We start from the raw sequence: 98,686 nt of genomic DNA on the forward strand, positions 1-98,686 counted from the left end.
GCTAAATCACACCCCAACTGCAAGAGCGCAGTACCATGCTCAATCGTTTCAACACCTTCAGCAATCACATCTCGTTTGAATGATTTAGCTAACGCAATTACTCCCTCAACAATCGCTAAATCATCTGTATCAACTAACATATCGCGTACAAAAGTCTGATCTATCTTAATGATTTTAGCTGGTAATCGTCTTAAATAAGTTAACGATGAATAACCCGTGCCAAAATCATCTAACGCAAATTTTACCCCTAGCGCCATACAAGCACACATAATAGCTGACACATGATGGACATCATCTAAAGCACTTGTTTCTAATACTTCTAACTCTAAACACCGAGGATCGACATTTGAGTGATTCGAAAGAAGCTTTGTTAATCGCTCTGTAAAGTCTGATTGTTGTAATTGAACCGCTGCAATATTAACACTGGTATTAAATGGCTGTTGCAGTCCCATGGCTTGCCACTCACCAATTTGTGTTAAGGCAGTGTCAATTACCCATTCCCCTAGCTCAACCATCATGGGGTTGTTTTCTATAACGGGTAGAAACTCTATTGGACCTAGTAAACCCCGCTCAGGATGTTGCCAACGAATAAGTGCTTCAACCCCAACTACAGTGCCTGTTTTCATATTCACTTTAGGCTGATAGTAGAGTACAAACTGGTTATTTTCTAAAGCACTGCGAACTGCCTCTAAGCTTTCTCGTTGCACTTTAACAGCAACATCTTGTGCTGTATCAAATAAGTGATAACGATTCTTTCCTGACTCTTTAGCCACATACATAGCTTGATCCGCATGACGCATCAGTTGGTCGGCATTGACATTATCTTGTGGGTACAAGGTTACCCCAATGCTGGCAGATACATTTAAGACAATGTCACGGATAGTTATAGGCTCAGAAGCGGCCAGTAATAATCGTGATAATACCGGCTCACAATCGTTAGCTGCAGTTGATGGTGTTAAGTCTGTTAACACTGCGACAAATTCATCACCGCCAAGACGCGCTAAACTATCACCTTCTCGTAACGCTTCTTGCATGCGAATAGACAGAGTAACTAATAACTCATCTCCGATATCATGGCCATAAGTATCATTTACTGCTTTAAAACCATCTAAATCTAGAAAGACAACCGCAAGAGATTCTTCATGACGGCTACAATGTAACATCGCTTGAGATAATCGGTCCGCCAGTAATACTCTGTTAGGTAAACGTGTAAGTATATCGTAATGTGCTATGTGTTCTAACTGATCTTGATGTTCCTTTATTGCCGTAATGTCATTGCCTAGAGCGACATAATGGGTAGTAATTCCTTGTTCATCTTGAACGGCACTTATTGTTTTCATTTCAACAAATAAGTCGCCATTTTTACGATAATTCCAAAGTTCACCTTGCCAATGTCCTTCTTCGTTTAAGGTTGACCACATATTGTTATAAAATTCAGAAGACTGGCGACTTGATTTTAGAATACGTGGGTTCTGCCCAATGGCTTCTTCACGGCTATAGCCTGTCATTGCTGTGAATGTATCATTAACATCAATAATTATGCCTGCTGTGTCAGTGATAATGATGCTTTCCCGAGCATGTGTGAATACGCTTGCAGCGAGTTTGAGCTTTTCTTCTGCTAATTTACGATTGGTAATATCATTATGAATACCACTCATACGTAAAGGTTTACCATCCATATCACGCTGCATCACATTTGCTTGATCATGTATCCATCTAACATCACCTTCTTTTGTTAACATACGATATTCAAGGCTATGGGATTTTGAACGGCTCTCTAATACGTCATTAATTGATTGCCAGGCCTTTTCTCTATCGTCAGGATGGATAAAGTCAGACCATTGATTTGTGGTTTGTTTGATTTCTTCATGAGTGTAGCCTAACATTGTTGCCCAGCGTTCATTCCTTTCAACAGTGCTTTTTACTATATTCCAATCCCAAAACCCTAACTCAGCTCCTGCCAATACCAAGCGCATTTGTTCATCTCTTGATTTTAGTGCTAAGTTAGCTTGATTTTTTTCAATAGCGATACTCGCTAAGTTAGCCGATTGTTCAATTAAAGCTATGTTATCTTCTGTTGGTGTATTGACTGTACGATGATAAATGGCAAAAGTACCTAGTACCTTTCCTTGGGTAGTACGTATTGGCTCTGACCAACATGAGCTTAATTTTGCTTTGCTTGCAAGATCTTTGTACGACGTCCAATAAGGGTGGTGGTGAATGTCTTCTACGACAACTCGCTTATTTGTAAATACTGCAGTACCACAAGAGCCCACCCCAAAGCCAATCTCAGTTCCATGAATAGCTTGGTTGTAAAAGTCGGGGAGACTAGGGGCGGCTCCAACTAATAGATGTTTACAGGCCTCATCGAGTAATAAAACGCTACAAAGCATACCTGTGTTTTCTTCCTCAACACCATGCACAATAGCTTCTAAGACTACTGAAAGCTTCTCATTTTTTGTAATAAGTTCTAAGACATAAGAGCGTGAACGTTCGCGTAATTCAGCTTGTTTACGCGCTGTTATTTCATGATGTGTACCACAAATCTGCAGAGGTTCATTAGTGTCTTCATCATATTTAATGACAGAGCCAGAGCCTTTAAGCCATATCCATCTACCATCGGCATGCTTCATTCTGAATTCAATCATGTAGTTGCTTCCTGATGCAATACGAGATTGGATAATGTTTTCTATGTACTCTTTATCATTTGGGTGAATAAGTTTTTCCCAATCACTAATATGGTTAGTAATATCTTGTCTAGTGAGACCAAGCATGGATAACCATTCATCATTAACAATATTTTCACCTGTTTGATAGTTCCAATCCCAATATCCTAATTTTGCACCATTAATGATATTTTGTAGTTGGTGTTGAGATTTTTGAGCACTATCTTTATTTTGTTTTAATGCATTAATACTTTTTAGTTGCTTGTTATTATAACGAAGGAATAAGCCACCTATGACAGTACATAATATAACAATAAAAATTGTGATGAATAGTTGTCGTTCTTTGAATTTTTTAATATCTGCGGCGATCGACTTTTTTAATGATATCTCAATATTATCTGCAGATGTGGTCAGTTTAGAAAAGGCGAGATCTAGCGCCTGATCTAAATCAGACCCTATGCCAGATGTTGACTTCGACGACCATCGTTTTTGTGCTATTTGGCGAAAATAATGAATATCCTCTATCGTTTTTTCAATTTGTGTACGTAAATTGGCATCGTTTAAGGGGATGAATACGGTTTCTTCGTAAGTGGCGCCATCAAGCATTGCTTTGGCGTACCATTCTGATTGATCAAGGTGGAGCCAGACAGTTTCAATATTTACATTTTTATCACCACTAATAACTTCTTCAAACCACAAGTGTGCAGTACTTACTTCAAGCTTAATTTTTATAGCAGCGTTAATTAGGGGGGAGTGTCTTTCAGCTATGTCACGTCCTGTATTAAATGGATAGTAAACAATCGTGATAGTTATCAATGTTAAGATTAAAATAAATGAAATTATTTTATGAGAGCCAGTTTTCATCAGTAATATCCGCACTTAATATAGGAGGTGAATTCTTCTTGTTAACAAAAAATTCTTTGTATTTAACCTTAAGCACAGATATTTCTTATAAAAAACAGCGCTTGATATTGACATAGATGTCATATCAGCAATTATAGCAAAGATTTGGCTCAACCATTATATTCCGGTAAATATTTTTGTCGGGTATTGGTTAATTCCTTACATAATTCCCCTAATCTAACTAGTGCTTGTAAACGAGAGCCTGTTGTTGGATGTGCAAAACTTAATCTAAGATTATTTGAAAATTTATTAGTGGTAGAAAAGAGTTTTCCTGGCGTTATAATAATGCCTTCGGATATTGCTTGATGATAAAGTACAAATGTATCAACTTCGGGCGGTAACTCTATCCAGATTGTTAGGCCGCCATCAGGTACCATAAATTTAGTCGGTATTTTCCAGTTATCTTTTATGCCATTAATTAATTGATCACGCTGTTTTAGTAAAGTTTTGCGGTATTGATAAATATGCCGATCAAAACTTCCTTCAGCCATAAAACTTGTTAAGCCGTTTTGAATTGCTTGGCTAGTAGAGAGTTGATTAACTAATTTTAAATGAACGATTTTTTTGTAATGCTTATTCGTTATTATCCAACCAATGCGTAGATCTCGTGATAGTGCTTTAGAGAATGAGCTACAAAGTATAACATTTCCTTGTGTATCATAACTTTTAAGTGGCTCGACAGTGGTATGAAATCCTAAATCACCATAGATATCATCTTCAATTAACGTGATATTGTTCTTTGCGGCGAGCGCAACGAGTTTACGTTTTTCCTTATTTTGCATCAAAGCGCCTGTTGGTGTAGCAAAATTAGGAGTTAAAATACAGGCTTTAATCTCCCACTCTTCAGCTGCTTTTTGTAACGATTGAACGGTTAAGCCAGTGGTAAGAGAGCTAGGTAATTCTATGACTTTTAATTTTAATTGCTGGAATAATTGTAAGGCGCCATAAAATGCTGGACTCTCAATAGCAACAATATCCCCAGCTTCACAAGTTGCCATAAGCGCTAAAAACAAACTATTTTGGCAACCAGAAGTAATGCAGACTTGTTCTACTGTTATATTGAGATTCCGTTTTCGGTAATGCTTACTAATTTGATGTCTTAAGTTGCGATCACCTGGGGGCTCTGAATAATACAAAGCATTACTTTGTGGTTTTTGTCTTAAAGCGCGACTGATATGTCTGTTTAATAACAATAAGTTAGTCGATACTTGTTCGTTATTTATGTGTTGAGGCGTAATGTCAAAAGCCGCACTTCGTTCCATTATTTCATAAAACACTTCAGGTACATCAACAAGTTTAGGTTGGCTAATTTTTTTTAGTTCAATATGTATATTATGATTTTGGTTAACGGGGGATACATAATAACCAGATTTAAACTGTGTCATAAGTTAATTATCATTAATTAAACTGTACCTATTATAGTTTATTTATTTGTATCTATTAATAACAGATTGAATATTTAAACTAAGCTTCGTGTAACTTACTATCGGAGTAGCAAGGTGAATTCGTCATATTTATCGAAAGAAAATCTTATTTGTAAAACATCAGTAGTTGATGAAAATATATATATTAGAGAACAAAAAGGGCGTTTTCAGCGAATTCGTCGTTATTTAAGTTTTACCTTAATGGCTATTTTTATTTTGATTCCTTTTATTGAATATCATGGTTCTCAAGCCGTATATTTTAATCTTGAACAGCAAAGGGTTTCTTTGTTTTCATTAACACTTTTCCCACAAGATTTGCTGCTTCTTTGCCTAGTATTTATTTTTTCCGCGTTTTTACTATTTTACATAACTAAAATTTATGGACGAATATGGTGTGGTTTTAGCTGTCCTCAAACTATTTGGATGCTACTCTTTAATTGGGTTGAACGCAGAATTGAAGGCTCTCATAATCATAGTAAATATCTTAATGCACAAAAATTAAACTTTAATAAATTAGTTAAAAAACTCGTTAAGCATTGTTGTTGGTTGATTATTTCACTGTTTACTGCCTTAGTATTTATTTCTTATTTTGTGCCCGTTAAAGAACTCTATATTAATTTTTTTACATTAGAATCATCTTCATTGGTTGTTTCGTGGGTCTTATTTTTCATGGCTTGTACTTATATAAACGCTGGTTGGATAAGGGAGAAAATGTGTTTACATATGTGTCCCTATTCACGAATACAGTCTGCAATGTTTGATAAATCAACTAAGCTTGTCAGCTATGACTTTAAGCGAGGCGAAAGCCGAGGTAAAAGAAAACGCACACAGGAAAAAGCAGCAGCGTTAGGTGACTGTGTTGATTGTAATTTATGTGTTCAAGTTTGTCCGGTAGGCATCGATATTCGAGACGGTTTACAATACGAATGTATTAATTGTGGTTTATGTGTTGATGCGTGTGATATGACAATGGATAAATTTAATTACGAAAAAGGGTTAATCTCTTTTACTCATGAACAAGCGCCGAAAAACAGGTGGAAAAGGCATATAGTTTATGGCGCTATAGTATCTTTAAGCATTTTATCTATGCTGGTGTGGGTTTTAACTTGGCAATCTTTTGAAGTGAATATTATTAGAGATCGACAAGCATTGTATCGTGTTAACCATGAAGGCCATATCGAAAATACGTATGTTTTTAAAATCAGAAATAAATCGAGTGAAACTAAAACCTTTAAAATTGCTGTCGCAGATTTAACTCATGCTCGTATTATGGGACAAGCAAAGGTACAAGTTTTACCTGGGGATATGAAAACATCATCAGTAACAGTAGCTGTTGAGCAGCCTTTAGTCGATGGGAGAAATGATATTCGCTTTAATATTGTCGATATAGTTGATAATAAGCAGGTAATAAAAAATACATCTTTTTATAGTGGTGATGGTGGTTGGTAATATTCACTTACTAGGGCAATAGCAATAATAACTCTCTCGAATATTTCTACGTTGACAGAGTTATTATTTTATTTAGAGCATACTGAGTTTTTACACCTAATATTGTTGATATTATTAAGCCAAGCTCTGATTACTTAATACTCTTTAGTGAACTTAAGGGGAATAAAGTCTCTAAATGCTTTTGGTAATTATTGCACCTACCTGAAGAGCTATTATATAGTGGTCTTCTTACCTGCCAAACACTTGCTGTTTTAACTTGATTTTTATATTGATGAAAATTAAGGCAGTTATCCTCCCAAGGTAACCCTATAAATGAAAGCAGTCGTTGGGTTTGCTCTTTAGGTGATTGGATTAGATTGTCATAATTAAATGTTAAAATATCTTCTGGAAATAATGACTGCCAATGTGCCATTAACCTTTCTTGTTGCTGGTAAAAATGAATAATATTTTTTAGTTCTGTCGCATAAGCCATAGAAGATCCTAAACGCAGAAAATAAATTGATAAGCAATTATCTAGTATTGAACGAGTAGTCCATATAACTTTAGCATTAGGCATAAGTAATTTAATTATCCCTAAGTATAAAAAATTATCTGGTCGTTTGTCAGTTAATTGATCACCTTGGTTTTTAAAGCGGTTAATTTCCGTTAAGTATTCTGAAAGTAATCTATCTTTTTTTCGATCTACCTGTATATCTTCAAGAACATTTTGTGGAAAATCAGGGTAATTATTAAACATTAAACGATGAAAAAACTCTTGCTCACCTCCAATACTGATACCTGAATGTGCAGCTAATATTTGTTCGCAAAGTGTTGAACCTGAACGAAACATACCACAGATGAAAACAGGTGAAGTGCTGCTAGACTCTGTGCTATCTACAGTAGAAAACCACTGCTTATTAAAAGTAGCTATAATACTGTCTACTGTATGTTCAAACTTTATAGCATCGTATGACGGTAGCGTTTTTTTATCTAATTCATTAGCTTGTTGATAATAATGAAACGCAAGATCATAAGCTTTACAATCATCAAAAGCCTTTCCTAGAGCATAACCAACATTGATTTTATCTGACTGAGCAATATCAGAGCTTAAGAAAGCATCTTTTAATTGATTAATTAGTGGGTGCTCTTGATTTTCAATTTTATAAAGATCAGCTTGTCTAGCTAGCGCAGTATAATTTTTAGGATTGATTGTACAAGCTAACTGAAAGTAATATAGCGCTTTATTTCTATTACCTAATTGTTCATATAAATTGGCTAAGTTGTAGCATAAAGAATCTTGTTCAGGATGCTTAACAATAGCTTTAGTGAGAATATCGATGGCTTTATCTGGTTCAGATAAGTGTTCACTGAGAATGGTTGCTACATTTAAAGATACTTCATAATCTTTATCAATACCAATGGCTAATGCTTTATTATAAAAAATAATGGCTTGCTCAAAATTACCCGAAAGCTTTTGATAATAGGCGCAATTGAAAAAAGTTGTGGCATTAGTAATGTTACTTTTTGATTGTTTTTCATATAAGTTTGCTAGATCTTGCCAACGAGACTGAGCACTATAGAGCTCACTTAAGGTATTAAAATAGTTTTTGGATAAGGGTTGAAAGGTTAGCAGTTTAATTAAATGTTTTTCAGCTAATTTATAATTTTTATTAGTGAAACCAAGTTTTACTAATAACTGGTGTATTTGGATATTGGTAGGATCTTGTATTAATAAATCTTCAAGTGCCATTTGGCCTTGGTCTAATTTATTTGAATTTAGTAGCCGTAAAGCATATTCGATTGTAACTTCAGCTTTCATAAGTCCATAATTAAAATTTAATGAGTAAGTAACTTTACTTTATTTCGTTTATTTTAAAGCACTTATTAAAATAAACGAAATAAAGTATATATGATTATATAAAAAAAGAGCCAATGTAATATTGGCTCTTTTATCTAAATTACAAACAAACGACAATTAGAAGCTAATTGTTACACCTGCATGAATTAAACGACCTAGTGCATCATACGCGCCAGGGAATGTATTACCATTACCGCTACCTGATGGTGCATTTGGTACCATTGGTGGCGCCTTATCAAGAAGGTTATTTACACCTAAACGTATTGTTACATGTTCAAACGTGTTAAATGATGCTGCAAGATCTAAGTAGTTTTGAGCACCTAACGTAGTTGGACCTGCTTCAATAGTATTTGATTCAGCATTACGAGTGAATTCTTCAGCTTCACCAAAGTAACGCCATGTTGCTGTAACTGTTGCATCCCACGGAGTTATCCAAGCAGCACGTAAGTTACTACGCCATTTAGGAGAAGGAGAACCACACACTGAACGATCCCAGTAACCTTCACAAGAGTCAATAGCAATACCCGGAGTATTTTGCGTATCAAGTTGCATCAAGTATGTACCAACAAAATTGAAGCGAACCTCACCCATATCATCTAAAGAAAGTTCATAAGAAGCATCAACATCAATACCTGAAGTTTCAATAAAACCGATATTACTATTAGTATCAATGATGCTATCTTGTCCAACCCATAATGCACCTGTATTTGCATTACGGTTGATTAAGTCACATGAAGATTGAAGATTATCAACCGCACATTCGTTATGAACAACAGCAGCACCTTTCGATTGAATCGCATCTTCAATTTGAATATTAAAGTAATCGAATGTGATATCTAATCCATCAAGGAAGCTAGGAGATAAAATTAAACCTAATGAAACCGTATCTGATTTTTCAGGTCTAAGATCTAGGTTACCACCAGAAACAGAGTTATATTGACCAGCAGGACTCTCTAAGCTAGAAGAACCATATTGTGCAGCTGTAACACCAGTACGTGCACATTGCTCTTCCGTTAACGTAGGGTTAGGTCCACAAGGATCTGACCAGTTGAATAAACCAATTGATGTTGGTGCAAATAATTCACGTACATTACCTGTACGTACTGCGCGTTGGTAACTAGCACGGAAGCGAACTTCGTCGTTAACAGTCCAGTTAAGTGCTGCTTTATAAGTATCTGTAGACTTGTCAGTAGTACCTTCTACTGAATAATCTGAATAACGATATGCTAGCTCTACACCTAACTCTTGTGCAAACTTAGCATCTTCAATTAGTGGTAAATTAAATTCAGTAAATAAATCTGTTACTGAGTACTCACCTTTAACACCGGCAGTTGGGCCACCTTGACCAGCACCATCACCTGAAGTAAAACCATTATCTGGTTCAAGAGTTAATGATTCTTTACGGTACTCATAACCAAATACAACACCAGCACCAGTAGTGGTACCTGGTACCATAAAGCCAGATTCAGTTAAATCACCCGATACGAAACCAACCATTTGTGTACTTTTTGTATCACCACGAGAGTATAAGTTTTTAATTAGGTAGTCTAGGGAATCCTGAGTAACACCACCTTCTTCAAATACATTCCATGGTACACAATCAGGATCTGAACCATCAATAACAGATTGACACGTCGCTACGCCATCAACATCTTTAACATTTAGCGCACGCTTAATGTTCGTTATTGACATTTCATTACGGTAAGTTTCTAAATAAGCAACTGAACCAAAGTTTACTGATGCATCATAAGACCAGTCATCATTGATATAACCACGTAGACCAAGAACAAAGCGTGAAGACGTATGTCTTAAATCATCTTGACGAGGACCACCTTCAACATTACGACGACCAATATAAACGGTTTGACTGTCGCTTGCGGTTAAGCCTTGGCTACCACAAATTGCATCAAATTGTTGATCTGATAAAAGTGGGTTATCACAATTTAAGCTATCAGTTACAAAAAACGCACCTGATGGCGCTATCTGTGCAACACTTCGGTCATCCATATAACTCGCTTCAGCATAAACTTCAAAATGCTCATTAATTTCATAATGACCGAAACCACCAAAGGTTTTACGTTTATCTGGACGTTGATAATAATTTAAAGGACCGTAGTTATATAAGAGACCGTTGCGATCTACAAAATCAGTACCTTGAACTATGTAATCAAAAGTAGCAAAATCGGTAAAACGACCTTCAGGTATAGTACTTGAACCACCACAAACACGCTGACCATTACCATCAATATCCATTGCACAAGCACTGTAATCACGGTTATCTTGTGTTACTGCTTTAATATCACGGTATGTAGCATATAACGTAACATTACCATTGCCGTCAGCAGTATTTCCACCGATAATCAATGAAAAATCGTTAGTATCACCGTCAGTTACATTACTTGAAGGTAAAGGGAAACCAGCCTCAGATACAGCACGCTGCATATCGCTATGGTCATTATTGTGTTGATAGAAGCTGTTTTGGTATTCAAATTGAACACCTTCAAAATCATCTTTCATGATAAAGTTAACAACACCAGCAATAGCATCTGAACCGTATGTAGCAGAAGCACCACCAGTTAAAACTTCTACACGTTCTACTAGCGCTGCTGGAATTTGGTTAATATCAGCACCAGTACCACCGGCTGCAGGTGAACCTGATGGTAATCGACGACCATTCATTAATGTTAGGGTACGTACAGAGCCTAAATTACGTAAATCAACCGTTGCTGTACCTGTTGCGCCATTAGCTACACCAGATGTTTGGTCAGCAAAAATAGCCGGCATTTCATTCAATACATCTTCGATACGAGTAATACCAGAAACTTTAATATCTTCAGCGGATATTGTAGTAATAGGGCTTGTACTTTGGATATTTGCACGTTTAATGCGAGAACCAGTTACTTCGATTTTTTCAATTTGTTCTGCACTTTCTTCAGAAGCAGCAAATGAGGTTGAACTCATTGCAGCCGTTGCGCCTGCACCGAACATTACGGCCAAACGAACAGCTTTCGCTATTTTAGTATTGTTATACATATTTTCTCCCTGAACCACTAACGTGGTTACTTGCAGTGTTTAAGTAAAGTGTTAATCCTAATATTATTTTGCTCTAACGGCAGGAACTAACCTTTAAAATACTAGTACTTAGCGCTTAATAAGGCAACACTAATTGTAACATTTAAATTCAACAAAAGGATAAACGGAGAAGGGCGGGTAATTTTATTTTAAATCAACTGGTTACAAGTTGACTTTACTTTAATATAGTATCATTTACTTAAATAAAAAAACTTAGAAAAAGTAAACTTAGCATGTTAAATTATGATAAATATATAAAAATCAATATGTTACTTTGTTTTGGAGGTAGTAAAGTTTTCGTTACTAGTTGTTTAAATATTAAACTTAGTGAAAAATAAATAAAAATCAATTAGTTATATTTTTTTTGCGTGTTTTTATCTATTTGAATTTAATTTACTAGTACAAAAAAAGAACAATTGAATTTTTTTAACTTATTAGATGTAACAAGTTATTACGTCCTAAGAGCGGTAATTATTAATTTTAAAAACTTTAAATAACGTGCCTATCGAGTTAGAAGCAAGAGCTGTTTGTATTGCCATTATCGATAAAGGTGCTGATAAGTAGGTGATAAAATGATAATTCTCTGAGACTAATCATTTCAGAGAATTATCATGAGTTTAATAGTGTAAATTAACGAGTACTTTATATTCTTGATAACGTTAATTTGTTTCGTTAACCTTTATTAAATTTAGCAAGTTGCTCTTCGGTAGCTGGCAGCTGATATTTTTCTTTCCATTCACTGTAAGGCATACCGTATACTTGTTCTCGTGCGCTATCGATATCGACTGAAACACCAAGTTTTTCTGCTTCAGCTACTGTCCATTTACTAAAACAATTACGACAAAAACCCGCTAAATTCATCAGTTCAATGTTTTGTACATCTTTTCTACTATCTAAATGAGCTAATAAACGACGAAAGACTGCAGCTTGAATTTCAGTTTCTTTGTTCATGATATTCCTATTAAAGCTAATTGTTATATGATTTTTATGAAGAAGTTGCTTGCTAAGACTATTTTATCGCTTGGCTTACTTGTTCACCTTCTGGTTTTGTTGGATCGAAACGTCTTATTTGTACTATCATGCCAATGTAAGGGTGATCAAAGTAGTGTATTTCACCTGTTATTACTCGACGGTTTTGGCTAAAGTTAATAAGTTTTGCTGTACTATCATTACTACTAGTTGGCACATTTTTAATTATTTTTTCAAGATCACTTTCATTAAATACATTGAAATCAGCAGTTATATAAAGATAATGATCTAGGTGTATTTTAAGAAAACCATCTAAGAACCAAGGTTGAATTGGTGCCTTGAGTGGGGTACCTAGTTCTGAGTGTTGTTTGTTGACAATAGTCTCTACAGAATTGGTGGCTATAATAGTTTCCAAATCCATTTCGTTAACTTGGTTAACTGTCTTATTAATTGTATCTATATCAATAGGCTCTCGACTAAACGCATTAAAACGTGTAAATATTTGGTTTAAGACTTGCTGATTATTACGAGATCTTTCAATGTTAGTCGACTCTGTTGTCAGTGTTGAGTTTTGTGTTTTAGTTAGTTGATTAATTAAGTTTTCTTCTAATAGTTTTTCTTTCTCAACCTCAAGTTGATATTCTTCTAATGCTTTTTGGTATTCATGCGCTAAATTTTGACCCGCAAATAACTTAAGTGGAATAGCATCTTTTTGCGTTACGCCAACTTGTCTCCAGCCAAAATGTAGTAGCGGTTTAAATGTTTTGCTCCAGCGTAGTCGCTGACTAATATCAGTTAATAGTAAAGATTCATCAGCAATTAAGTAAGGGTTGTATTCATTGTGTATACCTAAAGCATTCAACTTATTTGGCAGCGCATTTATCTCGACTGAATTTATATTCATATTAGCGAGCTGCTCTTTATCAAATAATCTTTCCATTTCTTGCTGAGAAATAGCACATATAGTGTCAGTAGATAAAAGTTTATGGGTTAAGTTGTCGAATAGTAAATTTTGAGAAGAGATATCCGCTCTTTCTCTTAACTCAAATGTATTAATCGCGGTGATTTGTGTAACTTGATTAACTTTTTTATCAAAAGTAGCATTAGTACGTTTAAGAGGGTGTAACAATACTGGCTGAATATTATTTTCACTTTCTTTAGAGCAAAGTGGCAAGAACTGTTTTATGTTTGTTAAATCGGGCTGGATGTGAGGCCCTAATAAATCAAAAGATTTTTGGTAATTAGGCAAACTGGATACGTCAATATCCTCAGGAAATTGTTCTTTTAATTCGTTTTTGTTGCCTAATTGTTGGAAAAGTATCACTTCAACTTCAAACCAACGTTCATCTGCTGCTTTATTTTTAGCGTACACGTCTGAACTCATGGTTACTGTTGAGATGCCAAGAGCAAATAGTGAATAGAAAAAAGCTGGATTTACTTTCATTAATAGTCCAATTATTTTAAGTTATCTTTATTTAGCTGTGGTTAGATCATTTAATAAAGTGGTGATTAAGCTAAACCTGGCTTGTTCACCTTCACTTGCTCGACTAAACTTAAGCTTATTAGGAGGCACCATTTTATACGTTGTTGGTTGCTTTTGCACTAAGGCAATGATCAACATATGATCCACGCTGGTATCGTCATTGAATTCAACTGATCCACCTTTTTCGTTGACTTCAATACGTGAAATACCAATAGTTTGAGCTTTCAAGCGTATTTTAGCTATTTGAATTAAGTTCTTCGTTGCTTGTGGTAACAATCCAAAGCGATCGATTAACTCAACTTGAATATCATCCAGTTGATTTTTATTTTTACAACTAGCGATACGTTTATATAAGCTTAATCGTATACTTACATCAAAAATATAACTTTCAGGAATAAGGGCAGGTAAACGTAGCTCTATTTCAGTTTGTTTTGCGGTGACTTGTGTTAATGATAATTGCTTACCATCTTTTAGGGCTTCTACCGCATGGTCAAGCATTTCCATATATAAACTGAAGCCAACTTGGCTCATGGATCCTGATTGATCTTCACCAAGTAATTCCCCTGCGCCACGTATTTCTAAATCATGTGTTGCCAATGTAAATCCAGCACCTAAATCTTCTAATGACGCGATAGCTTCAAGACGTTTTTTCGCATCTTTAGTCATGCGTTTTTCGTGAGGTGTTAACAGGTAAGCATAGGCTTGATGGTGCGAACGACCAACACGGCCACGTAGTTGATGTAATTGAGCTAACCCTAAATTATCAGCTCGATCCATTATAATGGTATTTGCACTAGGGACATCAATACCTGTTTCTATAATGGTCGTACAAACGATAACATTGAACCGTTGGTGATAAAAATCACTCATGATACGTTCAAGTTCTCGTTCTTGCATTTGTCCATGAGCAGTAATAACCCTAGCTTCTGGTACTAGTGCTTGAATATCTGCGGCGGTTTTTTCTATGCTATCGACATGATTATGTAAATAGTAAACCTGACCACCACGTAATGTTTCTCGTAAAATCGCTTCTCTAATTAAGGCATCATCATGCTGGCGAACAAAAGTTTTAACAGCTAGTCGTTTTGCTGGTGGTGTCGCAATAATTGATAAATCACGCATGCCACCCATTGCCATATTAAGTGTTCTAGGAATAGGGGTTGCAGTTAAGGTAAGAATATCAACATTGCTACGTAGTTGTTTAATTTTTTCTTTTTGTTTTACGCCAAATCTATGCTCTTCGTCTACTACCAACAATCCTAAGTCTTTATATTTAATACTGTTTTGTAGTAGTTTATGAGTGCCTATTAAGATATCTATCTGCCCAGATTCAACTTGTTTTATAATTTCAGTTTGTTGTTTTGCTGTTTTAAAGCGAGATAATACTTCGATTGAAACTGGCCAGTTCGCAAAACGATCGCGAAAACTTTCATAATGTTGCTGGGCAAGCAGCGTAGTGGGTACTAGTATGGCAACTTGTTTACCATCATTTACCGCCACAAAAGCGGCGCGCATTGCGACCTCGGTTTTACCAAAGCCGACATCACCACATACTAACCTGTCCATTGTTTTTGCAGACAGCATATCGCTAATAACGGCATTTATCGCTTGTTGCTGATCAAATGTTTCTTCAAAACCAAAACTATCACTAAAGGCTAAATAATCATCTTTATCTCGCTTAAAAGCATAGCCGGTATTGTTTGCGCGGTTGGCATAAATATCAAGTAATTCAGCTGCTACATCACGTACTTTTTCAGCTGCTTTTTGTTTCGCTTTGCTCCAAGTATCTGTACCCAATTTATGTAAAGGAGCATGCTCAGCGTCGGTACCTGAATAGCGGCTAATTAAATGTAAAGAGGCAACAGGTACATAGAGTTTTGCGTCGTTAGCATAACTAAGCATTAAAAATTCAGTGGTTATGCCACCGGTTTCTAGTGTTTGTAAACCTAAATATCGACCGATACCATGTTCTATATGTACAACAGCTTGACCGATAGAAAGTTCCGCTAAATTTTTGAAAATAGCGTCAGTTTCAATTTCTTGTGATTTGTTACGTCGTCTTGATTGGCGAACATGATCGCCTAATAACTCAGCTTCAGTAATTAAAGCAATCGCATTTTTCTTTGCACTGCTTTTTGATTGAAAACTAAAACCTTGGTTAAGTGCATTAACACTGATACCTAATAATTCATCTGACTCAATAAAGTCTTCAATAGTATTAAAAATGCTGGGTTTGACATTATCACGTGCGAGTAACTCTAAAACACTTTCACGTCGACCTTGACTCTCAGCGATAAATAAAATTTTATTGGGTGTCTCTTTTGACTGAATGAAGTTATTTATTAATTCAAAAGGTTGTTTTAACTTATGATCAATAGTCAGATCGGGCAGGGCATTAACATCGAAATAAATAGCACTCGATTTTTGTTTTTTGTTATCAATACTACCACTGATATTGTCATTTTCATCAGTGCTTAGTTGAGCTTCTTCTTCACAGCTTTTTATAGTAATACGTGCAAATGGCTTTAATGCGCTATATAACTCATCTTTGCTTAAGAATAGTTGCTCTGGTGGTAATAAAGGTCGAGTAGGATTGTAGCGTCTATTTTCATAGCGATATTCAATGTCTTGCCAGTGTTTTTTTAATGATTTTTCTAAATCACCTGAAATAGCAATTAGCGTATCAGGCATTAAATAATCACACAGTGTATTGGTATTTTTAAGCGTATCGGTGCAATCTTCAGTACTTTCATTTTTGAAAAAAAGCGGTAAATAATATTCTATCCCAGGAGGAAGAATTCCATTACTTACTTGATGATAGATAGACTCCTTATCAATCGAGCTTTTAAACAGTTCACGATATTGGCTACGAAATAAGTTAATGGCCTCTTTGTCTGTTGGAAATTCATGAGCGGGCAATAAATCAATATTGTCTACTTTTTCATTTGACCGTTGATTTTCAGGATCAAACAAACGGATTTCATCAATTTCGTCATCAAAAAAGTCTAAACGAAATGGGGTATTACTGCCCATAGGAAATAGATCTAAAATAGCACCACGAGCAGAAAACTCACCATGCTCCATAACTTGATCAACACAGCGGTAACCACTTGCTTCTAGATCTTGTCGAAGTTGATGTAAGTCTTTCTTATCACCTTTTTTAATGACTAAACTATTTGCTTCTATATATTTCTTAGGTGCTAGCCTTTGCGCCAATGTTGTTACAGGCACAATAACAATGCCTTTTTTCATGCGGGACAATTGGTAAAGAGTCGCTAGCCTTTGAGAAATAATATCTTGATGAGGAGAAAAAGTATCGTAGGGTAGTGTTTCCCAATCAGGAAATAAGCAAATCGATAATGCATTTTCGTCTTGCGATAAACTTTGTAGCTCCTGCTCTAGTTTGAGTGCAGAAGGCGTGTCATGAGTGAGTAATAATATTGGAACATCACTTGTTAACGCTCCTCGATACAAAGCAATACTCGCACTTGAGCCTTGCAAATTGTGCCAAGTTTTTCTGTCAACTGTGGTACTTGTATTAGTTGTTTTATTTTTAGCTAGAGTTGGCGCCAGTAAATAGCTTTTTTTGCTCATGGAATGCTTTAAATGATAGTTCAAAAATTATAACTGTATAGTTTAACTATTTCTGTACAATTTTAAATGCATTTGACAAAAATATATTTCACATCTAAACATAATAATGAACATCTAACCAGTTGCATCGATGTTTGAACTTTTAATGGGACTATTTATAAGGAATTAATATGAAAGTTTTAATTATGAGAGCACTGCTCTGTGCGTTATTCACTACTACGTTATTGTTCAATTCAAATTTAGCTATTGCTGCACCAACGGTCACGAAGGAAGTTAAAGCAATACAACAAGTTGTTCATTTGAACAAATCTACCCTCGAAGAGTTAATGACTTTAAAAGGAATTGGTCAGAAAAAAGCACAAGCGATTTTAGCATATCGCAAAAAAATGGGAGATTTTAAGTCTATTAACGATTTAATGAATGTTAAAGGTATAGGCGAAAAAGTATTAAAGGATAATATGGGTCGCCTGAAAATATAGCACGGATATCATTAATGTGTGTTTCTAAAAGTCAGCATTTCGCTGACTTTTTTATAAGTTGAGCTACTAAATTAACACTACTGTCTAACTATCGTTATGAAAGTTAGACAGATCATCTTGTTATTCCTTTTGGTTATAATAAAGCTGTTTCTTATTATAGAAAAATCAAGGTAGGTGTGGCATTCTTACCTTATTAATTTTATCAACAGTTGTGTATTGGCAATGAATTTAACTCATTTAAAAAAATTAGAATCGGAATCTATTCATATTTTTCGTGAAGTGGCTGCAGAGTTTGATAACCCTGTAATGCTTTATTCTGTCGGTAAAGACTCTGCAGTTTTGTTACATCTTGCTCGCAAAGCTTTTGCTCCAGGTAAAATCCCTTTTCCATTATTGCACGTTGATACGAATTGGAAATTTAAAGAAATGATCGCTTTTCGTGATCAAATGGCAAAAGACTATGGTTTTGAGCTACTTGTTCATCAAAACCCGGAAGGTATTGCCATGGGAATGGGACCATTTACTCATGGTAGTGCAACCCATACGGACGTGATGAAAACACAAGGCTTAAAGCAAGCGCTAAATAAATACGGATTTGATGCTGCTTTTGGCGGCGCACGCCGTGATGAAGAAAAGTCTCGTGCCAAAGAGCGTGTTTACTCATTCCGTGATGATAAACATCGTTGGGATCCTAAAAGCCAACGTCCTGAATTATGGAATATCTATAACGGTAAAGTTCATAAAGGCGAAAGTATTCGTGTTTTCCCTTTATCTAATTGGACTGAGCTTGATATTTGGCAGTATATCTATCTAGAAAGCATTCCAATTGTGCCACTTTATTTAGCTGAAAAACGTCCAGTTGTTGAACGTGATGGTACATTAATCATGGTTGATGACGATCGTATGCCAATTGAAGAAGATGAAGAAATACAAATGAAAAGTGTTCGTTTTAGAACGCTTGGTTGTTACCCATTAACAGGTGCAGTTGAGTCAACAGCGACTACGTTACCTGAAATTATTCAAGAAATGTTATTAACAAAAACCTCTGAACGCCAAGGTCGTGTAATAGATCATGATAGTGCTGGCTCGATGGAAAAGAAAAAGATGGAAGGTTACTTCTAAGCCTTAAATATAAACCTTATATGTATAACTAAGGTAAGGCTTCTATTTTCAACATAACATTTTATTTGATTAAAAATTTTCGAAGGAAAACATTATGAGTAACCAGCAAGACTTAATTGCAGATGATATTCAAGCTTATTTAAAGCAGCATGAAAACAAAGAATTAGTACGTTTTTTAACGTGTGGTAGCGTAGATGATGGTAAAAGTACCTTAATTGGTCGCTTGTTACATGACTCTAAAATGATTTTTGAAGATCAATTAGCCGCTATTGAAAAAGATTCAAAAAAATCAGGGACCACTGGTGAAGCTATCGATTTAGCATTATTAGTTGATGGTTTACAATCTGAACGTGAGCAAGGCATCACCATTGATGTGGCATACCGTTATTTTGCTACCGATAAACGTAAATTTATTATTGCAGATACTCCTGGCCACGAACAATATACGCGTAATATGGCAACAGGTGCGTCTACTTGTGATATCGCAATTATCTTAATTGATGCACGCTACGGCGTGCAAACACAAACACGTCGTCATTCATTTATTTGTTCGTTATTAGGTATTAAGCATATTGTTGTTGCCGTGAACAAAATGGACTTGGTTGATTACTCGCAAGAAAAATATCAAGCAATCAAAAAAGATTACCGTGAATTTGCTGAATCACTTAACTTTGAAGATGTACGTTTTGTACCTATGTCGGCGCTTAATGGTGACAACGTAGTAGAAGAAAGTGCAAACATGGATTGGTACCCAGGCGCAACATTAATGAAGTTGCTAAATACCATTGATGTAAAAGAACAAAATGCATTCACAGAATTACGTTTTCAAGTGCAGTATGTCAACCGCCCTAACTTAGATTTTCGTGGTTTTGCCGGCACTATTTCTTCAGGTCATGTACTTGTCGGCGATACCATTGTTGCCTTACCTTCAGGTAAAGAAAGTGTTGTGAAAGAAATTGTTACCTTTGACGGTAACATAGACCGTGCCGATAAAGGTATGGCAGTAACACTAACATTAGAAGACGAAATTGATATTAGCCGTGGTGAAATCATTGTTAAAAAAGGTTGTTTACCAACATCGGCTAAAGAATTAAATGCAACAGTAGTATGGATGCATGAAAATGAATTAGAAGCGGGACGTGAATACTTTATTAAGCATGGCAGTAAAATGACTACTGGTCACGCAAGTAAAATTGTGAATAAGTTTGACGTTAATACCATGGAAAAATCGGCTTCAGCGCAACTGGCTGTTAACGAAATTGGTAATGTTGATTTCGTCATGGGTGAAACATTGCATTTTGACGATTACCAAGTTAACCGTGGTAGTGGTGCTTTTATTATTATTGATAGACTAAGTAACCTAACGGTTGGTGCAGGTATGATTAATCATGCTATCGCTGAAGAAGTAAAAGAATACTCAGCATTTGAGTTAGAGTTAAATGCATTAGTTCGTAAGCAGTTCCCTCACTGGGGTGCTAGAGATATAACTAAATAGATTAGCTATAGCTCAGTTTGTTGTGACGCCTTTTTGAATTAGTTAGGCGTACATATTTTCTTTGTCATCAACAACGCTAAGTATGAATATCTAACACCTAGGATAAAAATGACAATACAACAGTGGTTGATTATAGCTGTTTTTATCGCCACTTTTGTCGGCCTTCTTAAATATCAACAAGCACCCGAACGGGTTTTCTCTATTACAGTACTTGTTTGTTTAGCACTTTCTTTTGTAAGTGTTGACGATATTCTTAGTAATGCAGTAAACCCAGGTTTAGTCACCTTAATTTTATTAGTGCTTTGTTCCTTTTCATTTGAGCGAACCAGTATATTACGCCGTTTAAGTAATAGCGTTTTTAGTGGTTCAAAAATAAAGTCGATGTTACGACTTGTGATAGGTACTGCTTTTGCTTCTGCACTTATGAGTAATACTGCAGTAGTTGCGACGCTGATTAACAGTGTTAAAAGTAATAAGCTAATTAATGCGGGTAAATTACTACTTCCCTTATCTTATGCCGCTATATTAGGTGGTACTCTCACCTTAGTGGGCACCTCTACTAACCTTATTGTCAATAGTTTGTTAATTGAACAAGGTGGCCAAGGCTTAGCTTTTTTTGATTTTACCGGTATTGGTATTGTTGCACTTGCTTTCTGTTTATTAATTGTTGTTTTACGTGCTAAAACCTTGCCTAATATGGCGCAGGGTGAATTGTCGACTCAAGATTATTTGCTTGAAGCTGAAGTCTCTATAGATTCTAAGCTCATTGGTAAAAGCATTGAAGAAAATGGTTTAAGAAATTTAGATGCTTTATTTTTAGTTGAAATCGTCCGTTATGGTCGATTGATCTCGCCTGTTACGCCTGAAGAAACATTACAAGTAGGCGATAAGCTTATTTTCAGTGGTGATATTTCTAAAGTATTAACCTTACAGCAATTTGATGGACTAACATTATTTGCAGAGCGTAATGATCTGTTACGCGATAATTTAACAGAAGTACTTATTAAAAGTGAGTCAGCTATTGCCGGTAAAACCTTGAAAAAAGCAGGGTTTAGAGCTCGGTTTGACGCTGCAGTTGTTGCTGTTCGCCGTGAAGGTTGTGCTTTATCAGGAAAATTAGGCGATATTGTTTTACAGTCAGGTGATTTTTTAGTGCTAGCAGTAGGGCAAGACTTTGCAAGTAGAACTAATTTATCGAAGAATTTTTTTATTCTTTCAGGTCATCAGGCTGTCAACATGCTGAGTGGCTGGCGTGATCATGGTACTATTTGGGGTTTTGTACTTGCTATTTTAGTCTCAGTTTTAACGCCGGTTTCTTTATTGAGTTGTTTATTTATTTATGTGGCAGCGCTTATTTTTAGCGGAGCATTAACGGTAAATGAAATTAAACGTCGATTTCCATTAGAAATTTGGATGATAGTACTTGGCGCATTAACGTTAGCTAGTGCTGTTGAAAATACTGGTGTTGCAGCAGTTATTGCGAGTAGTATCGAACAGCTACTCAATGGTAGTAGCCCTTATATTGCTTTTGTGGCTATTTTTGTTTTAACGTTATTATTAACCGAGCTAATCACTAATAGTGCCGCCGCAGCATTAATTTTTCCTATTGCTTATAATATCGCACTAGGTTTAGGTGTTGATCCCATTCCTTTTGTGATGGCGGTTGCTTTTGCTGCCAGTGGAAGCTTTATTAGTCCTTATGGCTATCAAACCAATATTATGGTTTATAACGCAGGTAACTATCAATTGGGTGATTTTGTTAAGTTTGGTTTACCTGTGTCAATCACATACAGCGCTACGGTATTATTGATGATCCCTTTAGTGTTTCCTTTTTGATGTTAATTTTTTAAAGAGTACATAATGAAAACAGAAAATACTGTTTGGCATGAACAACATATTTCTAAAGAGCAACGTGCTAGCCTTAAAAGCCAAAAGCCTTGTTTGCTTTGGTATACTGGCTTAAGTGGCTCGGGTAAGTCGACAGTAGCGAATGCTGTTGATGCTTTATTATTTAAGTTGGGTTGTCACAGCTATCTACTTGATGGTGATAATGTTCGCCATGGTTTGAATGGTGACTTAGGTTTTACCGATGAAGATAGAGTAGAAAATATCCGCCGTATTAGTGAAGTGTCAAAATTATTTTTAGATGCAGGTCTAATTGTCTCAACAGCTTTTATTTCACCGTTTACAGAAGATAGAGCGAGAGCAAGAGCGAAATTAGAAGACGGTGAGTTTATCGAAGTTTATATCGATACGCCAATCAGTGTTTGTGAGCAGCGAGACCCTAAAGGGCTTTATAAAAAAGCACGCGCAGGTGAAATTAAAGATTTCACTGGCATAGATTCTACTTATGATGTTCCTCAGAGTCCGGAGATTCATGTTAAAACCGCTGAGTTATCAATACAAGAGTGTGCTGAGCAAATTGTTCATTATTTAATTGAGCAAGGTTTTATTACTATGAATAAAAATGATAGTGACAATATTGGTCGTTTAGGACAAGGATAAGTTATGCATTATGATGTTTTTAATGGTGATGCCGATGGCATTATCGCGTTGTTGCAACTTCGACTGTCTAAAAATAAACTGCATCCAAAAGAATCGGTTTTAGTGACAGGCGTAAAACGTGACATTAGTTTGCTTAAAAATGTTAATGCAGAATCCGCAACATCAGTGACTGTTTTAGATATATCATTAGAAAAAAACATTGAAGCTTTATCTAATTTGCTGGAAAAGGAAGTTGACGTGTTTTACGTCGATCACCATAGAACAGGCGAAGTTCCACAATCAAAATATCTAACAAATTTAATCGACACCGATGCCAACACTTGTACTAGCCTAATAGTAAATAAGTATCTACAGAATGAATTTGTTCACTGGGCTATCGCAGCTGCGTTCGGTGATAATATGCAATTATCAGCGCAAACGCTCGCCAAAGAGCATAATATATCAAGTGAGCAGCAGGCATTGTTAAAAGAGCTTGGTATTTATATTAACTATAATGGCTACGGTCGTAGTGTTGATGATTTACATTTTCATCCCGCACAACTATTAGAAAAGCTATCTGATTACGCTGATCCATTTGATTTAATTAATGAAACTAATTCAATATTTTATCAACTTAAAACAGCCTATTTAGTTGACATGGAAAAAGCGCATAAGTCTCCTGTTTTAGTGAATAATGAGCAAATCTGTGCTGTACAATTAGCTGATCAACCTTGGGCAAGAAGAGTTAGCGGTGTTTTTGGTAATGCACTTGCTAATGGAGCACCTAACAAAGCTCATGTTGTTGTCACCTTAAATGAAAGTCTTGCTGATGAAGAGCCTACTTATACTATTAGCCTTAGAGCTCCATTAAACAATAAACAAGGAGCAGGGGAACTCTGTGCAAACTTTCCTACTGGGGGAGGGCGAGCTGCTGCTGCGGGAATTAATGCCTTGCCAGCAGAAATGCTTGGCGATTTTTTTGCTAGCGTGGCAAAATATTACCAATAAAGTTAAATACTAGAAGCAAGGGAATATAATGAGCTTATTAATAACAGGTGGTACAGGTTATATAGGTAGCCATACAGTTGTTGAATTGCAAACGTTAGCATTAGAAGAAGCATCGAACCAAGATATCATTATTGTTGATGATTTATCTAATTCTTCCACGCTAGTTCTTGATAGAATTAAACAGATCACCAATAAAACAGTCACTTTTATTAAAGCGGATGTTTGTGATTATAACGCGATAAATGCTATTTTTGACCAGTATGATATTGATGCGGTAATTCATTTTGCAGGTCATAAAGCTGTGGGAGAATCGAATGAAAAGCCCCTTAGTTATTATCATAATAATGTTTCAGGTACCGTTACTTTATTACAAGTGATGGCTGAGCATAATGTTAAGAAATTAGTATTTAGCTCTTCGGCTACTGTTTATGGTGATAATGTTTCGCCATTAAATGAAAGCATGCCAACGTCGGCGACTAACCCTTATGGTCAAACTAAGCTGATGGTCGAGCATATTTTGTTTGATCTCGCAAAAAGTGATAGTGAGTGGTCGATTGCTTGCTTGCGTTACTTCAATCCTATTGGTGCGCATAGTTCTGGTTTAATAGGTGAAAACCCTAATGGTATCCCAAATAACTTATTACCCTATGTAGCACAAGTTGCAATTGGCCGATTAGCACAATTACAGGTGTTTGGTGATGACTATGATACTGTTGATGGTACAGGTGTTCGTGATTATATTCATGTGGTTGACTTAGCTCAAGGCCATGTGAAAGCGTTACAAAACTTAGATAAAATATCTGGTTGTAAGGCTATTAATTTAGGTACAGGTAATGGTACCTCAGTGCTTGAAATTGTTAACACGTTCAAAGAAATTAGTGGTCAAGATATTCCATACAAAATAGCCCCTAGAAGAGCTGGTGATTTAGCAACGGTATACGCTAATGCAGATTTGGCTAATGAATTACTTGGTTGGCAAGCAACTCGCAATTTATATACTATGATTGAAGATACTTGGCGTTGGCAGTCTGAAAACCCAGAAGGTTTTTAATTAATAATTAAGGCCAATAACTTGTTAAATATTATTTGTCTATAATTGAGATTGCTAAACAGGAAATGAGTGTATTATTGAAAATAATACCCGTTTCCTGTCATGGTTTATTCAGACATCTGACTTTGTTCATCAGCCCATGCTAATGCTTCATTATAATGTTTTAGGGTTTGAGTCTTCTCTATTATAAGTTTTTCCATAATAATATTTGTTTTATCCCATTCGGCATGCTCAATTAGTTCAGCTAATCTTATTATGGCTGCCATCAAGCCTTTTCGCGTTAATAGAGGATCTTTAATTTCACTCGTTAGTGGAAGTTTATCTAAGATAACCTCTATTTTTTCATCTAAAATTGCATCTATCATGGATAATAACCCCGTAAGAAAAGCAATTGAAACATCAGATCTATAGCTCATATCACGCGCAATAAGCTCACAAAATTTAGCACGAGCAAGTGCGGCTTTTATTAATTCATTGGGCTTTTCAGGGTTTACTGTTACAGCAAACATTAAGGCAAGAAAACGTTTAAGTTCGCTCGAACCGAGTAATATTAATGCTTGTTTTATCGTTGAAACTTCACTACGTCGTTTAAATGCGGCAGAATTTGCATAACGAAGTAATTTATAAGATAGAGAAACGTCCCGCTCAAAAACGTGGGTAATACCTGCAAGATCTAACTCTGGTTTAGACGTTTCATATAGTAGGTCTGCCATTGTAAGTTGAGAAGGTGATAAGTTTTTAGTTTTCACCATTTCCGGTCTAGCAAAAAAGAAGCCTTGAAAATAGGTAAAGCCTAACTGCTTAGCTTGTTCATATTCTTCATAAGTTTCTACTTTTTCTGCGAGTAATTCTATGTGAGGGTAATCTCTAGTTGCTTCAATTATTTGATTTACTTCACTTAAAGCTGTTTTTTGAATATCTACCTTAATAATTTTTATATAAGGATAAAAATGTATCCATACATTTTGGTGTACATAGTCATCTAAAGCAATGATGTAATTTTTACTATGCAAATTTTTACATAGGCCGAGTAATTTTTTGCCAGGTTTTACTGTTTCTAAAACTTCAACTACTACTTCTTCATTTGTCAGCATCTCGGGATAACCTTGAACTAAGGTTTCTAATGTGAAGTTTATGAAGGCGAGTTTATTATTTGTAAATTCACTTATACCCATATTGAATTTACTTGCTTCAATCATTTTACTTGTTGCTTCATCACCATCTATATCAGGAAAAACATTGTCTATACTATCGCGAAAAAGTAACTCATAACCAAAGAGTTTTTTGTTTACATCTAAAATAGGCTGTCTAGCGGCATAAAAGTACATAGTTTGAGCAATATCTTTTTTAATAAAAGCAGTTACTAATCAATATACCTGTTCTGTTTGAAGATGCAAGATAGCTGAGCTTTATTGTTTGTCGTAAAATCTATTTAATAAGTACTTTTTATAGGAAGATTATGCCACTAAGGTTTATTTTTAGTGGCTTTCTTGATAGCGTAGGTAGGTATTTCACAAAATAAAAACAATTTAAGGGGTAACACTTGGAATTTGGAACAATGGTTTCGTTAGCGCTATATTTTATCATTATGTTAGGTATCGGAATTTACGCCTTCAAAACATCAACAGATGATGTGTCAGGATTTATGTTAGGAGGGCGAAACTTAAGCCCTGGAGTTGCAGCTTTATCTGCAGGTGCATCTGATATGAGTGGCTGGATGTTAATGGGGTTACCAGGAGCAATGTATGTTTCAGGTATGAGTAGCTTGTGGATTGCATTTGGTTTGGTTATTGGTGCTTTTTTAAATTATATAATTGTCGCGCCACGCCTGAGAACTTATACCGAAGTAGCGAATGACTCTATAACTTTACCTGACTTCTTTGAAAACCGTTTTAATGATAAATCTCGTTTATTAAGAGTGGTGTCTTCTGTTGTTATTGTCGTCTTTTTCACTCTGTATACCTCAAGTGGTATTGTTGCTGGCGGTAAACTGTTCGAAAGCTCTTTTGGTTTGAATTATGAAGTTGGCCTGTATGTAACAGCGGGTGTTGTCGTCGCTTATACTTTTTTTGGTGGTTTTTTAGCTGTTAGCTTAACTGATTTTGTTCAGGGCTGCATTATGTTCATAGCACTTGTTTTAGTGCCTGTGGTAGCGATTAACGAAGTAGGTGGTATCAATGAGGTACGACATACTGTAAGTAATATTAACCCTGAACTATTAGATATTTTTAATGGTGTTGGCGCAATCAGTATTATTTCGGCAATGGCATGGGGCTTGGGGTACTTTGGGCAACCTCATATTATTGTAAGGTTTATGGCGATACGAAGTGTAAAGGATATGCCCGCAGCACGACGCATTGGTATGAGTTGGATGATAGTGGCTATCATTGGTGCAATGGGGACAGGCTTTGCGGGGATAGCTTATGTTGCTAAAACAGGTATGTCTCTTAAAGATCCGGAAACGATTTTCATTTTATTATCGCAAATTCTATTTAGTCCACTGATTGCAGGCTTCTTATTAGCTGCAATTTTAGCTGCTATTATGAGCACAATCTCATCTCAATTATTAGTGACATCAAGCTCTTTAACAGAAGATTTTTATAAAACATTTTTACATAAAGAAGCGTCTGATAAGCAACAAGTCATGGTGGGGCGAATTTCTGTTATTTTAGTTGCATTAGTCTCAATTTCTTTAGCTTATGATCGCAATAGCACTATTTTAACTTTAGTGAGTAATGCTTGGGCTGGTTTTGGTGCCGCGTTTGGCCCAGTTATTATCGGTAGCTTGTATTGGAAAAAAATGACCAGAAATGGAGCCCTAGCAGGGATGATTACCGGCGCAGTCACAGTATTGCTGTGGATTTATTTACCGATCACTATTAATGGGCAATCATTAAGCTCAATAATGTATGAAATAGTGCCAGGCTTTATTTTATGTTCTTTGGTTATTTATATTGTTAGTAATATGGCGCCTCAAAATGATAGCGCTATTTTAGCCAAGCATGACGAAATGTTGACCCACCATCCTTAATACATAAAAGAAGGATAATATAAATGAACAGGCATTAGTTTAATGTCTGTTCAGTGTAAATTAATCACTGTTAACAGATGTTGTTTATACAGTTATAACTTGGACAGCCCATTGAAATTTTACAATAGTTATTTTGAACTAGGTGCACAATTTTATCAGCACGTATCACCAGATACAGTGCCAGATCCAAAGCTTTTGTTGTGGAACAAGGCATTAGCCGATGATTTATCGATTACTGAAACATTGCAAGCAGATCACAAACTATTAGCTAAGTACGGCTCAGGTAATGAATTACCTAAAGGGGTCAACTCAATTGCCTTGGCTTATTCAGGACATCAATTTGGTCATTTCAATCCTAATTTAGGGGATGGTCGAGCGCATTTACTTGGTGAGATGTTTGATAAGCAAGGTATTCGTCGTGATATCCAGTTAAAAGGCTCAGGGCAAACTGTTTTTTCAAGACGCGGCGATGGGAAGTGTGCATTAGCGCCAGCTTTACGTGAGTACATGATGAGTGAAGCTCTCTATGCGCTTGGTGTGCCCACCTCTAGGTGTTTAGCTGTAGTAGGTACTGGTGAGTTGATTAACCGAGGTTTGGCTAAACCTGGCGCTGTGGTAACCCGTGTTGCCGCTAGTCACATTCGTGTTGGTAGCTTTCAATACTTTGCCGCTCGCGGCGATATAGATTCATTAACTGCCTTGCTTGATTATACTATTGAGCGTCATTTCCCTGAAATTGATGATCCTAGTCTTAACAATGCAGATGCTGATAGTACAAAGGTTAGTAATCAAAAGCCTTCGCAAGAACAACGTATTTTACAGTTTTTAGAAAAAGCAATTGATAAGCAAATAACCTTAATTACACAATGGTTACGTATCGGTTTTATTCATGGTGTGATGAACACAGATAATACTGCTATAAGTGGCGAAACCATTGATTTTGGTCCTTGTGCAATGATGGGAACCTATGACAATAAAGCTTCTTTTAGCTCTATTGATGAATATGGTCGTTATGCTTTTGGTAATCAAGGAAAAATTGGTCAGTGGAATATGGCTAGATTAGCCGATTGTCTATTAGTGTTATTGAATGACACAGCTGAAAAAGATGCGGATAATAATATTGAAGACGAAGTTAACCAAGAAAAAACGTTAGAAAGCATTGAAGCGATCATTCAGCAATATACAAGTAAATTTGATCAAGCTTATTATGCAATGTATGCGAAAAAGCTGGGTATTAGTGACATAGGTGAAAATCATATGACTTTAATTAATGATCTTTTAGCCATGATGCAAGCTCAAAAACTGGATTACACACAAACTTTTTATGCACTAACACAATCATTATCAAATAGTGCCCAAGAAAAAGCGTTAATCTCTGAATTTGGTCAATGGTATCAAACATGGATGGAAACCCTAACTCAGCTTAACATCTCAAAAGTAGAAGCAGAAAGCTTGATGTCTAAAAACAATCCATTAGTAATTCCTCGAAATCATCATATCGAGGAGTTACTTGATCGTTGTGAGTTAGTAGTAACAGATAACATGAATTCTAATACATCAGATAACCCAAAAGTTAGCGATATTGTAAATGACTTTCTTCAAGTTATCTGTTCACCATATAAAGAACTTACGAATACTAAATATTACCAAGACGCACCGCAAGATAAAGACCAATATTATCAAACCTTTTGTGGTACTTAGTTTTTCTAATTAGTGTCCTAATTAAATAGACCAGTTAATATTGTTGCTAATAGCACGTTGCCATTGGCTTAATGATTCGTTTTTATTAGCAACAACAATAATATCATTTTCTTGATAACTAAGAGATTCACCTTGTAAATTATCATCATGAAACTTATCAACAAATTCAAGATGTTCTTTCTTAGGCACAACAAATACCGCCACAGTATCGGTTACCCCTTTAAATACTAAGTGTAGGCTTTTCATACCATCAAATCGGCAGTAATCTGCAGCAATCAATTCACCCATTGAATCACTAAAGCTGCCATTAAAAGTAACCATTTTTTGATTTAATGAGTCTAAGCTGACTTTAGCATTTGTACTATTAGAAAATGAACCTTGTTCATAGTAGACGTGGGCAAGAGCATAATCACCTAAATTGTCATAATTATAGCTATTAGAAAATTGTAAGTAATTGACTACTATTCCCGCAATTATTGCGACAGATGCGGCTAAAGCTAAATGGATACGTGATTTACGTTTATTTTGTTGATGGCTTTTGAGTGTTTGACGTAAAAGTAATTTATCACATAAATCGTCAGGCACAGGAATACTCATTGCTTGTTTGATTCTTTCATCAAGCATGCAAAGCTCTTGGGCTAATTGCTTTTTCGCAGGATCATCCTTTTGAGCTGCGATTATATCTTCATCTAAGCTGCTAGGGTCAGCATAGATGCTGCGCCTAAATTGTAAGTCATCCATTTTCGTTTCAGATGTCATATCTTTACTCGTTGTACTATTTTTCATGGAGAAATCTCGCCTTTTCAGGCTCTTTTTCTAAAGCTTCTTTTAACTGGTTTCGAGCTCTAAATAATCGAGTCATTACCGTATTTTTGTTTAAGTCTAATAATTTAGCTATATCTTCACCACTGTAGCCACCTAGTATTTGTAGTACTAATGGCTCGGAGTATTCCGGCGGTAATTGAGCTATTTTATCTCTTAACCATTCGTTTTCTATCTCTTGTTCAGTACTAGTGGATTGCGTATCCATTATACTGTCCTCTTCATATTCACTCATATCAAAGCGTTTTCGTTCAAATCGCCTTGCATTTTCGCGCCTTAAAATGGTTATTAACCATGATTTAGCGGCTTTTTCATCTTTTAATGAGTCAAGTGCACGCCATGCTCTTAAAAAGGTTTCTTGTACTAAATCTTCAGAAACCTGTTTGTCGTGAGTTAACCAATATGCGTATCGGTATAAATCACTATGAAGCCCTTTTACCAGAGCTTCATACCTAACTTGTTTTGTCGCCATGCAAATGCCTTAATGGACTCAATATATCAGACCTGATATTTATTATATTAATTTCAACTTTTATTTAAATTCTTTATTAAATGTGTTTATTTTAGTATTAAGACGGATTTAATGTGAATTTAGGTTGTTGTTTATTTTTATTACCTGAAGCATTAATTTGTTGAATTGCCTTTAATAGTTTATCTCCAACCCATGTTTGTTCAGTTACGTCTTTACCATATAGGTATAGCTGAATTTCATCAATAGCTGAAGTAAATTCTTCATTATCTATTTTTATTAAAGCCTCAGATAAGGTCGATATTGCACTTCCTTCCTGATTTAAAGGTAAGGTATTTAACCAAGGTAGAACTAAATTAAGAGTTTGTTCGGCATCATTTTTTTTACAAGCAGCCATCAAGGCAAGATAATGATTATTTACTGCCTTTATCTTGTTAGGCTCTACTTGTTTAGTGGTAGTGCGTTTTAAATACCAAACATGGCACGCCCAAGCAAAAGTGGTTAAAATCCATAAGCCTAAAAATAACCACTGTAACGAGCTCGTTTTTTCAACAATGTTAGGTGGCGATAGGGTTACAGGTGAAACTGCTGTTTGTCCTTGCGATACTATAGGTGTATTTACCATATTGCTTGTTACAGAAGTCGGGGCATCAGGATTCGGCTTAATGCTAATTGTCTGCTCTGGTAAGATTGCTTGTTGATATTTATTCGTTATGGTATTCCACCAAGCAATGGTTATTTTAGGTAGAGTATAGTCACCAGGTTGGCTGGCAACTAAAGCAAAGTTTTGTCTTTTTTGACTAATTAAGCGTTCTTTTGTTAAGTTTGAATGTAATTCAGGTTGATCTGGATATATTTTCAAACCGCTTGGTGCTTCCATCATTATTTGAGGAAGCTGTGCTTTAGCTAAACCGGCTGCGGTTAATGTAATTGTACGTGTAATCGGCTCACCTACTTTAAATTCTTGAGGCTCTGGTTGCCATTCTTGATGCAAGGTAAGTAATTCACTAGGTAACCAGCTAGTATTCTTATCTAAAGGAAAACTGTCAGGAATTGGGCGTACATTAAGCGCTATTTTTTCACCTATAATATTAATAGGTTTAGTGTCACCAAAGCTTAAAAACCCAGAGCGACGTTGTGATTGAACCATAATATCACCAGAGAACATTGGTGTTTCTAGTATTAAATTACCACTTTGCTCGGGCGTAATAGCATAGGTACGTTCAATTATTCTATAACGCTTACCGTTAACAATATTATCACTTTCTTGATCTTTACCTACTTGCTCTATGGTTGCTCCTTGTAAGCTTGGTTCAGTTAAGCTACCACGTTGAAGTTGAACACCAACATGTAATTTAACGGTAAGTGTAAGTAGCTGCTGAACATAGATATCTTTTGAGGACAGCTCTGTTGATATAAACACATCTTTTTGTTGAGTCGACGTTGCGTTACTTTGCTCGACTACTTGTACATTAATTGGTTGAGAGCTATGCCCATCTATAGTTAGAGGTGGTATTGTTAAACTGCCAATTGTTTTTGGAATTAATATAATTTTCCAGCGCGTGGTTCTGCTTGTTTCGAAATTGATCATACTCGTTTGTGAGCTGACTTCTGTGCGCGCAACAACAAAATCTTTTAATAGCATTGAGGTATCAAGTGCATCTCGCTCAACATTGTCATCCGCGATAACGGTTAAAATGATTGAGTCATTTTTCATTACAGGATTAGCATCTATGCTTGCCGTAACGCTACTAAGAGCAAAAGCTGTTTGGCTTATTGCTATGGCGGTAATGACGGTTAGTAAGGCTAATACGTTCAAAATAATTTTTACCACTGTTTTTTGACTCCTGGACTAGTGCTATCTTGTTTGCGTTTTTGATATTCTAATTGCATTTTGTTGCGCAGTAATAAATAGGGATCATCTGTTACTTTATTCAATAACTGTTGATGTTTTTGGTCTGTTTCTTTAGCTTGTTGTTCGGCAGCAATTTGTGCGGCTGTTTTTGCTTCATTTTCATTACCTTGTTCTTCAGTTGGCTCTGTACTTTCTGACTGCTGTTCTTTTTCTTCAGACTCTTGCTCTTGTTGTTCTTGGTTAGATTCTTCAGGCTTACTATCTTGTTCTTTGTCATTATTTTCATCTCCTTCAGAGCCTTGTTGACCTTCTTTATTGTCTTGCTCTTGAGACTGATCTCCTGGAGATTGATCATTTTCTGATTGCGAGTCTTGTTGTTCTTGATTTTTATTCTCGTCAGAATCTTGTTCTTGTGAATCCTCGTTTTCTGATTGGTCACCCTGTTGCTCTTGCTGCTCTTGCTCTTTTTGTAGCTGCTTTATTTTTTCTATATTATCTTTAGCATCTTGGAGCTCAGGGTTTTTACTTAATGCTTCCTCATAACTTTCAATAGCTTGCTCGTATTGTTGCATTTTAGCTAACGCATTACCTTGATTGTACAAAGAGTCAGCACTATTAGCTTCATCGCCTTTTCTAAAAGCATCTAAAGCTGCTTGGTAGTTACCGGCTTTATAATGAGAGCTACCTTGCCACTGTGAATTTTTAAATTGTTCAGCAGCTCCTTGAAAATTTTCTTGGTTATATTTTTTTTGTGCTTGTTGATCGCTTGTTTCCCATAAGTTTTGCCATAATTTTTTGGAGGTACTTGCGAAAGATGATGTAGCAATTTGCAAATTTTCTACAGTGTTATTTTTTTCAATTTCAGCCGGTTCAGTTGCTGCAAAACTAGAAGAACTAGCGAGTGAAAAAGAAAGTAAAAATAACATAGGCATACAAGTTAAAGGTAATAGTAGAAGTGTACTGCCACGACGAAAATAGCTCAGCATCAAGGGCAGTACTAGTAATAATAACCATGCCCCTTGTTCTTGCCATTGATCACCAGTTTGTTGGCTTTGTTGTTTTTCGCTTTTATTTCTTTCAGACATCGTGTCTTTTACAATTAAATTATTAATATCACTATCATCATTTTTTATGGTTTGATAGTTTCCTTGTCCACGCGATGCTAGCGATTGTAATTTATGGCTTGGCAGCTGTGGCACAACGATAGCACCAGAAGAATCTTTTAATAATTCACCGCTAGGTAAGGTTATAGGAGCGCCACTTTCAGTACCTACACCTAAAATATTTAATTGATGACCAAATTCATTTGACCAGTCATAAATATCGTTTATTTCTTCATTATCGATATCGTCAGTGAACCAATAAATATCGCCATTAAGGTGTCCAGCATTGATCAGCATTTCATGGGCAAGTGTTAATGCGGCCAAAGGATTAGAGCCAGATACTGGCATAATGCCTGGTGTTAATGAAGGTAGTAATAGGGCTATGTTTTTTACATCTTGGGTTAATGGGCTAATGATAAAGGCATCACCAGCATAAGCAATTAACCCAGTATCACCTTCATTGATTTTATTAAGTAAATCAATAGCCTTAAAGCGTGATCTTGTCAGTCTATTAGGCTTTACATCAGTGGCATACATGGAATAAGACATATCCATAATAAGAACGGAGCCGCGTTCCGTTTGGTAAACCGGTTGTGGTAGTTTTTTCCACACAGGCCCAGCTAAGGCAATGATACCCAATAAACCGATAATAAAGGGTTTTAACAAAAAAGTTTTACTGCTAAATGAGTTTTTGTTGGTGCTTGAATTAGCACTTCCTTCTACGAGCACTTGGCTTAAATGGCTAGGGAGAAATTTTTGCCAAGGTGATTGATGAAAACGGTGTTTTTTTAATAACCAAAGTACCAGAAATAAAGCAAAGAGTGCCAATAGCCAATAAGGTCTGACAAAATGAAAGTTGCTTAGAAATAAATTAAAAGAGGTCATTGTGATATTTAAACCTAGGTTATTTACGATTGAAGCGAGTAAAATTGATGGCTAAAAAATAGAACATACTAATCAGCAAAGCTAAGGCCAACGGAAAATAAAATAACGCAGTAAGTGGCCTCATTTGTTGTTGCTCTTGTTCTAATGGCTCAAGTTGATCGAGCAATTGATAAATTTCGCTCATATCTTGTCCATCTCGGGCACGAAAATATTTACCGCCCGTTTCTTCAGCTAATTTTGTTAAGGTTTGTTCATCTAATTCGCTCGAAGGGTTAACTCGGCGTGTGCCAAATAATGATTTTTGTAACATTACGTCAGCACCAATACCAATAGAATAAATAGTGATATCTTTGGCAATGGCAAGCTCAAGCGCTTGTTCAGGTGATATTTTTCCTGCGGTATTTTGTCCATCAGTTAATAATAATAAAACTTTGTTAGACTTTTGCTTGGCATCAAAACGTTTTACAGCAAGCCCGATAGCATCACCGATTGCGGTTTTTTGTCCAACTAAACCTAATACACTTTCATCAAGCATTTGTTTAACGGTTTTTCTATCAAAGGTCATTGGTGTTTGCATATAAGCATCATCAGCAAAGAGTATTAAACCAAGCCTGTCTCCTACACGACGTTGTATAAAATCACCTAACACTACTTTTAGCATGTTAAGGCGGTTTACGGTGTTACCATTTAGCTGCATATCTTCTATTTGCATACTGCCAGATAGATCAACGGCAATCATCATTTCTCTGCCTTCGGTAGGAATATCAATAGCATCACCAAGCCATTGTGGTTGACTTAATGCTAATACTGTTAATAGCCAGCATAAGGTCAAAACAATTAATGGCGCTTTCTTATTTTGTTGATGAGTAACATCGACAGAATGACTATCAATTAATTGCGGCATAATTAATGCTGCACTTACTTGAGTACTGTCCTTCTTAGGTAACCAATAAACTAATAGCGGGAGTGGTAAAAGAAGTAATAACCAAGGCCAAGCAAACGTTATCATGCGCTAACTCCTTGACTTTTCTTTAAAGGTGAACTCATATTTTCGTCGGTATTAGTCTCAATCTTTTTTGATGGTTTAGGTGGCAGTGCGTGCGTTAGCCAAAGAATAGCGGCGTGATAAAAGTCGCTATCTGATGACGGAACATTATGTTCATCTTTTTGAGACTGATATTGGTTGATAAAGGCTTCTTTACTTAAACTAGTGAACGTTTCTTGATATTTTATTGGTAATTGAGCTGTTAAAAATGACTGTAATGAATCACCAAAAAGCTTAGCCAATTCTGTCCGAGAAAAATAATGCATAGCCGCCCATTTTAATAGGGCTACCGTGTCATTTATTGAAAGGTTAGGCGTATTTTTTAATTGTATTAATGCTTGTTTCTTTACTTGGTTACGTTGCGCATTTTTTCTCATTTTAATGATAGTAATAATCGCGATAAAAACAATCATTGCGGCTAATAACCACCAACCATAGGCAATAGGGAAGTTAGATATTTGCTCTGGTACATGAATATCTTTTAATTCTATTGTGTTCGCTTGCATTGGGGCTTGAGTTGGTAGAGCGTTTATCGACTGCAAAATTTTGCTCCCTCTTTCAGTTGTTGCTCTAGTGTTCGACCAGCGCTCAAATTAAATACTCTAGCACCAGCTTTAGTAAGTAGTTCAGAACATTGTTCATTGATAGTTTGTGCTTGTTTGTGATAATTCTCTTCAGCTTTTCTATCACCTAAGGTTAATTGTTGGCGATTTTCACCATCCGTTAATACAACGTTAAGTTTTAAAGAACTGCTTGGTAGCGCTTGCTCTAATGGATCGTCAATTAAACAAACGACTAACTCACAATGTTTACTTATTTGTGTTAAATGTCGTAAAGCATCTTGTTGTGCACGATTAGGGGCTTGTTTTAACTGTTGGCCATCGGTAATTAAATATACTAAAGAACCTGGTTTAGCTACTTGTCTAATACGAGCACAGTTATCACTAAAGTAATTTTTATTAGCAGTGCTACTATCTGGTTTTTTATTGATCTCAGCTTGGTTTTCTTGAGGAGAATTGTCATATTGCGCTTTATGTTGAGCAAGATGAATAGCAGTTAGTGAGTGTAAATAATGTAACACGCCTTCCTTGCGACTTCTCGGTTTTAGCTCTAGATGATCATGTTGGTTAAAAACAATGCCACCTAAACGATCACCACGGTTTTTAGCATGCCAAGCAACTAAAGCGGCTAAATGAGCAGCTTGAACAGATTTAAAAAGTAATTGGCTACCAAAATGCATACTGGCACTTAAATCTGTGGCGATAAGAACAGGGCGTTCTAATTCTTCACGAAATAATTTTGTGTGAGTTTTACCTGTTCTTGCCGTAACACGCCAGTCAATTGCTCTAATATCGTCACCCGTTTGGTAATGACGAACTTCGTCAAACTCCATACCTCGACCTTTAATGCGTGATAAGTAATTCCCAGACATTTGTCCTTGAATATTCTTACGTGCAGCTAAGTCAATAAGTGCCGTTTTATTTTGATAATTTAATAGCTCTGTCATGGCAAGTTCAACACCATTGCTATCAATGCTTGCTAGCTGACTTTGACAGTCATTTATCGCTAAATTCTGTTTATTGCGGGTTGTTTTTTGTTTAAACCACATAGTTATTGCCGACCGTATTACTCAATGCTAAGCCACTGCAACTAAGCTTAAAAGATGATCAAGTAATTGATTAGACGAGATACCTTCAGCTTCTGCTTGATAACTAAGTATTATTCTATGTCTTAACACATTATGTAAAACTGCTTGAATATCTTCAGGGCTAACAAAATCACGGTTGTGTAACCAAGCACGAGCACGAGCACATCTGTCTAAGGCAATTGTTGCACGTGGGCTAGCACCAAAAGCTAACCATGATTTAAGTTTCTCATCATATTTTTCGGGTTGACGCGTCGCCATGATCAAATCAACCATATAGGTCTCTAGGGAAGGTGCCATATGGATATTAAGCACTTCATCACGAGCATTAAATATTTCAGCTTGACTTAACACTCTTAATTTTGGCTTTTCTTCATTAGTATTCGTACGCGCTTCGCCACGATTGAGTTTTAAAATCTCTAACTCACTAGCCGCATCAGGATAATCAATTTCTAAATGCATTAAAAAGCGATCAAGTTGCGCTTCAGGTAGAGGATAAGTACCTTCCTGTTCAATCGGGTTTTGTGTTGCCATAACTAAAAATAGATCAGGCAATTGATATGTTTTTCTACCTACAGTTACTTGCCCTTCAGCCATTGCTTCTAATAAGGCTGATTGGACTTTTGCTGGTGCACGGTTAATTTCATCTGCCAATACTAAGTTTTGAAACAAAGGGCCAGCCTGAAAAACAAAAGTGCCATCTTCTGGTCTATAGATGTCAGTACCTGTTAAATCGGCAGGTAATAAATCAGGCGTAAATTGAATACGATGAAAATCAGCTTCAAGCCCATCAGCTAAGGCATTTATAGCACGTGTTTTCGCTAACCCAGGAGGACCTTCAACAATTAAATGACCATTTGCTAATAAAGCGATAAGTAAATTTTCTACAAAAGCAGGTTGACCAATGATTTGTTGTGATAAATGCTGTTTTAATGCTGAAAAATGTTCAATTGCCATAATTATTTTATCTTTATTAATTGTTTAAGAATGCATTGAAATACATTCTGGTATTTAAATAGTTCGACGTACTAAGCCCGAATATTGAAGTGACATGAGTATATATAAGGGTATTGTTAAAGAAAACAAGCATTCTTTGACTTAGTTGTAACAATTTTTTTCTTTTGGTGGTGGTTTAATAAACTATGCTTTTATACTAAGAAAAAAATCAGGCATTGATATTTTCGTATAGTGAGTTAAAATCAGGGTAACAATTGAGAGGTCAGACCTCTTCGTGCTTCGCCTTTTTATTAAAAGAAGCGCTACTAATTAGGAGAAAAAATACATGACAATAAAAATGACCACATCAGCAGGTGAGCGAATTGCTGTTGTAGCAGGGCTTAGAACCCCCTTTGCTAAACAAGCAACTGCTTTTCATGGTGTACCAGCCGTTGATTTAGGTAAGTTAGTAGTCAACGAGTTATTACAAAAGCATGATATTGACCCAAAAATTATTGATCAGTGTGTATTTGGTCAAGTAGTACAGATGCCTGAAGCCCCAAACATTGCACGTGAAATTGTTTTAGGCACAGGTATGAATGTGCATACCGATGCTTATAGCGTATCAAGAGCCTGTGCGACAAGTTTTCAGTCAACAGTAAATGTTGCTGAGTCTATAATGGCTGGTTTTGTTGATGTTGGTATTGCTGGTGGTGCAGATTCCTCGTCAGTAGCACCTATTGGTGTATCGAAAAAATTTGCCCGTACCTTATTAGATTTAAGTAAAACAAAAACACTTGGACAAAAAATAGCCTTGATTCGTAAGTTAGGCTTTAAAGATATTTTACCGGTAGCCCCCGCTGTTGCTGAATATTCAACGGGAATTTCTATGGGACAAACGGCTGAGCAAATGGCCAAAACATATAATATTTCGCGTGAAGACCAAGATGCACTTGCTCATAGATCACATACGTTAGCGACTCAAAGCTGGGCGGAAGGTAAATTAGCCGGTGAAGTGATGAGTACACACAGTGAACCTTATAATCGCTTTATTGATAAAGATAACTGTATTCGAGAAAATTCAGTATTAGAAGGTTATGCAAAATTACGTCCTTGTTTTGATAGAAAACACGGCACTGTAACAGCTGCGACTAGTACTGCGTTAACTGATGGTGGTGCGGCTATTTTATTAATGCGCGAAGGACGAGCCAAAGAGCTAGGTTATACGCCATTGGGGTATATTCGTAGTTATGGTTTTGCTGCAATCGATGTTTGGCAAGATATGTTGATGGGGCCAAGCTACGCAACGCCTATTGCTTTAAAACGTGCTGGATTAGAATTGGCAGATTTAGATTTAATAGAAATGCATGAAGCCTTTGCAGCTCAAGCACTTGCGAATATGAAAATGTTTGCTAGTGACAAATTTGCACAAGAGCATTTAGGACGTGATAAAGCTATTGGCGAAATAGATATGAGTAAATTTAATGTTATGGGTGGTTCATTAGCTTACGGTCATCCGTTTGCGGCAACGGGCGCTCGTTTAATTACACAAACGCTAAATGAATTAAATCGACGTGGCGGTGGTATTGGATTAACAACTGCTTGTGCGGCGGGTGGTTTGGGTGCAGCTATGGTAGTGGAGACAGCCTAATGAGTGATAACAAAGAAGTAGTAACGAGTGAAACTTCATCAGTTTCAACTGATGATAATGTAATCAATAGCAATAGCGCTTTCACCTTAGTCCGTCAGGAAAATGGTATTGCTCATTTGGTTATGGATGTTGTTGGCGATACGATGAACACGCTAAAAGCTGAATTTACAGAGCAGGTTGCTGATGTCTTAGCTGAAATCAAAGCGGATGCAGCTATTACGGGTATTGTGCTATGTAGCGGTAAGCAAGACTCTTTTGTTGCTGGCGCTGATATTAATATGATCAATAATTGCCAAACAAAAGAAGAAGTAGTGTCGCTTTCTCGTCAAGGGCAAATGATTTTTTCACAGCTTGAACAATTGAATATACCCGTTGTAGCCGCGATTAATGGTGCTTGTTTAGGCGGCGGTTTAGAGCTTGCGATGGCATGTCATGCACGTGTGTGTAGTGACAATGTTAAAACAGCGTTAGGTGTGCCAGAAGTTCAATTAGGCTTATTACCAGGAAGCGGTGGAACACAACGATTACCTAAACTTGTTGGTATTCAAAAAGCGTTAGATATGATGTTAACCGGCAAACAACTTCGCGCAAAACAAGCGTTGAAATTAGGTTTGGTTGACGATGTGGTTCCAAATAGCATCTTAATTGAAACAGCTGAAAAAATGGCGCTTTCGGGTAAATTTAAACGAACAGTGAAGTTTAAATCTTCATTGATTAATAAGTTTTTAGAAGGCACATCTATTGGTCGCGGTATTGTTTATAAACAGGCTGAGAAATCAGTTTTGTCTAAAATAAAAGGTAACTATCCATCACCAATGAAAATTATTCATTGTGTGAAAACTGGTGTAGAAGAATCAGCGGCAAAAGGTTATCAAGTTGAGGCTGAGCATTTTGGCGAGCTAGCGATGAGCCCAGAATCGGCACAACTTCGTAATATTTTCTTTGCGACAACAGAGATGAAGAAAGAGCAAGGTGTTGAAAATGTTATGCCGAGCAAAGTCCTCAAAGCCGGTGTACTTGGTGGTGGCTTAATGGGGGGCGGTATTGCTTTTGTTACCGCAACTAAAGCCAATATTCCAGCGCGTATTAAAGACATTGGTCACGAAGGCATAAGCCATGCGCTAAAATATAGCTACGACTTACTGAATAAAAAAGTTAAGCGTCGCTTTATGCGAAAAAGTGAAATGCAAAAACAAATGTCCATGATCACTGGCTGCACTGATTATTCTGGTTTTAAAAATGTAGATATTGTTGTTGAAGCCGTATTTGAAAACTTAGAATTAAAACAAAATATGGTTGTTGAAATAGAAAGTAAAACTAAAGATTCAACCATTTTTGCTAGTAACACTTCTAGTTTACCGATTGGCAAAATAGCGGAAAAAGCAGCACGACCTGAGAACGTTATTGGTTTACATTATTTTTCACCGGTAGATAAAATGCCATTGGTAGAAATAATCCCTCATGCGACAACTTCAGATCAAACTATTTCGACCACAGTAGCTTTTGCTAAAAAACAAGGCAAAACACCTATTGTTGTTAAAGATAAAGCGGGTTTTTATGTTAACCGTATTTTAGCGCCTTATATGAACGAAGCCGCTATATTATTATTGGCAGGTGAGCCAATTGATAAGCTTGATAAAGCATTAGTTGATTTTGGTTTCCCGGTCGGGCCAATGCAATTACTTGATGAAGTAGGTATTGATGTTGGCGCTAAAATAGGACCTATTTTAGAAGCTGATTTAGGTGAACGATTTGCTGCTCCACCTGCTTTTTCAAAGTTATTAGATGATGGCCGTTTAGGTAAAAAAGCAAATAAAGGTTTTTATTTATACGGCAAGCAAGCTAAAAAAGGTAAGAAGCAAGTTGATGAAGGAATTTATACTTTATTAAACTTAAATCCAGCTGGTAGCTTATCAAGTAATGAAATAGTAAAACGTTGTACTTACTTGATGCTTAATGAAGCGGCACGTTGTCTTGATGAAGGTATTGTTCGTAATGCTCGTGACGGTGATATTGGCGCCATCTTTGGTATAGGTTTCCCACCATTTTTAGGCGGCCCTTTACGTTATATTGACAATATTGGTGCGCAATCTTTAGTTGCACAATTAACGCAATGGTCACAACAGCATGGAGAACGTTACGCACCATGTGAAGCTTTAATTACAATGGCTGAAAATGGTACTAGCTATTATTAAGCTTATACAAAGCTGTAAATGAAATTAAGAGTGTTAAAAAAGTGTCACTTTATTAACCCTATAACTAGGCGGCATAGTTAATCTGTATAGTTAAGCGGTATAGTTAAGTGACATGACTATACCGCTTTACTCTATTCATTGAGCAAAATGCTCACATACCAAATTAGCTCAGCATATTGAATTACCTTAGTATGCTGAGTGCTTCTCAAAAAAATTAATATTACTTTTTATTCTGTCAGTTAAAATGCTACTCCTTTTATTAAAGGTTATAATACTAACTTTTTGAATTAATGCTGTTGGCTTAATCTCTGTTTATTAATACCAGTTTCATTAATTAAGTGAACAAATTTATACGTAGAAAAAATTGCCAAATACAAGGCATTTATTTCAATAACTAGTTGTTCTAATTATTAAATAAATAACGATGTAGTTGGTGATTTTAGCAAGTAGAAATGATCACATAGTTAGTGAGATTGGTATAAGACTATTTAGGATTATATTTGGCCGTTATGTGGTAATAATTAGCCACGAAGGCGGATAAAATATGCCGCTTTATTTCTGGTATGAATAATAACTATAGGTATTTTAACTTGAATAAAAGTGGGCAGTTAACTATATTATTGTCGATTTTTTGACGTCTTTAAGTGTAGATAAATATCTGTTGAATATAGGTATTTAGGCGAGGAACTATGTCGTTATTTTTAGTGTTTTTAGGCACATTATTAAGCGTTGTTTGCGGTGCCTTTTTCTATTGTCAGGCATTAGTTGTAGGTTTTGATCGTAAACGATGGACTGTTGCTGGAATAATATTTGGCCCGCTTATATGGCCGATGTTTGTTATGAAAAAGCGTATGCGGTTAAATAGCTTGTTTGGTTTTGAACAGCTTATTTTTAGGGCTTAGTTTCTATTGTATACGGTCTTATGCTAAGTGAACGTGTCACTATTGAATAAATATCTAACATCCATATTAGATATTTATTTATCATTTCTGACAATTGATTTACCAGATAATTACGCTTTTCAAATAAAAGATAAGTTATTAATAACTTATCTCCACCAAGTATTGGCAGAGGTTTCTTTTATTTCGATACGAGCAGCAATAGGGTTACCTTTTTTAGCTTTGCTAGTATTGAAAAACGATTTTAATAAGTTGAACATGGTTGACCTCTGAAATTAAACTTATTTTTAAATATTAAAGTCTACGAGAGCCACGTTTAGCACTAGCTTCTTGCACATCTAGGTTAAATTCATCACTTAAACGACGAGAACCACGTTTAGCACTAGCTTCCTGAATATCTAGGTTAAATTCATCACTTAAACGACGAGAACCACGTTTAGCACTAGCTTCTTGCACATCTAGGTTGAATTCATCACTCAAACGACGAGAACCACGTTTAGCACTCACTTCTTGAACATCTAAATTAAATACATCGCTTAATCGGCGAGAGCCACGTTTAGCACTAACCTCTTGAACATCTAAATTGAATTCATCACTTAATCTACGAGAGCCACGTTTAGCGCTAACTTCTTGAATATCTAGAATATTAGCATCTGCTGCTGGAACAGGTGAAACTGACATCGCCATTGAAAGTACAATTGAACTTAACATGTATTTTTCCTTTTATAGTTATTAGTTGGTTTAAGATTCATTTCCAATAGGAGTTATGCTTAAACTATGCCAATGAACTATTTATTTAGGACATGTTATCTCTTTAATTACTGTTAATGGGTTACGTTTAATGATTTTAAAGGGCTATACCTCCCTTAATATAACATCAATAACTTTATTTTAAGTTATTGATATTTAATCTTTAGTTGCGGGGTTAAATATTTTTATTAATGGTAGTTAAGTCTAAATTACATTGTAGTTAGGTTATTTTTAACAAAGCGCCAAGCAATAAAACGACTGACTTTTTGTCCTTGAGCCATGTTAAAAACTTTAATTTCTGACGCTTTCGCTTTTTTTAGCGATAACTTTATTTTAGATAAATGATCTTTATTTGACACTAAACAGGTAAACCAGAGCACTTGGTTTTGAAAAACGATACTTTCTTTGATCATTTGACGAATAAAGGCCAATTCTCCGCCTTGACACCATAACTCAGCTTTTTGACCGCCAAAATTTAATGTATCTACTTTATGCTCTTTTTTATTAGCTGTTTTGCCTTTATTGAGGTTTTTCCATTTACGGTTAGTGCCTGTTGCAGCATCAGTTAATGATTTATGAAAGGGAGGATTACATAAAGTGACATGATAAAATTCATTTGTTTTAATAATACCTTCAAAAATCTTAGTGCTGTTATGTTGCAAGCGACAGCTTATTTGCTGCTTAATTTTGCGATTGGCATTAACATTAGCATTTGCCGTTTTTATTGAAACAGGATCGATATCTGAAGCAACAAAAGACCAATTATATTCGCTAGCACCTAGAATAGGGTAAATACAGGTAGCACCAGTACCAATATCTAATGCCGTTATTTTACCACTAATAGCTTTATCTTTTTCTGCGATTAATGCCTTACTATCTTTCAATAAGTCAGCAAGGTAATGAATATAATCAACACGGCCGGGGATAGGAGGACATAAGTAGCCTTGAGGAAAATCCCACTGTTTTATTTGATAGTGTTTTTTCAGCAAAGCAACGTTTAAGGCTTTTACGGCATCAGCATTACTAAAATCAATAGTGTCTTGTTGATTATGTGGATTCTTTATGATCAATGCTGATAAGGGAGTATGGACCTTTTTTAACGTCGGAAAGTCGTAGCCATGACGATGTTTATTAGATGGATGTAGTGTATTTTTTGTTGTCATTACTTTGGTTTATCACCAATTTTAAAGTAACCATTGCTGGTAAATTGTACGACTTGTTGACGTTTTTTTCCTATTAAAATAGAGCCATCATCCATAAATAAGAAATTTTTCCAACAGCGTTTAAATACCGCCCATGTTGTTTCAATAACATTTTCTCTATTTGAGCAATAATAAACCACAGTGTTATTATCCCAAGCAATATGAGTATTGATTAATTCAGGTAATTCTTCATCGTTGCTGTCCCAAATACTTTCCCATTTTCCCTGCTCTTTCCAATTACTTTTGTCGAAAGGCCAGTCGCCTTTTTTAAAAAAGTCAGGATGATCTACTTGGCGACTAATAAAAGTATCCCACAATACATTCGCGCGATCTTTGGCCATAGGTTTAATTTTGGTTAAATCGTTTTCACTAATAGGAAGACTTTTATGTTTAAAGATCCAAGCATTCTTTAATTGTTCTAGTGGGATGTAGCTCATTAATTAGGCTCTATGATTATACTAAGGCTTATTGGTAGATTATACGGGAGTCGATATTATTTTATATAGGAAATCAGTGACTTTTTTTAAGGAAGTAAAGTAAAGGATGAAAATAGCGTCAATTAAGCAAAAAAATAGCGGTTTATCTCATAGCGGATGATTTAGTTTTGTTAATCGAAATCATTTTTTCTGAAGAATTATTCAATCTTATCTTTCAAGTTATTTATTAGTGTTATTTTCAATCAACAATAGTACAACTATAAAGCTAAAATAGAATAATATTTACTATTCATTGCAATGCCTCAATAAATCCGTATTATGCGCGACTTTCGTTATTATTTTTAGCCTATATTAGCTTGTATAGCTAGAAATAAATCATCAATAAGAGTGTGTAAAATTTAATGAGAAAATTGTTATCTTCACCCGTAAAAATGCCATTGTCTGCCGCTGAAAACCAGATTTATCAAAATGTACTTAAATATTTTACGCCGTTAAGTTTAAATTTAATGGCAGTGAAAGTAGTAAATAGACCTGATGAATTTACAGGGTGGTGTCGAGAGTTCATTAGGCTATGCCGTGAAGATCTTAATATGGAACTTTTAGATGAAGAACAATTTTTACCATTAAAAAAATTACAAGAGTCATTGGAAGCCGGTTTTACTATTAGTCAATGTAAAATGGCACGTATTGCACCTTGGCCGATATTTGTTGGTTTTATTGAACAGCAACATGAATTACATGCGTTAGATGAGCGTTTACGTTTATTGAATTATGTTAAGAACAATTGTCAACTTCCGCTAGCTGAGCTAAGTATGGAAGACCGATTAGTATTTGCTGGTAAGCATACGGCCAGTCACGTATATCATACCTATGACTTTGATACAGAATGGTTTGCCAGTACGAAAGGGGCTAAGCTTTTTCATCTGTTACTTGAGCAATGCCCTGAAAAGTTTGATGCGGCGTTAGCACATATTCCGTTAACGGGTGATGTAAACTATGACGAATATCAAAAGTTTGTTACGGATTTTCAGAAAATATTTTCAGACTATGCTCAAGAGCAATCGCAAGACAGCTCTGTTAAAAGCAAAGCGCCATTACCTGCTGCAACGCGATTACTCGCGATGCGTCGTCCGGATCAATTTATTGCTTTAAACAATAATAAAATTGATATGTTCTGCAAAGGGCTATCTATTGTGAAGTTTTCAAACACTGACTTTTCATCATATTGGCACGATATGATTGGTACTTTACGTACGTTGCCATGGTGGAATCAAGCAGAGCCTGAGCAAAGTATTACAGAGAGTAGTACGACAACAAGTCTTGATGATAGCTCTGATGTTGACTCTGACCTGATTACTGAACAAGAGGAAGCGATTGACGAAAAAGAAAACCCTGGTCTTGAGCTTATTATTTGGCAAAATCGTGCCATATTAATTGATTTATTTTTATTTGCCGATGCTGACTTATCACAAAACTCGAACTATATTCGTGCTCGTGATAAAGCGCTAAACAAAGCACCCAAAAAATCAAACTCTACCTTTAGAAAAAATAGTAAAGAGACGGTAGAGGAAATGGTAGATAAAGCATTAATGTCTGAAGATCTACCAGAATATATGTTAAGCAAGCGTGACTCGATTATTGCCCAAGTAAAAAAAGGTAAAAGTGTTGAGAAAGTTATCGAGCTTATGCGCGCTATTTTTGGCTAAATAACACAAATGTTTTTAAGCCATTAAGTTGAGTTATCGTTATTTGTATGTAAATAGCGATAACTCATTTATTTTACATAAACCACTTCAGTCTCTCATCAACTGCCTTTCTACTTTTTATTTTCATCGTCAAACAATCATACTACGTGTGCATCTACGCAATTGTTGTCTGTTTAAGTTATCACTTACTTACAGTGTCACCGCTTAAATTATGGTCCGCTTACAGTAATGTCCGCTTAAATAAATCGGACACTCACACCGTCCGAACGGACACTTATTATTAAAAAATCGGACACTTTAGTTGTAACGTTTTTCATTTAAAGCCTTTAAAAACAGTCGGTTATTTTTTTATTTTACTGTTGGCATGTTACTCGCTATATCCTGTATATATATGACAATACAGTGAAATTGATATGATTAGCTCTACCGACGGACAAGACGAAATAATAAGTAACCCTACCAATAAAAAACCTTGGATTAAGTTAATCATAGGTGCTGTTGTAGTGATTGGGATTATTTGGTTTATTTTACCAACTTTAAGCCAATGGTCTGGCGGCATTCCAAGTGTTAACCCACAAACTATTACCCGTGCTACCGTTGTTAACGGTACCTTAATTCGTGACATTGCTGTTAATGGTAAATTGGTTGCTGCGAATGCCCCTACCATTTATAGCTCAGAGCCGGGGCAAGTTACTTTATTAGCGAAACCAGGTGATATTGTTAAAAAAGATGCCATTGTGGCAACTATATTAAGCCCCGAATTACAATCAACAGTTAAACAAGCAACAGCCAAGTTAGAAAGTTTAAAAATTGATGCTAGAAGAAGTGAATTACGTGATCGTGAAGCTCAGCTTGATCTCGAACAGGTGCTTGATACTGCGCGTGTTCGTGCTAATGCGAGTACCCGAGAATTAACCCGTGCAGAGCTGTCATATGAAAAACAAGTGGTTAGTCAGCTTTACTTAGTTAGTAAACGTGATGCAAAGCTTGAGGATGACTTACTATTCGAACATGCCAAAAAACGTGTCGAACTAGCAATACAACGTCTTGAATTTGAAAACCAAACACGTGATCTTTTAGTTAAAAGTCAGCAATTAGTGGTTGATGAACTACAGCGACGTGTTGAGCTACTGAATATTCGAGCACCCGTTGATGGTATTGTTGGTAACTGGTTAGTACAGAAAAAAGAACGAGTTAGCGATACCCAAGCCATTATGACTATTGTTGATTTAAGCCAGTATGAAGCGGAGCTTAATGTACCTGAATTTTACGCGGATGATTTAGGACTTGGACTTGATGTGAAAATGCAAATATCAGGAAAATCACTTATTGGTAAAGTTATTTCAGTTTCTCCTGAAGTTAAAAACAGTCAAGTTATGGTTAGAGTGTCAATCGATAACTTAGCCGAAATTCAACTACGCCAGAATCAACGTTTGAATGCACGTATCGAATTTGAAAATAAAGAAAACGTATTAATGGTTAAACGTGGTGGCTTCCAAGCTAGCCACGGTGGCCAAGCTGCTTATGTTATCAAAGGAGACGAAGCCAAGTTAACCCCTATAACAACAGGTTCGCAAAGCATTGAATTTATTGAAATAACATCGGGATTAAAGTCAGGAGACACTATTATTATTTCATCTACAGAAACGTTTGATATGCACTCAACGATTTCGCTAAATTAAGAAAAAAATAACGTACAAGTAAATAAACCAATTATAAAAGTAACAATCAACAGGTCTACAAAAGACTATTTAGGAAGATAATTATGCTTAACATGAAAAACATTAGTCGAATTTATCGTAGTGATACTATTCAAACCCACGCATTGCGTGATTTCAACTTGCAAGTTAATGCAGGTGAGTTTGTCGCAGTGACAGGGCCTTCGGGATCAGGTAAGTCTACATTTTTAAATGTGGCGGGGCTATTAGATAGCTTTGACCAAGGTGCTTATGAACTCGACGGTGTAAATATTCAAGGACTTAATGATGATGAATTATCGCGCTTACGTAACGAAAAAATTGGCTTTATTTTTCAAAACTATAACTTAATCCCTGACTTTAACCTGTTTGACAATATTGACATGCCATTACGATATCGTGGTTTTAATGCTGCCGAGAGAAAGCGCCGCATTACTAATGCGCTAGAGCAAGTCGGTTTAGCTAGTCGCGCTAACTATTTACCAAGTCAACTATCAGGTGGACAACAACAACGTGTCGCTATTGCTCGAGCCCTAGCAGGAGAGCCTAAAATATTATTAGCCGATGAGCCAACGGGCAACCTAGATTCTCTAATGGCACGGCAAGTAATGGAGTTACTACATACATTAAATACTGAAGGCAGCACTATTATTATGGTAACCCATGATCCTGACCAGGCGCGTGCAGTAGGTCGAAATGTACAAGTGATTGATGGCCAAATTACCGATCATAGTGTTTATGCGCCAACGCATGATAATGCATCGATCGCTGTTAAGGTTTAAGGACTTCTTATGGAAATGTTTAATTATTACCTCAAATTGAGTTTTAGAAACTTAATCCGTAATCGATTGTTTTTTATTTTAATGATCTCAACCTTAGCGGTAGGCGTTGGCGTGTTCTTAGCTAACATCGCCATTATTAAATCGATGTCATCAGACCCAATTCCTTATAAAAGCGATCGTATTTTTAATGTATCACTGAATATTTGGTCACTGGACAACCCAGATGCAGAATTAATTGAAGTTATGCGATATAACGATGCTATGCATATTTTAAAAAATGACATAGCAACTCACACTATGGTGCATTACCAATCAAAAGTTTACACCAGAGATATCAATGCTAAAAGCCTAACGCGCCATCAGGCAATAGTTAGAGCCACTACGCAAGGCTTTTTCCCGCTAACTGATGCGCCTTTTGCCTTTGGCGGTGTTTGGCAGCAAGACTATGCCAAGCAGATTGTTATTGGTGACACCTTTAATCAACAAGTTTTTGGTGGTGGTAATAGTGTCGGTAAAACCCTTGAAATTGGTGGTAAACCTTTTGAAATTGTTGGTGTGCTGAAACCATGGAATTTAAAACCTGTTTTTTATAATGCCGCATTTGAGCAAGCGTTTAATTCGACTGATGATATCTATGCCCCCATAGAAACGGCAATGGATAATGAATGGGCTATTGATTTGCGAAACATGTCAACTGACCGAATTCATTCAGTGTCTGACAATCGTGGAAAAAATGGATTCTTTTTACAAGCTTTTGTACAACTTGATACGCTTGAGCAGAAGCAGTTAATGCAACAATATCTTGATAACTATTCACAACACCGTAAAGCACAAGGTGAATACTTGCGAGCTAATGACAACCGTTTGTTAGACGTTAATGAATGGCTGACACACCAAAAGGTAGTTGATGAACGGATGTTGGCCTTCGCTTTAGCTAGTTCACTCTTTTTAGCTGTTTGTATTTTTAATGCCAGTAGTTTATTACTTGCTCGTTATCATAGTGCAAGATTCGAAACTGGACTTAGACGTGCGGTAGGTGCTCGAATGAAAGATGTTTTCTATCAAGGTGTTGTTGAAAGCATGTTGATTGGATCATGTTGTGCAGTTTTAACGCTGTTATTTGGCTGGTTGTTTTTGCAAATATCAATGACATTATTTCCAGCACTAAAACAAACCAGTGATATAGACATAACATTAATATTGATGGGGATTGGCATTGCGCTAGTTACTTCATTTATTAGCATGTTATATCCGTTAATTCGTTCTTGTAGAACGTCTTTATCAACGACGTTGAAATAAGGTATTATTATGAATATTAAAGCATTATTTAAGGCGTTACGTCTTCGTAAATTCGCCACTACACTATTAATATTACAACTGAGTTTAACCATAGGTTTAATGGTTAATACGGTTATATTAACGGCGAGTACGATTGAAAAACTCAATAAGCCATTAGGCTTTGATGTTGAACAGCTTATTACCGTTGACTTAATGCCAACCTCTGGTGCCTATCGTGATACTGATTATTATCAATCGATTACCCAACAAGATATTGCAAAAATATCAGCGATAGACGGTGTTATTAGCGCTGCTCATTATAACCAATTGCCAATTCAACGAGGAGGTTGGAACGGTAATATGCAAGCTGCTGACTTCCCTGAAGATGCAGTTTTACCCGTGGAATTACGTTATGTACCGCAGTTTTATAGTAGTAAAATTGGATTAGAAAATTTAGGCGTGGAAATTATTGAAGGGAGAAAACTAACTGATGCTGATGATATAACAAAGGATTTCTATACTTTGCAAGATAGAGGGAAAATAGAACAAAATATTATTATTACGCAATCATTAGCTAAAGCAATATTCCCAAATAGGTCAGCCTTAGGTGAGTTAACTAATAATGGACGAGTAGTGGGTATAGCACGAGATTTTACTATTAGCCCTACACGTAAAGGCATAGATAAGACTTTTGGTTTATTTGGTAACTTCATGTATTCACAAGCAGACTATCAGCAACATTATGTGATACGTGTTGAGCCAGAAAAGTTAGCGCAAGTGCAAGCACAGCTCAGCGATACTATTTTATCTGTACAAGCAGAACGTGACATTATACGCGTGCAAAGTATGGCAGAGCGATTGAAAAATTTTTACAGTCAAGATGCAGGTCTAGCGAGTTTGTTTGGCATGTTGTCGTTATTAATGATTGTAGTTACGGTTGTTAGTAGCTTTGCACATGCCCACTTTCATGTAACACAACAACGTAAGTTTATTGGTATTCGTCGTGCGCTTGGTGCGCGTAAAAAAGATATTATGTTGTATGTATTTAGTGAAAATTGGTTACTTAATTTGGGCGCTAGCATTGTCGGCATAGCAACTATGATAGGATTAAATATTGCGCTATCACAAGTGATCACTATCGAAAAGCCAACAGCATTGTTGTATGCTTTAGCAGTATTTGTTGTCTTCGTTTCTGGTTCATTAGCGACTTGGTTGCCTGCATATAAAACAACAAAAATATCGCCTGTTATTGCAACTAAAACGCTGTAGCACAACGTGATAATAGAATTTTGATACAAGTTTTTTACTTCCATTTTTAAATACAAGGTTGACCGTCACTCGCTGTGATGGTCAATAACTCTAATGAATAATCAACAACTAATAAAAATAAAGAATAACCAAGGATTGATAGAATGAAGCGAGTGTTAGTAGTAGACGACAATCCTGATATTTTAGATGCATTAGACTTATTACTGAGCTTACATAACTATAAAGTAAGCACCGCGAGTACTATAAAAGATGCTGCTTTTGCGGCAAATAATCAACGTATTGATTTAATCATTCAAGATATGAATTTTAGCCAAGGAACCACATCGGGTGAAGAAGGACGATCGTTGTTTTATCAACTTAAAGAAATATCGCCGACAACACCTATTATTGTTATTACTGCTTGGAGTCAGCTTGAAATTGCGGTTGAATTAGTTAAAGCAGGTGCAGCCGATTATTTACCTAAACCGTGGAATGATATGAAACTACTCGATATTATCGCGGAAAACATTGTTGATTCAGCTAATATTGTTGATTCAGGGAATAATATTAACGAAAAATCAGCTAAGAGAAAAAATAGCGCCAGCCAGATCAAGTCATCGTCAAACTTTATTGTCGAAAGCCAACCGATGAAACAGCTTGTTGCTATGGCCGATAAAGTTGCTAACAGTGATATTAGTGTCTTAATCACAGGTGCAAATGGCAGTGGTAAAGAACGTATTGCTGACTATATTCATCAAAACTCCCCGCGTAATGCTAATCCTTTTATTAAAGTTAATATGGGGGCGCTGGCGAGTGAATTAATGGAAGCGGAATTATTTGGTGCCGAAAAAGGTGCCTACACAGGCGCAACAGCAATGCGAAAAGGGCGTTTTGAAGCAGCAAATGGCGGGACATTATTTTTAGATGAAATTGGTAACTTGTCGTTAGCAGGGCAAATGAAACTACTACGGGTATTACAAACAGGGCAATTTGAACGGGTTGGCTCGAGCGAAACAATTACTGTAGACGTGCGTGTTATTAGTGCTACCAATAGTCATTTACCGCAAGCAATAGAAGATAATACCTTTCGTGAAGATTTATATTATCGTCTTAACGTTGTTGAACTTAATTTACCGCCACTTGCCCAGCGACAAGATGACATTATCCCTTTAGCACGTCATTTTATTTCAGGTAGTCATCAATTAAGCGAGCAAGCGGCATCGCTTCTAAAACAACAGCCGTGGCCAGGTAATGTGCGAGAATTAGAAAACCATTGTCAACGTGCAATGGTGTTATGTGCCGATGAAATTTTATTACCTGAGCATTTTATGCTTGGAGTAAATTCAAGTAATGTAGAGAGCTCTTTAGCATTAAATAAAGTAGAAAGTGCAGCGCAAAAAGCGAGTAGTGATAAAGATAATTTGAAAGCCGTGTTAAACAAACATGAGTGGGTAATTTCAAGAGCGGCTAATGAATTGGGATTAAGCCGACAAGCGCTATACCGACGTATTGAAAAACACCAACTTAGCCAAACAGAAGAGCATTAAATGCGATTAATTATTCTTTTAGGTGTATTACACGCTACATTAATGGTGATGGTGTATTACTTTGTTGCGCAGCATCCTATTTATATTAGTTCGTTGTTAGTGCTTTCATTATTGGCGACATTTTTATTATTACAAAAACAATATAAGCGCCACCAAATTATTTTACAAAGCTTAGATCATGGTTTACAAAGCTTACGTGACAATGATTTTTCGGTGAGTTTAAATCAACAAAAAGAAGCCAGTTATAACTCACTGATTAATGCGTTCAACCAAACCAGTAATAAATTACGTGAAGAGCGTCAACGGCTTTATCAACGTGAAATGATGTTAGATAAGGTGTTGAATGCTTCGCCCATGGTAACTATTTTAGTTGATCATCGCGATACCATCACCTTTACCAACAATAGTGCACAACAGGCGTTTGAATTAAATGGCTCTATTGTAGGGCTTAAATGGAGTAAATTACTTAAATCATTAGCCCCAGAATTTCAACATGCGTTAACTCATCAAGGTGAATCTATTTTTACCTTAACGGACGAACAAGGAACACAACAAGCGTGGCATGTAACTAGCTCAAGCGTTGTTATTCACCAAGCTAAACATCAATTATTTTTACTAAAAACCATTACGCAAGAGCTTTCAAAGCAAGAAGTTGCGACTTGGAAGAAAGTGATCAGCGTTATTAGTCATGAACTTAATAATTCTATCGCGCCTATTAGCTCTATGTGTCATAGCGGCGAATTGTTGGCTAAAAATTTAGAAGAGCCAAGGTTAAATCGGGTTTTCAATACTATTAGCGGTAGAGTTAATCATCTTAACGACTTTATTAAAGGTTATGCGACACTGACAAAAGTTAAACTTCCAAACAAACAAGAACTTAATTGGGTAGCATTAATTGAACAATTACAAGAGCTTTATTCTTTTTCTCTGATAACACCATTGCCAAACTCACGCATTAATGTAGATATAGCACAGTTTGAACAAGTACTAATAAACATTCTTAAAAATGCACATGAAGCCGATGAAACAGGCAATATTACCTTGTCTTTTCAAGAGACTAGTGATGTTGTTGAAATTAGCATCAGTGACAACGGTAGCGGTATGTCGGCCGAAGTTATTCAAAATGCTTTATTGCCTTTTTATTCCACTAAGCATTCAGGAACAGGTTTGGGGTTAGCGCTATGTCGAGAGATTATTGAAGCACATGAAGGTCGATTAGTGTTTAAAAACCGAGAACAAGGTGGTCTCAGCGTACTGATAATTATGCCAATATAATGCTAAACGCTAACGAATAAATTTACGAATCCCTGTTCACATATACGTAAGAAAAGCATAAACTACGGATAGTACGTAGAGGTTAAGAGATTAAGATGGTTAAAGCAGTTTCAAGAGTATTATTTTTAGCGGTTATGCTTGTTGCCTTTATTGGCCAAGTATTAGCGTTTAATACCTCTATGTCTTGCGAAACTTATGCTGAGTCTCATTCTCTTATTAAGAATCATACGTTAGAAAACAATGATCCAAGCATTATAGATACGGATAACTCTGAAGATTGTTGCAACATTGAATGTTGCGATATGGATTGTGTTTGTATGGCTCATGTCTGTTCATCGAGTACCTATTTTTCAACCGATGTTGGTTTAAATAAAACAGCTGTGGTAGGTGAAAAGCTTTATACTTACAATGTTGAACAATCTAAATCTATTATAACTTTACTGTATCGTCCCCCCATTTTTATCTCATAACACCTTTATACCCGCTCCAAGTGGAACCGATTATAGTAGGCTCAGCTGCCTACGACTTATCACTTCATAAAGTTATCAGCACGCTAGTCAACAGAACTATTGCGCTGAAGTATTACCACGTTATATCTGAGGTAAAAATGTTTCAAAAAACGTTAACAATAGCAGTAGCAGCACTGTTAGTTCCCACACTTGCTTTTGCACATGAAAGCGAAAATGATAAACAAGATGCGCACGAACATGCTCATCAAGAAAAACATGAACATAGTCATCAAGAAAAACAAGGCCATCAAGAAGAGCATGACCACCATGAACATAGCGATAATAGTATTGAAAAAATACAAGTAAGCGCTTCTCGTTTAGGACGTATTGTCACCGAGTCTGCAACAAGAACTGAAGTTATTAATGGTGAAGAAATACAAGAAAAAGCACTAATGCGACCGGGTAACATCTCTATGTTAGTGGCTGAAACCGGTGGTGTTAGAGTACAAACCACGTCACCTACATTAGGTAGTGCCAATATTAGGCTACAAGGATTATATGGCCGCTATACACAATTATTAAGTGATGGTTTGCCTTTATATGGCGGTCAAACAGCTTCCATTGGCTTATTGCAAATCCCGCCAACAGATCTTGCTAATGTCGAAATTATTAAAGGTTCGGCTTCTTCATTATACGGAGGCTCTGCGCTAGGAGGCGTTATTAACCTTATTTCACGAACACCTGCGGATGTTTATGAAGGCGAGGTGTTAGTTAATGTTACTTCTAAAAATGGTCAAGATGTTACTTCGTACGTTGCATCACCTCTAACCGATGATTTAAGCGGTTCAGTTACCGCTGGTATTCATCATCAAGAAAAACAAGATTTAGACGACGACGGCTGGATTGATATGGCTGGCTACGAAAGAGGCAGTGTTCGTCCTAGGCTTTATTGGCAAGGTGATGATGGTGCTAATCTTTACCTTACGATGGGGGCAATGAAAGAGGAAAGAGAAGGTGGTACTTTAGGTAATGCAACATTACCTGATGGCAATACATTTGCACAAACCCAATCAACACTCAGAACCGACCTTGGCTTTATCTACGATCAACCGTTAGGGGAGGTGATGAACATTAATGTCCGAGGTTCAGGAATGAATCAAGATCATGAACATGAATTTGGTAGTGTTCTTGAAGAGGACAGCCACCAAAGTTACCTCATTGAATCGAGCGTATCTGGATACTCAGATAAAACAGCGTGGTTAGTGGGAGTCGCGCTTCAATCAGAAAAATTCGATTCTGATACCTTTTCAGAATTTAATTATTCATACCAAGTGCCAGGGCTTTTTTCGCAATTAGATTATGAAGCTAGTGATGATATTTCTATGTCACTTAGTGCTCGTACTGATTGGCATAGCGAATATGGTACACAAGTAAGTCCTCGTATTTCATTATTATATAGCCCAGAAAACTGGACTATTCGAGGGGCTTATGGACAAGGTTTTTTTGCGCCAAGCCCATTTATTGAAGATATTGATGAAGCCGGTTTATCACAACTTGCCCCTTTAGAAAATATTAAAGAAGAGCAAGCATCAACCGCTTCTATCGATATCAGCTATGTCTTAGGTAGTGTAGAAACAAGCATGACATTATTTAGGTCAGACATTGAAAACGTGACAGAGTTAGAGGCTATAAACGATATTGATAATGTGTTTAATAAGCAAGTTCGCATTGTTAACGCTGAAGGTAAAAGTAAAATTAATGGTGCTGAATTATTACTACGTTATCGCTGGCGAGACATTAAGTTCACAGGAAGTTATTTATATACCGATGCGACGAAAGAAGATGAGGTAGGCACTGGCAGAATACCTTTAGCACTAACACCTAAACACTCAGCTGGACTTGTTGTTATGTGGGAAGAGCATGGTAGTCATTTACTTGGATTTGAGGCTTACTATACGGGAACACAACGCCTTGAGAATAACCCTTATCGTCAGCAAAGTGATCCTTATTGGCATTTAGGATTATTAGGCCAGATAACGATAGGAAAAGTCAGTCTGTTTGTTAATGCTGAAAACTTGCTAAATGTACGACAAACCAAAGAAGAATCTTTATTATTGCCAGAGCAAGCCGCAAGTGGCCGATGGACGACAGATATTTGGTCTAAAAATGATGGCTTTACCGTTAATGCCGGTATACGTTTTCAATTTGGCGGCTAAAATAAAGTATGAGTGCAACGGCATTTAGACCGCTTGTCATTGTGATACAGGTTTAAAAATCGTTACAATTAATAATGCTTCATTAATGCCTCAATGATCTTTAGTCTGATCATTGAGGCTTTATTTAGGTAATATTGAGGTATGATTGTAGCTGCTATTTAATGAAGAGTACTAAAGTATGAAAATGGTTTATACCAATGAAAGTATCTTTCTTGTAAGTAATGTAAAAAACCTTATTGAAGCACAAGGAATAAGTTCATTTATAAAAAATGAGTTTTCACAGGGCGCGACCGGTGAAATTTCAGTCTTTGATTCATGGCCCGAAGTTTGGGTTACCAATGACAACGATTTTGAACGCTCGACAAAAATCATAAATGAATCACAAAACAATAATGAAGGTGAAGATTGGGTTTGTGAAAAGTGTTCTGAACAAAATGCATCGTCATTTGAAGTGTGTTGGAATTGTGGCACTGAAAACTCGCAACAACAAATTAGTGTAGCCTCACCTAATTAAAGCATGCAATTGAATAAAAAAGTTGAATAAAAAAGCTAAATCAAACAGTTAAATTATGTCAAAACCTAATAGCAAAGCTCCCGCTAAAACAGTGAATATTTATTGTAATAAGTGCCAACAGCAACTGTTTAAATATAAAAAAGGTGGAAAAGGCGCGTTGGTGAAATGCTTTAAAGAACGTATATTTAAAGATTATACAACTGAGCCTTGCACTTGCCCTAAATGTGAAACGGTTTTTGCTAGAGAAATGCTAATAAGGGGCACACCCGCCTATAAAATGATTGGTGGAAAGGTTTGGTTTAAATAGCGTTGTTTTGAGCACTAATGTTATTAATGTGAGTCTATAAATATATTGAAAAGGTGAAAAATTTTAATATCAGTTTCATTAATTAAGTGAACAATTTTATAGGTAGAAAAATTGCCAAATACAAGGCATTTATTTCAATAACTAGTTATTTTAATTATTAAATAAATAACAATGTAGTTGGTGATTTTAGCAAGTATAAATGATCACATAGCTAGTGAGATTGGTATAATAGCATCCAACAACTCTAAAACACTAAAAAACACCAATCATGACAATTGATGTTTTTAAATCAAGTAATTAGTGCTGATTACCCATTAAACTCGCGAGAGCCTAAAGGGTTGTATTTATTAAAGGAAATGGGTTGTATCGCCTCGTATGTAGATTCGTTATTTTACTTCGTAAGGCAGGGCGTTTTCATATTTATCCCAATTGTTAACTATTTCTTGAACAACTTTATTCCCAACTACATAGGCTGTATTGAGTGCTGGAAAACCGCCATCAGGATAAGGAGCCGTAATACTCCAGCTTGTTTCTTTATCTGCTGGTGCCATGGTGTAATTACTTACCGTTCTTAGCACCATTATTCGGCTTGGATCAACTTTATCAATACGAGCAAGGCGCATTAAAGACGTTAATGTACCTGAATCTTCCATGTTACTCGTCATAAAGTTTGCAGACTTACCACCGTAGAGTTTTAACCAATCATTGGCCCATTGATTCAAATGTTTACCATGCCAGTATTTACTCGCACTTAAGGTATCACCCATAGTAACAAACGGAGGCTTTTGTGCATTTGGGTAAGTTTTGTATAATGCTCTAAATTCTTTAATGGCTGCTGAATCATCAATTTTTACATCTTTTGTTTGTGCATAAGCCCAATCAGCTAATTCACTATTTAACGCGAAAGAAACGGTGTCTAAAGACCAGCCTGTTGAGATATCTTCGGGTTTTTCAGCTGGCGCTTTTGCACCAAGTGGGATAATACCATAAGGCCATGACGCTGGTATTTCTCGAGCATCGACTTGATAAATAAGATCACCATCAACAATATGTTTAGCCCAAGCCGCACTCGCTAAAGATATATCTTGCGGATCGCCACCAGCGATACCCGTAATTAACCAATACGATTTACTAAGATCAAAGCGAGTATCAAGACCAAGCGCCATAATTGAAGCTGTTGCATTAGGAATACCACCACCAACACAAATAACTAATACGCCGTCTTTATTAAGGTATAAATCATACATACCTAAAGGAAAATCTAATTTAGTAGAGAAATTTCCTCGCTCTAACCATAGTTGTAATTCACCAGGATCATCGCCCATTGCTTCACCATCTTCAAACATAGTGACAACCACTGTTTTAATAGGAATAATTTCTGTAGAAGCAGCATTAGCAATTTGATTACCAAAGACACTTAGGGACAACAACACAAACAATGCCTTTTTGGCATATTTTAAATACGACATACGTAACTTACCCACCTTAATTATTTAAAAGTTGAACATAGTGTCAGCAAATATCATGCCTACCAATTTATGATAATACTGATTGCAAAATTTGTGGCTCAAAACTCCTTGCAAGGCTATGTAATATGGAACTTACGTTTTAATTTTTAGGTATGAAGCAACTGACACTTATTTTTATTTTGTACCAATAAGTAGCAAATCGTAGCACTGATTTAGTGCGATTTTCAGGTACAAAGGTGTCACAGAGCGACGTTTCTCTGGAGTTACTACAAGCGCTAACTTACGGATAGCCTTATTTAATTGTATTTCAATTGAGACATTGACGATTTAGATAGTAAGTTTGTGAATCTTACTTTAACTTATTATAATTATAATCAATTCAAATAAGTGGAAGTTGCTTTTAGCTATGAGTAAATATCAAAAACCATTTTTGATCATGTGTTTTTTACTCGTTATCGTGTTTATTGCTAACTATGTATATAAACAAAGTAGCGCGCCATTAAATGTTGACGTTTTACAGGTGAATGCTGGTAAAGCAGAATTAGTATTAGCCGTAGTGGGACGTGTTCGTACTAAAGATGTCGTGAATGTTCGAGTTGAATTTCCTGGTAAAATTATCCGCTTGTTAGCTGATGAAGGCGATAAAGTAAAAAATGGAGAAATTATTGCGGAATTGCGCTCTGCCTCTCAACAAGCGGTACTTGCCGAAGCAGAAGCTAATTTGCATATGCTTGAAGCACAATTGGAATTTGCCCAACAAGACTTTGACCGTATTGCTGAATTATCAAAAAAAGGCTTAGTTGCTAATTTATTACTTGATCAATCTCGCACTAACCTTGCCACCGCTACATCAAAATTAATTGGCGCAAAAGAAGCGCGTAATCAAGCCTTTATTCGTGTTAACGATTACCTGATAAAAAGTCCGCTTGACGGTATTGTGCTGTCCCGCCCAATAGATCAAGGGCAAGTTGTTAGCCTTAGTGATACGCTTTTTCAAATAGGGTCGCTTGGTCCTGTTGAAATTGAAGCTGAAATTGATGAAGTTTATGCTTCAGAGCTCTCATTACAAATGAAAGCATTACTTGCCCCTACAGGTAAACAACAAATTGAGCATGGTTTTATTTCTGAAATATCACCAAGGGTAAATTCGTTAAATGGCTCAAGACTTACCCGCATAATGTTAGACAAAGCGAATGTTGACTTTGTACCTGGGCGTTCAATTGATGTAAATATTTTAGTAAAATCTTTTGATAAAGCGTTAAGTGTGCCAAGAAGTGCACTGAAAAAAGAGGGAGAAACTTGGCTTGTTTACACTGTTGTTGAGCAGAAGATAAAACCTACAGTTGTCACTTTTATTGACTGGCCCGGAAGCTCAGTGGTATTAAAAACAGGGCTGAATTCTAAAGCGCTCGTTGTGCTTGATGCCACTATTGCCGCTCAAGCGTTAGCTGAAAATAAGCGTGTTAATCCCCATAAAATTAATGTTCCTAATGTTCCTAATATTCATGCGGCTAATACTTCTACATCGGCTATGAATACGGCTGAAATGAACCTTAATAAAGATAACGATTAATGCCATTTTCACTGATAGTCGCGTGGCGTTATATCACAGCCAACAGCCTACAAACACTGTTATTAGTGCTTGGTGTATCGCTTAGCGTTGTGGTGTTTGTATTTATCACCGCGTTAATTAACGGCCTAAGTATCTTTTTAACACAAGAAACTACCAGTAAAATTGCCCACATAGAACTAGAGCCAGCAAATAAAATAGCAAGTGTATTAACCAACGACAACCGCTTTGTGGCGCAACCAGTCTCTACTTTACAACGAAAACAAATACGAAATTGGCAGCAAGTTATCGATATTGCACAATCAACGCCGGGCGTGCGTGTGATCAGCCCAATTGTTGATGGCAATGCATTCTTGGTTCGCGGTGAAGCAACGCAACCCATTGCTATCCAAGGCGTGGAGCCAAGCAAGGTAGATGCGATTACAAATATTAGTCGTTATATCATCAAAGGGACTGCTGAGTTAACTACGGGCGGTTTAATTATTGGTGCTGATTTAGCTGATGAATTAGGGCTACTTGTTGGTACTCCAGTATTATTGAAGTCGGAACGAGGCCCAGAACGTTTGTTGCCGATTACAGGAATTTTTAGAGTGAATTTAGCCAGTTTAGACAAACGAGTTGGTTTTTTATCAATTAATGTCGCAAGGCCATTATTCGAATTGCCAGATGGTATAACGTCATTAGGACTAAAAGTGGATAATCCCGCTGACGCACCAGCGATTGCTATGGTATTACAAAATTCGACACAGTTAAAATCGACCCCTTGGCAAGAAAAAAACAAGAGCTTGCAAGACGCTACCGATGCACAAGGGCGCACAGGTAATTTTATACAAGGCTTTGCACTGTTAGCCATTGTTATTTCTATTGCTAGCGCGCTTTTATTATCGACTTATCGCCGCCGTGCTGAAATAGGCATTATGCGGGCAACAGGAATATCTCGACAATTTGTTGCTACTGTCTTTATTTTACAAGGTGTTTTTATTGGCGCGTTAGGTGCTTTTTTAGGCGCAGCGGCAGGTTATCAATTATGCGTTCAATTAGCCTCTATTACCAAGGCTGATGGCAGTGCAATGTTACCAATAGCGCCAAGTGAGGGCAGTTATATGTTAGTTATAATATTGACCATTGTTGGCTCTGCTTTGGCGGCTGTATTACCTGCAAGATCGGCGTCTTCGGTAGATCCTGTTGAGGCTATTCAACAATGACAAACACACTGCTGTTCGCAAACAATATTATAAAAACTTTCCGTAATGGTGAGCACGAAACTTGTGTGCTTAAGGGCATTAATTTATCTATCCCGCACGGAAAAATGATGGCATTGCAGGGTGCTTCAGGCTCAGGTAAGTCAACATTACTTAATATTCTTGGTTTGTTAATGCGGCCAACATCAGGCGAGCTAAGGCTGTTAGATCATTCATTAATCAATTTATCTGATGCGCAGTTGTCTACTTATCGTAATCAACATCTTGGCTTTGTTTTCCAATATCACAACTTATTGCCTGATTTTACCGCGTTAGAAAATGTCGCTTTTCCTGCAGCAGCGCCAACAGGGCGGTTAACCAGTGAGATTAAAAAACGTGCTTTATTATTACTTGATAAAGTTGGCCTAAGCCACCGTAGTCATTTTTTGGCAAGTCAATTATCGGGAGGACAAAAACAACGTGTTGCTATTGCCCGATCGCTGATAAATAACCCCAAACTTGTTTTTGCCGATGAACCCACGGGCAATTTAGATCAAGACTCAGCAAAGCAAGTAATGAATTTACTTCGTGATATAAACCAAACAGATAACACCACGTTTTTAATTTCTACTCATGACAACAGCGTTGCCGCAAACTGTGATGACATTGTACGAATAGTAGATGGCAAAATAGCAGGCGTGTAATTGACGGGTTGTTTTTATAACTGCGTTATAGATTAGCGTTAGGTAAAAAATAGTTGATGGAGACATAGTAAGTGTTTATTCGAAAATTTGAACAAAGCGATTACCCTTTTGTAAAAGACATATATCAGCAAGGTATTGATACTGGCAATGCAACATTTCAGCTGAAAGCGAAAACGTGGGACGAATGGAATAACTCCATGCACAGTCACTCGCGTATTGTTGCAGTAGAAAATAATACAATTCTAGGGTGGGCTGCGCTTTCACCCATATCAAATCGAGAAGTTTATGCCGGTGTGGCTGAAGTTAGTGTTTATGTTGCCATGAACGCCCAAGGTCAAGGGGTTGGCCAGAAGCTACTGTCTGCATTAATTGTAGCGTCAGAAGCCAATAATATTTGGATGTTGCAATCGGCTATTTTTCCAGAAAATAAAGGGAGTATTAAGCTGCATAAAAATACTGGTTTTCGTCAAGTCGGACTGCGTGAAAAGCTTGGCAAAATGAATGGTGTTTGGCGAGATGTGGTTTTAATGGAAAGACGAAGTAAAACGGTGGGCACCTCTGATACTCCTGAAGTGAACTAATAAAGCATTTGAAAGAGGCATTGATCCATGAAAATAGATATCATTTTAAAATGTTATCGGCCGTATTACGTATTTAATTTGAAGTATGGTTTAACGCATAGACTGTTGTAAAGTAACGAAAGACTAACAAATACTACGATATTTAAGCCGTTTAAGAGCTTGTAACTAATAATTATTAGCCTGCTTAGTTACAATCATGATTTGTGTTTTATGCTCAATTAAATAATTGATTTTTACGAGCATAAAACCACGTTAATATAAATAATAACAAGGTAGTAATAACGGCTACTGGTTCGAATGCACTACCTAATATTTCTCGGTATTTTTTTGCCCAAAACAAAGCGAAAAAACAATGGCTAGTTAAAATAAATCCACACCAAAAAGTTATATATTGCGCCCATTTAGCCTGCTTAAAACCATACCAAGCCAAGTTGCCAATAAATATAGTGATAACCAATAATATAGTAGGAATAATAAAGTGTCGTCCAATAATAAAGGTTTGTAATACGGCAACAGATGCTAATAGTGTAAAAATGGCCATTAACCAATTAAGACCATGAGTAAGATTGAAGTTTTTCATTGTTTATCCACATGTTTAAATTTAATTGTTTTGTAAATGAAATACGCTGAAAAATATATTACATGTATTTTGTTAGTAAATCCGTAAGAAAAAATTAATAGTTAAGTTCAGATGTACTCTCAATATTTTTATTTATTCTGTTCTTACTCTTAGAACATTTGTACACCTATAAGATTTGATTAAATCACAGCTCTTTATTATGGTTGAATAACAATTAGTAAAATAAAGTGATTATTTTGAATAATTCTTGTTGAAGTTAGCCTTTCTATTAAGTAGTTTTACAAGTAATTATTAATAATAAAATTTTAGGGATGAAATATGAAAGACTTTTTCTTTGGAAATATTAACAAAGAACGAATCAAGAACATCTATAGCATTGAATTAAAACAATTAACTGATATGGCTGAAAAGACTGATGCTGATTACTTTACTAAACAACTAAATCGTCTTTTAGCAAGTGTTGGTGGGAATCTCATTGTAGATCATGGTAGTTCTATGCCTTCACTTTATAAACTACTAAACAGAACTCATTCGAGTGAAATAGGGATGGTTGAGATTGGCGCTAGAATTGACATAAATGACTCTGTTAAAGCCACTATCGAATGTTCATTATATTTAGAAAATGGTATTTTGAACTTAAGGCCTCATTGGTGCGCATATAAAGATATTCGCGCCGATGAAATAATATCTACTTTGTTAGTTCCTTTACATGAAAATAACCTTATCAGTAAAACTTTTACAATTTGGTCAGAAGGTGAAGCAGAGCGCTTTCCTGAAGATATAGAGTCGCAGGTGAGTTGTTTGTTTTCCTTATCAGGATACCCGTATTATTCGACATCTGATGATGAGCAGCGAATGATTAGGTATAAGCAGGAAATAAATTCAAAGATGGAAAAGTCAAAAATTTAATGAAATTTTTAGGTCGTGAATTTTTAATTGAGAGCAGGAAGCAATATGGATAAGTTGCCGAGTATATTTAATATCATGGATGAGATTTACCCTAAGCATCTAAGACAAATTAATGATACCCTTCGCCAGTTAGGCATACATCAAAACCCATATGATGATGTTATCCGAAATTATGTCTCGCCATATAATGAACTAGAACGTTCTCTTGGGTTGTGGCAAGATCAATTTGGAATTAGTAGCCAAGTTAAACAGCTGCAAGATTCTCTAAAAAATCTATATTCACTTGATTTTCCAACAATTGAAGAAAGTATTACTAATGTAGTGGAGCTAAGTAATTTAGACTCTTACTTAAAAGCTCCTCAGCCAACATCTGCGACAGTTCAACAAGCATTAGGTATCCAGCGTAACTTATCGTTAATTGGATATCTAAATGAATATGACTTATTCAATCAACTTTCTTTACCTAGAAGTCCTGTTGAATCACTGATGAAAGAGATCTCATCGATGCAGTCAGGATCTTTACAGAGCTTAATTTCTAGTTTTTCTGGTTTTGCAGATGAATATGAAGATTTTGATGATCTTGACGATGAACTAAACAATTTAGATGAAGATGAGTCAGAGGGGCTAGTTAATCAAGCTATAACAGTAGTTAACAATAGCAATGACTTTTCAACACTATCACCCAAAGTTAAAACTGTTTTATATAAAGTATTAATTTCTTTATTAAAAATCACATCGGGAGCGGTAATCGGATTGATCCTTCAAAACCAATGGGAAAGCTATGAAGATTCGTCAAAACCTAAAATATCTCAAATGCAGTCGATATTCCCGACAGAATGCTTGAACCGTTGTCGAAATATCAATAGAAATAACGCAAAATTATACTCTGACCATAGTAGAAAATCTGAAATAATATTTGAGCCTGAAAAGAACACAATGCTATATGTTCTAGATAAAGAAGGAAAAAGTTGGTTAAAGGTTCAAGTCAAAGAGGTTGAAACTGATACTGTTCATATAGGTTGGCTCATGAATAGCTATACAAACAGAATACGATTTTAGATCTTATCAAATAAATCGACTTAAATCACTTAAGTCATATTGTTTATCAATAGTTCAGGTTATTTAAGCGCATTGGCTTTTCGGTATTTACCTTGATAATCAAAAAGTCTGTCTTTAATACGCCAATAGTATTTTTGTTTTCTGGCAATGACAAAATCAGGACACGGCAGTACGTTCTCTAGCTTTAATGCTTGATCTAAAGTAGTCACTTCAAACGACTCAGTTGAACCCAGTTGAACATTTAATTTAGCGCTAAGGCGTTTAGCAAAAATAGCGTTGAACGCTTTAACCTGAATAGGCCTAGCAAAGTCAAAAGACTCATTAAGCTCAGTACCTTCTTCATCATGGTAAATGATTTTTAACTTATCAGCGCCTTTACCAGTATCTGTATCAGTTACTCTGGTTAAATTAAGACCTGCGCAGCGAATTATTTTTGAATCTTTAAGTTGCAGTGCCTTTTTTAACATATCATCGGGGTCGACCAATACCTCAAAGCATTGTAAACAGGTACGCGCAGCTATGTCATTTTCACCACCGCAGTGAGGGCATTCTTTAAAAACAAAGCGGTAGTCACATTGGCTCTCGCTGATTTTCTGCTCTGGTTGCTCTTGCTGCTCTTGTTCGATATGGGGAGCATAAACCAGACCTTGGCATCGTCTGCCGTAGTGCTCTACTAAATAGCCGTCATCATCACAAATGCCCCAAAATATATTGGGAAATTCACAACTAGGGCAAACAACTTGCACCGGCTGACTTTTGCTGTTTGGCTTTTTCTCACCGACTTCGGGTTGGTAAAGATCAAAATCATTGCCGGTATAGTCAATCACCAAGCAATCTTTCTTGTTTTCACTTAAGCGCAGGCCTCGACCAATTATTTGTTGATAAAGACTAACTGATTGTGTTGGACGTAATATCGCAATCATATCGACATGGGGCGCATCAAACCCCGTGGTTAATACCGACACATTAACCAGATATTTAATGTCTTTTCGCTTGAATGCTTTGATTAACGCATCGCGCTCAGCATTGTCGGTAGCGCCAGTAATTAATGCACTTAATGTGGCGGGTAAATAACTATAAACCTCTTTAGCATGTTCAACTGTCGCGGCAAAAATCATAATACCTTGGCGCTTTTCACCTAGTTCAATGACCTGTTCAATAATGCTTTGTGTTACCCTTGGGTTTTTATTTAATAGGTGATTTATATCCGTAGGACTATAGTCGCCAGAAGCGTTTGCTCGCAGGCTACTAAAATCATAATGTTCTATGGTGGCATCAACTAAATTGGGCTTGGTTAAATAGTTTTTTTTAATTAAATAGTGCAGAGGTAGTTCATAAATACAGTGCTCAAAAGGTCGCTTCTCTTGGGTTCGAACAAAACCACGATAATGCTTTTTATAAATCCAGCCCATGCCTAAACGATAAGGGGTTGCGGTTAACCCTAATAATTTCAATTCGGGGTTTACTTGCATCAACTTATCAATAATTTGTTGATACTGATTACTATTGCCCAGTTTACCTGCGCTTTCTTTTGATTCGTCACTTGGCGCGTTTTTAGCCTTATCTTTGAGCAGGGATTGAGACTTATCTATAAGCAAGCCTTTAGACGGGTCAACAGAGTGCTCACCAGTCAAGTCAGTACTGGCTAGGTTAACGCGATGACATTCATCAATAATAATTAAGGAGTAAGGGGTATTAAAGTCATCTAAATTGCGGGCTGCCGATTGTATGCTGGCGAACGTGACTTGGTGTTGAGTTTCTTTAAGTTTTAATCCCGCAGAGTAAATACCGGCAGTAACACCATAGCTTTCAAATTTTTGATGATTTTGCTCGACCAACTCTTTTACGTGCGTTAACACGAGTATTTTTCGTTTTGCTAAGCGAGCAAGTTCGGCGATTACTAGGCTTTTACCTGAGCCCGTAGGTAAAACAATCACTGCAGATTCGTTGGTTTTTTTAAAGTGTTTAAGTACCTTCGATACTGCTTCTTGTTGATAATCTCTAAGTTGGAAAGCTGCCACTCAGTACTATTGCCTTATGGTTTTAAACTTCGCTTTAAACGTCGTTTTGAAAGCCGGTATGATAGCAAATTTAGGTGGATATAGAACATGAATTCGAGAAATGATAATAAGCTTTTCTTTAATGAAGGTTGTTGGCATAAACAACTAAGTTTAGTTTGATAAAGCCAAAGGTTCATATACCCGTTACCACTGAAATTCTGCACTTTGAATGATAACGGGTATATAATATTGAGCATTTGCGCTCATCATTAATTATTTATCACGGAATCCACATGAATTTAGAACAAGCTTTATTGGCAATAGGTAATGCACAAGATAACGAATTACCTATTGCAGGTCTCGAAATAGTTAAAGATAACTGGTCAGAATTTTATCCTAAATTAGAACGCTTGATTGACCAATTTATCGCAGATGATACCTCGTTAACTGATGAGCAGCAGACCATTTTATTTTTTGGCACTTTACTATTAGCGGAATTAAAATATTCTCCAGCGTTAGAAAAATGTTTGCAGTTATTTGCTCGAAGCGACACGTTTTTAACGCCTATTGAAACGGTATTTGGAGATGCACTCACTGAATTAACGCCAACCTTATTTTATAATGTGGTTGATGGTAATACACAAGCATTGTGTAATTATATTGTAGATGGTAATCAAGCGATGTATTGCAAAGCATCGGCTATGGAAGCTGTATTTGCTCAGTACGAAGCGGGTATTATCGATGAATTTATATTAAGTGCACATGTAACACGATGGTTGGCTGCATTCTTGGCTTTGCCAAATGCCATCAATAGCTTTTTAATTAGTGCATTAGCCGATTATTGCATTGAATATCAACTTGATGAATTTAAAAAACAGTTTGTTGAGTTATGTGACAATAGTTCAGATGACATTGATTCTGTTGGCAAAAATTCAGCTGTTAAAGGCTTATTTGATGAAGACCGTTTTAAGCAATGCGAAGTAAAAGCATGGTGTAACACTGGTATGCCTAAGTTGATTGAAGCGGGCATCATTCAAACCCAATTTAATGTTGTTGATACCTTAAGTGCTTGGGCTGATGATTATTTAGAAGATGAAGAGTTAGAAGAGTTAGAAGATGAAGAACCTGATAGTCTTGTAAATGAAGACTTCGATGAATTTGCTTCGTTAATGGAAGAGGGCGGTTTATTGGCTAATCTCCTTTATGATGAAAATACCATTTTAGAGAACAGTGTGCCCGTTAATTCATTACCTGCGGTTGGCCGAAACGATCCTTGTCCGTGTGGCAGTGGCAAGAAATATAAGAAGTGTTGCTTAAGGTAAATTTAAAAAAATTTAAAAGGACAGTCGCTTAAATGTTTTTGGAGCGACTGTCCCCTGTTAATTCTTCTATCAGAAGATGATGTTATACAGATGGCAGCCGAAACAAATAAATGGTTAGCTGAATTACAACTAGAAGCAAATGCTCGAGATAGTTATAAGAGGTTTTAAATTATATTCATAATTAATGACATAGAGTAAGCTTATGTACTTTTGCTCAATTTAAATCTTTGAAATTGTTGACAGTATTGAAGTTAACTGCAATTATTTAAGTTCGACGGAGTGAACTATTTACTTGATTTGTAAATAAAAAGCTAAAAAAGGAAATCCTTCCTTTATTTTATATCTCTCCATATTTCATATTAATTAGAAGGAATCTAATTTTGAAGCCATATATTTTCCAATCAATATTCAAGAAGACTTTAATTTATTTTTTTTTCATTCTCTCATTAGTAGCGTGTGGTGGTGGGGGAGGAGGTGACAATTCAACTAATCCACCTCCCGTTGAGGTTACGCCTCCTATAGAAACAGTCAAAGATAATACGGGGTCAATTACAGGAGTCGTGATTAATGTATCTGGTGAACCTGTGGAAGGAGCAAGCGTCTATCTTGGTGGGTTTGAAGTAACCACAGATGAGACTGGATCATATTATTTCTCTGATGTACCTATTCCTGAAGGTCAAGGTAATTATGCCGTAACCATTATATCTGCAAATTATGGTTCGATTGTAGTCGAAGTATCACCTTCGAACCAAACTAATAACACAGAAAATAGTACTTCCTTTATCCCTGAATTTGAAGCTGAGGCACCTGAAGCTCAATTGAATGGTCACGGTTCTATTGCTGGTATCGTTCAAGATGAATACGGTATCCCAATGGTGGGAGTGGAAGTTACTCTTAAGAGAACAGCAACAAATGATACCGTGGATTATATGTTAGTTGTTATCACAGATGCAGCTGGTTATTACATTTTTTCAGATGTACCTTTTTCTGCAAGTCAGAACAGCTTTATTGTGCAAACCTCTACTAGTGAAACTGATATGGTTGCCATAGAAGTATTACCAATTCATCAAGTCCAAAATACTGGAGGACAGGATACGACTCCAATTGATAATACTAGCTTCATTGATGGTTTTGTTGCGCAGGCCCCAACCATTATTTTAGAACAAAACAACACGACACCTGTTGCTAATGCAGGTTCATATCAAATTGTTAAACTAGGGGATACTGTCTACTTAGATGGGACAGCTAGCTTTGATTCTGATGGTGATAACATTACCTACTCATGGAGTAATCGAGTAAGTGATCAGGGTTTTCCTTTACCTTCAGGTGGTGAGGGAAGTCTCCCTGAGGGCGAATCTCCCTTACTTAATGCTTTTGGTATTATCATAGGTTGGCCAATTCATAATGCTGAATTAGAAAATAATACATCAGCAACCCCTCACTTTGTCGCAACTGAGCTTGGTGAATATCAAATTTACTTAATTGTCACAGATGGTAAAAATAATAGTCAAATAAGTACTGTTGAGATAGACGTTGTTCAAGAAAACACTCCTCCAATAGCAAACGCGGGGTATGATAGTAGTATTTTAATAAATAATGAGGTCATTCTTGATGGTAGTTTAAGTACTGATGCTAATAATGACTTATTGACATATTTTTGGTCATTTAGCTCTATCCCTAATAGTAGCTCTGCTGTATTGCTTAATGAATTAACTGAAACACCTTCATTTACTCCTGATGTTAGTGGTGAGTACGTAATTTCGCTAACAGTTAATGATGGTGATGTTAGTAGTGTAGTTGATAGTGTTGTTGTATTCGCTGAAGCAGAAAGCATAAAATTGTTTGCAAATGGCTTTTTCTCAGAATGGTCTGAAGTAGCTATACCCTATTCTATGAGTGGAGTTGCGACAGGGAGTATTATTGGTGTACCTTATTATGAGGTTAGTAAATTCAAACTTACAGCGGCGGGAAAAGATTTTGTCATTAGAAACCTGAGTGCAACGGATGCTAACTTAGTTGTAGCCCCTTATTTTGAAGGGTTAAGAAATGGTCAAATTATCGCTGATGGAACAACAGTTGAGTTTTCATTACGAAGCCCTTTAACTCGTAATGTTCAGGCTAATCTTAATTTTTATTTTTCTATAGAAGGAACAAATAAAACATTTAGCTATTCGGTGCTCTTGCAAACCAATTAATTTCAATTTAGCCTAAAGCTCTGTGATATGAATTTAAATGTCACAGGGTTTTTTAATCGCTTTCTCTTTGCTACATAAACTGCTACATTTTGAGTCCGAACTCACTTTGTGTGATTCATTGAAGGCCAGACCTGAAGCGGTTTCAGCCATTTACTCTGGAACGCAAGCTGGCTATTAGGGTTGCCACCCATACCAATTTATACTTCCTTTTAATATCATATATTCCTCATATAAAAATGTACGTAGTGACAATTACGGACGTCCGTAGTAAATTGGGGTTTCTTAGAGGAGGCTTTCTTAAGTAAGGTGTAATATATTATGAAAAGTTAACTATTTAAAAACAAGAAATTAGTAGCTAACATCTTGATATAGCATTAGAAAGAAAAAAGGCTACCCATAGGTAGCCTTTTTAAAATTTGGTGCTCGCTACTGGACTCGAACCAGTGACACCTTGCATGTCATGCAAGTACTCTAACCAACTGAGCTAAGCGAGCAAAATGCTGATTGAATTAATCAACGGGCGCTATGTTAGCCGTCAACTTATGTCCTTGCAAGCGCTTTTGTTTAAATTCACTGAAATAAAGTTTAATTGATTGTTTTTAACGCAAGACGGCCTTGAACTACCTTTAAACGCCATGCAAGTAAGATGGCTGCAGTAGATAAACCGACGATAAAACCTATCCAAAAACCATAAGGTCCCATTTTGTCAGTAACCCAATCTGTAATGCCTAATACTATTCCTACAGGTAAGCCAATTAACCAATAAGAAACAAACGTGATATATAAAATAGATTTGGTATCTTTATAGCCACGTAATGCACCGGCAGAAACCACTTGTACTGTGTCTGAAAATTGATACAGGGTTGCTAAAAGCATAATGTTTGCTGCAAGCTCTATAACAGGAAGTTCATCAGTATAAATGCCAACAATAGGTACTCTAAATACTAAGGTGATTATTGCGGTAAAAACAGCAAGTAGTAAGCCTAGAATAATTGCGTGTGTGGTATACGCTTTAGCTTGTTGATGATTTTTATCACCTAATGCGTTACCAACTTTTATCGTAGTCGCCATAGCTAAACTTAATGGCACCATGAAAATTAAGCCACTAAAGTTAAGCGCTATTTGATGACTTGCAACGGTTTCAGCACCAAAAGGAACTAAAATAATAGCAACAACGGCAAATAAGCTAACTTCAAATAATAAGGATAAAGCGATAGGTGTGCCTAAGCTTAAAATATTTTTAATTTTAGACCAGCTTGGCCAAAACCATTTATCGAAAAGCGATGATTTTTTTAATGTTTTTGAATAAAAGGCATATAAGAACATACCAAGAAACATTGCCCAGTATACAATTGCTGTGGCAACACCACAGCCAGCACCACCTAAAGCAGGCGCACCAAATTCTCCGTAAATAAAGATATAATTAGCCGGAATGTTTACCAACAAGCCAATAATACTAATTACCATGGTTGGTTTGGTATAAGAAAGTCCTTCGGCGTAATTTCTTAATACTAAATAAAGGCAATAACCAGGCGCGCCCCAAACAATGTATCGTAAATAATCAAACAATAATGGTTTTAAGTTACCTTCTAATTCAATGGCTGGCGCGATCATGGGGGCCAGTAGATAATACAATCCAATAAGCGATAGGCCTAATGTGAGTGCAATCCAAGCGGTTTGATAAGTTTGCTCACTAATGGCTAAATAGTCTTTTGCTCCTGCAAGCTGGGAAACAATGACTGCAAGCGCCATAACTAAACCATAAATGGTTAATATTAATGGTAACCAAATACTATTTGCTACAGCGACTGCTGCCATATCGATAGCGCTAACTCGACCAGCCATTACAATATCAATGAATCCCATTAAATTTTGAATAAGCTGTGCGATGAGAATAGGGTAAGAAAGTTTAGCTAAACTTTTAACATTTGTGTAAAAGGGAGTTAGGTTCATTAAATTTTGACTGTAGGCTATAAAATAAAAGGACTAAAGGTAGGCCATCATATTGAAGAAGCTAAACACAGGCAACCATTACAGCTAACTATTCAAAAAATGTTTACTGTTAGCTATATTATTAGTGAACAATTACTTAAATAGACACAATAATAGTCAGTTATCATTAACAATTATTTTTTATGCGCCAAGTTTCTGGCTTACCAATTCTACTAACTGTGCCTGTAGTCCGGCTAATTCAGCATTTAATATTTTGGCTTTTTCTTGTGAGCTTTCATCATTGGTATTAAGTTGGGCTATTTCTTGTGTTAATTCTACTATTTGCTCTTCTAATTCTTCTATCATTTGGTCTAATGGATCTTCTTTTTCTTCACCTTCTTCTGTTTTTAATATTTTTTGAAGTGCGGCGGAGTTTACTTCCTCTAATTGTTTGTCTTTTGCTTCTTGGGAAATAGTGACTTCATCCGTTTTGCTAATTTGAGTAGAAGCAAGGGGGTTAGTATCTAATGCTTCATCATCTTTTATTGTAGAAAACTTGTTTATTTGATTCGATTGATGATTTGGTGTTTTTATATTAACAGTCATGTTATCCATAACGACGTCCTATTTTATAACATTGATGAGCTGATAAGGTCTTTGTAATTTTTATCAGTGAGATTGCCTCAGTTATTTTATATCGGCCTTTACGTGGATATCTTGAATATATAAATATTTATTAATCTTCAATTTTTAAAAATTTTAATTTATTCTCAACACCATCCCATTCCTTTGCATCTTCAGGAGCAGGTTTAACGTCGGTAATTCTAGGCCAAATTTGTGAAAGCTCAGCATTTAGTTTAATAAATTCTTGTTGATCTTCGGGGACTTCATCTTCTTGATAAATAGCACCTGCAGGGCATTCAACTGGGCATAAATCACAGTCAATACAATCGTCTGGGTTAATAACAAGAAAGTTTGGACCTTCAAAAAAAGCGTCTGCCGGACATACCGCAACACAATCTGTGTATTTACAACGAATACAATTATCGGTAACAACAAAAGCCATAATTTATTTACTCTTTAATCAATTTTGTGTGGATCATACCTTGCTTTATTTTAAATTCAATCTCTTGTTTTAATTGGTATGCGTCTTACTATCAGGTAAAATGCCGCCATATTTATATACAGCCCTTATTTTTGGATCTCAGACCATGTTGCGTTTAACCGATATTAAATTACCTTTAGATCATCCAGCTGATGCTATTGAGCAGGCAATACTTGACAAACTTGCCATAACTAACGCTGAATTAGTTAATTTTACCGTATTTAAACGTGGTTACGACGCTCGTAAAAAAAGTAATATTTTCTTAATTTATACCTTAGATGTTACTACAACTAAGGATGAGGCATTACTTGCTTTTTTTGCTAAAGATCCACATGTGAAATTAACACCTGACATGGCTTATAAGTTTGTCGCACAAGCACCAGAAAAACTAACGCAGCGTCCTGTGGTTATTGGCATGGGACCTTGTGGTTTATTTGTTGGTTTAGTTTTGGCACAAATGGGTTTTAAACCGATTATTCTAGAGCGTGGTAAAGAAGTAAGAGAGCGCACTAAAGACACCTTTGGTTTTTGGCGTAAAAAAATATTAAATACAGAGTCAAATGTACAGTTTGGTGAGGGTGGGGCAGGTACGTTTTCTGATGGAAAACTCTATAGCCAAGTAAAAGATCCTAAACATTATAGCCGTAAAGTTTTGCATGAGTTTGTTGATGCGGGCGCACCAGAAGAAATTTTATATGTAAGCAAGCCTCACATTGGTACGTTTAAACTAGTGACTATGGTTGAAAAAATGCGTGCTAAAATTTTTGAATTAGGCGGCGAAGTGCGCTTTGGTGAAAAAGTTGAACAAATTCATTTTGAAAATGATGATAGTGTTATTTTTGATGAAGAGGAATTAAGCGACTTTACGGCTAAACAAGTAACAGGGTTAACGTTAGCCAGTGGTGAGCATATTGTAACAAGCCACATTGCTTTAGCGATAGGCCATAGCGCCAGAGATACCTTTAAAATGCTGTTTGATGAAGGTATTTATATTAAAGCTAAGCCTTTTTCAGTTGGATTTCGTATCGAGCATGAACAATCTGTTATTGATGAAGCACGTTTTGGTAAAAATGCCGGTAATGAAATCTTAGGCGCAGCCGATTATAAACTTGTGCATCATGCGAGTAATGGTCGCAGTGTTTATAGTTTCTGTATGTGCCCAGGTGGTACGGTAGTAGCAGCAGCATCAGAAGAGGGCCGATTAGTTACTAATGGTATGAGCCAATATTCTCGCCATGAACGTAATGCAAACAGTGCTATTGTGGTCGGTATAGAGCCAAAAGATTATACCTCGGGTAAATTTGCTTCTAAAGATAACTCAGTATTAGCAGGTATTGAGTTTCAACGTCGATTAGAAGAGCAAGCCTTTAAGATGGGCGGTGAAAATTATGATGCACCTGTGCAGCTTGTTGGTGATTTTTTAGCTGGAAATAAAACCGGCGAGCACGGTAGTGTTATACCTTCTTATAAACCCGGTGTGGTTTATTGTGATTTAAGTGAAGCATTACCTGATTATGCTGTTACTGCCATTAGAGAAGCGTTGCCTGCTTTTGAACGTAAGATTAAAGGTTTTTCAATGAAAGATGCTACGTTAACTGCTGTTGAAACACGTACGTCATCACCTATTCAAATAACGCGTGATAGAACAACATTGCAAAGTTTAAATGCTAAAGGTTTATACCCAGCAGGTGAAGGTGCAGGTTATGCTGGGGGAATTTTATCAGCGGGCATTGATGGTATTAAAATAGCTGAAGCAATGGCGTTATCAATGCTTGAATCGTCACAATAGTTGCTAAAAAAATTGCAAATTAAGCTAAATTGCCCTATATTGCTGACCTCGAATTATTCTTTGCGCTTTTATAGTGAGTTCAATGCGTTAGAATAATCTTCAATATTTATCGATTTTTCATTTACTTTAAACATAATAAACATCAAGCGGCACTTAGTGTGTGTCGCCACTGACAAGGAAATTTAATGCCTGTAATTACTCTCCCAGATGGTTCACAACGTTCATTTGACAATGCAGTATCTGTAATGGATGTAGCACTTGATATTGGCCCAGGTTTAGCGAAAGCAACAATTGCTGGTCGTATCGATGGAAATCTTGTTGATGCCTGTGAATTAATCACCCAAGATGCCGCTTTACAACTTATTACCAGTAAAGATAGCGAAGGGCTTGAGATCATTCGTCATTCATGTGCGCATTTATTAGGACATGCTATTAAGCAATTATACCCTAATGTGAAAATGGCTATAGGCCCAACCATTGATAATGGTTTTTATTATGATGTTGATTTAGAAGAATCAATCACTGAAGATGATTTAGTGAAATTAGAAAAACGCATGACTGAATTAGCCCGCACTGGTTATGAAGTTGTGAAAAAAACCGGTTCTTGGCAAGATGCATACGATGCCTTTACTGAACGTGGTGAAACTTATAAATTAGAAATTCTTGATCAAAATATCGAGAAAACAGACACACCTGCGCTATATCATCATCAAGAATATATTGATATGTGTCGTGGTCCTCATGTACCAAGTATGCGTCATTGTCATCATTTTAAATTAATGAAAGTTGCGGGTGCTTACTGGCGCGGTAATTCAGACAACAAAATGTTGCAACGTATTTACGGCACTGCATGGGCTGATAAAAAACAACTTAAAGCGTATATCGTGCGTTTAGCTGAAGCTGAAAAGCGTGATCACCGTAAAATTGGTAAAACACTCGATTTATTCCACTGGCAAGAAGAAGCGCCAGGCATGGTGTTTTGGCATAACGACGGTTGGACAATTTATACCGAATTAGAAAAATTTGTGCGTGAAAAACTTCATGAGTATGATTACGACGAAGTTAAAGCGCCAATGATGATGGACAGAAGTCTTTGGGAAAAGTCAGGTCACTGGGATAAATATGCTGATGGCATGTTTACTACTGAATCTGAAAAGCGTGAATACGCAATAAAACCAATGAACTGCCCAGGTCATGTGCAAATATTTAACCAAGGTTTAAAATCATACCGTGATTTACCTTTACGTATTGCTGAGTTTGGCTGTTGTCACCGTAACGAACCGTCAGGATCTTTACACGGCTTAATGCGTGTTCGTGGTTTTACGCAAGATGATGCACATATTTTCTGTATGGAATCACAAGTTCAAGATGAAGTGAAAAAATGTATCGAAATGGTATATGACGTTTACGGATCATTTGGCTTTGAAGATATTGTTGTTAAATTGTCTACTCGTCCAGAAAATCGTATTGGTAGTGATGAAGTTTGGGATAAAGCGGAAGCTGGTTTAGCGCAAGCATTAACTGACAGTAATATTAAGTTTGAATATTTACCTGGTGAAGGTGCTTTTTACGGTCCTAAAATTGAATTTACCTTAATGGATTGTTTAGGTCGTGCTTGGCAATGTGGCACAGTGCAATTAGATTTTGCTTTACCAGAGCGTTTAGGCGCAACTTATGTTGGTGAAGATAACGAACGTTACATTCCGGTGATGATTCATCGTGCAATTTTAGGTTCACTTGAACGTTTTATTGGTATTTTAATTGAAGAGTTCACTGGGAAATTCCCAACGTGGTTATCGCCAATTCAAGTGACATTAATGAATATTACGGACAAACAGAGCGAATATTGTCAAAAAGTAGTGAAAAAACTAAAAGAAAATGGATTTAGAGCAAAGTTAGACTTGAGAAATGAGAAGATAGGCTTTAAGATCCGCGAGCACACTTTAAAGAGAGTTCCATATTTGTTAGTAGTTGGTGATCAAGAAATGGAATCTGGCGAAATTGCAGTACGAACTCGAAGTGGTGAAGATTTAGGTAAAATGTCTGTTGATAGCTTTATTTCGAAACTAAGTGAAGAAGTTAGTTCTCGTACTTAGCGTTAAAATTACTTATAATAGAGTATAAAACAAACATAAAAATATTTTTTAATCTGAGTAATCGCTAAATTTTAACAACGTCGATTACTTGGAACAAAGTTCTTTGGAGGAACATGGCTATTAAAGGTGGACAACGAGGCGGGCAAAAAGAGCCAGCACATCGTTTAAATGAGTTAATCACAGGTATTCCTGATAACGAAGTTCGTTTAATTAAGTTTGACGGCGAAGCAGGTGGCATAGTTACATTAGATGAAGCTATGAACCAAGCTGACGAAGCAGGTGTTGATCTTGTTGAAATAAGCCCAACGGCGAAGCCTCCGGTACTCCGTGTTATGGATTACGGCAAGTTTCTTTATGAAAAATCTAAAGAACAGAAAGAGCAACGTAAAAAGCAGAAACAAATACAGGTTAAGGAAATTAAATTCCGTCCTGGTACAGATGAAGGCGATTATCAGGTGAAATTACGTAACCTGAAACGCTTTTTAGAAGGCGGCGACAAGGTCAAGGTAACATTACGTTTCCGTGGCCGTGAAATGGCCCACCAAGAGCTTGGTTTAGAGCTACTAACTCGCGTTAAAAACGATTTAGCAGATTTAACGGTTCTAGAATTCTTTCCGCGTAGAGCAGAAGGACGTCAAATGGTGATGGTTCTAGCCCCTAAAAATAGATAATCTTTGGTTTGACAAGTAATTAAGTTTTCATTCTTTTAAATAATACTGAGAACTTAATTCACCAATTTTATCTTTACGCTGGTAGTACAGGCTTGCAAGTAAATTGTTTATTATCATTTTTGCTGATAACAATTTCGCCCTCGCTACTTAATATTTGGCATATACCTACCATTTATGGTTAAGGTATACATTTGAGAGTTATTCACATGCCTAAAATGAAAACCAATAAAGGTGCTGCAAAGCGCTTTAAAAAAACAGCTTCTGGCTACAAGTTCAAACAAGCTGGCCTTCGTCATATCTTGACTAAGCGTCGTACTAAAGTTAAGCGTCATCTTCGTGCTAAGCACATGATTGCTGCATCTGACATTAAGTCAGTTAAAAAACTTTTACGTCACGGTTAATTAGGAGATATAGAAAATGGCTAGAGTAAAACGTGGTGTACAAGCTCGTGCACGTCACAAAAAAGTTCTAAAGCAAGCTAAAGGTTATTACGGAGCACGTAGTCGTGTTTATCGTGTTGCTTATCAAGCAGTAACTAAAGCAGGTCAATACGCTTACCGCGATCGTCGTCAACGTAAACGTCAATTCCGTCAGCTTTGGATCGCTCGTATTAACGCAGCAGCTCGTCAAAATGGTTTATCTTACAGCAAATTCATCAATGGCTTGAAAATAGCTTCGATTGAAATTGACCGTAAGATCCTAGCTGACATCGCAGTATACGATAAAGCAGCATTCACATTCTTAGTTGAAAAAGCGAAAGCTTCTTTAGCTGCATAAGAATTGAATTAGCTTTACTAGATAAGGACGCCTATTGGCGTCCTTTTCTTTTTTAAGTAATTAATGAAACTGGTATTAATACCAATCTCACTAACTATGTGATCATTCCTACTTGCTAAAATCACCAACGACATCGTTATTTATTTAATAATTAGAACAACTAGTTATTGAAATAAATGCCTTGTATTTGGCAATTTTTTCTACGCATAAAATTGTTCACTTAATTAATGAAACTGGTATAAGCTGATTTCTACATTAAATATACTTAATAAGTAAGTATAATCCTCGTACATTTATTTTTGAAATTGAACTAACGTGTAAAAACTACTCTAAATTAATTCAATTAGATTAAATCGCAATTGTATAATTCAACGGCATAAAAGCTGTTATGTAACACTAAATGATATTAATAAACAAAGATTAAGGTAATAAATACTATTTTATTTGCTCCTAATAAATACTAAAGATATTATTCATTACAATTATTTTTAAGTCTTAATGTTAAGGTCTACCTCCATGAATTTAGCTGATAAAGTTTTAGCGATAAATAATGATTTACCTATTCGTACCGATGCCCCCGTTCATAGCGGTAAGGTTCGCTCTGTTTATTGGTTAACTGAAAGTGACAGTAAGCGCTTAATTGAAGAAAAGAACTATAATGTGCCTAGCGATACACCATTAGCTATTATGGTTATTAGTGATCGAATTTCTGCTTTTGATTGCATTTGGCAAGGTGAGGGTGGTATGAAAGGTGTACCTGGTAAAGGTGCAGCTCTTAATGCTATTTCAAACCATTGGTTTAAGCTGTTTAAAGAGCAAGGCCTTGCAGATAGCCATATTCTTGATATTCCTCATCCATTTGTGTGGATAGTACAAAAAGCTAAGCCTGTGATGATTGAAGCCATTTGCCGTCAATATATTACCGGATCTATGTGGCGAAGTTATGTAAAAGGTGAACGCGATTTTTGTGGTATTGAATTACCTGAAGGTTTAACGAAAGATAGTAAGTTACCTGAGTTATTACAAACACCTTCAACTAAGGGTATTCTAAAAGGAATACCAGGTGTGCCAGAAGCCGATGATGTTAATATCACTCGTAAGAATATTGAAGACAACTTTGCAGCATTTAATTTCAAATCTAAAGACGATATTAGCTTATATGAAAAACTGCTTACGGAAGGTTTTAATGTTATTTCTACGGCGTTAAACAAAATAGATCAAATTTTTGTTGATACAAAATTCGAGTTTGGCTATGTAAAAGACAAAGCAGGTAATGATAAGTTAATTTATATGGATGAAGTTGGTACACCTGATTCATCTCGTATTTGGGATGGTGAGCAGTATCAGGCTGGCAACGTTGTTGAAAATTCAAAAGAAGGTTTTCGCCAACTATTACTGCAACATTTTCCTGATGCCGATATATTATTAAATAAAGAGCGTATGCCTGAGCGTGAAGCGTTGGCACGTGATAATGAGTTGCCGTTATCAGTATTGATGGATGTTTCTAAAACCTATATTGATATAGCAGAAAAAATTACCGGTGAAAAAATTGTATTAAGTGATAACCCAAAAGCTGAGATCGTCAGTATATTACGTGAGCAATATCAGTTGATTGATTAGTTTATATTTATTCACTTTTATTAGCATTATTATTAAAAATATTAAGAGGTTATCATGGCACAAGAAGAAAAAATGACGGTTGAACAACAGCAGCAATGGATTAGAGAGCAATATCAAATAGCAACTAAGTATTTAGCGAGTCAAGGGCTGGTAACGAATAGTGTTTCAGCCGAAGAAAGTCGTTATTTTATGAATTTTATGTCGGTGTGGAAACTAAAGGCACTTGACGGTAATTATTATTGGGTTATTTGTGGTGATTTGCCAAGTGATTACAATGCTGTCAATGTTGCTGGTAGTGCTAGAGATGCAGCACGTCATTTTTCATTAAAATGGCAAATGCAAGCCGAAGGGTTATTGCAAACTGGCGAAAAAGAACAAGAAAAATTTGCTCAAGTATTAATTAGTAAAGCGGAAGTTTTATATGATCTTGTTGCACAAGATAATCTTTGGGAAATTAAGCCGTAGTAACAACCAATTAGCAAGTACAAGTAATAATAGCTAACCCATAACAGCTAAGTCATAACATATTAATGACGTTGTTTACTCTATGTTAAATCATAAGAAAATAACGTCGTTAATACACCTCTCTTTTATTCCTCTGTTTATATTTCGGTATAACAAACCACTATTTTTCCTAAATTACCTCAAGTGTAAAGGCTTTAAATTTATAAATTGTGTGGTAAAGCATAAACCTATCTTCTACACTTATTCTTTTAATGGATAATATGTTTAATGTGGCTTTACATTAAATACGACTCAGGGTGTAGAGTATGTAATTAAAAATAATCATTATTAGGGTAGAATATATGTTATTTGGTAAAAGTAAGCTATTAGCACGAATAGAAGAGTTAGAACACGAGTTAAATTGCTTTCATGATATTCAAGATGATCTTCAATGTGAAATGGCGTTTTTTTCCTTAGACTTTCAAGGAAACATTACCGAAGTTAACGACATTTTCTTAAAGTCATGTGGTTATGCAGAACATGAGATCCTTAATAAGCCTATTAAAATGTTTCTGTCTACAAAGATACAAAACAGTGATATTTGTAAAAAAATGTTGGACTCTATTAAAAAAGGTGTTCATTGGCATGGTGCAATGCATTTAATCTCGAAATCAAATACAAGCATTTGGTATCGAACAATTATCCAGCCTAAAACTTGTTCAAAAAAACTAGCTGTATATTCTGCTGAACTTACTCAAACCATAACTGAATACCGAGCACAAAAAGATATGCTCGCGGCATTAACACGCTCTTCGGCTGTAATAGAGTTCAATTTAGATGGCATTATTTTATATGCAAATGACAACTTTCTTAAAGGGACTAAATATAAACAGAATCAAATTTTAGGTAAGCATCATAGTATTTTTTGTGAGCCAGAGCATAGTAAGTCTCAAGAATATAAAGCGTTTTGGGAGCGCCTCAAAAGAGGGGAGTTTGTTTCAGATAGATTTAAACGCTTAGATAGTAATGGGGATGTTGTTTGGCTTGAAGCATCTTATAATCCTATTCATGACGATAGTGGTGATTTATATAAAGTGGTTAAGTTTGCAACGGTAATTACCGAGCAAATAAATAGGGAAATAGCGATAGCTAAAACGTCTGAGATTGCTTATGAAGTGTCGCGTAAAACAGATAATGATACGTTAAATGCCATTAATGTTATTGATTCTACCATTGAGACTATGGGGCAACTATCAAAGCAAATGAGTGAAGCAAGTAAAGGGATATTTGAATTAGACGAGCAATCACAGAAAGTATCACAGCTTGTCGATAATATTCGAGGTATTGCCGATCAAACTAACCTATTAGCACTTAATGCTGCTATTGAAGCTGCTAGAGCAGGTGAGCAAGGGCGAGGCTTTGCTGTTGTTGCAGATGAAGTAAGGCTATTGGCTTCACGGACCAGCACGGCAACAGAAGAAATTATTAGTGTAGTTGCTAAGAATAAACAACTTACTGAAAATGCAGTGTCTATCATTGAAACAAGTATGAATGAGGCAGAAAAAGCACTTCAGCTGTCAAATAATGCAGGAAGTGTTATAAATGAGATCCAAGTGGGGGCTAGAGAAGTCGTCGATGCAGTTGCGTCGTTTAACAAAAGCTTGTAATGCGTTGTATTAACAGTTAGCGATAATGGGTTATTGCTAACTGTTAAGGATAAGATAAGACGCTATATACATGAATTACTGAACTTTAATTTTCTGAGATTTTAAGCCGATTTTTGTAATAGCTTTTCTATTGCTTTACTCACGGCAAAAAAGGCAAAAGTCGCGGTAACATGTGTGGTTGCACCAAAGCCGCCACTGCAATCTAGTCGCATAGAACTATTATTTCCCTCACTAACATCCGGTTTTGCTAAGCAAACGTCTCCAATTTCTGTTGGATAGCGTAATTGCTCTGTGGAGAATACGGCATCAATAGAAAACTTTCTTTTACTGGCCTTTTTAATATCTGAACGAGGAAAGTTAAACTCTCGGCGTAATTGGTTTTTCACTTTGGCCAGTAAAGGATCTTGATACGTTTTACTTAAGTCTGTAATTGCTATTTTGCTAGGATCAACTTGTCCACCTGCACCACCAATAGTAATTATTGGTAATTTATTACGTTTACAAAAAGCAATTAGCCGGGTTTTTATATCGACCGAATCAATAGCATCGATGACATAATCATAACCTTTGCTTAGTAATTCAGATAAGTTCTCAGTAGTAATAAAGTCTTCAATAACATTAATTTGGCAATCTGGATTAATTTGTTTAATACGTTCAGCCATGACTTCAACCTTACTTTCACCAATGGTGTCGCTTAAGGCGTGTATCTGACGGTTGATATTAGTAATACATATATCATCAAGGTCAATTAACGTTATATTACCAACACCATTTCTTGCTAGTGCTTCGGCTACCCAAGATCCAACGCCACCGATGCCGATAACGCAAAAGTGTGATGCTTTGATAACTTGTGCGCCTTGTAAACCATAAAGGCGGGCAATACCACCAAACCTTAGAGAGTAATCAGACATTTTGTTCTTAAAAAGTGATACGAAATTGGCATTATTATAACGTCTTAAGCTTTATCGTTAAAACTAATTTGGTTAGTAAAGCGTAATGAAAGAAATTTTTGAGCGGTATTTTGTTAATGATTTATAGTGAAGTGATAAATTTAAGGCAAAAATATAAGAGAAATTTATATTGAAATAATACTTTTTAGACTAAAAACTCTACTTTTTTCATAAGTTGTATGAATAATTAGTATTGTTACTGTGAATGACTAGAGTAGAGTATTTACTCCTTTTTTGTTTTAATTTTGTTTAAAAAATAGACTTTTTTGACTGGGTTGTTATCGTAATAAAAAGGTGTTTTTTAATTATTAACAATAAAAAAAGGTAGCAAATGCTACCTTTTTTCGTATTTTACATCTTCTATTTTGGCTATATATTAGCCATCAATAATACTTTTATTTAGATAAAGGTGTAAATTTACGATCAATTTCACCGGTGTATTTTTGACGAGGACGACCAATTTTTTGACCTGGTTGAGATAACATCTCATCCCAGTGAGCAATCCAACCAACAGTTCTAGACATAGCAAATATAACAGTAAACATGCTTGTAGGGATGCCGATTGCTTTAAGAATAATACCTGAGTAGAAATCTACGTTAGGGTAAAGTTTTCTTTGAACAAAGTATTCGTCTTCTAATGCCACTTTTTCAAGTGCCATAGCAACGTCTAACAATGGATCATTGATGCCTAATTCAGCTAGTACTTCATGACACGTTTCACGCATTACTGTAGCGCGTGGGTCGAAGTTTTTGTAAACACGATGTCCAAAGCCCATTAAACGGAATGAATCGTCTTTATCTTTAGCTTTTAATACATATTCATCAACGCGAGAAATATCACCAATTTCTTCAAGCATAGTTAAACATGCTTCGTTAGCGCCACCATGTGCAGGGCCCCATAAAGAAGCAATACCCGCTGCAATACATGCATAAGGGTTAGCACCAGAAGAGCCAGCTAAACGTACTGTAGACGTTGAAGCGTTTTGCTCATGGTCTGCATGTAAAGTAAAGATTCTGTCCATTGCTTTAGCAATGATAGGGTTTACTTTATATTCTTCAGCAGGCACAGAAAACATCATGTGTAAGAAGTTTTCAGCATAAGTTAAATCGTTACGTGGATAAACAAAAGGTTGTCCTACGCTATACTTATAAGCCATTGCCGCAATGGTAGGCATTTTAGCAATTAAACGGTGAGCACTACGATGACGTTGTTCTGCATCGTTAATGTCTAAATCACTGTGATAGAAAGAAGATAGAGCACCAACTACACCACAAAGCATAGCCATTGGGTGAGCGTCAGGTAAGAAACCATGGAAGAAATGAGCTATTTTTTCATGAACCATTGTATGGTTAGTAATGATTACTTTAAACTCTTCATATTGTTCTTTGTTTGGCGCTTCGCCATTAAGAAGGATATAGCAAACTTCTAGATAATCAGCTTCTTTAGCAAGGTTATCAATAGGATATCCGCGATGCTGCAAAATACCTTTGCCACCATCAATAAATGTGATTGATGACTCACAAGATGCCGTAGCTAAAAAGCCAGGGTCATAAGTGAAATAACCGTGACTACCTAAGGTTCTAATATCTATTACATCGGTACCTGCAGTGCCTTTAAGAACAGGCAGTTCAGCAACTTCTTTGCCGTCAATACTTAGCAAGGCTTTAGATTCAGCCATATGTTTATCCCCTATAATTTTTAAAATTTACAATTTTGAGTTCCGATCATCTTCTTAATTATTTTAAATAAGATTTATTCTTATTTAAAATAATTAAGAAATAACAATCAGTATTTATACTTAACTTGGGTAAATTGAACAGCCGACATTCTACCTCAATTTGTAATTAAAATGTAATAGCCATTCGACTAAAGTTTGTAGCTGTTGATGGAATTGTATAATAATTAACCGTGAATAAGGTTGATTTAAAAAATTACAAATTTTTATTGTTATAGGAAAATTGAATTTATGTATTATCAACTATATAATCAATCCGTTCTGTAAGTGTTTTTTATATTTCGTGGCTTTAATAAGAATGTAAACAATAAATGTCTTGTTAAGTTTGAGGTTATTTTAATAATAAAAATAATTTCTTCTTTTACTAAAGTATTAATTGAATTACTTAGCCAAAGTAGACTAAGTTCGCTATTATTATGCGGTTCGGTTAACTCTATAAGTAATAATAGATTATTTTTATTAATAAAAAGCAGTTACCGTTCATTTCGGGAATTACTTCTTTAGTAATCTCTATTAGTATTCTATTTGTATATGCAAATGTAAGAATACTAATATTCTAAAAGGTAGTTCATGAGTAACAATAATAAAAGTTGAAGGCTTTCGAGCTCTTTAGGCAACAATTGTGAAAAAACAACGTCCTGTAAACCTAGATCTAACTACAATCAAGATGCATCCGTCAGCTAATGCTTCAATTCTTCACCGAATTTCCGGTGTGATTATGGTATTTGCTATCGGTATCTTATTGCTAACGCTTTCTACCTCTCTTTCTTCTGCTGAAGGATTTGCCAGTATTCAAGAATGTCTTGATGGCTTTTTCTTTAAATTTATTATTTTCGGCTGCCTTTCTGCGCTGACTTACCATTTATTAGCGGGTGTTCGTCACTTGTTAATGGATTTAGGTCACTTTGAAGAGTTAGCCTCGGGTAATGCAAGTGCCAAATTGATTATGATTATTTGGTTAGCTGTATCGGCAGCAATAGGAGTTTGGTTATGGTAAGTGTCGTCGCATCAGTAGGCCGTAATGGCGTACATGATTTTATTCTTCTAAGAGCTAGTGCAATTATTCTTGTGCTATACACCTTACTTATTGCCGGTTTTTTTGTAGTAACACCAACAGTTACTTATGATTTATGGCAAGGGTTTTTTGCTTGTATTAGTGTAAAAATTGCTACAATGTTAGCGCTATTCGCGTTACTTGTGCATGCTAAAATTGGTGTTTGGCAAGTATTGTCAGATTACATCAAGCCAGCATTTTTGCGTGGTGCACTGCAATTTTTCTTTTCAGTTTTGTTATTAGCCTACGTAGTGTTTGGCTTTTCAATTGTGTGGGGTGTGTAAGTGAGCGTTCCAATTCGTGAATTTGACGCCATTGTTATTGGCGCAGGCGGCGCAGGTATGCGCGCTGCATTAGCAATTTCAGAGTCAGGCAAATCTTGTGCCTTGATTTCTAAAGTATTTCCAACTCGTTCTCATACAGTATCTGCTCAAGGTGGTATTACCGTTGCTTTAGGTAATGCTCATGAAGATCACTGGGAACAACATATGTACGATACAGTTAAGGGCTCTGATTACATCGGTGACCAAGACGCAATCGAATATATGTGTAAAACTGGCCCTGAGTCAGTTATCGAATTAGAGAAAATGGGCTTACCTTTTTCTCGTACGGAAGAAGGTAAAGTTTACCAACGTCCTTTTGGTGGCCAATCTAAAAACTTTGGTGGTGAGCAAGCCGCTCGTACAGCAGCAGCAGCTGACCGTACAGGCCATGCGTTATTACATTGTTTGTACCAACAAAATGTTAAAAACAAAACTAATGTTTACTCAGAGTGGTATGCATTAGATTTAGTTAAAAACAGTGATGGTGCAGTTGTTGGTACTACCGCAATTTGTATTGAAACTGGTGAAGTAGTTTACTTCAAAGCACGCGCAACTGTATTAGCTACAGGTGGCGCAGGTCGTATTTTTGCTTCAACGACTAATGCTCACATCAATACTGGTGACGGTGTTGGTATGTCACTTCGTGCTGGCATTCAAATGCAAGATATGGAAATGTGGCAGTTCCACCCAACGGGTATCGCTGGCGCAGGTGTATTAGTTACTGAAGGTTGTCGTGGTGAAGGTGGTTATCTACTTAACAAAGACGGCGAGCGCTTTATGGAACGTTATGCTCCAAATGCTAAAGATTTAGCTGGTCGTGATGTTGTTGCTCGTTCAATGATGACCGAGATCCGTGAAGGTCGTGGTTGTGATCACCCTCAATATGGTCCTCATATCAAGCTTAAACTTGATCATCTTGGTCGTGAAACGTTATACAAACGTTTACCAGGTGTTTGTGACTTATCTAAGACTTTTGCTCATATTGATCCAGCTGAAGAGCCAATTCCAGTTATCCCTACATGTCACTATCAAATGGGTGGTGTACCGTGTAATGTTAATGGTCAGGCACTTAATATTGGTCCTGATGGCAAAGAAACCATTGTTGAAGGTTTATTTGCTGTAGGTGAAATCGCTTGTGTATCTGTACATGGCGCTAACCGTTTAGGCGGTAACTCACTACTTGATTTAGTTGTATTTGGTCGTGCTGCAGGTAACTTCTTAGGCACTTACTTAAACGATAGTCAAATTGGTAAAGAAGCCTCTGAATCTGATTTAGAAGCATCATTAGCACGTTCGAAACGTTGGGAATCTTCAACAACAGGTGAAGATCCGGTACAGATTCGTAAAGATTTACAACAGTGTATGCAAATGAACTTCTCAGTATTCCGTGAAGGTCAAGCAATGGCTGAAGGTATGAAAGAATTAACTGAAATTCGTGAACGTCTTCAAAATGCTAAGTTAGACGATAAGTCATCAGAATTTAACACTCAACGTATTGAATGTTTAGAATTAGATAACTTAATGGAAACTGCGTATTGTTCAGCTAAAGCAGCTAACTTCCGTACTGAATCTCGTGGCGCACATGCAAGACAAGATTTTACAGAACGTGATGATGAAAATTGGTTATGCCATTCTATTTTCACGCCTGAAACTGGTGCTATGTCTAAGCGTGATGTTAATATGAAACCTGTTCACCGCGAAGCTTTCCCACCGAAAGCACGTGTTTACTAAGGAGTAATTGGTATGAAACAGTTATTTTCGATTTACCGTTATAATCCTGATGTAGATGCTCAGCCATACATGAAAGAGTATGAGTTAGAAATTCCTGACGGCTCTGATTTAATGGTACTTGATGCACTTATTCTGTTAAAAGAAAAAGATACAAGCTTATCATTCCGTCGTTCATGTCGTGAAGGTGTTTGTGGTTCAGATGGTTTAAACATGAATGGTAAAAATGGCTTAGCTTGTATTACGCCATTATCAGAGTTAAAGTCTAGTAAAATTATTTTACGTCCTTTACCTGGTTTACCGGTAGTACGTGATTTAATTATTGATATGAGCCAGTTTTACGCGCAATATGAAAAGATTAAACCGTATTTAATTAACGATGCTCAACAACCAGCGCGTGAAAATATACAAACTATTGAAGAACGTGATAAATTAGATGGTCTTTATGAGTGTATTTTATGTGCTTGTTGTTCTACATCTTGTCCGTCTTTCTGGTGGAATCCTGATAAATTTATCGGACCTGCAGGCTTATTACATGCTTATCGCTTTTTAATTGATAGCCGTGATACTGCTACAGAAGAACGTTTAGATGGTTTACAAGATGCATATAGTGTATTCCGTTGTCATGGCATAATGAACTGTGTTGATGTTTGTCCAAAAGGATTAAACCCAACTAAAGCCATTGGCCATATTAAATCTATGCTATTAAGTCGTGCTGTTTAACTGCTTAAATTAACGTATAGTGGTAATAGTTAGCTTTAACGTTAACTATTACCCGTTATAAAGTTTTTTATGTATTTTCTTGAATAAATACGTAATATTACAATTTAACCGTAATCGTATTTTATAACGCGATTATTTATTTTTTGCTTTACCCCAGCAAGGAAAAGGCAATGCCAGAAGGTGTAATGAAGGCTTGGCTAGAGTCTTCCCACTTAAACGGTGGCAACATCGTTTATATTGAAGAATTGTACGAATCATACCTAGATAACTCTGCCTCTGTATCTGCAGAATGGCGAGAAATCTTTTCAGAACTTCCTAAAGTTGAAGGTAGTGATGTGGAATATCGCCACAGCGCTATACGCGAAGAGTTTAAAGTTTTAGCTAAACAACAAAAAAAACAAGTTGTTACGAGTGGCGGCGACGCCAAGCAAGTTAAAGTTTTACAACTTATCAATGCTTTTAGAGTTCGTGGTCATCAAAACGCCAATCTAGATCCATTAGGATTATGGCAACGTGATAAAGTCCGTGATTTACAGCTTTCTCATCATGACCTATCAGAAAATGATTTCGACAAAGAATATAATGTCGGCTCATTAGATGTTGGTCAAGACTCAATGAAGTTAGGTGAGTTATACAAAGTGCTGAAAAAAACCTATTGTGGTTCAGTTGGCGCAGAGTATATGCACATTACTTCAACAGATGAAAAACGTTGGTTACAAAATCGTTTAGAATCTGTACAGTCTGTACCGAAGTTATCGGTTGATGAAAAAACTGAAATTCTAAAAGGCTTGATTGCAGCTGATGGCTTAGAAAAATATCTAGGTGCTAAATTTCCAGGTGCTAAACGCTTTTCTCTAGAAGGCGGTGATGCACTTGTTCCTATGTTGAAGGAACTTATTACTCGTGCTGGCGCTGCTGGTACGAAAGAAGTAATAATGGGTATGGCTCATCGTGGCCGTTTAAATGTTTTAGTTAACGTTATGGGCAAAAACCCATCAAAATTATTTGATGAGTTTGGCGGAAAGCACGACGGAATATTAGGCTCAGGTGATGTTAAGTATCATCAAGGCTATTCTTCTGATTTTGTTACCCCTGGTGGTAATGTGCATTTAGCGTTAGCGTTTAACCCTTCTCATCTTGAAATTGTAAACCCTGTTGTTATTGGTAGCGTAAGAGCACGTTTAGATAGACGTGGCGGCAACCAAGGTGACTTAGTTTTACCTATTACCATTCATGGTGATTCTGCTATTGCAGGTCAAGGTGTTGTACAAGAAACCTTTAATATGTCGCAAGCGCGTGCATTTAAAGTAGGTGGTACTGTACGTATTGTAGTTAATAACCAAGTAGGTTTTACTACTTCAAAAGAACAAGATACTCGTTCAGGTGAATACTGTACAGAAATTGCTAAAATGGTTCAGGCACCAATTCTTCATGTTAATGGTGATGATCCAGAAGCGGTAATTTTAGCAACACAAATAGCATTAGATTACCGTAATGAATTTAAACGTGATGTTGTTATCGATTTAGTTTGTTACCGTCGTCATGGTCATAATGAAGCTGATGAGCCAAGTGCTACACAGCCATTAATGTATAAAATTGTTAAAAAGCATGCCACGCCACGTCAATTATATGCAGATAAATTGATCGCTGAAGGTAGCTTAAACAAAAATAAAATTGATGAGTTAACGTCATACTATCGAAAATTGCTTGATGAAGGTCAATGTACTGTAGAGCAATGGCGTCCAATGACTGCACATTCAGTTGACTGGACACCTTATCTTGGTCATGAGTGGGATGATGACTACGATACTGAAGTTAGCGTTGATAAGTTGAAAGAACTAGCTGTTAAGGTTTCTTCTTATCCTGAAGATCACCCAGTACATTCTCGTGTTAAAAAGATCTACGATGATCGCATGAAAATGGCAACAGGTGAAAAGTTAATAGATTGGGGGATGGCTGAAAATATCGCTTATGCTTCTATTGTTGACTCAGGACAAAGAGTTCGTATTACAGGACAAGATTCAGGCCGTGGTACTTTCTTCCATCGTCATGCTGTTTTACATAACCAAGAAGATGCGTCGACTTATTTACCGTTACAAAATATCCGTGAAGGCCAAGGTCCTTTTGATGTACATGATTCAGTATTATCAGAAGTGTCAGTGTTAGCGTTTGAATATGGCTACACGACAGCTGAACCAGCCGGTTTAACTATTTGGGAAGCACAATTTGGTGATTTTGCTAACTGTGCACAAGTAGTTTTCGATCAGTTTATTAGTTCAGGTGAACAAAAATGGGGTCGTTTATGTGGTTTAACTATGTTATTGCCACATGGCTACGAAGGACAAGGTCCTGAGCATTCATCAGCCCGTTTAGAGCGTTTCTTACAACTTTGTGCTGATCACAATATGCAAGTATGTGTGCCATCAACACCTGCGCAAGTATTTAATATGCTGCGTCGTCAAGTTGTTCGTCCAATGCGTCGTCCATTAGTTGTAATGTCACCTAAATCATTATTACGTCATCCATTAGCAGTATCTTCTATGGAAGAGCTTGCTACAGGTGAATTTAAAAATGTAATCGGTGAAATAGACGAGTTAGATCCGAAGGCAGTAGAGCGTGTTGTATTCTGTAGTGGTAAGGTTTATTACGAACTACTTGAACAACGTCGTAAAAATGAGTTAAATAATATTGCAATTGTTCGTATAGAACAGCTATATCCATTCCCAGAGAAAGAGCTTAAAGATGCGATTAAAGATTATCAGCATGTGAAGCAATTTGTTTGGTGTCAGGAAGAGCCGCAAAACCAAGGTGCTTGGTACTGTTCGCAACATCACTTTAGAGCAGCTATCCCTGATGCAACTTATTTAAGTTATGCTGGACGTAATGCTTCTGCAGCCCCAGCGGTAGGTTATATGGCTTTACATGTAAAAGAACAACAAGCGCTTGTCACTCAAGCGTTAACATTGGACTAACATTAGTGAATAACAAGCGCTTGTCACTCAAGCGCTAATGTTAGATAAAATTAGATTAACTATTGAGTGCATTAGCTTCTGCTTACTCTGTTTAAAAAGATAAGTAACAGTGAAGTGCTAAAAAGTTTGTAAGGAATAAAATAAAATGACAACCGAAATCAAAGTTCCGGTATTACCTGAATCAGTTGCAGATGCAACAGTTGCTACTTGGCATGTACAAGTAGGTGAAAAATTTAGCCGTGATCAAGTATTAGTAGATATTGAAACTGATAAAGTAGTTCTTGAAGTGCCAGCAACAGCTGATGGTGTTTTAACGGATATCAGCCAAATTGAAGGTGCTACTGTATTAGGCGAGCAAGTTATTGGTACATACTCTGAAGGTGGTGCAGAAGCTGCAGCGCCTAAAGCAGATGCGGCTCCAGCTCCAGCAGCTAGTAATGGTGGCGGTGCAGCTAAAGTAATTGATATTGTTGTACCAGTTTTACCTGAATCGGTAGCTGATGCGACGGTAGCCACTTGGCATGTAGCTGAAGGCGATACTGTATCAGTTGACCAAAATCTTGTTGATATTGAAACTGATAAAGTAGTGCTAGAAGTTGTAGCGCAAGACAATGGTGTTATTGGTAAAATAATCCATGTTGAAGGTGATACTGTATTAGGTGCACAAAAAATTGGTGAACTAAATGCTGGCGCAGCAGCTAGCACTACAGCTACAGCAACGCCTGATGAAGCGGTAAGTTCTGATGAACTAGCTAGCCCATCTGTTCGTCGTTTAATGACTGAAAAAGGTTTATCAGCAAACGATGTTACTGGTTCAGGTAAAGGTGGACGTATCTCTAAAGAAGATGTTGAAGCAGCACTTGCAGCGAAGAACACAGCAGCAGCACCTGCAAAAGCAGCACCTGTAGCACAAGACCTTGGTGAGCGTAGTCAAAAACGTGTACCAATGACACGTCTACGTAAAACAATTGCAACGCGTTTATTAGAAGCGAAAAATTCAACAGCTATGTTAACAACGTTCAACGAAGTTAACATGAAGCCAATTATGGATTTACGTAAGCAATATAAAGATATTTTCGAGAAAACGCATGATACACGTTTAGGCTTTATGTCTTTTTACGTAAAAGCAGTAACAGAAGCACTTAAACGTTACCCTGCTGTAAATGCATCAATTGATGGTGATGATATTGTTTATCATAACTTCTTCGATATCTCTATTGCTGTTTCTACTCCTCGTGGTTTAGTTACACCAGTATTACGTGATTCAGACCAATTAAGCATGGCTGGTATCGAAAATGGTATCCGCGACTTAGCGCTTAAAGGTCGTGATGGCAAGCTTTCAATGGCAGACATGACGGGTGGTAACTTTACCATTACTAATGGCGGCGTATTTGGTTCATTGCTTTCTACACCAATTCTAAACCTACCACAAGCAGCTATTTTGGGCATGCATAAGATCCAAGATAGACCTATGGCGGTTGATGGAAAAGTTGAAATACTTCCTATGATGTATTTAGCTCTTTCATATGATCATCGCTTGATTGATGGTAAAGAATCAGTTGGTTTCTTAGTGACTATTAAAGAGTTACTTGAAGATCCAGCTCGTTTACTTTTAGATGTATAGATATTAGCTATATGTTTTTGAGTAACGAAAACAGTAATTAAGTAGACTATAGTATTAGCTCTTTTGACTACCGTCATTAGAGCTTTTGTATTATAATTAGTCGACTTTTCCTTGGCTTTTGTAAATTTTTATAATTTTAATAAATAAAAAAGTTTCAATAGCTTTCATTTACAGATAAATGGATAAAACACCATGAATTTGCACGAATATCAAGCGAAACAATTATTCGCTGAATATGGGTTACCAGTTTCTGAAGGTTTCGCTTGCGATACACCTCAAGAAGCTGCAGAGGCTGCTGATAAAATTGGCGGCACTATGTGGGTTGTTAAAACTCAAGTACACGCGGGGGGACGCGGCAAAGCTGGTGGTGTTAAACTAGTTAAATCTAAAGACGAAATTAAAGATTTCGCTCAAAACTGGTTAGGTAAGAATTTAGTTACTTACCAAACAGACGAAAATGGACAGCCGGTTGCTAAAATATTAGTAGAAAGCTGTACAGATATCGCTAACGAATTATACCTTGGTGCTGTTGTTGATCGCGCAAGTCGTAAAGTAGTATTTATGGCGTCTACTGAAGGCGGTGTTGATATTGAGAAGATTGCTGAAGAAACTCCAGAGTTAATTCACCAAGCTGAAATCGATCCACTTGTTGGCGCACAACCATACCAAGCTCGCGAATTAGGTTTCAAGTTAGGTTTAAACCCTACACAAATGAAGCAATTTGTTAAGATCTTTTTAGGTCTAGCTAAAATGTTTGAAGACTTTGATTTCGCCTTATTAGAAATCAACCCGTTAGTTATTACTGACGAAGGTAATCTTCATTGTTTAGATGGTAAAATTGGTATTGATGGTAATGCTTTATACCGTCAACCTAAAATGCGTGCTTTCCACGATCCATCTCAAGAAGATGAACGTGAAGCGCATGCTGCAAGATATGAATTAAACTATGTAGCTTTAGATGGCAACGTAGGTTGTATGGTTAACGGTGCAGGCCTAGCAATGGGTACTATGGATATCGTTAACTTACACGGCGGCAAGCCAGCTAACTTCTTAGATGTTGGTGGTGGTGCTACTAAAGAGCGTGTTTCTGAAGCATTTAAAATCATTCTTTCTGACGACAACGTTAAAGCGGTTTTAGTTAACATCTTTGGTGGCATCGTTCGTTGTGACATGATTGCTGAAGGTATTATCGGCGCGGTTAAAGAAGTAGGCGTTAAAGTTCCTGTTGTTGTACGTTTAGAAGGTACTAATGCTGAATTAGGTCGTGAAGTTCTTAAAAATTCTGGCTTAGACATCATTGCTGCTGAATCATTAACTGATGCAGCAACAAAAGTTGTAGCAGCTGCGGAGGGCAAATAATGTCTGTATTAATTAACAAAGATACTAAAGTTATCTGTCAAGGTTTCACTGGTGGTCAAGGTACTTTCCATTCAGAACAAGCTCTTGAGTACGGTACACAAATGGTTGGTGGCGTAAGCCCAGGTAAAGGCGGTCAAACGCATTTAGGCCTACCAGTATTTAACACAGTACGTGATGCAGTAGAAGCAACTGGCGCAACAGCAACAGTTATCTATGTTCCTGCTCCGTTCTGTAAAGATGCTATTTTAGAAGCTATTGATGCAGGCATCGAGCTTATCGTTACTATCACTGAAGGTATTCCAACTTTAGATATGGTTGACGTTAAAGCTAAGCTTGAGCAATCAGGCGTTCGTATGATTGGTCCTAACTGTCCTGGTGTTATTACTCCGGGCGAGACTAAGATTGGTATCATGCCTGGTCACATTCATAAGCCTGGTAAAGTAGGTATTGTTTCACGTTCTGGTACATTAACGTACGAAGCCGTTAAACAAACTACTGATGCTGGTTTTGGCCAATCTACTTGTGTAGGTATTGGTGGTGACCCTATCCCAGGTACTAACTTCATCGACGTTTTAGAAATGTTCCAAAACGATCCACAAACTGAAGCAATTGTAATGATTGGTGAAATTGGTGGTACTGCTGAAGAAGAAGCAGCGGAATATATCAAAGCTAATGTTACTAAACCTGTTGTATCTTACATTGCTGGTGTTACTGCACCAGAAGGTAAGCGTATGGGTCATGCTGGCGCAATTATCGCTGGCGGTAAAGGTACTGCTGATGAAAAATTTGCAGCATTAGAAGCGGCTGGTGTTAAAACTGTTCGTTCTTTAGCTGAAATTGGTAATGCACTTAAAGAGAAAACAGGTTGGTAGTCAGCTTTTGATTGCAAACAGTTATTCTTAATAAAAACCCGCTGCTAGCGGGTTTTTTTATTTTAAAGCAGCTAACTCTTTCTGCTTAGCATTCTTGATTTGAGTATATAAATCTAGGAGTTTTGGTATTAATTTGTCGTGAGTATCAATAATGAGTTCTTTAACATTTTGATTTGTTACTTCTATTATTTCCTTTTTATTTTCATATGAAAAAGGATCAAACGTAAGTGCATATCCATTATTTTTAATACGAATAAGGTGTTTATGCTTTATTGTATTTGATAGCTTTTTTAATTTTAAAAACAACTCATCATTATACATAAGATTGAGAGACTTAAAAAATGGTTGTGGCTTAAACTGCTTTATAAAATCCCAGTACCAGCCAACCTTATTATCTTCAATTGTCTGATTAACAGTAAAAATAATATTTAGAGCGTATGGTAATGAATCAATAACTGCGTGTAGATTTTGTATGAAAGCATAGGTACTTGCTTCGAATATTGTTCTTGAACTAATACAATTGGGGTGATGTTTTGGTGTTAATTCGAGAAGTAAATCATCCTTAGTGCTGAAGTCTATAAATTCTTTAAAATAATATTCGCAGTAATCGAGCCTTTTTTGTATAGATTGTAATGCTAAATTTAGACTATGAATTTCGACAGAATCATCAGTTTTTAATTCTTCTTTTTTGAGATTAAGTAAGTCTTTTATATCCAACTTGTTTTTATAACTTTCCATACAATTTCCATATGTATATTTTATAAAACAATAACATAAAAAGCTTAATTTGAATAAGTTTCGTATTTCATTTTTTATCTTTTATGTGGTTGTTATATTGTCGGTGTGCCGACAGCACCCAAAGGGATACTGCCTCCGGCATCCCTCTGGACTCCCTCGGAGCTGCTAATCAAGTGTAATCCTCCATTCAAGGTAATATCTTCGACGTAACAGCGCTGAACGGGCATCCATGCCCTACATCGCTTTGTTCATCAT

Annotated in this window: 76 protein-coding genes and 1 tRNA gene; 48 read left to right on the top strand and 29 right to left on the bottom strand. The window is 36.4% G+C overall.

Annotated features, from left to right (window positions below; translation table 11 throughout):
- The coding region (locus tag Q4503_RS18840; RefSeq protein WP_368506798.1) for an EAL domain-containing protein at positions 1 to 3,530 on the bottom strand (3,530 nt) is incomplete at its 3' end.
- Between the two features lie 149 nt (positions 3,531 to 3,679).
- A complete protein-coding gene (locus Q4503_RS12535; protein WP_303602473.1) occupies positions 3,680 to 4,954 on the bottom strand; it encodes a PLP-dependent aminotransferase family protein in 1,275 nt (424 codons plus the stop codon).
- A 114-nt stretch (positions 4,955 to 5,068) separates the two neighbouring features.
- On the opposite strand from Q4503_RS12535, the gene ccoG reads away from it, so the two are divergent.
- Positions 5,069 to 6,442: a cytochrome c oxidase accessory protein CcoG gene (gene ccoG / locus Q4503_RS12540; RefSeq protein ID WP_215973785.1), complete on the top strand. Its 1,374-nt coding sequence runs from the start codon at positions 5,069 to 5,071 to the stop codon at positions 6,440 to 6,442.
- Positions 6,443 to 6,572: 130 nt separating this feature from the next.
- Here the strand turns inward: ccoG and Q4503_RS12545 are convergent, their stop codons facing one another.
- From Q4503_RS12545 to mfd, 5 genes are all read right to left on the bottom strand, one after another.
- Complete coding sequence (locus Q4503_RS12545; protein WP_303602474.1) at positions 6,573 to 8,240, bottom strand: tetratricopeptide repeat-containing sulfotransferase family protein; 1,668 nt, start codon at positions 8,238 to 8,240, stop codon at positions 6,573 to 6,575.
- A gap of 156 nt (positions 8,241 to 8,396) precedes the next feature.
- A complete protein-coding gene (locus Q4503_RS12550; RefSeq protein ID WP_303602475.1) occupies positions 8,397 to 11,312 on the bottom strand; it encodes a TonB-dependent siderophore receptor in 2,916 nt (971 codons plus the stop codon).
- 711 nt (positions 11,313 to 12,023) lie between these two features.
- Entirely contained in the window at positions 12,024 to 12,302 is a 279-nt protein-coding gene (locus Q4503_RS12555) for a DUF1244 domain-containing protein (protein WP_215973788.1), read from the bottom strand.
- Positions 12,303 to 12,360: 58 nt separating this feature from the next.
- On the bottom strand, positions 12,361 to 13,764 hold the full coding sequence (locus Q4503_RS12560; protein WP_303602476.1) for a CsiV family protein: 1,404 nt from the start codon (positions 13,762 to 13,764) through the stop codon (positions 12,361 to 12,363).
- Positions 13,765 to 13,791: 27 nt separating this feature from the next.
- Positions 13,792 to 17,397 (bottom strand): transcription-repair coupling factor, encoded by a 3,606-nt coding sequence (mfd, locus tag Q4503_RS12565; RefSeq protein ID WP_303602477.1) that lies wholly within the window; start codon positions 17,395 to 17,397, stop codon positions 13,792 to 13,794.
- Between the two features lie 170 nt (positions 17,398 to 17,567).
- Here mfd and Q4503_RS12570 point away from each other — a divergent pair, with 170 nt between their 5' ends.
- The 7 genes from Q4503_RS12570 to galE all read left to right on the top strand — a co-directional run bounded on the left by Q4503_RS12570 (position 17,568) and on the right by galE (position 25,036).
- The gene (locus tag Q4503_RS12570) at positions 17,568 to 17,876 is read left to right on the top strand and encodes a ComEA family DNA-binding protein (RefSeq protein WP_303602478.1); all 309 of its coding nucleotides are present in this window, start codon (positions 17,568 to 17,570) and stop codon (positions 17,874 to 17,876) included.
- 216 nt (positions 17,877 to 18,092) lie between these two features.
- Positions 18,093 to 18,998, top strand: a complete 906-nt coding sequence (gene cysD / locus Q4503_RS12575; RefSeq protein WP_354668420.1) for a sulfate adenylyltransferase subunit CysD — start codon at positions 18,093 to 18,095, stop codon at positions 18,996 to 18,998.
- A gap of 94 nt (positions 18,999 to 19,092) precedes the next feature.
- Positions 19,093 to 20,493, top strand: coding sequence for a sulfate adenylyltransferase subunit CysN (gene cysN / locus Q4503_RS12580; RefSeq protein WP_215973793.1), 1,401 nt, complete (start codon positions 19,093 to 19,095; stop codon positions 20,491 to 20,493).
- A 108-nt stretch (positions 20,494 to 20,601) separates the two neighbouring features.
- Positions 20,602 to 22,329: an SLC13 family permease gene (locus tag Q4503_RS12585; RefSeq protein WP_303602479.1), complete on the top strand. Its 1,728-nt coding sequence runs from the start codon at positions 20,602 to 20,604 to the stop codon at positions 22,327 to 22,329.
- Positions 22,330 to 22,353: 24 nt separating this feature from the next.
- Positions 22,354 to 22,998, top strand: coding sequence for an adenylyl-sulfate kinase (gene cysC / locus Q4503_RS12590; RefSeq protein WP_303602480.1), 645 nt, complete (start codon positions 22,354 to 22,356; stop codon positions 22,996 to 22,998).
- Positions 22,999 to 23,001: 3 nt separating this feature from the next.
- The gene (locus Q4503_RS12595; protein WP_215973796.1) at positions 23,002 to 23,985 is read left to right on the top strand and encodes a DHH family phosphoesterase; all 984 of its coding nucleotides are present in this window, start codon (positions 23,002 to 23,004) and stop codon (positions 23,983 to 23,985) included.
- 28 nt (positions 23,986 to 24,013) lie between these two features.
- Positions 24,014 to 25,036: a UDP-glucose 4-epimerase GalE gene (gene galE, locus Q4503_RS12600; RefSeq protein WP_215973797.1), complete on the top strand. Its 1,023-nt coding sequence runs from the start codon at positions 24,014 to 24,016 to the stop codon at positions 25,034 to 25,036.
- Between the two features lie 107 nt (positions 25,037 to 25,143).
- Here the strand turns inward: galE and Q4503_RS12605 are convergent, their stop codons facing one another.
- Positions 25,144 to 26,364: an EAL and HDOD domain-containing protein gene (locus tag Q4503_RS12605; protein WP_215973798.1), complete on the bottom strand. Its 1,221-nt coding sequence runs from the start codon at positions 26,362 to 26,364 to the stop codon at positions 25,144 to 25,146.
- A gap of 215 nt (positions 26,365 to 26,579) precedes the next feature.
- Here Q4503_RS12605 and putP point away from each other — a divergent pair, with 215 nt between their 5' ends.
- Both putP and Q4503_RS12615 read left to right on the top strand, forming a co-directional pair.
- The gene (gene putP / locus Q4503_RS12610) at positions 26,580 to 28,067 is read left to right on the top strand and encodes a sodium/proline symporter PutP (RefSeq protein ID WP_303602481.1); all 1,488 of its coding nucleotides are present in this window, start codon (positions 26,580 to 26,582) and stop codon (positions 28,065 to 28,067) included.
- 111 nt (positions 28,068 to 28,178) lie between these two features.
- A complete protein-coding gene (locus tag Q4503_RS12615) occupies positions 28,179 to 29,768 on the top strand; it encodes a YdiU family protein (RefSeq protein ID WP_303602482.1) in 1,590 nt (529 codons plus the stop codon).
- 21 nt (positions 29,769 to 29,789) lie between these two features.
- Here Q4503_RS12615 and Q4503_RS12620 read toward each other — a convergent pair whose 3' ends face one another.
- The 8 genes from Q4503_RS12620 to Q4503_RS12655 all read right to left on the bottom strand — a co-directional run bounded on the left by Q4503_RS12620 (position 29,790) and on the right by Q4503_RS12655 (position 38,549).
- On the bottom strand, positions 29,790 to 30,554 hold the full coding sequence (locus Q4503_RS12620) for a DUF3379 family protein (protein WP_303602483.1): 765 nt from the start codon (positions 30,552 to 30,554) through the stop codon (positions 29,790 to 29,792).
- Positions 30,544 to 31,062 (bottom strand): sigma-70 family RNA polymerase sigma factor, encoded by a 519-nt coding sequence (locus tag Q4503_RS12625; RefSeq protein ID WP_215973800.1) that lies wholly within the window; start codon positions 31,060 to 31,062, stop codon positions 30,544 to 30,546. Before Q4503_RS12625 ends, Q4503_RS12620 begins: the two co-directional genes overlap by 11 nt.
- Before the next feature lie 97 nt (positions 31,063 to 31,159).
- On the bottom strand, positions 31,160 to 32,893 hold the full coding sequence (locus Q4503_RS12630; RefSeq protein ID WP_303602484.1) for a BatD family protein: 1,734 nt from the start codon (positions 32,891 to 32,893) through the stop codon (positions 31,160 to 31,162).
- The gene (locus Q4503_RS12635) at positions 32,887 to 34,902 is read right to left on the bottom strand and encodes a VWA domain-containing protein (protein WP_303602485.1); all 2,016 of its coding nucleotides are present in this window, start codon (positions 34,900 to 34,902) and stop codon (positions 32,887 to 32,889) included. The genes Q4503_RS12630 and Q4503_RS12635 overlap by 7 nt, the downstream gene beginning before the upstream one ends.
- Before the next feature lie 19 nt (positions 34,903 to 34,921).
- Positions 34,922 to 35,911, bottom strand: coding sequence for a VWA domain-containing protein (locus tag Q4503_RS12640; protein WP_215973802.1), 990 nt, complete (start codon positions 35,909 to 35,911; stop codon positions 34,922 to 34,924).
- Entirely contained in the window at positions 35,908 to 36,489 is a 582-nt protein-coding gene (locus Q4503_RS12645; protein ID WP_303602486.1) for a DUF4381 domain-containing protein, read from the bottom strand. The genes Q4503_RS12640 and Q4503_RS12645 overlap by 4 nt, the downstream gene beginning before the upstream one ends.
- Positions 36,477 to 37,556 carry a DUF58 domain-containing protein gene (locus tag Q4503_RS12650; RefSeq protein WP_215973804.1) on the bottom strand — a complete coding sequence of 360 codons (1,080 nt, stop codon included), beginning with the start codon at positions 37,554 to 37,556 and terminating at the stop codon, positions 36,477 to 36,479. Before Q4503_RS12650 ends, Q4503_RS12645 begins: the two co-directional genes overlap by 13 nt.
- 27 nt (positions 37,557 to 37,583) lie before the next feature.
- Complete coding sequence (locus tag Q4503_RS12655; protein WP_215973805.1) at positions 37,584 to 38,549, bottom strand: MoxR family ATPase; 966 nt, start codon at positions 38,547 to 38,549, stop codon at positions 37,584 to 37,586.
- 325 nt (positions 38,550 to 38,874) lie between these two features.
- Between Q4503_RS12655 and fadI the strand changes: the two genes are divergently transcribed.
- The 3 genes from fadI (at position 38,875) to Q4503_RS12670 (ending at position 43,276) form a co-directional block, all read left to right on the top strand.
- Complete coding sequence (fadI, locus tag Q4503_RS12660) at positions 38,875 to 40,179, top strand: acetyl-CoA C-acyltransferase FadI (RefSeq protein WP_215973806.1); 1,305 nt, start codon at positions 38,875 to 38,877, stop codon at positions 40,177 to 40,179.
- On the top strand, positions 40,179 to 42,374 hold the full coding sequence (gene fadJ, locus Q4503_RS12665) for a fatty acid oxidation complex subunit alpha FadJ (RefSeq protein WP_303602487.1): 2,196 nt from the start codon (positions 40,179 to 40,181) through the stop codon (positions 42,372 to 42,374). The genes fadI and fadJ overlap by 1 nt, the downstream gene beginning before the upstream one ends.
- 689 nt (positions 42,375 to 43,063) lie before the next feature.
- Positions 43,064 to 43,276 carry a hypothetical protein gene (locus Q4503_RS12670; RefSeq protein ID WP_303602488.1) on the top strand — a complete coding sequence of 71 codons (213 nt, stop codon included), beginning with the start codon at positions 43,064 to 43,066 and terminating at the stop codon, positions 43,274 to 43,276.
- A gap of 291 nt (positions 43,277 to 43,567) precedes the next feature.
- On the opposite strand, the gene Q4503_RS12675 is transcribed toward Q4503_RS12670, so the two are convergent.
- From Q4503_RS12675 to Q4503_RS12685, 3 genes are all read right to left on the bottom strand, one after another.
- A complete protein-coding gene (locus Q4503_RS12675) occupies positions 43,568 to 43,984 on the bottom strand; it encodes a hypothetical protein (protein ID WP_303602489.1) in 417 nt (138 codons plus the stop codon).
- A 248-nt stretch (positions 43,985 to 44,232) separates the two neighbouring features.
- The gene (gene rlmF, locus Q4503_RS12680) at positions 44,233 to 45,186 is read right to left on the bottom strand and encodes a 23S rRNA (adenine(1618)-N(6))-methyltransferase RlmF (RefSeq protein ID WP_303602490.1); all 954 of its coding nucleotides are present in this window, start codon (positions 45,184 to 45,186) and stop codon (positions 44,233 to 44,235) included.
- Complete coding sequence (locus tag Q4503_RS12685) at positions 45,186 to 45,662, bottom strand: DUF2947 domain-containing protein (protein WP_303602491.1); 477 nt, start codon at positions 45,660 to 45,662, stop codon at positions 45,186 to 45,188. Before Q4503_RS12685 ends, rlmF begins: the two co-directional genes overlap by 1 nt.
- Positions 45,663 to 46,063: 401 nt before the next feature.
- Between Q4503_RS12685 and Q4503_RS12690 the strand changes: the two genes are divergently transcribed.
- The 11 genes from Q4503_RS12690 (at position 46,064) to Q4503_RS12740 (ending at position 58,681) form a co-directional block, all read left to right on the top strand.
- Positions 46,064 to 47,368, top strand: a complete 1,305-nt coding sequence (locus tag Q4503_RS12690) for a hypothetical protein (protein ID WP_303602492.1) — start codon at positions 46,064 to 46,066, stop codon at positions 47,366 to 47,368.
- Between the two features lie 413 nt (positions 47,369 to 47,781).
- Positions 47,782 to 49,050 (top strand): efflux RND transporter periplasmic adaptor subunit, encoded by a 1,269-nt coding sequence (locus Q4503_RS12695; protein ID WP_252727574.1) that lies wholly within the window; start codon positions 47,782 to 47,784, stop codon positions 49,048 to 49,050.
- An 83-nt stretch (positions 49,051 to 49,133) separates the two neighbouring features.
- The gene (locus Q4503_RS12700) at positions 49,134 to 49,847 is read left to right on the top strand and encodes an ABC transporter ATP-binding protein (protein ID WP_215973813.1); all 714 of its coding nucleotides are present in this window, start codon (positions 49,134 to 49,136) and stop codon (positions 49,845 to 49,847) included.
- A gap of 9 nt (positions 49,848 to 49,856) precedes the next feature.
- Positions 49,857 to 51,146, top strand: coding sequence for an ABC transporter permease (locus tag Q4503_RS12705; RefSeq protein WP_303602493.1), 1,290 nt, complete (start codon positions 49,857 to 49,859; stop codon positions 51,144 to 51,146).
- Positions 51,147 to 51,155: 9 nt separating this feature from the next.
- A complete protein-coding gene (locus tag Q4503_RS12710) occupies positions 51,156 to 52,394 on the top strand; it encodes an FtsX-like permease family protein (RefSeq protein ID WP_303602494.1) in 1,239 nt (412 codons plus the stop codon).
- A gap of 143 nt (positions 52,395 to 52,537) precedes the next feature.
- A complete protein-coding gene (locus Q4503_RS12715; protein ID WP_303602495.1) occupies positions 52,538 to 53,920 on the top strand; it encodes a sigma-54 dependent transcriptional regulator in 1,383 nt (460 codons plus the stop codon).
- Positions 53,921 to 55,195 carry a PAS domain-containing sensor histidine kinase gene (locus Q4503_RS12720; RefSeq protein ID WP_303602496.1) on the top strand — a complete coding sequence of 425 codons (1,275 nt, stop codon included), beginning with the start codon at positions 53,921 to 53,923 and terminating at the stop codon, positions 55,193 to 55,195.
- A 95-nt stretch (positions 55,196 to 55,290) separates the two neighbouring features.
- Positions 55,291 to 55,665 carry a hypothetical protein gene (locus Q4503_RS12725; RefSeq protein WP_303602497.1) on the top strand — a complete coding sequence of 125 codons (375 nt, stop codon included), beginning with the start codon at positions 55,291 to 55,293 and terminating at the stop codon, positions 55,663 to 55,665.
- Between the two features lie 137 nt (positions 55,666 to 55,802).
- Complete coding sequence (locus tag Q4503_RS12730) at positions 55,803 to 57,860, top strand: TonB-dependent siderophore receptor (protein WP_303602498.1); 2,058 nt, start codon at positions 55,803 to 55,805, stop codon at positions 57,858 to 57,860.
- 178 nt (positions 57,861 to 58,038) lie between these two features.
- The gene (locus Q4503_RS12735) at positions 58,039 to 58,374 is read left to right on the top strand and encodes a DUF2007 domain-containing protein (protein WP_303602499.1); all 336 of its coding nucleotides are present in this window, start codon (positions 58,039 to 58,041) and stop codon (positions 58,372 to 58,374) included.
- Between the two features lie 55 nt (positions 58,375 to 58,429).
- Entirely contained in the window at positions 58,430 to 58,681 is a 252-nt protein-coding gene (locus Q4503_RS12740; protein ID WP_303602500.1) for a hypothetical protein, read from the top strand.
- A gap of 386 nt (positions 58,682 to 59,067) precedes the next feature.
- Here the strand turns inward: Q4503_RS12740 and Q4503_RS12745 are convergent, their stop codons facing one another.
- A complete protein-coding gene (locus tag Q4503_RS12745; RefSeq protein ID WP_303602501.1) occupies positions 59,068 to 60,150 on the bottom strand; it encodes a purine nucleoside permease in 1,083 nt (360 codons plus the stop codon).
- A 406-nt stretch (positions 60,151 to 60,556) separates the two neighbouring features.
- On the opposite strand from Q4503_RS12745, the gene Q4503_RS12750 reads away from it, so the two are divergent.
- The 4 genes from Q4503_RS12750 (at position 60,557) to Q4503_RS12765 (ending at position 64,186) form a co-directional block, all read left to right on the top strand.
- Entirely contained in the window at positions 60,557 to 61,723 is a 1,167-nt protein-coding gene (locus Q4503_RS12750) for an efflux RND transporter periplasmic adaptor subunit (RefSeq protein WP_303602502.1), read from the top strand.
- Positions 61,723 to 62,925 carry an ABC transporter permease gene (locus Q4503_RS12755; RefSeq protein ID WP_303602503.1) on the top strand — a complete coding sequence of 401 codons (1,203 nt, stop codon included), beginning with the start codon at positions 61,723 to 61,725 and terminating at the stop codon, positions 62,923 to 62,925. Before Q4503_RS12750 ends, Q4503_RS12755 begins: the two co-directional genes overlap by 1 nt.
- Entirely contained in the window at positions 62,922 to 63,605 is a 684-nt protein-coding gene (locus tag Q4503_RS12760; protein WP_215973823.1) for an ABC transporter ATP-binding protein, read from the top strand. The genes Q4503_RS12755 and Q4503_RS12760 overlap by 4 nt, the downstream gene beginning before the upstream one ends.
- A gap of 71 nt (positions 63,606 to 63,676) precedes the next feature.
- Positions 63,677 to 64,186 (top strand): GNAT family N-acetyltransferase, encoded by a 510-nt coding sequence (locus tag Q4503_RS12765; RefSeq protein ID WP_303602504.1) that lies wholly within the window; start codon positions 63,677 to 63,679, stop codon positions 64,184 to 64,186.
- A 214-nt stretch (positions 64,187 to 64,400) separates the two neighbouring features.
- Here Q4503_RS12765 and Q4503_RS12770 read toward each other — a convergent pair whose 3' ends face one another.
- Entirely contained in the window at positions 64,401 to 64,766 is a 366-nt protein-coding gene (locus Q4503_RS12770) for a hypothetical protein (protein ID WP_303602505.1), read from the bottom strand.
- Positions 64,767 to 65,084: 318 nt separating this feature from the next.
- Here Q4503_RS12770 and Q4503_RS12775 point away from each other — a divergent pair, with 318 nt between their 5' ends.
- The gene (locus Q4503_RS12775) at positions 65,085 to 65,675 is read left to right on the top strand and encodes a hypothetical protein (RefSeq protein WP_303602506.1); all 591 of its coding nucleotides are present in this window, start codon (positions 65,085 to 65,087) and stop codon (positions 65,673 to 65,675) included.
- A gap of 45 nt (positions 65,676 to 65,720) precedes the next feature.
- Entirely contained in the window at positions 65,721 to 66,734 is a 1,014-nt protein-coding gene (locus Q4503_RS12780; RefSeq protein ID WP_303602507.1) for a hypothetical protein, read from the top strand.
- A gap of 59 nt (positions 66,735 to 66,793) precedes the next feature.
- On the opposite strand, the gene Q4503_RS12785 is transcribed toward Q4503_RS12780, so the two are convergent.
- On the bottom strand, positions 66,794 to 68,755 hold the full coding sequence (locus tag Q4503_RS12785; protein ID WP_303602508.1) for a DEAD/DEAH box helicase: 1,962 nt from the start codon (positions 68,753 to 68,755) through the stop codon (positions 66,794 to 66,796).
- Positions 68,756 to 69,027: 272 nt separating this feature from the next.
- Here Q4503_RS12785 and Q4503_RS12790 point away from each other — a divergent pair, with 272 nt between their 5' ends.
- Entirely contained in the window at positions 69,028 to 70,056 is a 1,029-nt protein-coding gene (locus tag Q4503_RS12790) for a YecA family protein (RefSeq protein WP_303602509.1), read from the top strand.
- 380 nt (positions 70,057 to 70,436) lie between these two features.
- Positions 70,437 to 72,251 carry a carboxypeptidase-like regulatory domain-containing protein gene (locus Q4503_RS12795; RefSeq protein WP_303602510.1) on the top strand — a complete coding sequence of 605 codons (1,815 nt, stop codon included), beginning with the start codon at positions 70,437 to 70,439 and terminating at the stop codon, positions 72,249 to 72,251.
- 417 nt (positions 72,252 to 72,668) lie between these two features.
- Here the strand turns inward: Q4503_RS12795 and Q4503_RS12800 are convergent.
- The 4 genes from Q4503_RS12800 to fdxA all read right to left on the bottom strand — a co-directional run bounded on the left by Q4503_RS12800 (position 72,669) and on the right by fdxA (position 75,249).
- A tRNA-Val gene (locus tag Q4503_RS12800) sits at positions 72,669 to 72,745 on the bottom strand.
- Between the two features lie 91 nt (positions 72,746 to 72,836).
- Complete coding sequence (locus Q4503_RS12805; RefSeq protein WP_303602511.1) at positions 72,837 to 74,204, bottom strand: MATE family efflux transporter; 1,368 nt, start codon at positions 74,202 to 74,204, stop codon at positions 72,837 to 72,839.
- 180 nt (positions 74,205 to 74,384) lie between these two features.
- Positions 74,385 to 74,798, bottom strand: coding sequence for a V-type ATPase subunit a family protein (locus tag Q4503_RS12810; RefSeq protein WP_215973842.1), 414 nt, complete (start codon positions 74,796 to 74,798; stop codon positions 74,385 to 74,387).
- A gap of 121 nt (positions 74,799 to 74,919) precedes the next feature.
- A complete protein-coding gene (gene fdxA / locus Q4503_RS12815; protein ID WP_215973843.1) occupies positions 74,920 to 75,249 on the bottom strand; it encodes a ferredoxin FdxA in 330 nt (109 codons plus the stop codon).
- Positions 75,250 to 75,394: 145 nt separating this feature from the next.
- Here fdxA and Q4503_RS12820 point away from each other — a divergent pair, with 145 nt between their 5' ends.
- From Q4503_RS12820 to Q4503_RS12855, 8 genes are all read left to right on the top strand, one after another.
- Positions 75,395 to 77,077 (top strand): NAD(P)/FAD-dependent oxidoreductase, encoded by a 1,683-nt coding sequence (locus Q4503_RS12820; protein ID WP_303602512.1) that lies wholly within the window; start codon positions 75,395 to 75,397, stop codon positions 77,075 to 77,077.
- 185 nt (positions 77,078 to 77,262) lie between these two features.
- A complete protein-coding gene (gene thrS / locus Q4503_RS12825) occupies positions 77,263 to 79,173 on the top strand; it encodes a threonine--tRNA ligase (protein WP_215973845.1) in 1,911 nt (636 codons plus the stop codon).
- Positions 79,174 to 79,286: 113 nt separating this feature from the next.
- Complete coding sequence (gene infC / locus Q4503_RS12830; protein WP_215973846.1) at positions 79,287 to 79,844, top strand: translation initiation factor IF-3; 558 nt, start codon at positions 79,287 to 79,289, stop codon at positions 79,842 to 79,844.
- Positions 79,845 to 80,050: 206 nt separating this feature from the next.
- Positions 80,051 to 80,245 carry a 50S ribosomal protein L35 gene (rpmI, locus tag Q4503_RS12835; RefSeq protein WP_159820909.1) on the top strand — a complete coding sequence of 65 codons (195 nt, stop codon included), beginning with the start codon at positions 80,051 to 80,053 and terminating at the stop codon, positions 80,243 to 80,245.
- Between the two features lie 16 nt (positions 80,246 to 80,261).
- Complete coding sequence (rplT, locus tag Q4503_RS12840) at positions 80,262 to 80,621, top strand: 50S ribosomal protein L20 (protein WP_159820908.1); 360 nt, start codon at positions 80,262 to 80,264, stop codon at positions 80,619 to 80,621.
- Positions 80,622 to 81,137: 516 nt separating this feature from the next.
- Positions 81,138 to 82,241 carry a phosphoribosylaminoimidazolesuccinocarboxamide synthase gene (locus Q4503_RS12845; RefSeq protein ID WP_215973847.1) on the top strand — a complete coding sequence of 368 codons (1,104 nt, stop codon included), beginning with the start codon at positions 81,138 to 81,140 and terminating at the stop codon, positions 82,239 to 82,241.
- Between the two features lie 54 nt (positions 82,242 to 82,295).
- Positions 82,296 to 82,706, top strand: coding sequence for a DUF4826 family protein (locus Q4503_RS12850; RefSeq protein ID WP_303602513.1), 411 nt, complete (start codon positions 82,296 to 82,298; stop codon positions 82,704 to 82,706).
- Positions 82,707 to 83,047: 341 nt separating this feature from the next.
- Complete coding sequence (locus tag Q4503_RS12855) at positions 83,048 to 84,352, top strand: PAS domain-containing methyl-accepting chemotaxis protein (RefSeq protein ID WP_303602514.1); 1,305 nt, start codon at positions 83,048 to 83,050, stop codon at positions 84,350 to 84,352.
- Positions 84,353 to 84,453: 101 nt separating this feature from the next.
- Here the strand turns inward: Q4503_RS12855 and tcdA are convergent, their stop codons facing one another.
- Positions 84,454 to 85,263 (bottom strand): tRNA cyclic N6-threonylcarbamoyladenosine(37) synthase TcdA, encoded by an 810-nt coding sequence (gene tcdA, locus Q4503_RS12860; protein ID WP_215973849.1) that lies wholly within the window; start codon positions 85,261 to 85,263, stop codon positions 84,454 to 84,456.
- Positions 85,264 to 85,697: 434 nt separating this feature from the next.
- Entirely contained in the window at positions 85,698 to 86,981 is a 1,284-nt protein-coding gene (locus Q4503_RS12865; RefSeq protein WP_215973850.1) for a citrate synthase, read from the bottom strand.
- A 679-nt stretch (positions 86,982 to 87,660) separates the two neighbouring features.
- Between Q4503_RS12865 and sdhC the strand changes: the two genes are divergently transcribed.
- The 8 genes from sdhC (at position 87,661) to sucD (ending at position 97,693) form a co-directional block, all read left to right on the top strand.
- Complete coding sequence (sdhC, locus tag Q4503_RS12870) at positions 87,661 to 88,035, top strand: succinate dehydrogenase, cytochrome b556 subunit (protein ID WP_303602515.1); 375 nt, start codon at positions 87,661 to 87,663, stop codon at positions 88,033 to 88,035.
- The gene (gene sdhD / locus Q4503_RS12875; RefSeq protein WP_303602516.1) at positions 88,029 to 88,376 is read left to right on the top strand and encodes a succinate dehydrogenase, hydrophobic membrane anchor protein; all 348 of its coding nucleotides are present in this window, start codon (positions 88,029 to 88,031) and stop codon (positions 88,374 to 88,376) included. Before sdhC ends, sdhD begins: the two co-directional genes overlap by 7 nt.
- Positions 88,377 to 90,146, top strand: coding sequence for a succinate dehydrogenase flavoprotein subunit (gene sdhA, locus Q4503_RS12880; protein WP_215973853.1), 1,770 nt, complete (start codon positions 88,377 to 88,379; stop codon positions 90,144 to 90,146).
- A gap of 12 nt (positions 90,147 to 90,158) precedes the next feature.
- Complete coding sequence (locus Q4503_RS12885; protein ID WP_215973854.1) at positions 90,159 to 90,866, top strand: succinate dehydrogenase iron-sulfur subunit; 708 nt, start codon at positions 90,159 to 90,161, stop codon at positions 90,864 to 90,866.
- 170 nt (positions 90,867 to 91,036) lie between these two features.
- The gene (locus Q4503_RS12890; protein ID WP_215973855.1) at positions 91,037 to 93,838 is read left to right on the top strand and encodes a 2-oxoglutarate dehydrogenase E1 component; all 2,802 of its coding nucleotides are present in this window, start codon (positions 91,037 to 91,039) and stop codon (positions 93,836 to 93,838) included.
- A 145-nt stretch (positions 93,839 to 93,983) separates the two neighbouring features.
- Complete coding sequence (odhB, locus tag Q4503_RS12895) at positions 93,984 to 95,462, top strand: 2-oxoglutarate dehydrogenase complex dihydrolipoyllysine-residue succinyltransferase (RefSeq protein ID WP_303602517.1); 1,479 nt, start codon at positions 93,984 to 93,986, stop codon at positions 95,460 to 95,462.
- A 192-nt stretch (positions 95,463 to 95,654) separates the two neighbouring features.
- The gene (gene sucC / locus Q4503_RS12900) at positions 95,655 to 96,821 is read left to right on the top strand and encodes an ADP-forming succinate--CoA ligase subunit beta (protein ID WP_159820897.1); all 1,167 of its coding nucleotides are present in this window, start codon (positions 95,655 to 95,657) and stop codon (positions 96,819 to 96,821) included.
- The gene (gene sucD / locus Q4503_RS12905) at positions 96,821 to 97,693 is read left to right on the top strand and encodes a succinate--CoA ligase subunit alpha (protein ID WP_215973857.1); all 873 of its coding nucleotides are present in this window, start codon (positions 96,821 to 96,823) and stop codon (positions 97,691 to 97,693) included. Before sucC ends, sucD begins: the two co-directional genes overlap by 1 nt.
- A 57-nt stretch (positions 97,694 to 97,750) precedes the next feature.
- Here sucD and Q4503_RS12910 read toward each other — a convergent pair whose 3' ends face one another.
- Positions 97,751 to 98,431: a hypothetical protein gene (locus Q4503_RS12910; protein WP_303602518.1), complete on the bottom strand. Its 681-nt coding sequence runs from the start codon at positions 98,429 to 98,431 to the stop codon at positions 97,751 to 97,753.
- Positions 98,432 to 98,686 lie beyond the last annotated feature (255 nt).

The organism is Colwellia sp. 6_MG-2023, assembly GCF_030547765.1.
Lineage (GTDB): Bacteria > Pseudomonadota > Gammaproteobacteria > Enterobacterales > Alteromonadaceae > Colwellia.

Excerpts from the sequence above, each read along its gene's own strand:
- Q4503_RS12535 (WP_303602473.1), bottom strand. The coding sequence starts at position 4,954 with ATGACACAGTTTAAATCTGGTTATTATGTATCCCCCGTTAACCAAAAT.
- Q4503_RS12545 (WP_303602474.1), bottom strand. The coding sequence starts at position 8,240 with ATGAAAGCTGAAGTTACAATCGAATATGCTTTACGGCTACTAAATTCA.
- Q4503_RS12550 (WP_303602475.1), bottom strand. The coding sequence starts at position 11,312 with ATGTATAACAATACTAAAATAGCGAAAGCTGTTCGTTTGGCCGTAATG.
- Q4503_RS12555 (WP_215973788.1), bottom strand. The coding sequence starts at position 12,302 with ATGAACAAAGAAACTGAAATTCAAGCTGCAGTCTTTCGTCGTTTATTA.
- Q4503_RS12560 (WP_303602476.1), bottom strand. The coding sequence starts at position 13,764 with ATGAAAGTAAATCCAGCTTTTTTCTATTCACTATTTGCTCTTGGCATC.
- mfd (WP_303602477.1), bottom strand. The coding sequence starts at position 17,397 with ATGAGCAAAAAAAGCTATTTACTGGCGCCAACTCTAGCTAAAAATAAA.
- Q4503_RS12570 (WP_303602478.1), top strand. The coding sequence starts at position 17,568 with ATGAAAGTTTTAATTATGAGAGCACTGCTCTGTGCGTTATTCACTACT.
- cysN (WP_215973793.1), top strand. The coding sequence starts at position 19,093 with ATGAGTAACCAGCAAGACTTAATTGCAGATGATATTCAAGCTTATTTA.
- Q4503_RS12585 (WP_303602479.1), top strand. The coding sequence starts at position 20,602 with ATGACAATACAACAGTGGTTGATTATAGCTGTTTTTATCGCCACTTTT.
- cysC (WP_303602480.1), top strand. The coding sequence starts at position 22,354 with ATGAAAACAGAAAATACTGTTTGGCATGAACAACATATTTCTAAAGAG.
- Q4503_RS12595 (WP_215973796.1), top strand. The coding sequence starts at position 23,002 with ATGCATTATGATGTTTTTAATGGTGATGCCGATGGCATTATCGCGTTG.
- galE (WP_215973797.1), top strand. The coding sequence starts at position 24,014 with ATGAGCTTATTAATAACAGGTGGTACAGGTTATATAGGTAGCCATACA.
- Q4503_RS12605 (WP_215973798.1), bottom strand. The coding sequence starts at position 26,364 with ATGTACTTTTATGCCGCTAGACAGCCTATTTTAGATGTAAACAAAAAA.
- Q4503_RS12620 (WP_303602483.1), bottom strand. The coding sequence starts at position 30,554 with ATGAAAAATAGTACAACGAGTAAAGATATGACATCTGAAACGAAAATG.
- Q4503_RS12625 (WP_215973800.1), bottom strand. The coding sequence starts at position 31,062 with ATGGCGACAAAACAAGTTAGGTATGAAGCTCTGGTAAAAGGGCTTCAT.
- Q4503_RS12635 (WP_303602485.1), bottom strand. The coding sequence starts at position 34,902 with ATGACCTCTTTTAATTTATTTCTAAGCAACTTTCATTTTGTCAGACCT.
- Q4503_RS12640 (WP_215973802.1), bottom strand. The coding sequence starts at position 35,911 with ATGATAACGTTTGCTTGGCCTTGGTTATTACTTCTTTTACCACTCCCG.
- Q4503_RS12650 (WP_215973804.1), bottom strand. The coding sequence starts at position 37,556 with ATGTGGTTTAAACAAAAAACAACCCGCAATAAACAGAATTTAGCGATA.
- Q4503_RS12655 (WP_215973805.1), bottom strand. The coding sequence starts at position 38,549 with ATGGCAATTGAACATTTTTCAGCATTAAAACAGCATTTATCACAACAA.
- fadI (WP_215973806.1), top strand. The coding sequence starts at position 38,875 with ATGACAATAAAAATGACCACATCAGCAGGTGAGCGAATTGCTGTTGTA.
- fadJ (WP_303602487.1), top strand. The coding sequence starts at position 40,179 with ATGAGTGATAACAAAGAAGTAGTAACGAGTGAAACTTCATCAGTTTCA.
- Q4503_RS12670 (WP_303602488.1), top strand. The coding sequence starts at position 43,064 with ATGTCGTTATTTTTAGTGTTTTTAGGCACATTATTAAGCGTTGTTTGC.
- Q4503_RS12675 (WP_303602489.1), bottom strand. The coding sequence starts at position 43,984 with ATGTTAAGTTCAATTGTACTTTCAATGGCGATGTCAGTTTCACCTGTT.
- rlmF (WP_303602490.1), bottom strand. The coding sequence starts at position 45,186 with ATGACAACAAAAAATACACTACATCCATCTAATAAACATCGTCATGGC.
- Q4503_RS12685 (WP_303602491.1), bottom strand. The coding sequence starts at position 45,662 with ATGAGCTACATCCCACTAGAACAATTAAAGAATGCTTGGATCTTTAAA.
- Q4503_RS12690 (WP_303602492.1), top strand. The coding sequence starts at position 46,064 with ATGAGAAAATTGTTATCTTCACCCGTAAAAATGCCATTGTCTGCCGCT.
- Q4503_RS12695 (WP_252727574.1), top strand. The coding sequence starts at position 47,782 with ATGATTAGCTCTACCGACGGACAAGACGAAATAATAAGTAACCCTACC.
- Q4503_RS12700 (WP_215973813.1), top strand. The coding sequence starts at position 49,134 with ATGCTTAACATGAAAAACATTAGTCGAATTTATCGTAGTGATACTATT.
- Q4503_RS12705 (WP_303602493.1), top strand. The coding sequence starts at position 49,857 with ATGGAAATGTTTAATTATTACCTCAAATTGAGTTTTAGAAACTTAATC.
- Q4503_RS12710 (WP_303602494.1), top strand. The coding sequence starts at position 51,156 with ATGAATATTAAAGCATTATTTAAGGCGTTACGTCTTCGTAAATTCGCC.
- Q4503_RS12715 (WP_303602495.1), top strand. The coding sequence starts at position 52,538 with ATGAAGCGAGTGTTAGTAGTAGACGACAATCCTGATATTTTAGATGCA.
- Q4503_RS12720 (WP_303602496.1), top strand. The coding sequence starts at position 53,921 with ATGCGATTAATTATTCTTTTAGGTGTATTACACGCTACATTAATGGTG.
- Q4503_RS12725 (WP_303602497.1), top strand. The coding sequence starts at position 55,291 with ATGGTTAAAGCAGTTTCAAGAGTATTATTTTTAGCGGTTATGCTTGTT.
- Q4503_RS12730 (WP_303602498.1), top strand. The coding sequence starts at position 55,803 with ATGTTTCAAAAAACGTTAACAATAGCAGTAGCAGCACTGTTAGTTCCC.
- Q4503_RS12735 (WP_303602499.1), top strand. The coding sequence starts at position 58,039 with ATGAAAATGGTTTATACCAATGAAAGTATCTTTCTTGTAAGTAATGTA.
- Q4503_RS12740 (WP_303602500.1), top strand. The coding sequence starts at position 58,430 with ATGTCAAAACCTAATAGCAAAGCTCCCGCTAAAACAGTGAATATTTAT.
- Q4503_RS12745 (WP_303602501.1), bottom strand. The coding sequence starts at position 60,150 with ATGTCGTATTTAAAATATGCCAAAAAGGCATTGTTTGTGTTGTTGTCC.
- Q4503_RS12750 (WP_303602502.1), top strand. The coding sequence starts at position 60,557 with ATGAGTAAATATCAAAAACCATTTTTGATCATGTGTTTTTTACTCGTT.
- Q4503_RS12755 (WP_303602503.1), top strand. The coding sequence starts at position 61,723 with ATGCCATTTTCACTGATAGTCGCGTGGCGTTATATCACAGCCAACAGC.
- Q4503_RS12760 (WP_215973823.1), top strand. The coding sequence starts at position 62,922 with ATGACAAACACACTGCTGTTCGCAAACAATATTATAAAAACTTTCCGT.
- Q4503_RS12770 (WP_303602505.1), bottom strand. The coding sequence starts at position 64,766 with ATGAAAAACTTCAATCTTACTCATGGTCTTAATTGGTTAATGGCCATT.
- Q4503_RS12775 (WP_303602506.1), top strand. The coding sequence starts at position 65,085 with ATGAAAGACTTTTTCTTTGGAAATATTAACAAAGAACGAATCAAGAAC.
- Q4503_RS12780 (WP_303602507.1), top strand. The coding sequence starts at position 65,721 with ATGGATAAGTTGCCGAGTATATTTAATATCATGGATGAGATTTACCCT.
- Q4503_RS12790 (WP_303602509.1), top strand. The coding sequence starts at position 69,028 with ATGAATTTAGAACAAGCTTTATTGGCAATAGGTAATGCACAAGATAAC.
- Q4503_RS12805 (WP_303602511.1), bottom strand. The coding sequence starts at position 74,204 with ATGAACCTAACTCCCTTTTACACAAATGTTAAAAGTTTAGCTAAACTT.
- Q4503_RS12810 (WP_215973842.1), bottom strand. The coding sequence starts at position 74,798 with ATGGATAACATGACTGTTAATATAAAAACACCAAATCATCAATCGAAT.
- fdxA (WP_215973843.1), bottom strand. The coding sequence starts at position 75,249 with ATGGCTTTTGTTGTTACCGATAATTGTATTCGTTGTAAATACACAGAT.
- Q4503_RS12820 (WP_303602512.1), top strand. The coding sequence starts at position 75,395 with ATGTTGCGTTTAACCGATATTAAATTACCTTTAGATCATCCAGCTGAT.
- thrS (WP_215973845.1), top strand. The coding sequence starts at position 77,263 with ATGCCTGTAATTACTCTCCCAGATGGTTCACAACGTTCATTTGACAAT.
- infC (WP_215973846.1), top strand. The coding sequence starts at position 79,287 with ATGGCTATTAAAGGTGGACAACGAGGCGGGCAAAAAGAGCCAGCACAT.
- rpmI (WP_159820909.1), top strand. The coding sequence starts at position 80,051 with ATGCCTAAAATGAAAACCAATAAAGGTGCTGCAAAGCGCTTTAAAAAA.
- rplT (WP_159820908.1), top strand. The coding sequence starts at position 80,262 with ATGGCTAGAGTAAAACGTGGTGTACAAGCTCGTGCACGTCACAAAAAA.
- Q4503_RS12845 (WP_215973847.1), top strand. The coding sequence starts at position 81,138 with ATGAATTTAGCTGATAAAGTTTTAGCGATAAATAATGATTTACCTATT.
- Q4503_RS12850 (WP_303602513.1), top strand. The coding sequence starts at position 82,296 with ATGGCACAAGAAGAAAAAATGACGGTTGAACAACAGCAGCAATGGATT.
- Q4503_RS12855 (WP_303602514.1), top strand. The coding sequence starts at position 83,048 with ATGTTATTTGGTAAAAGTAAGCTATTAGCACGAATAGAAGAGTTAGAA.
- tcdA (WP_215973849.1), bottom strand. The coding sequence starts at position 85,263 with ATGTCTGATTACTCTCTAAGGTTTGGTGGTATTGCCCGCCTTTATGGT.
- Q4503_RS12865 (WP_215973850.1), bottom strand. The coding sequence starts at position 86,981 with ATGGCTGAATCTAAAGCCTTGCTAAGTATTGACGGCAAAGAAGTTGCT.
- sdhD (WP_303602516.1), top strand. The coding sequence starts at position 88,029 with ATGGTAAGTGTCGTCGCATCAGTAGGCCGTAATGGCGTACATGATTTT.
- Q4503_RS12885 (WP_215973854.1), top strand. The coding sequence starts at position 90,159 with ATGAAACAGTTATTTTCGATTTACCGTTATAATCCTGATGTAGATGCT.
- Q4503_RS12890 (WP_215973855.1), top strand. The coding sequence starts at position 91,037 with ATGCCAGAAGGTGTAATGAAGGCTTGGCTAGAGTCTTCCCACTTAAAC.
- odhB (WP_303602517.1), top strand. The coding sequence starts at position 93,984 with ATGACAACCGAAATCAAAGTTCCGGTATTACCTGAATCAGTTGCAGAT.
- sucC (WP_159820897.1), top strand. The coding sequence starts at position 95,655 with ATGAATTTGCACGAATATCAAGCGAAACAATTATTCGCTGAATATGGG.
- sucD (WP_215973857.1), top strand. The coding sequence starts at position 96,821 with ATGTCTGTATTAATTAACAAAGATACTAAAGTTATCTGTCAAGGTTTC.
- Q4503_RS12910 (WP_303602518.1), bottom strand. The coding sequence starts at position 98,431 with ATGGAAAGTTATAAAAACAAGTTGGATATAAAAGACTTACTTAATCTC.